101 protein-coding genes and 1 pseudogene are annotated in these 92,604 nt (G+C 64.9%); 44 read left to right on the forward strand and 58 right to left on the reverse strand.

The annotated features are described in order from the left end of the window. Positions 1-278 precede the first annotated feature (278 nt). Positions 279-770: a hypothetical protein gene (locus RSW2DRAFT_RS11875; RefSeq protein WP_008031281.1), complete on the forward strand. Its 492-nt coding sequence runs from the start codon at positions 279-281 to the stop codon at positions 768-770. Between the two features lie 47 nt (positions 771-817). Here the strand turns inward: RSW2DRAFT_RS11875 and RSW2DRAFT_RS11880 are convergent, their stop codons facing one another. From RSW2DRAFT_RS11880 to RSW2DRAFT_RS11890, 3 genes are all read right to left on the reverse strand, one after another. Next, positions 818-3,103, reverse strand: coding sequence for a glycosyl hydrolase family 28-related protein (locus RSW2DRAFT_RS11880; protein ID WP_008031283.1), 2,286 nt, complete (start codon positions 3,101-3,103; stop codon positions 818-820). A gap of 162 nt (positions 3,104-3,265) precedes the next feature. Continuing rightward, positions 3,266-3,673, reverse strand: a complete 408-nt coding sequence (locus tag RSW2DRAFT_RS11885; protein WP_008031286.1) for a DUF4864 domain-containing protein — start codon at positions 3,671-3,673, stop codon at positions 3,266-3,268. Positions 3,674-3,722: 49 nt separating this feature from the next. Beyond that, positions 3,723-5,309: a lysine--tRNA ligase gene (locus RSW2DRAFT_RS11890; RefSeq protein ID WP_008031287.1), complete on the reverse strand. Its 1,587-nt coding sequence runs from the start codon at positions 5,307-5,309 to the stop codon at positions 3,723-3,725. 168 nt (positions 5,310-5,477) lie between these two features. On the opposite strand from RSW2DRAFT_RS11890, the gene RSW2DRAFT_RS11895 reads away from it, so the two are divergent. Both RSW2DRAFT_RS11895 and RSW2DRAFT_RS18835 read left to right on the forward strand, forming a co-directional pair. Further along, complete coding sequence (locus tag RSW2DRAFT_RS11895; RefSeq protein ID WP_232209686.1) at positions 5,478-5,849, forward strand: tellurite resistance TerB family protein; 372 nt, start codon at positions 5,478-5,480, stop codon at positions 5,847-5,849. A 179-nt stretch (positions 5,850-6,028) separates the two neighbouring features. Then, complete coding sequence (locus RSW2DRAFT_RS18835) at positions 6,029-6,424, forward strand: GFA family protein (RefSeq protein WP_040672136.1); 396 nt, start codon at positions 6,029-6,031, stop codon at positions 6,422-6,424. Positions 6,425-6,498: 74 nt separating this feature from the next. Here RSW2DRAFT_RS18835 and RSW2DRAFT_RS17965 read toward each other — a convergent pair whose 3' ends face one another. Both RSW2DRAFT_RS17965 and RSW2DRAFT_RS11905 read right to left on the reverse strand, forming a co-directional pair. Then, the gene (locus tag RSW2DRAFT_RS17965) at positions 6,499-6,648 is read right to left on the reverse strand and encodes a hypothetical protein (protein ID WP_008031291.1); all 150 of its coding nucleotides are present in this window, start codon (positions 6,646-6,648) and stop codon (positions 6,499-6,501) included. A gap of 14 nt (positions 6,649-6,662) precedes the next feature. Continuing rightward, entirely contained in the window at positions 6,663-7,394 is a 732-nt protein-coding gene (locus RSW2DRAFT_RS11905; RefSeq protein ID WP_040672115.1) for a Crp/Fnr family transcriptional regulator, read from the reverse strand. Between the two features lie 204 nt (positions 7,395-7,598). On the opposite strand from RSW2DRAFT_RS11905, the gene RSW2DRAFT_RS18715 reads away from it, so the two are divergent. Then, on the forward strand, positions 7,599-7,733 hold the full coding sequence (locus RSW2DRAFT_RS18715) for a hypothetical protein (RefSeq protein WP_269630214.1): 135 nt from the start codon (positions 7,599-7,601) through the stop codon (positions 7,731-7,733). On the opposite strand, the pseudogene dacB reads toward RSW2DRAFT_RS18715, so the two are convergent. Then, positions 7,724-9,195, reverse strand: a pseudogene (gene dacB / locus RSW2DRAFT_RS11910) (D-alanyl-D-alanine carboxypeptidase/D-alanyl-D-alanine endopeptidase). The gene RSW2DRAFT_RS18715 and the pseudogene dacB overlap by 10 nt on opposite strands. Before the next feature lie 105 nt (positions 9,196-9,300). After that, positions 9,301-9,975, reverse strand: coding sequence for a nicotinate-nucleotide adenylyltransferase (locus RSW2DRAFT_RS11915; RefSeq protein ID WP_008031299.1), 675 nt, complete (start codon positions 9,973-9,975; stop codon positions 9,301-9,303). Positions 9,976-10,111: 136 nt separating this feature from the next. Between RSW2DRAFT_RS11915 and ettA the strand changes: the two genes are divergently transcribed. Further along, the gene (gene ettA, locus RSW2DRAFT_RS11920) at positions 10,112-11,767 is read left to right on the forward strand and encodes an energy-dependent translational throttle protein EttA (RefSeq protein ID WP_008031301.1); all 1,656 of its coding nucleotides are present in this window, start codon (positions 10,112-10,114) and stop codon (positions 11,765-11,767) included. Between the two features lie 201 nt (positions 11,768-11,968). Then, positions 11,969-13,603, forward strand: a complete 1,635-nt coding sequence (locus RSW2DRAFT_RS11925) for a methyl-accepting chemotaxis protein (protein WP_008031303.1) — start codon at positions 11,969-11,971, stop codon at positions 13,601-13,603. 72 nt (positions 13,604-13,675) lie between these two features. Here the strand turns inward: RSW2DRAFT_RS11925 and RSW2DRAFT_RS11930 are convergent, their stop codons facing one another. The 4 genes from RSW2DRAFT_RS11930 to ychF all read right to left on the reverse strand — a co-directional run bounded on the left by RSW2DRAFT_RS11930 (position 13,676) and on the right by ychF (position 17,988). Then, entirely contained in the window at positions 13,676-13,879 is a 204-nt protein-coding gene (locus RSW2DRAFT_RS11930) for a YgaP family membrane protein (protein ID WP_008031305.1), read from the reverse strand. 91 nt (positions 13,880-13,970) lie between these two features. Next, positions 13,971-15,125 carry a DUF1501 domain-containing protein gene (locus tag RSW2DRAFT_RS11935; protein ID WP_008031307.1) on the reverse strand — a complete coding sequence of 385 codons (1,155 nt, stop codon included), beginning with the start codon at positions 15,123-15,125 and terminating at the stop codon, positions 13,971-13,973. A gap of 9 nt (positions 15,126-15,134) precedes the next feature. Further along, positions 15,135-16,799 (reverse strand): DUF1800 domain-containing protein, encoded by a 1,665-nt coding sequence (locus RSW2DRAFT_RS11940; RefSeq protein WP_156790705.1) that lies wholly within the window; start codon positions 16,797-16,799, stop codon positions 15,135-15,137. A 91-nt stretch (positions 16,800-16,890) separates the two neighbouring features. Further along, positions 16,891-17,988 carry a redox-regulated ATPase YchF gene (gene ychF, locus RSW2DRAFT_RS11945; protein ID WP_008031311.1) on the reverse strand — a complete coding sequence of 366 codons (1,098 nt, stop codon included), beginning with the start codon at positions 17,986-17,988 and terminating at the stop codon, positions 16,891-16,893. Positions 17,989-18,102: 114 nt separating this feature from the next. On the opposite strand from ychF, the gene RSW2DRAFT_RS11950 reads away from it, so the two are divergent. Beyond that, positions 18,103-18,510 (forward strand): VOC family protein, encoded by a 408-nt coding sequence (locus RSW2DRAFT_RS11950; RefSeq protein WP_008031312.1) that lies wholly within the window; start codon positions 18,103-18,105, stop codon positions 18,508-18,510. Positions 18,511-18,570: 60 nt separating this feature from the next. Then, on the forward strand, positions 18,571-19,362 hold the full coding sequence (trpA, locus tag RSW2DRAFT_RS11955; RefSeq protein WP_008031314.1) for a tryptophan synthase subunit alpha: 792 nt from the start codon (positions 18,571-18,573) through the stop codon (positions 19,360-19,362). A gap of 4 nt (positions 19,363-19,366) precedes the next feature. On the opposite strand, the gene RSW2DRAFT_RS11960 is transcribed toward trpA, so the two are convergent. Further along, positions 19,367-20,644, reverse strand: a complete 1,278-nt coding sequence (locus RSW2DRAFT_RS11960) for an Nramp family divalent metal transporter (protein ID WP_232209683.1) — start codon at positions 20,642-20,644, stop codon at positions 19,367-19,369. A gap of 234 nt (positions 20,645-20,878) precedes the next feature. On the opposite strand from RSW2DRAFT_RS11960, the gene mntR reads away from it, so the two are divergent. Together mntR and RSW2DRAFT_RS11970 are read left to right on the forward strand one after the other, a co-directional pair. Next, positions 20,879-21,310 carry a manganese-binding transcriptional regulator MntR gene (gene mntR / locus RSW2DRAFT_RS11965; protein WP_008031319.1) on the forward strand — a complete coding sequence of 144 codons (432 nt, stop codon included), beginning with the start codon at positions 20,879-20,881 and terminating at the stop codon, positions 21,308-21,310. Between the two features lie 64 nt (positions 21,311-21,374). Beyond that, positions 21,375-22,538, forward strand: coding sequence for an alpha-hydroxy acid oxidase (locus RSW2DRAFT_RS11970; RefSeq protein WP_008031322.1), 1,164 nt, complete (start codon positions 21,375-21,377; stop codon positions 22,536-22,538). Between the two features lie 38 nt (positions 22,539-22,576). Here RSW2DRAFT_RS11970 and RSW2DRAFT_RS11975 read toward each other — a convergent pair whose 3' ends face one another. From RSW2DRAFT_RS11975 to RSW2DRAFT_RS11985, 3 genes are all read right to left on the reverse strand, one after another. Then, a complete protein-coding gene (locus RSW2DRAFT_RS11975) occupies positions 22,577-23,230 on the reverse strand; it encodes a DUF1523 family protein (protein WP_008031323.1) in 654 nt (217 codons plus the stop codon). Positions 23,231-23,237: 7 nt separating this feature from the next. Continuing rightward, positions 23,238-23,501: a hypothetical protein gene (locus RSW2DRAFT_RS11980; RefSeq protein WP_050786815.1), complete on the reverse strand. Its 264-nt coding sequence runs from the start codon at positions 23,499-23,501 to the stop codon at positions 23,238-23,240. Between the two features lie 157 nt (positions 23,502-23,658). Next, the gene (locus RSW2DRAFT_RS11985) at positions 23,659-23,862 is read right to left on the reverse strand and encodes a hypothetical protein (protein WP_008031326.1); all 204 of its coding nucleotides are present in this window, start codon (positions 23,860-23,862) and stop codon (positions 23,659-23,661) included. A 148-nt stretch (positions 23,863-24,010) separates the two neighbouring features. Between RSW2DRAFT_RS11985 and RSW2DRAFT_RS11990 the strand changes: the two genes are divergently transcribed. Continuing rightward, complete coding sequence (locus RSW2DRAFT_RS11990; RefSeq protein WP_008031328.1) at positions 24,011-25,279, forward strand: acetylornithine deacetylase/succinyl-diaminopimelate desuccinylase family protein; 1,269 nt, start codon at positions 24,011-24,013, stop codon at positions 25,277-25,279. A 130-nt stretch (positions 25,280-25,409) separates the two neighbouring features. Here RSW2DRAFT_RS11990 and panC read toward each other — a convergent pair whose 3' ends face one another. Together panC and panB are read right to left on the reverse strand one after the other, a co-directional pair. After that, entirely contained in the window at positions 25,410-26,249 is an 840-nt protein-coding gene (panC, locus tag RSW2DRAFT_RS11995) for a pantoate--beta-alanine ligase (RefSeq protein WP_008031329.1), read from the reverse strand. Then, positions 26,246-27,076 carry a 3-methyl-2-oxobutanoate hydroxymethyltransferase gene (panB, locus tag RSW2DRAFT_RS12000; protein ID WP_008031332.1) on the reverse strand — a complete coding sequence of 277 codons (831 nt, stop codon included), beginning with the start codon at positions 27,074-27,076 and terminating at the stop codon, positions 26,246-26,248. The genes panC and panB overlap by 4 nt, the downstream gene beginning before the upstream one ends. A 158-nt stretch (positions 27,077-27,234) precedes the next feature. On the opposite strand from panB, the gene RSW2DRAFT_RS12005 reads away from it, so the two are divergent. Beyond that, positions 27,235-27,576, forward strand: a complete 342-nt coding sequence (locus tag RSW2DRAFT_RS12005) for a cupin domain-containing protein (RefSeq protein ID WP_008031334.1) — start codon at positions 27,235-27,237, stop codon at positions 27,574-27,576. 2 nt (positions 27,577-27,578) lie between these two features. Here the strand turns inward: RSW2DRAFT_RS12005 and RSW2DRAFT_RS12010 are convergent, their stop codons facing one another. After that, the gene (locus tag RSW2DRAFT_RS12010) at positions 27,579-28,295 is read right to left on the reverse strand and encodes a L,D-transpeptidase (protein WP_008031336.1); all 717 of its coding nucleotides are present in this window, start codon (positions 28,293-28,295) and stop codon (positions 27,579-27,581) included. Positions 28,296-28,486: 191 nt separating this feature from the next. On the opposite strand from RSW2DRAFT_RS12010, the gene RSW2DRAFT_RS12015 reads away from it, so the two are divergent. Next, complete coding sequence (locus RSW2DRAFT_RS12015; protein ID WP_008031338.1) at positions 28,487-28,951, forward strand: YbjN domain-containing protein; 465 nt, start codon at positions 28,487-28,489, stop codon at positions 28,949-28,951. Positions 28,952-29,043: 92 nt separating this feature from the next. Here the strand turns inward: RSW2DRAFT_RS12015 and RSW2DRAFT_RS12020 are convergent, their stop codons facing one another. The 3 genes from RSW2DRAFT_RS12020 to RSW2DRAFT_RS12030 form a co-directional block, all read right to left on the reverse strand. Continuing rightward, a complete protein-coding gene (locus tag RSW2DRAFT_RS12020) occupies positions 29,044-29,775 on the reverse strand; it encodes a L,D-transpeptidase (protein ID WP_008031339.1) in 732 nt (243 codons plus the stop codon). 70 nt (positions 29,776-29,845) lie between these two features. After that, entirely contained in the window at positions 29,846-30,031 is a 186-nt protein-coding gene (locus tag RSW2DRAFT_RS12025) for a hypothetical protein (protein WP_040672117.1), read from the reverse strand. Between the two features lie 43 nt (positions 30,032-30,074). Continuing rightward, positions 30,075-31,280 (reverse strand): aminopeptidase P family protein, encoded by a 1,206-nt coding sequence (locus tag RSW2DRAFT_RS12030; protein ID WP_156790707.1) that lies wholly within the window; start codon positions 31,278-31,280, stop codon positions 30,075-30,077. Positions 31,281-31,634: 354 nt separating this feature from the next. Between RSW2DRAFT_RS12030 and RSW2DRAFT_RS12035 the strand changes: the two genes are divergently transcribed. Next, positions 31,635-32,627 (forward strand): P1 family peptidase, encoded by a 993-nt coding sequence (locus RSW2DRAFT_RS12035; RefSeq protein ID WP_040672119.1) that lies wholly within the window; start codon positions 31,635-31,637, stop codon positions 32,625-32,627. Here RSW2DRAFT_RS12035 and RSW2DRAFT_RS12040 read toward each other — a convergent pair whose 3' ends face one another. Genes RSW2DRAFT_RS12040 through pgsA form a run of 3 tightly spaced genes read right to left on the reverse strand, consistent with a single transcriptional unit; the run spans position 32,628 to position 33,983 of the window. Continuing rightward, positions 32,628-33,071, reverse strand: coding sequence for a molybdenum cofactor biosynthesis protein MoaE (locus tag RSW2DRAFT_RS12040; protein WP_008031344.1), 444 nt, complete (start codon positions 33,069-33,071; stop codon positions 32,628-32,630). A gap of 1 nt (position 33,072) precedes the next feature. Further along, complete coding sequence (moaD, locus tag RSW2DRAFT_RS12045; RefSeq protein WP_008031346.1) at positions 33,073-33,321, reverse strand: molybdopterin converting factor subunit 1; 249 nt, start codon at positions 33,319-33,321, stop codon at positions 33,073-33,075. Then, a complete protein-coding gene (pgsA, locus tag RSW2DRAFT_RS12050; RefSeq protein ID WP_040672120.1) occupies positions 33,318-33,983 on the reverse strand; it encodes a CDP-diacylglycerol--glycerol-3-phosphate 3-phosphatidyltransferase in 666 nt (221 codons plus the stop codon). Before pgsA ends, moaD begins: the two co-directional genes overlap by 4 nt. Before the next feature lie 189 nt (positions 33,984-34,172). Between pgsA and RSW2DRAFT_RS17190 the strand changes: the two genes are divergently transcribed. After that, complete coding sequence (locus RSW2DRAFT_RS17190) at positions 34,173-35,234, forward strand: SH3 domain-containing protein (protein ID WP_008031351.1); 1,062 nt, start codon at positions 34,173-34,175, stop codon at positions 35,232-35,234. A 33-nt stretch (positions 35,235-35,267) separates the two neighbouring features. Here RSW2DRAFT_RS17190 and RSW2DRAFT_RS12060 read toward each other — a convergent pair whose 3' ends face one another. The 6 genes from RSW2DRAFT_RS12060 to RSW2DRAFT_RS12085 form a co-directional block, all read right to left on the reverse strand. Then, positions 35,268-35,813, reverse strand: coding sequence for a thioredoxin family protein (locus RSW2DRAFT_RS12060; protein WP_008031354.1), 546 nt, complete (start codon positions 35,811-35,813; stop codon positions 35,268-35,270). A gap of 131 nt (positions 35,814-35,944) precedes the next feature. Then, the gene (gene uvrC / locus RSW2DRAFT_RS12065) at positions 35,945-37,819 is read right to left on the reverse strand and encodes an excinuclease ABC subunit UvrC (protein WP_050786816.1); all 1,875 of its coding nucleotides are present in this window, start codon (positions 37,817-37,819) and stop codon (positions 35,945-35,947) included. 298 nt (positions 37,820-38,117) lie between these two features. Beyond that, positions 38,118-38,897 (reverse strand): SDR family oxidoreductase, encoded by a 780-nt coding sequence (locus RSW2DRAFT_RS12070; RefSeq protein WP_008031357.1) that lies wholly within the window; start codon positions 38,895-38,897, stop codon positions 38,118-38,120. Beyond that, positions 38,897-39,832 carry a calcium/sodium antiporter gene (locus RSW2DRAFT_RS12075; RefSeq protein ID WP_040672121.1) on the reverse strand — a complete coding sequence of 312 codons (936 nt, stop codon included), beginning with the start codon at positions 39,830-39,832 and terminating at the stop codon, positions 38,897-38,899. Before RSW2DRAFT_RS12075 ends, RSW2DRAFT_RS12070 begins: the two co-directional genes overlap by 1 nt. 12 nt (positions 39,833-39,844) lie before the next feature. Beyond that, positions 39,845-40,033 (reverse strand): hypothetical protein, encoded by a 189-nt coding sequence (locus tag RSW2DRAFT_RS12080; RefSeq protein ID WP_008031361.1) that lies wholly within the window; start codon positions 40,031-40,033, stop codon positions 39,845-39,847. After that, positions 40,034-40,834, reverse strand: coding sequence for a S49 family peptidase (locus tag RSW2DRAFT_RS12085; protein WP_008031363.1), 801 nt, complete (start codon positions 40,832-40,834; stop codon positions 40,034-40,036). A gap of 86 nt (positions 40,835-40,920) precedes the next feature. Here RSW2DRAFT_RS12085 and RSW2DRAFT_RS12090 point away from each other — a divergent pair, with 86 nt between their 5' ends. From RSW2DRAFT_RS12090 to RSW2DRAFT_RS12115, 6 genes are all read left to right on the forward strand, one after another. Beyond that, positions 40,921-41,814, forward strand: a complete 894-nt coding sequence (locus RSW2DRAFT_RS12090) for a LysR family transcriptional regulator (RefSeq protein ID WP_008031365.1) — start codon at positions 40,921-40,923, stop codon at positions 41,812-41,814. A gap of 86 nt (positions 41,815-41,900) precedes the next feature. Next, on the forward strand, positions 41,901-42,374 hold the full coding sequence (locus RSW2DRAFT_RS12095) for a formate dehydrogenase subunit gamma (RefSeq protein ID WP_008031366.1): 474 nt from the start codon (positions 41,901-41,903) through the stop codon (positions 42,372-42,374). Then, on the forward strand, positions 42,371-43,900 hold the full coding sequence (locus tag RSW2DRAFT_RS12100) for a formate dehydrogenase beta subunit (protein WP_008031367.1): 1,530 nt from the start codon (positions 42,371-42,373) through the stop codon (positions 43,898-43,900). Before RSW2DRAFT_RS12095 ends, RSW2DRAFT_RS12100 begins: the two co-directional genes overlap by 4 nt. Then, complete coding sequence (gene fdhF, locus RSW2DRAFT_RS12105) at positions 43,897-46,773, forward strand: formate dehydrogenase subunit alpha (protein WP_008031368.1); 2,877 nt, start codon at positions 43,897-43,899, stop codon at positions 46,771-46,773. The genes RSW2DRAFT_RS12100 and fdhF overlap by 4 nt, the downstream gene beginning before the upstream one ends. A gap of 2 nt (positions 46,774-46,775) precedes the next feature. Next, the gene (gene fdhD, locus RSW2DRAFT_RS12110; protein WP_008031369.1) at positions 46,776-47,573 is read left to right on the forward strand and encodes a formate dehydrogenase accessory sulfurtransferase FdhD; all 798 of its coding nucleotides are present in this window, start codon (positions 46,776-46,778) and stop codon (positions 47,571-47,573) included. Then, positions 47,563-47,784 (forward strand): formate dehydrogenase subunit delta, encoded by a 222-nt coding sequence (locus tag RSW2DRAFT_RS12115; protein WP_008031370.1) that lies wholly within the window; start codon positions 47,563-47,565, stop codon positions 47,782-47,784. Before fdhD ends, RSW2DRAFT_RS12115 begins: the two co-directional genes overlap by 11 nt. A gap of 3 nt (positions 47,785-47,787) precedes the next feature. Here the strand turns inward: RSW2DRAFT_RS12115 and RSW2DRAFT_RS12120 are convergent, their stop codons facing one another. From RSW2DRAFT_RS12120 to RSW2DRAFT_RS12135, 4 genes are all read right to left on the reverse strand, one after another. Then, a complete protein-coding gene (locus tag RSW2DRAFT_RS12120; RefSeq protein WP_008031371.1) occupies positions 47,788-47,970 on the reverse strand; it encodes a hypothetical protein in 183 nt (60 codons plus the stop codon). Between the two features lie 124 nt (positions 47,971-48,094). Continuing rightward, positions 48,095-48,739, reverse strand: a complete 645-nt coding sequence (locus tag RSW2DRAFT_RS12125) for a response regulator (RefSeq protein ID WP_008031372.1) — start codon at positions 48,737-48,739, stop codon at positions 48,095-48,097. After that, positions 48,739-50,136 carry a sensor histidine kinase gene (locus RSW2DRAFT_RS12130; RefSeq protein ID WP_040672126.1) on the reverse strand — a complete coding sequence of 466 codons (1,398 nt, stop codon included), beginning with the start codon at positions 50,134-50,136 and terminating at the stop codon, positions 48,739-48,741. Before RSW2DRAFT_RS12130 ends, RSW2DRAFT_RS12125 begins: the two co-directional genes overlap by 1 nt. A 131-nt stretch (positions 50,137-50,267) precedes the next feature. After that, positions 50,268-50,522, reverse strand: a complete 255-nt coding sequence (locus RSW2DRAFT_RS12135; RefSeq protein WP_008031374.1) for an accessory factor UbiK family protein — start codon at positions 50,520-50,522, stop codon at positions 50,268-50,270. A 127-nt stretch (positions 50,523-50,649) separates the two neighbouring features. On the opposite strand from RSW2DRAFT_RS12135, the gene lgt reads away from it, so the two are divergent. From lgt to RSW2DRAFT_RS17970, 4 genes are all read left to right on the forward strand, one after another. After that, entirely contained in the window at positions 50,650-51,525 is an 876-nt protein-coding gene (gene lgt / locus RSW2DRAFT_RS12140; RefSeq protein WP_008031375.1) for a prolipoprotein diacylglyceryl transferase, read from the forward strand. Then, positions 51,522-52,577, forward strand: coding sequence for a class I SAM-dependent methyltransferase (locus RSW2DRAFT_RS12145; protein ID WP_008031376.1), 1,056 nt, complete (start codon positions 51,522-51,524; stop codon positions 52,575-52,577). Before lgt ends, RSW2DRAFT_RS12145 begins: the two co-directional genes overlap by 4 nt. Beyond that, positions 52,577-53,338 carry a peptidoglycan editing factor PgeF gene (pgeF, locus tag RSW2DRAFT_RS12150; protein ID WP_008031377.1) on the forward strand — a complete coding sequence of 254 codons (762 nt, stop codon included), beginning with the start codon at positions 52,577-52,579 and terminating at the stop codon, positions 53,336-53,338. The genes RSW2DRAFT_RS12145 and pgeF overlap by 1 nt, the downstream gene beginning before the upstream one ends. Before the next feature lie 242 nt (positions 53,339-53,580). Then, positions 53,581-53,730 carry a hypothetical protein gene (locus tag RSW2DRAFT_RS17970; RefSeq protein ID WP_008031378.1) on the forward strand — a complete coding sequence of 50 codons (150 nt, stop codon included), beginning with the start codon at positions 53,581-53,583 and terminating at the stop codon, positions 53,728-53,730. 75 nt (positions 53,731-53,805) lie between these two features. Here the strand turns inward: RSW2DRAFT_RS17970 and RSW2DRAFT_RS12155 are convergent, their stop codons facing one another. Continuing rightward, the gene (locus RSW2DRAFT_RS12155) at positions 53,806-54,306 is read right to left on the reverse strand and encodes an Lrp/AsnC family transcriptional regulator (RefSeq protein WP_008031379.1); all 501 of its coding nucleotides are present in this window, start codon (positions 54,304-54,306) and stop codon (positions 53,806-53,808) included. A 167-nt stretch (positions 54,307-54,473) separates the two neighbouring features. Here RSW2DRAFT_RS12155 and trxB point away from each other — a divergent pair, with 167 nt between their 5' ends. Then, on the forward strand, positions 54,474-55,415 hold the full coding sequence (gene trxB / locus RSW2DRAFT_RS12160; RefSeq protein WP_008031380.1) for a thioredoxin-disulfide reductase: 942 nt from the start codon (positions 54,474-54,476) through the stop codon (positions 55,413-55,415). Between the two features lie 189 nt (positions 55,416-55,604). Then, the gene (locus RSW2DRAFT_RS12165; protein WP_008031381.1) at positions 55,605-57,311 is read left to right on the forward strand and encodes a bifunctional sulfate adenylyltransferase/adenylylsulfate kinase; all 1,707 of its coding nucleotides are present in this window, start codon (positions 55,605-55,607) and stop codon (positions 57,309-57,311) included. A 64-nt stretch (positions 57,312-57,375) separates the two neighbouring features. On the opposite strand, the gene RSW2DRAFT_RS12170 is transcribed toward RSW2DRAFT_RS12165, so the two are convergent. The 4 genes from RSW2DRAFT_RS12170 to RSW2DRAFT_RS12185 all read right to left on the reverse strand — a co-directional run bounded on the left by RSW2DRAFT_RS12170 (position 57,376) and on the right by RSW2DRAFT_RS12185 (position 59,375). Further along, on the reverse strand, positions 57,376-57,870 hold the full coding sequence (locus RSW2DRAFT_RS12170; protein ID WP_008031382.1) for a cytochrome b: 495 nt from the start codon (positions 57,868-57,870) through the stop codon (positions 57,376-57,378). Between the two features lie 196 nt (positions 57,871-58,066). After that, entirely contained in the window at positions 58,067-58,561 is a 495-nt protein-coding gene (locus RSW2DRAFT_RS12175) for a cytochrome b (protein WP_008031385.1), read from the reverse strand. A gap of 138 nt (positions 58,562-58,699) precedes the next feature. After that, positions 58,700-58,927, reverse strand: a complete 228-nt coding sequence (locus RSW2DRAFT_RS12180; protein ID WP_008031387.1) for a DUF1150 family protein — start codon at positions 58,925-58,927, stop codon at positions 58,700-58,702. Next, positions 58,911-59,375 carry an Hsp20 family protein gene (locus RSW2DRAFT_RS12185; RefSeq protein WP_008031389.1) on the reverse strand — a complete coding sequence of 155 codons (465 nt, stop codon included), beginning with the start codon at positions 59,373-59,375 and terminating at the stop codon, positions 58,911-58,913. The genes RSW2DRAFT_RS12180 and RSW2DRAFT_RS12185 overlap by 17 nt, the downstream gene beginning before the upstream one ends. Before the next feature lie 208 nt (positions 59,376-59,583). Between RSW2DRAFT_RS12185 and RSW2DRAFT_RS12190 the strand changes: the two genes are divergently transcribed. The 3 genes from RSW2DRAFT_RS12190 to RSW2DRAFT_RS12200 all read left to right on the forward strand — a co-directional run bounded on the left by RSW2DRAFT_RS12190 (position 59,584) and on the right by RSW2DRAFT_RS12200 (position 61,452). Beyond that, a complete protein-coding gene (locus RSW2DRAFT_RS12190) occupies positions 59,584-59,802 on the forward strand; it encodes a YdcH family protein (RefSeq protein ID WP_040672151.1) in 219 nt (72 codons plus the stop codon). A 95-nt stretch (positions 59,803-59,897) separates the two neighbouring features. Beyond that, entirely contained in the window at positions 59,898-60,383 is a 486-nt protein-coding gene (purE, locus tag RSW2DRAFT_RS12195; protein WP_040672130.1) for a 5-(carboxyamino)imidazole ribonucleotide mutase, read from the forward strand. Then, entirely contained in the window at positions 60,376-61,452 is a 1,077-nt protein-coding gene (locus RSW2DRAFT_RS12200) for a 5-(carboxyamino)imidazole ribonucleotide synthase (RefSeq protein WP_008031395.1), read from the forward strand. The genes purE and RSW2DRAFT_RS12200 overlap by 8 nt, the downstream gene beginning before the upstream one ends. A gap of 97 nt (positions 61,453-61,549) precedes the next feature. On the opposite strand, the gene RSW2DRAFT_RS12205 is transcribed toward RSW2DRAFT_RS12200, so the two are convergent. Continuing rightward, positions 61,550-62,299: an esterase/lipase family protein gene (locus RSW2DRAFT_RS12205; protein ID WP_232209684.1), complete on the reverse strand. Its 750-nt coding sequence runs from the start codon at positions 62,297-62,299 to the stop codon at positions 61,550-61,552. A gap of 19 nt (positions 62,300-62,318) precedes the next feature. On the opposite strand from RSW2DRAFT_RS12205, the gene RSW2DRAFT_RS12210 reads away from it, so the two are divergent. Genes RSW2DRAFT_RS12210 through RSW2DRAFT_RS12220 form a run of 3 tightly spaced genes read left to right on the forward strand, consistent with a single transcriptional unit; the run spans position 62,319 to position 63,773 of the window. Then, the gene (locus RSW2DRAFT_RS12210; protein WP_040672132.1) at positions 62,319-62,801 is read left to right on the forward strand and encodes an NUDIX domain-containing protein; all 483 of its coding nucleotides are present in this window, start codon (positions 62,319-62,321) and stop codon (positions 62,799-62,801) included. Beyond that, positions 62,798-63,301 (forward strand): GreA/GreB family elongation factor, encoded by a 504-nt coding sequence (locus tag RSW2DRAFT_RS12215; protein ID WP_008031401.1) that lies wholly within the window; start codon positions 62,798-62,800, stop codon positions 63,299-63,301. Before RSW2DRAFT_RS12210 ends, RSW2DRAFT_RS12215 begins: the two co-directional genes overlap by 4 nt. Next, on the forward strand, positions 63,282-63,773 hold the full coding sequence (locus tag RSW2DRAFT_RS12220; protein WP_050786813.1) for a GNAT family N-acetyltransferase: 492 nt from the start codon (positions 63,282-63,284) through the stop codon (positions 63,771-63,773). The genes RSW2DRAFT_RS12215 and RSW2DRAFT_RS12220 overlap by 20 nt, the downstream gene beginning before the upstream one ends. Positions 63,774-63,933: 160 nt before the next feature. On the opposite strand, the gene groL is transcribed toward RSW2DRAFT_RS12220, so the two are convergent. Together groL and RSW2DRAFT_RS12230 are read right to left on the reverse strand one after the other, a co-directional pair. Further along, entirely contained in the window at positions 63,934-65,574 is a 1,641-nt protein-coding gene (gene groL, locus RSW2DRAFT_RS12225) for a chaperonin GroEL (RefSeq protein WP_008031405.1), read from the reverse strand. Between the two features lie 84 nt (positions 65,575-65,658). Then, entirely contained in the window at positions 65,659-65,946 is a 288-nt protein-coding gene (locus RSW2DRAFT_RS12230) for a co-chaperone GroES (protein WP_008031406.1), read from the reverse strand. Positions 65,947-66,126: 180 nt separating this feature from the next. Between RSW2DRAFT_RS12230 and RSW2DRAFT_RS12235 the strand changes: the two genes are divergently transcribed. The 8 genes from RSW2DRAFT_RS12235 (at position 66,127) to RSW2DRAFT_RS12270 (ending at position 73,213) form a co-directional block, all read left to right on the forward strand. Next, on the forward strand, positions 66,127-67,116 hold the full coding sequence (locus RSW2DRAFT_RS12235; protein ID WP_008031408.1) for a TraB/GumN family protein: 990 nt from the start codon (positions 66,127-66,129) through the stop codon (positions 67,114-67,116). A gap of 108 nt (positions 67,117-67,224) precedes the next feature. Then, entirely contained in the window at positions 67,225-68,142 is a 918-nt protein-coding gene (locus RSW2DRAFT_RS12240) for a manganese-dependent inorganic pyrophosphatase (protein ID WP_008031410.1), read from the forward strand. Between the two features lie 49 nt (positions 68,143-68,191). After that, positions 68,192-69,085 carry a TIGR01459 family HAD-type hydrolase gene (locus RSW2DRAFT_RS12245; RefSeq protein ID WP_008031412.1) on the forward strand — a complete coding sequence of 298 codons (894 nt, stop codon included), beginning with the start codon at positions 68,192-68,194 and terminating at the stop codon, positions 69,083-69,085. Positions 69,086-69,203: 118 nt separating this feature from the next. Further along, a complete protein-coding gene (locus tag RSW2DRAFT_RS12250) occupies positions 69,204-69,647 on the forward strand; it encodes a MaoC family dehydratase (protein WP_008031413.1) in 444 nt (147 codons plus the stop codon). Positions 69,648-69,674: 27 nt separating this feature from the next. Next, on the forward strand, positions 69,675-70,598 hold the full coding sequence (locus RSW2DRAFT_RS12255; protein WP_008031416.1) for a bifunctional riboflavin kinase/FAD synthetase: 924 nt from the start codon (positions 69,675-69,677) through the stop codon (positions 70,596-70,598). 4 nt (positions 70,599-70,602) lie between these two features. Beyond that, positions 70,603-71,058: a YcgN family cysteine cluster protein gene (locus RSW2DRAFT_RS12260; protein WP_008031418.1), complete on the forward strand. Its 456-nt coding sequence runs from the start codon at positions 70,603-70,605 to the stop codon at positions 71,056-71,058. Further along, positions 71,058-72,101, forward strand: coding sequence for a threonine aldolase family protein (locus RSW2DRAFT_RS12265; protein WP_008031419.1), 1,044 nt, complete (start codon positions 71,058-71,060; stop codon positions 72,099-72,101). The genes RSW2DRAFT_RS12260 and RSW2DRAFT_RS12265 overlap by 1 nt, the downstream gene beginning before the upstream one ends. Before the next feature lie 92 nt (positions 72,102-72,193). Further along, positions 72,194-73,213, forward strand: a complete 1,020-nt coding sequence (locus RSW2DRAFT_RS12270; protein WP_008031421.1) for a ribose-phosphate pyrophosphokinase — start codon at positions 72,194-72,196, stop codon at positions 73,211-73,213. A 4-nt stretch (positions 73,214-73,217) separates the two neighbouring features. Here the strand turns inward: RSW2DRAFT_RS12270 and RSW2DRAFT_RS12275 are convergent, their stop codons facing one another. From RSW2DRAFT_RS12275 to RSW2DRAFT_RS12305, 7 genes are all read right to left on the reverse strand, one after another. Continuing rightward, a complete protein-coding gene (locus RSW2DRAFT_RS12275; RefSeq protein WP_008031423.1) occupies positions 73,218-73,568 on the reverse strand; it encodes an H-type lectin domain-containing protein in 351 nt (116 codons plus the stop codon). A gap of 201 nt (positions 73,569-73,769) precedes the next feature. Further along, positions 73,770-74,168 (reverse strand): F0F1 ATP synthase subunit epsilon, encoded by a 399-nt coding sequence (locus tag RSW2DRAFT_RS12280; protein ID WP_008031424.1) that lies wholly within the window; start codon positions 74,166-74,168, stop codon positions 73,770-73,772. A 9-nt stretch (positions 74,169-74,177) separates the two neighbouring features. Then, the gene (gene atpD, locus RSW2DRAFT_RS12285; RefSeq protein WP_008031426.1) at positions 74,178-75,608 is read right to left on the reverse strand and encodes a F0F1 ATP synthase subunit beta; all 1,431 of its coding nucleotides are present in this window, start codon (positions 75,606-75,608) and stop codon (positions 74,178-74,180) included. Positions 75,609-75,628: 20 nt separating this feature from the next. Then, entirely contained in the window at positions 75,629-76,498 is an 870-nt protein-coding gene (locus tag RSW2DRAFT_RS12290; protein WP_008031428.1) for a F0F1 ATP synthase subunit gamma, read from the reverse strand. A 23-nt stretch (positions 76,499-76,521) separates the two neighbouring features. Beyond that, positions 76,522-78,060, reverse strand: coding sequence for a F0F1 ATP synthase subunit alpha (gene atpA, locus RSW2DRAFT_RS12295; RefSeq protein ID WP_008031429.1), 1,539 nt, complete (start codon positions 78,058-78,060; stop codon positions 76,522-76,524). Then, positions 78,061-78,621 (reverse strand): F0F1 ATP synthase subunit delta, encoded by a 561-nt coding sequence (locus tag RSW2DRAFT_RS12300; RefSeq protein WP_008031431.1) that lies wholly within the window; start codon positions 78,619-78,621, stop codon positions 78,061-78,063. Positions 78,622-78,895: 274 nt separating this feature from the next. Continuing rightward, complete coding sequence (locus tag RSW2DRAFT_RS12305; protein WP_008031433.1) at positions 78,896-79,660, reverse strand: class I SAM-dependent methyltransferase; 765 nt, start codon at positions 79,658-79,660, stop codon at positions 78,896-78,898. Positions 79,661-79,722: 62 nt separating this feature from the next. On the opposite strand from RSW2DRAFT_RS12305, the gene gloB reads away from it, so the two are divergent. Both gloB and clpA read left to right on the forward strand, forming a co-directional pair. Then, positions 79,723-80,484, forward strand: coding sequence for a hydroxyacylglutathione hydrolase (gene gloB / locus RSW2DRAFT_RS12310; RefSeq protein WP_008031435.1), 762 nt, complete (start codon positions 79,723-79,725; stop codon positions 80,482-80,484). Between the two features lie 166 nt (positions 80,485-80,650). After that, positions 80,651-82,969: an ATP-dependent Clp protease ATP-binding subunit ClpA gene (clpA, locus tag RSW2DRAFT_RS12315; protein WP_008031436.1), complete on the forward strand. Its 2,319-nt coding sequence runs from the start codon at positions 80,651-80,653 to the stop codon at positions 82,967-82,969. A gap of 156 nt (positions 82,970-83,125) precedes the next feature. On the opposite strand, the gene RSW2DRAFT_RS12320 is transcribed toward clpA, so the two are convergent. From RSW2DRAFT_RS12320 to RSW2DRAFT_RS12330, 3 genes are all read right to left on the reverse strand, one after another. Next, positions 83,126-84,520: a peptidoglycan -binding protein gene (locus RSW2DRAFT_RS12320; protein ID WP_008031438.1), complete on the reverse strand. Its 1,395-nt coding sequence runs from the start codon at positions 84,518-84,520 to the stop codon at positions 83,126-83,128. 1 nt (position 84,521) lies between these two features. After that, positions 84,522-85,688, reverse strand: a complete 1,167-nt coding sequence (locus RSW2DRAFT_RS12325) for an Mce/MlaD family protein (RefSeq protein ID WP_008031439.1) — start codon at positions 85,686-85,688, stop codon at positions 84,522-84,524. Between the two features lie 84 nt (positions 85,689-85,772). After that, positions 85,773-86,318: a gamma-glutamylcyclotransferase gene (locus tag RSW2DRAFT_RS12330; RefSeq protein ID WP_008031441.1), complete on the reverse strand. Its 546-nt coding sequence runs from the start codon at positions 86,316-86,318 to the stop codon at positions 85,773-85,775. A gap of 64 nt (positions 86,319-86,382) precedes the next feature. Here RSW2DRAFT_RS12330 and RSW2DRAFT_RS12335 point away from each other — a divergent pair, with 64 nt between their 5' ends. Next, the gene (locus RSW2DRAFT_RS12335) at positions 86,383-87,375 is read left to right on the forward strand and encodes a DUF2125 domain-containing protein (RefSeq protein ID WP_008031442.1); all 993 of its coding nucleotides are present in this window, start codon (positions 86,383-86,385) and stop codon (positions 87,373-87,375) included. A gap of 98 nt (positions 87,376-87,473) precedes the next feature. Here the strand turns inward: RSW2DRAFT_RS12335 and RSW2DRAFT_RS12340 are convergent, their stop codons facing one another. From RSW2DRAFT_RS12340 to RSW2DRAFT_RS12365, 6 genes are all read right to left on the reverse strand, one after another. Then, positions 87,474-88,322, reverse strand: a complete 849-nt coding sequence (locus RSW2DRAFT_RS12340) for an extensin-like domain-containing protein (protein ID WP_232209685.1) — start codon at positions 88,320-88,322, stop codon at positions 87,474-87,476. A gap of 22 nt (positions 88,323-88,344) precedes the next feature. Next, on the reverse strand, positions 88,345-89,322 hold the full coding sequence (locus RSW2DRAFT_RS12345; protein WP_008031446.1) for a prephenate/arogenate dehydrogenase family protein: 978 nt from the start codon (positions 89,320-89,322) through the stop codon (positions 88,345-88,347). Then, positions 89,322-90,407 carry a histidinol-phosphate transaminase gene (hisC, locus tag RSW2DRAFT_RS12350; protein WP_008031448.1) on the reverse strand — a complete coding sequence of 362 codons (1,086 nt, stop codon included), beginning with the start codon at positions 90,405-90,407 and terminating at the stop codon, positions 89,322-89,324. The genes RSW2DRAFT_RS12345 and hisC overlap by 1 nt, the downstream gene beginning before the upstream one ends. Positions 90,408-90,540: 133 nt before the next feature. Beyond that, the gene (locus RSW2DRAFT_RS12355) at positions 90,541-91,077 is read right to left on the reverse strand and encodes a TIGR00645 family protein (protein WP_008031449.1); all 537 of its coding nucleotides are present in this window, start codon (positions 91,075-91,077) and stop codon (positions 90,541-90,543) included. 90 nt (positions 91,078-91,167) lie between these two features. Continuing rightward, a complete protein-coding gene (gene rpsD / locus RSW2DRAFT_RS12360; RefSeq protein ID WP_008031450.1) occupies positions 91,168-91,788 on the reverse strand; it encodes a 30S ribosomal protein S4 in 621 nt (206 codons plus the stop codon). A gap of 203 nt (positions 91,789-91,991) precedes the next feature. Beyond that, on the reverse strand, positions 91,992-92,604 hold a 613-nt coding region (locus RSW2DRAFT_RS12365; RefSeq protein WP_008031452.1), incomplete at its 5' end, for a Hint domain-containing protein.

The raw sequence follows: 92,604 nt of genomic DNA on the forward strand, positions 1-92,604 counted from the left end.
GCGCGCCACGAATTCCGCCGAAGCGGGGTGCGCCAACGGCCCATGTTGAAACCCTGACATCAAAGCCCCTCCCAAGGCAGGCGCATGGTGGCGCCCGGTGTTGCGGCAGCGGTTGAACTCCGCGGCTCTTGCATCCTTGAGAGGAGTGTAATCCCAAGGCCGGATTTCGGAAAAGCCCTGCCTGCGCGCCCAAGCCGAAATTGGCGCAAGGCGCGGATGGGCTGGCGGATGGGTTTGGAAGCCGTCATAAACCGGGGGCAATCGCTGATGGAAACGCCATGCCCCGCCCCGACCCCGTAGCCCCTGCCGATGCCGAAGCCCGCGCCCTGGCGCTGGCGTTGCTGGCAGGTGCCCGTCATGCCGCATTGGCGGTGATCGACCCCGAAACCGCCGCACCGGGCATCAGCCGCATCGCCCTGGGACTGGATGCGCAGGGCCTGCCGCTGACGCTGATCTCGCAACTCGCCCCGCATACGGCGGCGCTGCGGGTCAACCCGGCGGCGGCGCTGATGGTGGGAGAGCCGGGGCCGAAGGGCGACCCGCTGACCCATCCGCGGCTGATGCTGCGGGTCAGCGCCAGCTTTCTGGACCGCAATGCCCCGGGCCACGCCGCCCTGCGCGCCCATTGGCTGCAGAGCCACCCCAAATCCACGCTCTACGTCGATTTTGCCGATTTCGCCTTTGTCCGCTTTTCCCCGGTTTCGGCACTGCTGAACGCAGGCTTTGGCCGCGCTTTCCGGCTGACCGCCGCCGACTTGCTACCGCACTGAAAAAGGCGGCCCCGCAGGACCGCCCCTTTCCGCTTGCCCCGCCCGTTTCAGACCGGGGTATCGCAGCGCAGCGTCACCTGCACCTTGCCCTTCACATCGGCGGGCCACTTCAGGTTCACCTGACCCTTCGACGCCCCCTGCTCGACCTGCGCATAGGGCATGTCATAACGCACCACGTTCGATACCGTGGTGATCGAGCCTTCCGCGGTGATCGCCTGCACATTGCGCGCCCAGCCTTCGAACGGCAGGAAGGCCGCGCCATCGACCACCCAGGTGGTGGCAGGCGTCACCTGCGCATGTTCGATCGTCACCGGGCTGATCGTCAACTGGTTCACCGCGTTGAAGGTGTTGGCACTGAACACCACATTGCGGAACCGGCTGAAATCCAGCGAGGCCTGCGTGGTATCGACCTTTTCCACCCGGTCGATGCTGCCGTTGATGCAGCGGAAAGTGTTGCCGGTGACGCTGAGGCCGTTGATGAAATGCCCCGGCCCGCGTGGCGTCACCACCAGCCAGCGGAACGACGGCGCCACCCCCGAGGCCATGAAGATGTTGCCGGTGATGGTCAGGCCGCCGAACGACAGTTCATTGCTGAAATCCGGCGAGGGGTCATGCTCGTTCGACCATTCCAGAAAGCAGTTATCGACGTAGTTGCCGGAAAACAGCGTGCGGTTGTTGGTCTGCGTCATCACCAGCCCGGCCTGACGGATACCGGCGGGCTGATCGTCGCCCTGGAAGAAGTGGTTTCCGATCAGCATGTTGCCGGTGCCGCCCAGAATGGCGAAAGTGGCAAAGCGCACGATGCGGTTGTCGCGGATCTTGCAGTCGTTGGCATTGGCGTTCAGCGCAATGGTGGTGCGGTCCTGCGCCGGAACCGCCTGCTCGTTCGACAGGAACTGGCACTGATCGACGATCAGCCCCTGACAGCCCGAACCGATCGAGGTGATGCCGCGATCCTTCGGGGCGTTGATCACGCAATCGGCGACCCGGAAAGTCAGCCCGACCTGCGCCAGCATCAAGCCACTGGCCTTGCCACCGCAGTTCAGCTCCAGATCGGTGATCTCGAACCGGTTGAGCTGCGCAAAACCGCTGAAATCCAGCAGGTATTTGTAGCGGCTGAAGGTGAAGGTGCGGGTGCCCGCGGCGCCCCACAACGGCTGGCTCAGGGTCAGCGTGCCAGCGCCGACGTTCTTGGCCGCCACATAAACCTCGCGCCCGACGCCGGTGCCGGTGATCCGCGCGCCAACCGGCACGTTGGCCACATTGGCCACCGCGGTCAGTTGCGTGGGGTTGCTGGTGGTATAGGTCGCCACCGAAGTCACCGTATCGGTGTTCCACGCCGTGCCGGTCAGCGCCGTCAACTGGCCGTTGGTCAGCACCCGCCGTTCGGTGAACGAGGTCAGCCCGCACAGCGCCGCCACGTCGATCGGCCCGGTCAGATCGACCTTGCGGCCGCTCAGATCGAAGGTCACGTGATCGCTGAAGTAAAACAACACCTGCAACCCGCGCCGGAAGCCCTCCAGCTCGGTGCCGAAAGCGGCGGTATAGGTGTCCAGATTGAAGTTGCGGGTGCAGGCCAGCCGGGCGGCAGCAGGCATCACCACCGTGCCTTCAAACCGCACATTCGCGTTCAACGTGACGTTGCTGGCCAGATAATAGCTGCCGGCCGACACCAGCACCGTGCGCCCGTTCGCCGCCGCATCGGTGGCCAGAAACGCCGCCGTATCATTGGTCACGCCATCGCCCACCGCGCCATAGTCGCGCACATCGACGGTATCGAGCATGTTGCGGTGGAACACGTCGGTCACGTCCTCGATCACAATGTCGTCGATGCGCACCACGCCGCCATTGGCGCCGGTCAGATCAATGCCGAAATGGCCGAACACCGGCTCGGTGCCCCAGACCAGATCAACCCCGGTGCGATTGCCCGAACCGATGATGGCGCGCAGCGTCACCACCTCGCCATAGGAGGTCAGCGCCACCGCGGGTGCTGTCGAGGGCACCACGACATTGGTGCCATTGGCCCGCCCGGCCCAGCCCGCGATGCGCACCGACGGCAGGTTGCCCGACACCGCCTTGATCCGCACGGTGACTTGCCGATAAAGCCCCGGCTCGATCGGGGTTTCCCCCATGTAGCGCAGCTTCTGCGTCACATCGAGTTTCTGCAATTCCAGACAGCCGGCAAAATCCTGATCCGCAGGCACCAGCGCCGCATTGGGCTGGCCTGCATAGGGGGCCGAGCCGGGCGTGCCGTCCTCGCGCGACCATTGGCTAAGGCCTGCCGAAAACGGCAGCGGCATCAGCACCAGACCATCGGTAATCGCCTTGTTCATGTCGGAAATCCCTCGCCTCGTTGCGCAAATCGGGGGCGATCACGCCGCCGCATGGCCGAGGGTTTACCGACTAGTCCTTAAGCCCGCCTGCAACCAGCGCACGCCGAACCGCCCGGCGGCGCAACGGGTATGGGTATTTGCGCTAGGAAGAAACCGGCAGGTTCAGGCGCCCACATCCGAGGGCGGCAGCAGTTGCACCGCATTGATCTGCCAGCCATCCGGGGTTTCGATCATCTGGTAGTCGAGCATATGCGAGGCTCCGGCCTGATCGGTCACCATCACCCGTTGCCAAAGACCGCCCGCCACGTCTCGCAGCCCCAGCAGCCGCACCGCTGCCGGTCGCCAGACCATCGGATAACCCTGCTGCACCATGGCACCAAAGTTTTCCGCCGATCCGAACAGGCTTTTGATATTGGGCGAGGCATAGCCGAAGGCCCGGCCCAGATCATCCGCCTGAAACGCCGCCATCTGGCCACGGATCACCGCCGCGATATCCGCCTCGCGCGGCTCTGACCAAGCCGCCCCGGCGAACCCCATCGCCATCACCACAGCCAGAACGCTCTGCCGCATCGCCAGCCCTCCCCGATCCCGGGAAAAGCTAGGCCGCGGCAGGCACTGGTCAAGCCGCGGGCATCAACCCGCCCGCAAGCGCCTTGTCCAGCAAGGCGATGGTCTCGGCCACGCCATAAAGCGCGATGAACCCGCCAAAACGCGGACCTTCGCTGGCGCCCAGCAGCACCTCATACAACGCCTTGAACCAGTCGCGCAGCGGGTCAAAGCCATGCTCCTTGCCCACCGCGAACACCAGGTTCTGCAAGGCATCGCCATCCGCCCCGCCCTCCCAGACCGCCAGCCGCGCCCGCAGATCGGCCATCGCCGCCGCCTCCTTGGCATCGGCCAGCCGGAACTGCCGCTTCGGCGCCACGAAATCGCGGAAATACCGCACCGCATATTCCGCCGCCGCATCCAGATCGGGATGGGTTTCCGCCGAAGCCTCGGGCGCATAGCGCTTTATGAAACCCCACAGCCCGTCCTTGCTGGTCGCCGCCGACACCGACGCCAGGTTCAGCAGCATCGCAAACGGCACCACCATATGACTTTGCGGCGGCGCTCCGTGGTGAATATGCCAGACCGGGTTGTTCACCTGCGCCTCAACATCCTGCGTGGCATAGGCGCGCAACTGCTGGTGATACTCATCCACCGCCTTGGGGATCACGTCGAAATGCATCCGCTTGGCGGTTTTCGGCTTCAGATACATGAAATAGCTCAAGGATTCCGTCGCCGCATAGGTCAGCCATTCGTCGATGGTCAGCCCGTTGCCCTTGGATTTGGAAATCTTCTGCCCGGTCTCGTCCAGAAACAGCTCATAGGTGAAATGCTCGGGTTTCCGCCCGCCCAATATCTCGCAAATCCCGTCATAGATCGGCGTGTTGGTCGAGTGATCCTTGCCATACATCTCGAAATCCACATCCAGCGCCGCCCAGCGTGCGCCGAAATCCGGCTTCCATTGCAGCTTCACATTGCCGCCGGTCACCGGCAGCGTGCAATCGCGGCCATCCTCGCCCTCGAAGGTGATGGTGCCATCCTTCGCGTTCACCTCTTTCAGCGGCACATACAGCACGCGCCCCGAAATCGGGCTGATCGGCAAAAAGCAGGAATAGGTCTGCTGCCGCTCCTCGCGCAGACTGGCCATCATCACCGCCATGATCTGGTCATAACGCTCGCAGGCCAGCCGCAGCGTGTCGTCAAACCGCCCCGAGCGGTAGAAATCCGTCGCACTGATGAACTCGTATTCGAACCCGAAAGTGTCCAGAAACCGACGCAGCATGGCGTTGTTGTGGTCACCGAAGCTGGGATACTCGCCAAACGGATCGGGCACCGAAGTCAGCGGCTTCTGGCGGTGCAGGTTCAGCATTTCGGTGTTGGGCACGTTGTCGGGCACCTTGCGCATGCCGTCCAGATCGTCGGAAAAGCAGATCAGCCGGGTCGGAATGTCGGAAATCACCTCGAACGCGCGGCGGATCATCGTGGTGCGCGCCACCTCGCCAAAGGTGCCGATATGCGGCAGGCCGCTGGGCCCATAGCCGGTCTCGAACAGCACATAGCCCTTCTCGGGCGCCTTCTTTTCATAGCGTTTCAGGAGGACGCGGGCCTCTTCGAACGGCCAGGCTTTCGATTTCATCGCAGCATCACGCAAGGCCGACATCGGCGCATCCCCATCCAGCAGCCCGCACCCGATGCGCGGCCAACGCCTGTCTCCTATTGCCGCCCGGCCCCCCCGTCAATAATCTGCGCCCTGAACCTGAACCAAAGGAACCACCCCGTGCCCCATACCCCGCCCTCGCTGTCGCCGCAGGATGCGCTTGTCGCCATCATGATCGCCGTCTCGGCGTCCGATGAACAGATGCGCACCTCGGAACTGGTGGCGATCCAGCGCATCGTCCACCACCTGCCGATCTTTGCCGAATACGACAAGGACCGCATCCGCCAGATCGCCCAGACCGTGTTCGACCTGTTCGAGGAAGAAGACGGCCTCGACGCCCTGTTCGGCCTGATCCGCGACGCCCTGCCCGCGAAGTTCTACGAGACCGCCTATGCCCTGGCCTGCGACGTCGCCGCCGCCGACGGCAAACTGCGCGAGGTCGAACTGCGGATGCTGGAAGAGATCCGCGACGAGCTGGTCATCGACCGCCTCCACGCCGCCGCGATCGAGTGGGCGTCAAGGGCAAGACATTTGCGGTTTTAGGGGGGGGCATCCTGCGCGAACGGGTGACAGCTATGCGGACATAGCCGACTTCGACCCTCCATAGCTTGCTGCCGATCTTGGGACAATCTTTCGGAGATTCCGATCCGACCGGCGTTGTCGTCTTGATCGATAGAAGGCGCATGGATAAACTTCCTTACGGAAGCACCGGAGCGCCCATCATGCTGAAAGGAACCTGCCACTGCGGGGAATGTACCTGGACAATTGACGCTCTGCCCGAATCGGTGACGGCTTGCAATTGTACAATATGTCGGAGATTCGGGGCGCTTTGGGTGTATGGCCATTTGGGCCATGACGTATTTGTTGATGGACAATCAAAAGCTTATCGTCGAAGCGATGGCGGTCAGCTCGAGTTTCACTTTTGCCAGATCTGCGGGTGCGCGATGTACAATGTCGCCATCCACCCACAGGATGACGGCCTCCGCTGGATTGCTGTCAATTGTCGTATGACGGACCCCGGCCCGATCGCGTCGCTTCCCATCGATCACTTCGACGGACACGATACTTGGGCGGATCTTCCCCGAGATGGGAAAACCGTAAAAGACATGTGGTTCTAGACCGCCAAAATGCGTTTGGGGCTGACGACAGACCAAAGCATCCCGAATGTCTGCAGTGGGCTCCAAGCGTCCCCCTACCCATAAACCTCCGCCCAGCGGCTCACCAGCTTCGCCTGCAACAACCGCGCCCGCTTGGTCCAGTCGTGGCCGCCTTCGGGTTCCTCCCGCTGGCTCATCGGCAGGCGGTCGCGGCGGTCGGTATTGGTGCAGATGACCGCGAACACCAGATCGCGCCCCCTCAGTAAGGCGACACCGGTCCGTCCTGATCCAGATAACTGCGGTCGAAGTCGGCGAAATCGACCAGGCCTTCGTAATCGTCGAACGTCACCCGGCCGTTCTGGAACGTCATCAACCCCGCCTCCCTTATCTCGCGCAGCACCCGGTTCACATGCACCGCCGAAAGCCCCACCGCATCCGCCAGATGATACTGGGTCAGCGGGCAGGCAAACCCGGTCTTGTCGCCCAGACCCACCAGCCGCAGCCGGGCGTTCAGCTCCAGCAGCAGATGCGCCGTGCGTTCCGCCGCCGGGCGCTGGCCGACGCCCACCAGATGCTCGACCACCATCGCCTCGTCGCGCGACACCGCCCACAGCACCGCCGTCGCCAGCCGCGGGGTCTTGGCAAAAGTCTGGAACAACTCGTTCTTCGACACTTCCGACGCTTCGATCGGCGTGATCGGCTCCACATTGTGGTCCGAGTTGCGGAACAGCATCGAACGCACGCCCAGAAAATCGCCCGGAATCTGAAAGTTCACGATCTGCCGCTCGCCATCGGCAAGGATCTTGTAGGAAAACGCCCAGCCATCGGCCATGATGAAGGCGGATTGGTCGATCTCGCCCTGATGCACCAGTTCCAGACCCGGCGCAAATTTGCGCCGTCGCTGGTAAAGCTCTGATACGGCTTGCAATTCATCCGCACCCAGCCTGACAAAAGAGGCGATCTTGCGGGCGAAAGGACTGTTCTGAACCAATGGATATATCTTCCCTGCGGGAGGAGTTGGCACTCGATTTTGGCGGATTTGCCCCTTCCAAACGTCCCTTTTCCCAAGGGCGTTCGTGGCGATCCATGTGGCCACCCTGCCTGCAGTCACGCGGAAGGTGCCATCGCCTGTCCGGTTCATAGGCCGATCCGCCGCACAACACCATCGGTATTCCTCTGGAACCGGCGGGCGACCATGCGCACAGCCACCACCCGGCCTTGCAAGGCCCGCGCGCAGATCGGCAATGGGGCGGCACAACTGCCGTTGTGCGATGGCGTCAGCCGGCTGGGACAGGCGACGATAAGGGGCGGAACCGAGCCCTACCCGTAAACCCCCGCCCAGCGGCTCACCAGCTTCGCCTGCAACAACCTTGCCCGCTTGGTCCAGTCGCGGCCGCCCTCCGGCTCCTCCCGCTGGCTCATCGGCAGCCGGTCGCGGCGGTCGGCATCGGCGCAGAACACCGCGAACACCAGATCGCGCCCCGACGGCGGCAGCACATAACCCGCCAGCCCCGACACGAAATTCAGCGTGCCGGTCTTGCCGATCACCCGCACCGGATGGCCCTCGATCACCTTGCCCTTGGCATCGCGCATCCCGATCTCGCGCAACACCCCCGGCAGCGCCGTGCCGCGCGCCGCCAGCAGCGCCGTCACCATGTCGCGCGCCGATATCCGCGAGCCTGCGCCCAGCCCGGAGTGATCGACAAACCGCGCCCCCAGCCCATAGCGCCCCGCTGCCCAATCCGACATCGCCTTGCCCGAAGCCCCCAGCGACCCGGCACCGGACGCTGAAAGCCCCAGCACCTCGGCCGTCATGTTGGTGGAAAACTTCAGCATGTCGCGCAACACCTCGGCCAAGGCATCGCTGCGATGCTGCACCAGCACGCGGCCCTGCGGCACCGCGTCCACAAACCCCGCCGCGGGCAGATCAATCCCCTGCGCCGCCGCCAAAGTCTGAAACACCTCCGCCACATAGGCCGCCGGATGCCGCACCGGCAACCAGCGGCTGCCCGCCTTGCCCAGCGCCTTGGCCGAAACCGTCCAGTCGTCGCCCCCGCCCCCCCCGCATAGGAAAACACCGGCAGATCGCGCTCCACCACCCGCACCCGCGCCATCCGGACCAGCGGCACGAACCGCTCGGCCCGCGCGTCCATGCTGACGTCATAACCCTTGGCGCGGCGCTTCCATTCGAAGTTCACCCGGTTGAAATTCAGGTTCAACCCCGAGATCGCCGGGTTGTAGCCAACGAAATCCGGCTGCTCGCGGTCGATCTGCGCGATCTGCGGCAAGGCCCCGGCATAGGCCAGATAGCGCCCGGTCACCCCGCGCACCCCGCGTTGTGCCAGCTCCGCCGCCATGTCGCCCAGCATGTCGGTGGAAAGCGTCGGATCGCCCGACCCCACCAGCACCAGATCGCCCTCGATCCGCCCGCCCACCACCGGCCCGGTGGCCACAAGCTGTGTGACAAAACGATGCCCCACCCCCAGCCGCTCCAAGGCAAACAGCGAGGTGATGGTCTTGGCCACCGAGGCGGGCGGTTGCGCCAGATCGGGGCTTTCCGCCTCCAGCACCCGCCCGGTGGCCGCATCCGCCACCACGAACCCCACCGCCCCGCCCAGCCGCGCCGCCGCAATCAGATCCGCCACGGACGGCCCGGCGTCGGCGGCAACCTCCAGCAACCCGCCGCCCCGGCGATGCGGCCGCAACGACCGCAACGGCGCCTCGGCCCACAAGGGTGTCGCCACCCCCGCCAAAAGCGCGCCCAACACCGCGCGCCGCGAAATGTCATTCATCCTTGCCATGCCGCGACCCTAGCCGCAGCCCCCAGAACACCGCAAGCACCCCACCCGGCTTTCGGCTTCACCTTTGCACAAATATCCTCGGGGAGTGATGCGCGATCAGAAAACCTCCAGTGGAGGTTTTCCGCGAAGAACGCCCGGCCCGTGGCCGGGCTGGGTGGGCAACGCGCCCCCCACCTTCCATTCGCCCCGTGCCCGAATGGCCGAGGACGACAGATCCACCAGCGGCACATTTGCCAGACACCACGCGGGCGGCGCCAGATCGCCCAGCCGCCCCGCCGCCGCACCCTGCACCCGCTCGCCACGGTATATCCGCGCCGCCCGGCTGGCCCGTGCCGCCAGCCCCGCCCCCGGCCGCGCCAACACCCCCACCGGCACATGCGCCATGATCCATTCCCAACGTTCCCAGCGGTGAAACTGCGCCAGGTTGTCCGCCCCCATCAGCCAGACGAACCGCACCCCGGGATAGATCGCCTGCAGCTTCGCCAGCGTCGCCGCCGTATAGCGCGTGCCCAGCCGCGCCTCCAGATCGGTCACCACCACCCGCGGATGCTGCATCACCGCCCGCGCCCGCGCCAACCGCTGCGCCATCGGCGCCGGACCCTTGGCCTTCAGCGGATTGCCGGGGCTGACCAGCCACCACACCCGGTCCAGCCCGAACCGCTTCAGCGCCTCGCGGCTGATATGGGCGTGCCCTTCATGCGCCGGATCAAACGATCCGCCCAGAAGGCCGATGGTCATGCCCGGCGTGGCAATGGGAAACCCCTGTCTCATGCCTGCTTTCCTAGCCCAAACCCCGCCACCCGCGCAGCACAAAATCCGCAAGCTGCCAACTGCACCACCGCGTTGCCCTCGTGCCGAACAATCGCTATGACACGCCGCAAGCACGCCCCGCAGGATGGAGATGATCATGGCCACTTATCAATACGTCTACCATATGGAAGGCGTCTCCAAAGCCTATCCCGGCGGCAAGAAATGTTTCGAGAACATCCACCTGAACTTCCTGCCCGGGGTGAAGATCGGCGTGGTCGGCGTCAACGGCTCGGGCAAATCCACCCTGCTGCGGATCATGGCCGGCATCGACAAGGATTTTCAGGGCGAGGCCTGGGCCGCCAAGGGCGCGCGCGTCGGCTACCTGCCGCAGGAGCCGCAACTGGACGAGAGCCTCGATGTGCGCGGCAACGTCATGCTGGGGGTGGCCGACAAGCAGGCGATCCTGACCCGCTACAATGACCTTGCGATGAACTATTCCGACGAGACCGCCGAGGAAATGGCCACTCTGCAGGACACCATCGACGCGCAGAACCTGTGGGATCTCGATAGCCAGATCGACGTGGCGATGGAGGCTTTGCGCTGCCCGCCCGACGATGCCGCGGTTTCCACCCTGTCAGGCGGCGAAAAGCGCCGGGTGGCGCTGTGCAAGCTGCTGCTTGAAGCCCCCGACATGCTGCTGCTGGACGAACCGACCAACCACCTGGACGCCGAATCCATCGCCTGGCTGCAACAGCATCTGATGGCCTATACCGGCACCATCCTGATCGTCACCCACGACCGCTATTTCCTCGATGACATCACCTCTTGGATTCTGGAACTGGAGCGCGGCCGCGGCATCCCCTACGAGGGCAACTATTCGGCCTGGCTGGAACAGAAGGCCAAGCGGCTGCTGCAGGAAGCCCGCGAAGACAAGGCCAAGCAGAAGGTGCTGCAACGCGAGCTGGAATGGATCCGTTCCGGCGCCAAGGCGCGGCAGACCAAGCAGAAGGCCCGGATCTCGAAGTACAACGAGATGGCCAACCAGTCGGAACGCGAGCGCATCTCCACCGCCCAGATCATCATCCCGAACGGCGAACGGCTGGGCGGCAAGGTGATCGACGTGCAGGGCCTGAAGAAGCACATGGGCGACAAGCTGCTGATCGAGAACCTCAGCTTCACCCTGCCGCCGGGCGGCATCGTCGGCGTCATCGGCCCCAACGGTGCCGGCAAATCCACCCTGTTCCGCATGATCACCGGGCAGGAGCCGCCGGACGAGGGCTCCATCACGCTCGGCGACACCGTGCAGCTTTCCTATGTCGATCAGTCGCGCGACTCGCTGGACCCCAACAAGACGGTGTGGGAGGAAATCTCCGAAGGGCTGGAGGTGATCCACCTTGGCGACGCCGAAATGAACTCGCGCGCCTATTGCGGGGCGTTCAACTTCAAGGGCCCGGACCAGCAGAAGAAGGTCGGCATCCTGTCGGGCGGCGAGCGCAACCGGGTGCACCTGGCCAAGCTGCTGCGATCCGGTGGCAACGTGCTGCTGCTGGACGAACCGACCAACGATTTGGACGTGGAAACCCTGCAGGCGCTGGAATCCGCCATCGACGAATTCGCCGGTTGCGCGGTGATCATCAGCCACGACCGCTTCTTCCTGGATCGCCTCTGCACCCATATCCTGGCCTTCGAGGGCGATGCCCATGTCGAATGGTTCGAGGGCAACTTCGAGGCTTACGAGGAAGACAAGGTGCGCCGTCTGGGGCCGGATTCGATCGAGCCGAAGCGGGTGAAATACAAGAAGTTCACCCGGTAATCGCCCGGCGACCGGTCGGAAACATCCTTCACTGCTCCGCTTTTCGGGCGCCCCTGCATCGCTTCATTTCCTGTTAATCGCCACCCGGTAAAACGGATGTGGGGCGACAGCAGTGCTGCGCCCGTGCAGGTTCGCGCCCGATGCCAGCGCCATGCCGCATGGGTTTGAAAGTGCGGGCTGGAACAAGGCGAAGGGGTGCGCATGAGAATAACGATCAAGCTGAAACTGCTGGCGAGTTTCCTTCTGGTCTTTGCGCTTTCTGCGACGGCGGTCGGGCTCGCGGTCCGCACCCTGCTGAACTCCAATGCGATGTTCAATCAGCTGGTGGAAACCCAGTATCCGCGCGTGGCGCTGGCCGAACGGCTGAACGCCGAGCAGCTTCAGTTCAGCATCGTCATGCGCGACCTCGTTTCTTCGGCAAGCCAGAACGAACGGCAAACCCGGATGGACGAGATCGCCGCGATCCGCCAGCAGATGACCGACAGCATCACGGCGCTGACCGCCGCGACCGACGAGAGCGGTCGCCCGGCGCTGGACGCCTACAGCGCCGCACGCGCCGAGGCGATCGCCATCAACAACCGGGTGTTCAAACTTGCCCAGGATGGCCGGAAGGACGACGCGCTGCATCTTCTGGCGACCGAATCCCGGCAGGGCATGGCGCGGCTGGAGGCCGCGCTGACCACCTTCCGCTCGGGTTACATCGCTGAAATGGATGCGATGGCTGCACAAGCCCGTGCCAACATGGCGACCTCGCTGCGCAATCTTGGCTTCATCCTGGCAGCGGCGGCGGGTCTGGGCGGCCTTGCGGCCTTTGCCATGATGCGCACCATCGGCGTCGGGTTGAACCGCGCGGTGACGCTTCTGGATCGGGTCGCCGGCGGTGACCTCGGCCATACTGCAGAGGTGCGCGGCAGCGACGAGATCAGCGCCATGCTGACCGCCGCGAATTCGATGGTCATCCGGCTCCGCGACGTATTGGGCAGCGTTTCCGGCGTGGCCCGGCAGGTCGCCTCTGGCAGCGTCCACATAGCCAAAACTTCGGGACAGCTCAGCCAGGGCGCGACCGAGCAGGCCTCGGCCACCGAACAGGCCTCGGCCTCTGTCGCCGAAATGGCCGCCAACATCAACCAGTCGGCCAATAATGCGGCCCAGACCGAGCAGATCGCCCTCCGCTCGGCCGTGGACGCCCGTGCCTCCGGCAAGGCGGTGGCCGAAGCAGTGGATGCGATGCAGGCCATCGCCGCGCGTGTCCTTGTGGTGCAGGAAATCGCCCGACAAACCGACCTGCTGGCGTTGAACGCCGCGGTCGAGGCGGCGCGCGCCGGCGAACATGGCCGCGGTTTTGCCGTGGTCGCCTCCGAGGTGCGCAAACTCGCCGAGCGCAGCCAGGCTGCGGCGGCCGACATCTCGACGCTTTCATCAAGCACGGTGCGAGCCGCGTCCACCGCCGGCGAAATGATCGACCGTCTGGTGCCGGACATCGAACGCACCTCCGGCCTTGTCAGCGAGATTTCCGTTGCCGCCAGAGAACTGGCAACGGGTGCCGAGCAGGTGGCGCTGGCCATCCAGCAGCTTGACCTGGTCACGCAGCAAAACAGTCAGGCATCGGAAGAATTGTCCACCAGCGCCAATGGACTGTCCGGCCAGGTCGATCAGATGGAGCAGGCGATCTCGTTCTTCGCCACCGGCATCGCGAAGGCGGTTCCCGCGGCTGCGGCCCGTCTGCCCGCGCAGGCGGCCATGACGCGGCTCACCGCATCGTCCGGCCGCGCGGCGTCCGACGGAGTGCATGGCACTGCCCTCGCCAAGGACGGGTCACGCCGCAAAGTCGCCTGAGGGCGTCTTGGCCAGTGGCCGCGACGGCAAAATACGCCGGCCGCCGCGCGCGCGGCAGGTCAGCCCGCTGCTTTACTCGAAAGCGCAGCCCTTCTTCACGCCCAGCGCGCGGAACACCGCGGCGGCGGGGCAGAAGCCGGTGAAGCTGGACTGGATCAGGTTGGCGCCGATGAACACGGTGAACCACATGAACAGCGGCGACACCCAGAGGGTCAGCGCCATGCTGAGCAGCACCATTACACCGGCAAACAACAGAACAGAGCGATCAAGGGTCATCCTACATCTCCCAAAGCCGACGCCCCAAGCGCCCGCGACCTGGAATACCTAGCAGCCCGACAAAACAAATTCAAGTATCTGAATATAAATTCTACCCCCACAGCCCCAAAGGCTGCGGCGTAAAGCCGGGGAAAACCGTTGCGGCGTCGGCAAGACCCATGTGCCCGGCCAGAAGCTCTGCCAGGACAATGCGGTAGTCGGTGGTTACCGCGAGGTCCGCGCCCTCGTCCAGCGCGGCATTGTCCAGCCCGGGCCAGCGCCCCAGCATCCGCCCGCCCTTGGCTTGCGGCCCCAGCACCATCATCACGTTGCCGCGCCCGTGGTCGGTGCCGCCGCCCGAGTTGGCCCGCAGCCGCCGCCCGAACTCGCTCATCACCACCACCGACACGTCCTGCTGCAACGGCCCCAGGTCGCGCCAGAACGCCATCAGCGCATCCGACAACCCGCCCACCAGCCCGGCGAATGGCCCGGCCTGCCCGACGTGGGTGTCCCAGCCCGGCACATCCACCGTCGCCACCCGCAGCCCCAGGTCAAGCTTGATCGCCTGCGCCACCGTCATCAGCGGCGCCGACAGCGGGTTGTCGCCAGGGTAGTCCACCGCAGCCGCATAGGGCACCACCGCCTGATCGGCTTCCGACCAGATCCGGCCGCCGATCACGTCGGAAAGTGCCAGCAATTCCTGCACCGGCAACGCCAGCGCCGCGTGGCTGCCGAACCCCGTTGCCAGCCGCGCCTTCACCACCGGAGCCAGCCAGTTGCCGGTGCCGATCATCAGATCCTCCAGCACCCCGGCCACTGCCGCATCGGCCCCCAGCAGGCTGGCCGGACGGCTGGCCCCCACCGCCAGCGCCGGCATCGGCCCGCCCGGCCGCGCCGTGGCCAGCCAGCGCGAAATCCACCCGCCCGGATCGCCCGGCGCCAACGCGGCCCCGAACAGCCCGCGCTCGATCCGGGCTTCGGCGTCGAAATGGCTGCGGGTGGCATCGGGCAGGCCCGAGGCATGGATCAGCGACAGATCGCCCGCGTCATACAAGTCGGCCAGCGCCCCGGCGCTGCGGTGAAAGCGGAATTCGACATCCGCCAGGTCCTGCGCGATCCGCCGTCCCGCCGCATCGCCCTTGCGCAACACCCGCAATTCCTCGGGCCGCGCGGCGATCAGGTCGGGGTCCGAGGATGGGCACACCAGCCCCAGCCCGTCCGCCCCGCCACGCAGGAACAGCACCACCATGATCGGATCGCGCGCCATGCCCACCCCCTACCGCAACAGGAATTCCGGCGTCAGCGCCGCCAGCGCGATCGCGGCGACCGCCACGCCGCGCCGGTTTTCCGCCGAGAGATCACCGACAGGCACTGCCGGATCAATGCCAAGATCGGCCAGCGCCGCCCCAACCAACACGCCCGCCGCCTGATCGCCGATCAACCGTGCAGCCCAGCCTTCAGCAAAGGCACCCTGCGTGCCATCCGCCGCCGAAAACTCGATTCTGGCACTGGCAAACCAGTCCTCATGGGCATAAAGCGCCAGATCGACCGTCCGGTTCAGCGTGCTGGCACCGGTCCAGGCCTCGATCCGGTCGCTGTGGCCGGTCGGCGGGCCGTATTCATGCTGATACCAGCCCGCCCGCGCCAGCTCCCAATGGAAGGCGATCTCGGGGCTATCGACCTCGGCACCGGTGGCGCGATACAGCGCCGCCAGCATCTCGAACGGGCGGCGCAGCTTGCCCGGCGGGGTGGCGGCAAATTCGGGCGACAGCACCAGCGCCCGCAGCACCTGCGCGATCTGGTCGGGCGCATCGACGGCGGCCAGAAACACCTCTGCCAGCCGCGCCACCAAACCAGGGTCGGGCGCATCCGCCAGCAGCCGCCGCGCGATCTTTTCGCAGACGAATGACGCGGTGCCGGGGTGCCGGGCCAGGATGTCCAGCACCCGCTCGCCATCCGCCATCGGCGCGGCATTGCCCTCGAACTCCACCGCGAGTATCCGCTTCTGATAGGGGTCGTGCCAGGCCTCGACATAGTGGAACTGCCCGGTGCGCGGTGCCTCTACCCCTTCGGAAATCCAGCGGCCATCGCCAACGCTCCAGCCGGTAAAGGCCCGCGCGACCTCGTAAACATCCAGATCAAGATAGCCCAGCGCCAGCCCGGCATCCGCCCCCGGCACCTCGTGCCAATGGTGGAACCGGTCGTTCAGATAATTCCCCGCCCCCAGCGTGTGCAACTCCAGCAACTCGCGGGCATAGTTCTCGTTGGCCGGGCTGGCGCGGCTTTCGTCGTTGTTCAGATAGTACAGCATGGCGGGTGAACGGGCCACCTCGCCCAGCATCACCCGGAAATTGCCGAACACATGCTGCCGCAGGGTGGCGTCGTGGCTGGCAAAGAACGCCGCAGTGAACTCGTTTTTTGCCGAGTTGACGTTGAAATGGTCGTGCCAGAACTGCGTCATCACCTCGCGCAACTGTGCGGGCGCATGCACGGCGCGGATCAGGCTGGCCGCGATCACCTCGCGCGCCGGGCGGGCGCGTTCGTCATAGTTCATGCCCTGCGACCAATCCACCAGCCGCATCAGATCGGCGGGGTTGGCCGTCAGCGCCGACAGCGGCCGCATCTCGTCGGTCGCGCGCCATTTGTGGCCGTTCTCGTCCTCGCCCGCCTCGTAGTTGATCCGCAGCCGCGCCGCCGCCAGCCGTTCGTCCAGCCCGGCATCCGCCACCGGCAGGGCCAGTTGCGCCTCCAGCCAGCCTTCGGCCCCCAGCGCCGCGAAGGCGGTCCGCGAGGCTTCATCGGCACCAAAGCTCAGGCGGTTCAGCCATAGGTCCGCCTGCGGCCCCACTGCGGCCCGGCCTGCACGTGGCAATGCCAACGTGGCCACCGCGGCCAGCATGCTCTGATGAAACGCCCGGCGGGTCAGCATCTTCGGCCTCACGACAATTCTGCTGGGCCAAGCCTAGCACGCCCCGCCGCGCCCGCGTCAACCGCGCCTGATCCGCCAGATCTCCCGACGGCAGAAACCCGCCTTAGCCAGAGAACAGGAAGTGCAGCACGTCGCCGTCCTTGACCTCGTAGGTCTTGCCCTCGACGCGGAACTTGCCCGCTTCCTTGGCCCCGGCCTCGCCATTGCCGGCGATATAGTCGTCGTAGCCGATGGTTTCGGATCGGATGAAGCCCTTCTCGAAATCGCCGTGAATGACCCCCGCCGCCTGCGGTGCCAGGGTGCCCTTGGCAATCGTCCAGGCCCGCGCTTCCTTCGGGCCGATGGTGAAATAGGTCTGCAACCCCAGCAGCTCGTATCCGGCCTTGATCAACCGATCGAGCCCGGCCTCGTGCAGCCCCATCTCCTCCAGAAACATCGCCGCCTCATCAGCGGGCAACTGGCTGATCTCTTCCTCGATCCGGGCCGAGATTACCACCGAGGCCGCGCCCTGCGCCGCCGCCATCGCCGCCACCCGGTCGGACTGGCTGTTGCCATGGGCCGCCGAGGCTTCCTCGACGTTGCAGACGTAAAGCACCGGCTTCGAGGTCAGCAGTTGCAACAGCCGCCAGTTGCGGGCGTCATCCGCCGCCACCTTGACGCTGCGGGCAGGCTTTCCCGCCTCCAGCGCCGCAAGGGCTGCCCGCAGCAGCCGGTCCTGATCGACCGAGTCCTTGTCGCCGCCACGGATTTTCCGCGACAGGTTGGCCAAACGCCGCTCGATGGATTCCAGATCGGCCAGCATCAGCTCGGTTTCAATGGTCTCGGCATCCGCGACCGGGTCGATGCGGCCTTCGACATGGGTGATGTCGCCGTCTTCGAAACAGCGCAGCACATGGGCGATGGCGTCACATTCGCGGATATTGGCCAGGAACTGGTTGCCCAGACCCTCGCCCTTGCTGGCGCCGCGCACCAGACCCGCGATATCGACAAATGTCATCCGCGTCGGGATGATCTGCTTCGAACCCGCAATCGCCGCCAGCTTTTCCAGCCGCGCATCCGGCACCGCCACCTCGCCCACGTTCGGCTCGATGGTGCAGAACGGAAAATTCGCCGCCTGCGCCGCCGCCGTCCGGGTCAGCGCGTTGAACAGGGTCGATTTGCCCACGTTCGGCAGCCCGACGATCCCCATCTTGAAGCCCATGAGCCTATCTCCACCAAGGTTTGAGCGGCTTTTAGGCAAGCCCCCGCCCGGGCGCAAGCGCCGCTTGGCCAAAGCCCGATTCGATGGCAGGATACCTGCGGGGAGGATTCAACAATGACCTTCATGCCCTACCTGCATTTCGACGGCACCTGTGCGCAGGCGATGCGGTTCTATGCCGATCTGTTCGGCGGCACCAACCTGCAACTGATGACCTATGCCGAGGCGCCGCCGGGCCAGATGCCGCCCTCCGACCGCATCATGCATGCGCAGTTCACCGCGGCGGGCGGCACGCTGATGGCGTCGGACTATCCGCCGGGCATGGCCGCGCAACCGCAGACCAGCGTCAGCGTGATGACCGCCCCGGCCTCGGTGGACGAGGGGCAGCGGCTGTTTGCGGCACTGGCCGAGGGCGGCAGCGTGGTGATGCCTTGGGGGCCTACCTTCTGGTCGCCCGGTTTCGGCATGGCGCAGGACCGCTTTGGCACCCACTGGATCATTGGCGTCGAACAACCCGCCGCGTGAGCCATTGATTTTCCCGGCGGCATCGCGCAAACCCCTGCCAGCACTTGCAGGGGAAGCCAGATGACCAGGATCGACGCCAAATTCGCCGCGCTGCGGGCCGAGGGCAAGAAGGCTTTCGTGGCCTATATCATGGCGGGCGACCCTGATCTGGCAACCTCGGCGGCGGTGATGCAGGGCCTGCCGGGGGCGGGCGTCGATATCATCGAACTGGGGATGCCCTTCACCGACCCGATGGCCGATGGCCCCACCATCCAGTTGGCGGGCCAACGCTCGCTGGAGGGCGGGCAGACGCTGCAAAAGACCCTCGATATGGCGGCAGCCTTCCGCAAGTCCGACAACACCACGCCGATCGTGCTGATGGGCTATTACAATCCGATCTATTCGCGCGGCGTGGCGAAGTTTCTGGTCGATGCCAAAGCGGCGGGGATCGACGGGCTGATCGTGGTCGATCTGCCGCCCGAGGAGGATGCCGAACTTTGTATCCCGGCGCAGGCGGCGGGGCTGAACTTCATCCGGCTGGCCACGCCCACCACCGATGCCAAACGCCTGCCGAAGGTGCTGCAAAACACCTCGGGCTTTCTCTACTACGTTTCGATCAACGGCATCACCGGGGCGGCGGCGGCCAATCCGGCCGACGTGGCGCCGGAAGTGGCGCGGATCAAGGCCAAGACCGACCTGCCGGTGATCGTGGGTTTCGGCATTTCCACGCCCGACGCCGCCCAGGGCATCGCCGCGATTGCCGATGGCTGCGTGGTGGGGTCGGCCATCGTCAAGGACATCGGCGCGGGCAAGCCGGTGGCCGAGGTGCTGGCCAATGTGGCGGCGCTGGCCGCGGGCGCGCACCGGGCCTGAGGCCCTATGAAAGCCCCGGGATCGGCACGCCGAAGGTCTGCACCAGCAGCACCGCGTTCAGCGACAGCACCACCACCGCCCCCAGGATCGCCAGATTGCGCACCAGCGGCCGGTTGACGTAAGGCCCCATGATGTCGGACCGGCTGGTAAAGATCACCAGCGCCAGCATCGGCACCGGCAGCGCGATGCTCAGCACCACCTGGCTCATCACCAGCGCCTGCGTCGGGTTCACCCCCCAGGCCACCACGGCAAAAGCCGGCACCATCGTCACCAGCCGCCGCAGCCAGATCGGGATGCGGATGCGCACGAAACCCTGCATGATCATCTGCCCGGCCATGGTGCCCACCACCGAACTGGAGATGCCCGACACGATCAGCGAGGTCAGAAACACCGCCGCCGCCGCTCCGCCCAACAAGGGCGTCAGCGTGTGATAGGCGGTCTCGATTTCCGCCACATCGCTGTGCCCGGCATGAAAGGCCGATGCTGCCATCATCACCATCGCCATGTTCACCAGCCCGGCCACCGCCAAGGCCAGAACCACCTCGATGTTCGAAAAACGCAACAGCTTGCGCCGCTCGGCCTCGTTTCGCAGCGGCGCGCGCGACTGCGTCAGGCCGGAATGTAGGTAAATCGCATGTGGCATCACCGTGGCACCGATGATCCCCACCGCGATGGTCAGCGCCGCGGCATCGGGGATCTGCGGCAACACCAGCCCGCGTGCGGCTTCGGACCACACGATGGGGGCGATGAAAATCTCGATCAGGTAGCAAAGCCCGATCACCGCCACCAAGGCACCGATGATCAGCTCCATCGGCCGGAAGCCGCGGCCCTCGAACATCAGGATGCCGTAGGTCACGATGGCGGTGACCGCCATCCCCGCCATCAGCGGCATGTCGAACAGCAGCGCCAGACCAATCGCACCACCCAGAAATTCCGCCAGATCGGTGGCCATGGCGGCGATCTCGGAAATCACCCACATGACCATGACCACCGGCCTTGGAAAATTGTCGCGGCACAACTCTGCCAGGTTCTTGCCGGTGACGATGCCGACCCGTGCCGACAGCCCCTGGAACAGCATGGCGATCAGGTTGGCCATCAGCACCACCCACAGCAGGGCAAAGCCGTAACCCGCCCCGGCCTGGATGTTGGTGGCATAGTTGCCGGGGTCCATATAGGCGATCGAGGCGATGATTGCCGGCCCGGCGAACAGCCACACCGACCCCGGCCCGCCGCGCTTGCCCGCCAGCACCGCCGCCATGCCGCTGCGGGTGCGGCCAGTCATGGACAGGTCTGGTTTGCCGTCAGGCATACGACTGGTTTCTCCGCGTTGCATCTGCCGAAGTGAAGCCTAGGCTACACCTTTGTCAATCGGCAAATTCCCGTAGCCAGTTCAACAAAACGGGAGTCGATGCAACAAAGCTGCCAAATTGTAGCCTTGGCTCTATCTTCTGCCGCGATTTTCAGGAAAGGATCGTCCATCCCGGGCCAGCCCCGGCCCAGAAACAGGACAACGCCGGTGCCGCATCCCCCCCTGCCCGACAGCGACGCCGCCGCCCAGGCCGACCGCTTCAGCCATGCCCGCACCGCACAGTCGATGACCCTGCTGGAGGATTACACCGAGATGATCGACGATCTGGTGCGCGCCCATGGCGAGGCCCGGATCACCGATATCGCACACCTGATGGGCGTCACCCACCCCACCGCCACCAAGGCCGTGGCCCGGCTGAAGCGCGAAGGCCTGGCGGTGTCGCGCCCCTATCGCGGTGTGTTCCTGACCGAGGCGGGCAACGCCATGGCCGCCCGCGTCCGCGCCCGCCACCGCATCGTGGTGGATGTGCTGCTGGCGCTGGGCGTGCCCGCCGATGCCGCCGAGATCGACGCCGAAGGCATGGAGCATCACGTCTCCGCCGCCACGCTTGCGGCGTTCGAGGCTTACCTGCGGCGCTGACCATTGCGCCCACCCCGGAAGCGGCGCTATCAATCCAGCACGCCGTGCCGCAAAGGATGCCGCCATGCCCGTGATCACCTGCATCGAAGACCTGAAGCGCATCTATAAACGCCGCGTGCCGAAGATGTTCTACGACTATTGCGAAAGCGGCAGCTACACCGAGCAGACCTTTCGAGACAATGTCAGTGATTTCAGCCAGTTGCGGCTTCGCCAGAAGGTTGCGGTCGATATGTCGGACCGCTCGACCGCCAGCACGATGATCGGCCAGCCGGTCGCGATGCCGGTGGCGCTGTCGCCGGTCGGGCTGACCGGCATGCAAGCGGCGGATGGCGAGATCAAGGCGGCACGCGCGGCGGCGCGGTTCGGCGTGCCGTTCACCCTTTCGACCATGTCGATCTGTTCGATCGAGGATGTTGCCGCCCACAGCCCCGCGCCGTTCTGGTTTCAGCTTTACGTGATGCGCGACGAGGATTTCGTCGATGCGATCCTCGAACGCGCCAAAGCCGCCAAATGCTCGGCGCTGGTGCTGACGCTGGATCTGCAAATCCTTGGCCAGCGCCACAAGGATCTGAAAAACGGCCTGTCCGCGCCCCCCAAGCTGACGCTGCCGGTGCTGGCCGATCTGGCCACCAAATGGGCCTGGGGGCTGGAGATGCTTGGCACCAAACGTCGCAGCTTTGGCAATATCGTCGGCCATGCCAAGGGGGTCGGCAACACCTCCAGCCTGACAAGCTGGACCGCCGAGCAGTTCGACACCCAGCTGGACTGGACCAAGATCGCCCGCATCCGCGACCAATGGGGCGGCAAGCTGATCCTGAAGGGCATCCTCGACGCCGACGACGCCCGCCTTGCCGCCGATTTCGGGGCCGATGCCATCATCGTCTCGAACCACGGCGGCCGGCAACTGGACGGGGCGCTGTCGGCCATCCGCATGTTGCCCTCTATTGTGGCGGCAGTCGGCGAGCGGATCGAGGTGCATATGGACGGCGGCATCCGCTCGGGTCAGGACGTGCTGAAAGCGCTGGCCTTGGGGGCCAAAGGCACCTGGATCGGCCGCTCGTACATCTATGGCCTGGGTGCCATGGGCGAGGCCGGGGTAAGCAAGGCGCTGGAGGTGATCCAGAAAGAGTTGGACGTGTCGATGGCACTGTGCGGCGAGCGTGACGTCAAGTCGCTGCGCCGCGAAAACCTGCTGGTGCCGCGCGACTTTGAAGGCGACTGGGCCTGAACCAAGAAACTGCGGTCAGGACCGGCGCATCACCGGCTTCACTTGCCGCGCCCGGTCAGCCTGCTCCACAGCCCGCGGGCCTTGTCACGGGCGGCATCCGCGCTTGCATCCACCGCGTCCAGCGCGTTGTTCACGTCATCCATCGCAGGCTCGATGGTGCGCTCGCGGAACTGCAACCACATCCGCCGCAGCATCAGCAGCAAAAAGGCCACCAGCGCGATGAAAAGCGTATTGAACCACGGCCAGATCGAAACATCCGGCCCCGCCACCTGCCGCACCGAAACGGCGTTCGGGAAGATGGTGAACAACTGGTTTCGCCAACCGTAGTGGGTGATCGCCACCCATTTCGGCGATGCTTCGGTCGAGGTCAGGTCGGTCGCGGCCGCCTGCACATCAAAGCTGTTGACCTTGAAATACGGCGGCCAGCCCCAGCCGGTATCCTCGTTGCGATAGACCATCGGATCGCCGTCCTGCTGGATGGCCTGGATGAATTTCACATCGCGGCTGTTCGAGATGGTGCCATCGGTGCCGACATCCGGGGCGGCAAAGAACCAGCTGTTCTCGCCCAAGTCCATGCGCTGGGTGTTGGTGCCAACGATGCGCACGATGTCATGTTGCGGCAGCGTGTAATGCGCAAAGCTGAGCACAATCAGCAGGATCGTGCCCCAGAAGGTCCATTTCACATAACGCATGTCAGCCTCACCCGAAGTTCAGAACATAGAACAGCACGCCAAAGACCACTGTCGGCACCACATAGACCAGCCACACCAGTTTGGCCCGCAGGCTGCGGCGATAATCCCTCATGCCTGCCTCTATATAGGCATCGCGGTCGCCGTCCACACCCCCGGCGTCGAATTGCTTTTCCAGTTCCTCGCGCTGCACCGAGCGGGCATAGATCGAGACCAGCACGAACACCACCGTCAGCCCGACAAAGCCGAACAGAATCAGTCGCAAAATGCCCATCATAGCCTTGCCTTTCCTGTGGCCGCTCGGGGTCAAAGCAACTCTTGCATAGCGCGTTTTGCCGCATCAGGAAATCCGCCAGATGGCCGCGCCCCCATTCACCTTTGCCCAAATATCCCGGGGGGCGCCGCAGGCGGGGGGCAGCGCCCCCTTTGCCTTACAGCTTGTCGGCAATCGGGCATTTGCCCAGATCGCCACCGCAGTCCAGCGGCTTGTCCGACCCCTTCGGCGCGATGCTGGCGGCATGGGTGCAAAAGGGCACCGCCACCCGCTGCGGCGCAAACTCGCGCTGGCCGGGGCGGTGGGCATTGGCCCGCAGCACCTTGATTTCGGTCCGGTAGAACGTGCAGCGTTCACTCATGTCGTTTCCCATCGTTGTAAGATCGCCAGGTCCGGCCTGCCCTGTCCATACCTGAAACCGCCGCCCGGGCAAGCCGATCCTGAAAATTGGCCAATCCCCGCCGCGCCCGGCTCTTGCCGAAACCGCCCGTGGCGGGCAAGCTTGCCCCATGCAGACCGCCCGCCTCCTTGCCGAGATCGACGCCCGCCGCGACGGGCTGATCGCGCTGACCCAAAGCCTGATCCGCATCCCGACGCTGAACCCGCCCGGCCTGAACTACCGCGATATCTGCGATTTCCTGGCCGCGCGCCTGACTGCCGCTGGCTTTTCCACCCGGTTGATCCGTGCCTATGGCACCCCCGGCGACAGCGACGCCCACCCGCGCTGGAACCTGATCGCCCGGATCGAAGGCGCCGCCCCCGGCGATTGCGTGCATTTCAATTCGCACCATGATGTGGTCGAAGTCGGCCATGGCTGGACTCGCGACCCGTTCGGCGGCGCAATCGAAGGCGACCGCATCTATGGCCGCGGGGCTTGCGACATGAAGGGCGGTCTTGCCGCCTCGATCATCGCCGCCGAGGCGTTCATTGCCACCCACCCCGATTTCCGCGGCAGCATCGAATTGTCCGCCACGGCAGACGAGGAATCCGGCGGCTTTGGCGGCGTGGCCTACCTTGCCGAACAGGGCGCCTTCGCCCATGTGCAGCACGTCATCATCCCCGAGCCGCTGCACAAGGACCGCATCTGCCTTGGCCATCGCGGCGTCTGGTGGGCCGAGGTGGAAACCTTTGGCCGCATCGCCCACGGCTCGATGCCTTTTCTGGGCGACAGCGCGATCCGCCACATGGGCGCCGTGCTGCACCAGATCGAAACCGTGCTTTACCCGCTGCTGGCCAGCAAACACACCGCCATGCCGGTCGTCCCCGAACAGGCCCGGCAATCGACGCTGAACATCAACTCGGTCCACGGCGGCGAGGCCGAGCCTGACCCCGATTACACCGGCCTGCCCACCCCCTGCGTCGCCGACCGCTGCCGCATCATCCTGGATCGCCGCTTCCTGATCGAGGAAGACATCGCGCAGGTCAAAGCCGAACTCACCGCCCTGCTGGAAACCGTGAAAGCCCAACGCCCCGGCTTCACCTACGAGGTCCGCGACCTCTTCGAGGTGCAGCCCACCCTGACCGACCGCGACGCCCCGGTGGTGCGCACAACCGCCGCCGCCATCGAACGGGTGCTGGCCCGGCAGGCGCAATATGTGGTCTCGCCCGGCACCTACGACCAGAAACACATCGACCGCATCGGCCGACTGCACAACTGCATCGCCTACGGCCCCGGCCTTTTGCATCTGGCACACCAGCCCGACGAATGGATCGGCATCCAGGACATGACCGACAGCGCCAAGGTCATGGCGCTGGTGCTGGCCGATCTGCTTGGCTAACCCTTTTCATCTGTTCTCAAATATCCCGGGGGGTGATGAGCGCCCGGAAAACCTTCCAGTGGAAGGTTTTCAGCGAAGAACGCCCGGCCCGTAGCCGGGCTGGGGGGGGCTGGCCCCCCGGCTGCTTCCCCTAGACCGGAATATTGTCGATCAGCCGCACGCCGTCCAGCCAGGCCGCCGCCAGCATCCGGCGCGGCCGGGTCGGGTCGTCCGAGGGCAGCAGCGTGCCCGCGTCGCGCAACTCGATGTATTCGACCCGATCAAAACCCGCCGCCCGCACCTTCTCGGCGGCCTCGCGAATCGCCATGCGGTCGGATTGCCCGGCCCTTATATCCGCCGCCGCCGCCGTGATCGCGGCAAACAGCACCGGTGCCTTCACCCGCCCGGCCTCGGTCAGCCGGGCGTTGCGCGAACTCATCGCAAGCCCGTCCACCTCGCGGATGGTCTCGCAGCCGACAATCTCCACCGCCAGATTCAGGTCCAGCACCAGCTTCTGCACCACCTGCAACTGCTGCCAGTCCTTCTGGCCGAAATAGCCGCGGTCGGCCAGAGTCATGCCGAACAGCTTGGCCACCACCGTCGCCACCCCGTCGAAATGCCCGGGGCGCATCCGACCCTCCAGCGGCTCCGACACGCCCGAAACCGACACCGTGGTGGCAAAGCCCTCGGGGTAAACCTCCTCCGCTGCGGGGGCGAAGATCAGGTCCACCGGCACCGTGGCCAGCAAGGCGGCGTCGGCTTCCTCGGTGCGGGGGTATTTCTTCAGATCATCGGGGTTGTTGAACTGCTTGGGGTTCACGAAGATCGTGGTGATCACCCGGTCGCAGTCGCGCCGAGCGGCACGGGCCAGCGACAGATGGCCGTCATGCAGCGCCCCCATGGTCGGCACGACGCCCACCACTTCGCCCGCCGCTTTCCAGCCGCGCACCGTCTGGCGCAGGTCGGCGACCGTCCGGACAATCGGGGTCATTTCTTCACCGGCACCACATCGGGGAACGCATGTTCAGGCGCCGGGAAGGTGCGGGCGCGCACCTCGGCGGCATAATCGGCGATGGCCGCATCCGCCGCCTGCCCCAGATCGGCATAGCGTTTCACGAACTTCGGGCGGAAGGCGGTGAACATGCCCAGCATGTCATCCACCACCAATATCTGCCCGTCGCAGCGCACCCCGGCGCCGATGCCGATGGTGGGGATGCTCAGGGTCTGGGTGATCCGCGCCGCCAACCCCTCGGGCACCTTTTCCAGCACCACCGAGAAGGCGCCCGCGGCCTGCACCGCCTCGGCATCCGCCATCACCCGCGCGGCATCGGCATCGCGGCCCTGCACCTTGTAGCCGCCCAGCGTGTTCACCGCCTGCGGTGTGAGGCCCACATGCGCCATCACCGGCACGCCGCGCGCCACCAGAAAAGCGATGGTGTCGCGCATATGCACCCCACCCTCCAACTTCACCGCCGCCGCGCCGGTTTCGGCCATCAACCGGCTGGCGTTGCGAAAGGCCTGCGCCGGGCCTTCCTCATAGCTGCCAAACGGCATGTCGATCACCACCATGGCCTTCTCGGCGCCCCGCACCACGGCTTTGCCATGCAGGATCATCATCTCCAGCGTCACACCAAGGGTCGAGGGCAGGCCGTGCAGCACCATCCCCACCGAGTCGCCGACCAGCGCGATGTCGCAATGCGCATCGACCAGCCGCGCCACCGGCGTGGTATAGGCGGTCAGGCAGACGATCGGCACGCCGCCCTTGCGGGCCAGAATATCGGCAGGCAGCGTCGGGCGCAGGGGGGTCGAGGCACTCATGGCGCGGCTCCGTCATGTAAGGGGCGGTTGCGGCTTTATAGCCCTGCCCCCGATGCCGCACCAGCAGAACTTGCCACGCTGCACTGCGGCGAAAACCGCCGCTTGACCCGGCTCTCCGGCGCAGGTCGAATGTGGCAAACCCCAAACCGAGAGGCCCCATGCCCCTGCACACCCGCCTGAACCGCGACGGCATCCCCCCCGAGATCAGCCGCCCCGACCCGGCGAAGCTGATTTCCGGCGATCCGCTGCACAGCACCTGGAATTTCGAAGACCGCGACGGGCTGTATTGCGGCTTGTGGCACTCCACCATCGGCGCCTGGCGGGTGGCCTATGACGAATGGGAGTATTTCCATATACTTGAGGGCCGCTCGCAACTGACAGATGCCGATGGCCAGACCATCACGCTGAACCCCGGCGACAGCCACATCATCCGGCCCGGCTTTCGCGGCATCTGGACGGTGCTTGAACCGACGCTGAAAGACTATGTGATCAGGGTGTGATCTCAGGCCGGTGGCGGGCTGGCCTGCACCAGATAGCCATCGGCCCCCTGCCGCAGAACCCCTTCCAGCCGCTGCGATTCCGCAGCACTGCGCACCTTGACCTGCGCCCCCAGCGGCACCCGGTCGAACAGGTCGATGGCGTCCTGATTGAACAGCCGGATGCAGCCTGCCACAGTCGCCTTGCCCACGGCACTGGATTCCTGCGTGCCGTGAATACGGTAGAAGGTGTCGCGCCCGCCCTGATACAGATACAGCGCCCGCGCCCCCATCGGGTTGGGCGGCCCGCCGGGCAGACCGCGGGCATAGGGCGCGTAAAGCTCGGGGTTGGTGCGGATCATGTTCGGCGTGGGCGTCCAGGACGGCCAATGTTGCTTGCGCCGCACCACCGCCGACCCCGAAAAGTTGCGCCCCTGCTCGCCCACGGCAATGCCATAGCGCAGGGCCCGTTGCGGGCCGGTGACCAGATACAGATAGCGCGCATAGGGATCGACCACGACGGTCCCCACCGGCTCTGGCCCGGTATAGGCGACGGTCACGCGGCGATTGCGTTCGGTCAGATACGCCCTTGGCACCGCCGCCATGGCAAAGCCGCCATCCACCGCTGCCGCATAATGCCGTGCCACATCGGCCGACAGGTTGGCACTGCCCGTCACGCACCCCGCCAAAGCCAGCGCAAACAGCATCGACGCCGCCGCGCCCTTGAACTCTGAGATGCGCATGACAGCCTCCTTTTTGAACCCGTTCGATCACAACCACCACAGGACAGCCAGTCTAGCAGCATGCCGCTTCACAGGCCAACGCTGCGTCAGACCGGTTGCCGACAGTCGCCGCCACCCCAGCACAGCAAGACCGTTGACGCAATTTGCCCGCTGTCGCACCATGACCTTCGTCACCAACCCCGGAGATATTCATGAAACTGCAATTGTTTTCGCTTGTCCTTGCCGCAACGCTGGCCGGCCCGGCTGTATCCGGCGACGTGTTGGCCGACAATCCGGCCGCCATTGCCGAACTGATGCGGAATTTCGGCTATCGCGCCAACCTTGGCACCGATGACCAGGGCGACCCCAAGATCGATTCCTCGTCCGGCGGGTCGAATTTCTCGATCTATTTCTATGGCTGCACCAACGGCAAGGCCTGCGACTCGATTCAGTTTTCCTCGGGCTTCGATCTGACCAAGGGCAGCAGCTTGCAGGTGGTGAACGACTGGAACCGCGACAAACGCTACGGCAAGGCCTACCTTGACAACGAGATGGACCCGTTCATCGAAATGGACTTCAATCTGGATTTCGGCGGCATTTCGGACGAAAATTTCCGCGACAGTCTGGATATCTGGGAACGGCTGGTGGGCGATTTCAAGAAGCACATCAACTTCTGACGCCGCGCTGCAAACAGCAGAACGCCGGTCCGACACGGGGTCAGACCGGCGTTTTCAGAGGAACCGTGGCGCAATGAAACCGCTGCCCGCGTTCAGCCGTTGGCCTCGGCCGTATCGGTCGGAACCGCCGCTGTGGCACCCGGCACATAGGGCACGGCATGGCCGCCGTCGTCATCCATCATCGGGCCTTCGATGGCCAAGGATTCCTCCAGGCTGCGCACCTTCACATGCGCGCCGTGCCCGACGCGGTTGTAAAGGTCGATCGCATCCTGGTTGAACAGCCGGATGCAGCCCGCCGAGGTCGCCCGCCCGATCGAGGTGACATCCGAGGTGCCATGAATACGGAAGTAGGTGTCATGGCCATTGCGGTAAAGATACATCGCCCGCGCGCCCAGCGGGTTTGAAAGCCCGCCCGGCAAGCCGCCGGCATAGTCACGATACATGTCACCCTGAGTGCGCAGCATGTTGGCGGTGGGCGTCCAGGACGGCCACTCTTCCTTGCGCCCGATGTAGCCGCCCCCGCGGAAGGCAAGCCCGGCGCGACCAACGGCGATGGTGTAACGCATCGCCCGCCCGCCTTCGAGCACATAGTAAAGCCTGCGCGCATGGGTATCGACCACGATGGTCCCCGGACGGTCCGATGCCGCATAATCCACCTCGGCGCGTGGCACAGAGCCTTGCAGATATTGCGGATCCACCGCCTGAATGAAGAATTCCCCATCCTGCACCGCTTCATAGCCCGGAACCACCACGGGTTTGGGCGGTTCGGCGGCACAGGCTGAAAGGACCAGAACAAAGGCAAGCGAAATCAGGCGGCTGAGCATGGGTGTCACGGCAATCTCTGCTGGAAGGTAAACGGAGTGGCGCAACAAAGGGCAAAGCCGCTGCGCTGCGTCAAGCCCCCGTGTCACCGACCGGAAAGAAAAGCGCGGCGCCGTGGCAACAAAGGAAGGGTTTCATGCTGCGGACAGGCAGAAACGCCGGAATCCGATCCTGATCGGCACCGGCGTGCCTTGCTGGCATGATGCTGAAAAGGTTCATTCCAGACGCCAACATGCTTTCGGGCAGCAGCGATTCCATGGAATTTGCCATGGAAATGACCACTGCCCGCGATGTCTCGCGGTTACCCCACGACGTTGAATTCCGGGCCATAGGGGTAATGGGTGATGTCTTCCGGCCCGTCCTCGGTGACCACGAAGATGTCATGCTCGCGGTAGCCACCGGCGCCGGGCTGGCCTTCGGGGATGGTCAGCATCGGCTCCATCGAGATCACCATGCCGGGTTCCAGCACGGTGTCGATATCCTCGCGCAGTTCCAGCCCGGCCTCGCGGCCATAGAAATGCGACAGCACGCCGAAGCTGTGGCCATAGCCGAAGGTGCGGTATTGCAGCAATTGCCGCTCGGCCAGGAAGTCGTTGATCTCGGCGGTGATGGCGGAACAGGAACTGCCCGCCCGCAACAGTTTCATGCCGAATTCATGCGCGGCGATGTTGGCCTGCCAGATTTGCAGACTGGCCGGATCGACCTCGCCCACGAACATGGTGCGTTCAAGTGCTGTGTAGTAGCCCGAGATCATTGGAAAGCAGTTCAGCGACAGGATATCGCCGCGTTTCAACTTGCGGTTGGTGACCGGGTTGTGGGCGCCGTCGGTGTTGATGCCCGACTGGAACCACACCCAGGTGTCGCGGTATTCGGCATCGGGGAAGCGTTTGGCAATCTCGCGCTCCATGGCGTCGCGACCGGCGATGGAGACCTCCAGTTCGGTCACCCCCTCGCGCACCGCCTCGCGGATGGCATAGCCACCGACGTCGGCCACATTGGCGCCGTGCTTGATCAGCGCGATCTCGGCGGGTGATTTCATCATGCGCTGCGCCATGGTGGCGGGGGCGATATCCATGCCGCGTTTGGGGGCAAGAAAAGCGTTCAGCTTTTCCGAGCGTTCCAGCGTCAGGTGGTCGGCCTCGCAGCCGATGGCCTTGCCGGTGCCGGTGACCGAGGCCACCGCCCGCCACATGTTGTCGCGCTTCCAGTCGGTATAGGTGATGTTGTCGCCATGGCTGCGGCGCCAGGGCTGACCCGCGTCGATGCCCGCCGAAATGGTCACACATTCGGTGGCGGTCACCACGCAGGCATAGGGCCGCCCGAAGCTGCAATACAGGAACCCCGAATAGTAGGCGACGTTGTGCATCGAGGTCAGCACCACGGCATCCAGTCCGTGCAGCTCCATGATGTCGCGCAGACCGGCGATGCGGTCGTCGTATTCCTCGGGGGCAAAGGGCAGCAGTGCCTTGGTGCCATTGTGAAAGCGATACTGTTCCGGGCGTTCCAGCGTCATTTCAGACCTCATCAAGGGGGTATGCGCGTGCCGCGAGACCCCGAAAGATCCCGGCGTGCAGGACGACAGCAGGATCACCTGCAAGCAGAGGGAAGCGGTTTCCCTGTGACGACGCCATCGCCACGGCCTGCCGCCAAAATGCCCGGCAAATCGGCGCTTGGCAAGCCTGTGCTGGCGGATTCTTCTGGGCTTAAATACCCTCGCTGGTGCGGCAATTCTGGCAGGACGGCGTGACATCCGGCCTTGCCGTCTGGCATGGTGGCAAGGCGGGGGCTGTCTGCCCCCCGGCCGCTGATGGCATCAGCGGCTCCCCCCGAGGATATTTGAGAACAGATGAAGGGTTTGAGAATGAGGGCTGGGGCGCGGAACCTGATTACCGATGTGCCGGGGCTGCTGGTGGGCAATGCGCAGGATGCGGGGTTGCGGTCGGGGGCGACGGTATTGCTGGGGGCGGCGCCGTTTACTGCGGCGGTGCAGGTGATGGGTGGGGCGCCGGGGACGCGCGAGACCGATCTGCTGGCGCCGGACCGGCTGGTGCAGCAAGTCGATGCCTTGGTGCTTTCGGGCGGGTCGGCGTTTGGGTTGGATGCGGCCTCGGGGGTGGCGGATGGGTTGGCGGCGCTGGGGCGGGGGTTTGCGGTGGGGCCGGTGCGGGTGCCGATCGTGCCGGGGGCGATCTTGTTCGACTTGTTGAACGGCGGCGACAAGGCGTGGCGTGACAATCCTTACAAGGCGTTGGGGCGTGCGGCCTTGCAGGCGGCGGCCGTGGAGTTTGCCCTGGGCAGCGCCGGGGCGGGGTATGGGGCGTTGACCGGGCTTTGGAAGGGCGGGCTGGGGTCGGCCTCGGCGGTGCTGGCCAACGGGGTGACGGTGGGGGCGCTGGTGGCGGTGAACGCGCTGGGGTCGGTGACGGTGGGCGACGGGCCGCAGTTCTGGGCCGCCCCCTGGGAGTTGGGCGGCGAGTTCGGCGGGCTGGGGCTGCCGTTCCAGTTTACCCCCGACGACGAGCCGCAGCCCCGAAAGCGGATGGGGGCGGCCACCACGCTGGCCATCGTTGCCACCGATGCGGCGCTGACCCAGGCGCAGGCGTTGCGGCTGGCCACGGCGGCGCATGACGGCATGGCGCGGGCCATCGTGCCGTCGCACACGCCGATGGATGGCGATCTGGTGTTTGCCGCCAGCACCGGGGCGCGGGTGCTGGCCGAGCCGCTGGCCGACACCTTCCTGCTGGGCCACGCCGCCGCCTGCTGTCTGGCGCGGGCAATAGCGCGGGCGGTGTATCTGGCCGAGCCGATGCCGGGAGATTTGCAACCCGCCTGGGCCGGGCAGTTCGGGCGCTGACTACCAGCGGGTCAGGGCTGCCTCGTCGCTGTCTTTCGCGGCCACCCAATGCGCGCCCGCGGGTGTGATCTCGCATTTCCAGAACGGCGCGCGGGATTTCAGGTAGTCCATCAGGAATTCCGCCGCCGCAAAGGCCTCGGCCCGGTGGGCGGCAGCGGTGGCGACCATCATGATGACATCGCCGGGCAACAGGCGGCCATGGCGGTGGATCACCAACGCGTCGATCAGCGACCAGCGCGCCTGCGCCTGATCCATCATCGCGGCAATCGCGGTTTCGGTCATGCCGGGGTAATGCTCGATCTGCATCGCCAGCAGGTCGCCCGCGGCACTGTTGCGCACCAGACCAGTGAAGGTGACGATGGCCCCGGCGCCACTTGCCCCGGCAGCAAAACAGTTCGCCTCGGCGCCCGGATCGAAAGCCTCGGGCTGCACCGAAAGCCGCATCTCAGCCGCCAGTCATCGGTGGAAAGAACGCGACCTCGCGCACGCCGGCCAGGGGGGCGTCGAAACCGGCAAGCTGCTGGTCCAGCGCCACCCGCAGGCTGGCGCGATCGGCAAAGGCCAGCGCGTAACGCTCTTCGCGGGCCACCAGTTCGGCCACCAGATCGGCCACCGTGGCGGCGCTGGTTTCCACCTGTTCGCGCGGCACCCCGATGCGTTCGCGCAGCCAGGCGAAATACAGCACGTCGATCATGCGTCGTCCCGCAGGTAGGGCAGGGATTTGCGGAAATACTCCCAACCGGTGAGGAAGGTCAGCACCGCCGCGATCCAGATCAGGGTCAGGCCAACCAGCGTGGCATAGGACGAACAGCCGCGGGTGCCGCAAGAGCGGATCGGGTCGGCCAGTCCTTGGGTCACCAGATCGGCGTATTGCTCGGGGGTCATGCCCTGCCGCGCGATGCCTTCCAGATGTTCCAGACCGGTGCCAAGGAACAGCACGGCGATGGCCACCATCTGCGCCGTGGTCTTCCACTTGGCCAGTTTGGTCACCTTCAACAGCCCGGCCTTGGAGCCGAGGAATTCGCGCAGGCCGCCGACAAAGACTTCGCGGAACAGGATGACCGTGGCAGGCAGGATCAGCCAGGGGTTCATCCCGGAATAGCCGGTGATGATCAACAGGGCGATCACCACCATCGCCTTGTCGGCAATCGGGTCCAGCATGGTGCCGAACTTGGATTCCTGCTTCCACAGACGCGCCAGATAGCCGTCGAAATAGTCGGTGATGGCGGCGCTGATGAACAGCGACAGCGCGAACCAGTCGGCCCAGGGGCGGTGGAAATACAGAAACATGATCGGCACGCCTGGTGCTGCGAGAAGGCGAAGAACCGTCAGAGTGTTCGGAATGTTCCACTGCATGGGCGATGGATAGCAGGGGAAAGCCGTTGGGGGAAAGGGGAAATGCTTTCGTGGTGCCGGCCTGCGGCGATGCGGTGTTGGTCTGCCACAGGGCCGACGCGGCGGGGGGCACATGGAAATTATTGGTTCCACCGAAGGTCGCGCCGTGGCACAAATCGGCAGCCGGACCGAGAAAGGGAATGTTCTGCAATGAGACTGTCCCGCCGTTTTTTCCGCCTTTCCCTTTCGGGCCTTGGCCTGCTCGCCTCGACCATCGCCGCAGCGGCAGAGCCTGCTGCGGCCATCACCGACCTGAACGTGCGGTCAGGCTCGGGCACTCGTTTCCGCGTTCTGGACACGCTGACCCCCGGCGAAGTGGTCGATATCCGCGAATGTCGGCGCAACGGCTGGTGTCGTATCACCCATGACGGGCCAGAGGGCTGGGTGGCCTCGAACTACCTGACCACCGCCCCCGGCGTGCCGGGCGGTGGGCCAGAGTGTCGCCTTCGCATCAGCCGTGATGCCGACGGACCGGGCTTTGCCTTTGCCTGTGCTGGCGGTGCGGCACCGGCAGACACGCCAGCAAGCGAACCACCCGCGGGCGATCAGGCCCCGGCACCGGGCGCCCCCCCCGTGGGCGATCAGGCCTGCTTTTACGTCGAGCCGAACTTCGGCGGGGCCTCGTTCTGCTATGGTGCCGGCATCCTGCCAACGCTGAACGCGCAGTTCACCGACAAGATAAGCTCGGTGCGGGTGTTCGGCGCCGGTCGGGCGCGGCTGTGCGTCGAGCAGAACCTGAAGCCGTTCTGCCGCAATGTGACGGCAGACATGCCGATGCTGGGTCCTCTGATGAACGACAAGGCCTCGTCCGTGGCGGTCTATACCGGCGCCTGGGTGGAGCCGAACCTGACAGGGGCCGCGCCCAGCATCCATGCGACCGGGCCGCTGAACATTCCCGCCACCTGGACGGCCAATCTGGACAACGGCGTGATGGGCGGCGACGGCACGGATATCTGGTATCGGGTCTATGACCCGGCCACCCGCTTCATCGAGCCGCAGAATGGGGCGCTGCTGGCGCTTGGTGACGGATCAGACCGCGGCTATGACGGCTGCGCGGCGGCAGACTTCACCACGGACCCCATTCCGCTGATGACGCTGCCGGTGGGCAGCTTTGTCTGTGCAAGAACCGACGAGGGGCGGATCTCGCAATTCCGGGTCAATGGCTATGCCTGGGACAGCTTGCAGCTTGGTTGCGTCACCTTCGCGAACTGAACTGACAGGTGCGGCCCCGGCAAGGGCTGCGGGTCAGGGCGACTGGTCCAGCGCCGCCGCCGACTCGAATCCCGCCAGCCACTGCCACATCAGGGTATCGTTGCCGAAGCCGACCTGCCGCCCGCGTTCGCTGCCATCGGCATTCAGCCCGATCACGGAGGGGAAGCCGGTGCCGCCCTGCACGCCGACATCGCATTTCTTGCACAGCGCATCCGGCAGCCCGAAATTGGCAATCTCGTGCCGGAACAGGATGATCGGGCGGACCGCCGATCTCATCTGCACCCAGAAGGTGAAATACGGCGTGTCGAACACGGTCTTGCGCAAAAGCTGGCAGTGCCAGCAGTTGGTTGCGCTGAAATCGGCCATCACGATGCCACCGGTCTGCTTGGCCTGAGCCAGCGCCGCCTCGAAATCCGTGCCCCAGACTGCAATCGGCAGGTTCAGGATGTATTTGAACGCATTGTTCGCCTGCAGCACAAAACTGCCGGGCACGGTGAGACTGCCGCCGCACCCGCCCGGCCCGCAGGTATCGTGCCCGCCGGGGTCTTGATGATACACCGGTTTTCTGGCTTGGGTCATGGCGGAACTCCTCTGGTTCGAGGCGGCGGCGTCTTGCGGGAACTTCAATATGAAGTGCGTCGCCTGCCGTTCAGTTCAACCTGAAGTTTATCACAAATGCCAACCCCGGGCAATCGCGGCGGCGGGGGCGGTCAGCCGCGGGCGTTGAAATGGTCCGAAATGGTTTGCGCCATGGCCGCCGAAATGCCGGTGACCGCCATCAGGTCGGAAATCCCGGCGCGCGAAACCGCCTTGGCGCTGCCGAAATGCGCCAGCAGCGCCTTCTTGCGTGCAGCGCCCACGCCCGGAATTTCATCCAGCGGTGTGGCCGATACCGCCTTGGCGCGCTTGGCCCGGTGGGCACCAATCGCCCAGCGGTGCGCCTCGTCACGCAGGCGTTGCACGAAATACAGCACCGGGTCGTTCATCCGCAGCGCAAAGGGCCGCTGGCCGGGGCGGTGGAATTCCTCCTTGCCGGCATCGCGGTCCACCCCCTTGGCCACGCCGACCATGGCGATGTCATCGACCCCGAGGCCCGCCATGATCTCGGCCACCACCGACACCTGCCCGGCACCACCGTCGATCAGCAGAAGGTCGGGCCAGGCGTCGGATTTGCGATCCGGGTCTTCCTTCAGCAACCGTTCAAAGCGGCGGGTCAGCACCTCTTTCATCATGCCGAAATCGTCGGAATTCGCCCCGGCGTCGGATTTGATGTTGAACTTGCGATACTGGCTTTTAAGGAACCCCTCGGCCCCGGCGACGATCATGCCGCCCACGGCATTGCTGCCCTGAATATGCGAGTTGTCGTAAACCTCGATCCGCTTCGGCGGCGCGTCCAGATCAAACGCCTCGGCCAGCCCGGCCAGCAGGCGGTTCTGCGAGGCGCCCTCGGCCACCTTGCGCGCCAGGCTTTCGCGGGCGTTGCGGGCGGCGTTTTCCACCAGCTCGGCCTTTTCCCCGCGCTGCGGCACCCCCAGCGTCACCTTGCGCCCGGCGCGATCCGACAGAAGCTGCGTCACCAGATCGGGGTTATCCACGGGATGCGACAGCAGGATCAGCCGCGGCGGCTCCTTGTCGTCGTAGAACTGCGCCAGGAACGCCTCCATGATCTCGGGCGCCTCGGCCCCCGCCCCGGTTCGCGGATAGAAATCGCGGTTGCCCCAGCTTTGGTTGGCGCGGATGAAGAACACCTGCACGCAGGCCTGCCCGCCCTCCAGATGCAGCGCGATCACATCGGCCTCGGCCACACCGCGCGGGTTGATGCCCTGCGCCGATTGCACCTGGGTCAGTGCCTTGATGCGGTCGCGCAGGGCGGCAGCGCGCTCGAACTCCATCGCCTCGGACGCCTCGGCCATCGCGCGGGCCAGATTGGCCTGAACCGTGGTGGAGCGGCCTTGCAGGAACTTCGTGGCATCGGCCAGCAGGGTGGCATAATCCTCGGGCGTGACCTTGCCGACGCAGGGGGCGGCACAGCGCTTGATCTGGTAAAGCAGGCAGGGCCGCGTGCGGCCATCGAACACCGCATCGGTGCAGGTGCGCAGCAAGAACACCCGCTGCAACTGGTTCAGCGTGCGGTTCACGGCACCTGCACTGGCGAAGGGGCCGAAATAGCTGCCGGGTTCCGACCGCTTGCCGCGATGCTTGCGGATCATCGGGAAGGGGTGGCCGCTGGGGATGACGATATCGGGAAACGACTTGTCGTCGCGCAAGAGCACGTTGTAGCGCGGTTTAAGCTGCTTGATCAGGTTCTGCTCCAGCAGCAGCGCCTCGGTCTCGGTGCGGGTGGTCAGAAACATCATGCTGGCGGTTTCGGAAATCATCCGGGCAATCCGCCCAGAATGGCCCGAGGCGCGGGCATAATTCGACACCCGCGCCCGCAGATTGCGCGCCTTGCCGACATACAGCACTTCCGACGCCGAGTTCAGCATCCGGTACACACCGGGGCTGCCATCAAGGCCTTTCAGGCAGGCCTGAATCACCGCCTGACCGGAGGCACCGCTGCCATTTTCCACGTCTTCAGCCGTCACGACAAAGCACCTTTCCAGAGTCACCGATTCCTCTGCCTCGCTGCAATGATAGCAAGCCGAGGGCAAGAGCAAAGGAGTCCACCGTTTCTGTGGGTAACTTGGCGGAGAACTTTCCGAAAGCCCGGAATTTTCCTTGTTTTCGGCCCGGTTCTTCGGGTTGCCTATTTTTTAGGCTGTTTTTCAAGTCATTGAAAAGGATAGGGGTTTTTCTTTTCACATGGCAATTAGTTGATTTCCCAGAACATTTGTAACGCCTGCGTGAAGGGCTTGGCGGAAATGGGACAACTTTTCGCAGGGGTCACTCAACCCCAAGGATATCAGGGGTTTTCCACGCCAGATGCTGACCGCCGTCGATGCACAGAAGCTGGCCGGTAACGGCAGGCGAATCGAGGAAAAAGCCCAGCGCCGCGGTGATATCCGACGCATTGGCACCCCGCCCCAGAACGGTGGCGCCGCGTTGGCGGGCAAAGTGTTCGGGGGTCTGCCGCGCGCCTTGCAGGGTCGGCCCCGGACCGATGGCATTGACCCGCACCCGCGGCGCCAGGGCCTGCGCCGCGGTCTGGGTCAGCGCCCAAAGGCCCATCTTGGCCAGCGTGTAGGTCATGAATTCCGGCGTCAGTTTCAGCACCCGCTGGTCGATCATGTTGACCACCAGCGCCTGCGCCACCGGCTCGCCCAGATCGTCCGGAATCGGCGCGGGGGCCTGCGCGGCAAAGCCCTGGGTCAGCACGAAGGGCGCCCGCAGGTTGCTTTCGATATGCCGGTCCCAGCTTTCCCGGGTGGCCGACGCCAGGGTGTCATATTCGAAGATCGAGGCGTTGTTGACCAGCAGGCTCAGCGGCCCGCTCAGGGCATCGGCTGCCCGCGCGATCAACCCGGCGGTTTCCGCCTCGATCAGCAGATCGGCCTGCAAGGCCACGGCACGGCGGCCAAGGGCGGAGATTTCCGCCACCACCGCGGCGGCATCGTCCTCGGACCCCGCGAAATGCACCGCCACATCAAAGCCGCGCCCGGCCAGATACAGCGCCATCGCCCGGCCCAGCCGCTTTGCCCCACCGGTGACCAGCGCCCGCGCCATCACAGCACCAGCACGGCGGCATAGGCCGCATAGATCGCGATGAACCCCGCCCCGACAACCCGGGTGATATCGCGTTTCATCAGCACGAATGGCACCAGCAGCAGCGTCGCCGCCAGCATCACCCACAGGTCCAGCCGCAGCATCTGCACCGGCACCGCCAGATCGCCCACCAGACCGGCCACGCCGATGATGCCCAGCAGGTTGAAGATGTTCGAGCCGATGACGTTGCCCATCGCCACATCGGCCTGCCCCTTCAGCGCCGCCGCGATGCTGGTCGCCAGTTCCGGCAACGAGGTGCCAATGGCCACCAGCGTCAGCCCGATCACGGTCTCGCTGACCCCCAGCACCCGGGCGATGTTGACCGAGCCTTCCACCAGAAAATCCGCGCCGACCGGCAGGCCGATCAGGCCGCCCGCCAGCCAGGCGATCACCAGCGGCCAGGGCATGTTGGGGTCGGCACCTTCGATATCGGCGTCGTCAGACTCGACCCGCGTCTGCTCGGTGCTGCGGAAACTGTCCCACAGCATCAGCGCCAGCCCGACCAGCAGGATCAGCGCGTGCCACCAGGTGATCGGCCCCAGAAAGCAAAGCCCGATGAACAAAAGCGCCGATGCCACCATGATGGCATAGCTGCGCCGCAGTTCAAGCCGACTGGAATGGATGGTGGCCAGCAGCGCCGGAATCCCCAGCACCAGCAGCACGTTGACGGTGTTCGACCCCACCACGTTGCCCAGCGCGATGCCGGGCTGCCCGGCCATTGCCGCCTTGACCGACACCAGCATCTCGGGTGCCGAGGTGCCAAAGGCCACCACGGTCAGCCCCACCACCAGCGCCGGAATCCCCAGCCGCAGGCTGAGGTTGACCGCCCCCTTCACCAGCGCATCGCCCGCAAAGACCAGTATCACCAGCCCAAGCGCCACATAGATCAGGTCCATGGTCAAGATCGTCTATTCCTTGCCCGCGCGCGGCTTGCCGCAATCGCAACCGCCAGCGCCGATGATGTATTGGCCGCATTTCGGGCATTTCGCCGGTCTGCCGACCAAGCGCCGCCTCAACGTCGCCGGAAAGCGCAGCCGCCCGAACAGCGCCAGCACCGCCATCGCCACCAGAAACAGCAGGATGACCTTGACCAGCATCTAAAGCCCGAACCGCGACCACAGGGCGCGCTCTTCCACCTCGGCCAGCGCGTCGCCGACCATGCGGGCGCCGAACCGCTGGAACAGCGACCGCCGCCGTCCGTAGGGCACCAGATCGACCTTGTCGCCGTAAAGCGCCTTCAGCTTGGGCACCAGATGCGCCACGCCATCGGCCAACCCCAGATCGACCGCCTGTTGCCCCACCCAGACATCGGCGTTGAAGAGATCGGCCTCGGCCAGCCGCGCCCCACGCCGCGCCTTCACATGCGCAATGAACGCCTGATGGATCGGCGCCGCCAGCGCCAGCAGCCGCGCCGCATCTTCGGGTTTTTCCGGCAGGAACGGGTCGGCCAGGCTTTTCGAGCGGCCCGCGGTATGCACCCGCCGCTCGACTCCCTGCCGCTTCATCAGTTCGGGAAAACCGAAGCTGGCGAAAATCACCCCGATCGAGCCGACGATCGAGCTGTCATCGACCCAGATGTGATCCGCCGCGCAGGCCAGCCAATAGCCGCCCGAGGCCGCCACATCCTCGACAAAGGCGTGCACCGGCACTTTCTTTTCCTTGGAAAGTCGCCGGATGCGGGCGGCAATCAGGCTCGACTGCACCGCCGAGCCACCGGGCGAATTGATCACCAGCGCCACGGCTTTCGGCTTGCCGCGCGAAAACGCCCGCTCGATCACCGGGGCCAACGCCTCGTCACTAAGACCAGCACCGGTGCGCCCGCCGGCACCGATGGCACCGGAAAGCCGGATCACCGCCACCCACGGCGGCTGCACTGCAAAGGGATTGCGTATTCTCATGGCCAAGGATGTAGCCCCTGCACTGGCACGGAACAAGACCCACGGGCTTTCTTGCCGAATTTCCCGCAACCTGCGAAGCTTGGGCCATGATCGACAAGCTGGAAATGTTCATTGCCCTGGCCAAGGCCCGGCATTTCGGCCGCGCCGCCGAGGCCTGCCGGGTGGCGCAACCGACGCTTTCCTCTGCCATCCGGCAGTTGGAGGATCAATTGGGCGTGCAACTGGTGTTCCGCGGATCAAGGTTTCAGGGGCTGACGCCGGAAGGCTTGCGGGTGCTGGACTGGGCGCATCGCATCGTTGGCGACGCCCGGGCGCTGCGCGACGAGATGCGGATGGTGCGGGCCGGGCTTTCGGGCAATCTGCGGCTGGGGGTCATTCCCACCGCGCTGCCGATGGTGGCCGACCTGACCGCCCCCTTCCTGCACCGCCATCCCAACGTTCGCGTCACCGTGCTGTCGCGGACCTCTGCCGAAATCCTGTCGGGGATCGAGCGGCTGGAACTGGACGCGGGCATCACCTATCTGGACAACGAGCCGCTGGGCCGGGTGACCAGCCTGCCGCTGTATCACGAATTCTACCGCCTGCTTTGCACCCCCGCCTCGCCGCTGGCGGCGCGTGATCAGGTGAGCTGGGCCGAACTGGCCGACCTGCCGTTGTGCCTTTTGACCGCCGACATGCAGAACCGCCGCATCATCAATCAGCATCTGGCCGAGGCGGGCGGTGCGGTGGAGCCTTCGGTCGAATCGAACTCGACCATCACGCTGATGGCGCATGTGATGTCGGGGCATTGGGTGTCGATCCTGCCCAAGAAGCTGGCCGATCTGTTTGCCACCGGGGGTCGGTTGCGCGCCATTCCCATCGTCGCGCCGGAGGCCGAACATCTGGTCGGCCTGATCGCCGCCCACCGCGAGCCGCCGACGCCCTTGCTGGCGGCACTTTTGGAGGTGGCGCGGCGGGTTTCGGAAGTTGGTGGCGATTGATAGGTTTCTCCTATCGGCCCACGGCTAATCACTATTGATTTAGCTATCGTCTTGCGTAGAACCTCGGCAACCAACCGGAGGTTTCCATGGCGCACGACCAAGACCCTATTGCCGCGCGGGTCGCCGAGATTCTGGCGGCGCATCAGGGGCTGGAGGGGCCGCTGCTGCCGATCCTGCACGCGCTGCAAGCGGCCTTCGGGCATGTGCCGCAGGAAGCCCTGCCGCTGATCGCAAAGAACCTGAACCTGTCGCGCGCCGAGGTGCATGGGGTGATGAGCTTCTACCACGATTTCCGCGCGGCCCCCGCCGGTCGGCATGTGCTGAAACTATGCCGGGCCGAGGCCTGTCAGGCGATGGGGGCGGAAAAACTTGCCGCCCATGCCCGCACATCGCTGGGTATAGAATGGCACGAAACCACCCGTGACGGCGCGGTGACGCTGGAGCCGGTGTTCTGCCTTGGCCTGTGCGCCTGCGCCCCCGCCGCCTTGATGGATGGCAAGGTGGTGGGCCGGGTCGATGAAGCGCGGTTCGATGCGCTGGTGGCCGAGGTGCGGGCATGAAGATCTACGTCCCCCGCGATGCCGCCGCCCGCGCCGTTGGTGCCGATGCCGTGGCGGATGCCGTTCTGGCCGAAGCTGCGCGCCGCGGACTTGCGGTGAGCGTTGTCCGCAACGGTTCGCGCGGCATGGTCTGGCTCGAGCCGCTGGTCGAAGTGGAAACTGCCGCCGGGCGCATGGCCTTTGGCCCGGTGGATATCGCGGACGTGGCCGCTCTGTTCGACTCCGGTTGGGGCGCGCATCCGAAGGCGCTGGGTCTGACCGCGAACCTGCCGTGGATGCTGGGCCAGACGAGGCTGACCTTCGCCCGCTGCGGCGTGACCGACCCGCTGTCTTTGGCGGAGTTTCAGGCCCATGGCGGCCTTGCCGGTCTGCGCCGGGCACTGGCGATGGTCCCGGCGGATATCGTGGCCGAGGTTACCGCCTCGGGGCTGCGCGGTCGCGGCGGCGCGGGCTTTCCCACCGGCATCAAGTGGAAAACCGTGGCCGAGGCCGGGGCCGGGCAGAAATACATCGTCTGCAACGCTGACGAAGGCGACAGTGGCACCTTTGCCGACCGCATGATCATGGAGGGCGACCCCTTCCTGCTGATCGAAGGCATGACCATCGCAGGCCTCGCTGTCGGGGCCACGAAGGGATATGTGTATATTCGTTCGGAATACCCCGACGCCATCGCGGTGATGACCGAAGCCGTGGTGTTGGCGCGGGCAGAAGGGCTGCTGGGCGCTTCGGTTCTCGGCTCGGGCAAGGCCTTCGACATTGAAATCCGCACCGGCGCCGGCGCCTATGTCTGCGGCGAAGAGACCAGTCTGTTGAACTCGCTGGAGGGCAAGCGCGGCGTGGTGCGCGCCAAGCCGCCGCTGCCGGCGCTGCACGGCTTTCTGGGCCGCCCCACCGTGGTCAACAACGTGATATCGCTGACCTCGGTGCCGATCATTCTGGACAAAGGCGCCGGTTACTACCGTGATTTCGGGCTGGGCCGCTCGCGTGGCACCATCCCGCTGCAGATCGCCGGCAACGTGCGGTTCGGCGGGCTGTTCGAGGTGGCCTTCGGACTGACGCTTGGCGAGATTGTCGATGATATTGCTGGCGGAACCGCCTCTGGCCGCCCGGTCAAGGCGGTGCAGGTCGGCGGGCCGCTGGGCGCTTATTTCCCGCGCGAACTGTTCGACACTCCGTTCTGCTACGAGGAATATGCCGGCAAGGGCGGGTTGGTCGGCCATGCCGGGCTGGTGGTGTTCGACGACACCGCCGACATGCTGCATCAGGCGCGCTTTGCCATGGAATTCTGCGCCATCGAATCCTGCGGCAAATGCACCCCCTGCCGCATCGGCGCCGTGCGCGGCATGGAAACGCTGGACCGGATCGGGCGAGGCGATACGGCTGCGATCCCGCTGCTGTCCGATCTGTGCGACACCATGAAGGCTGGTTCACTTTGCGCGCTGGGGGGCTTTACCCCCTATCCGGTGATGTCGGCCCTGACCCACTTTCCCGACGACTTTTCCCCGCTGAAGGAGGCCGCCGAATGAAGGACTTCATCCTCCCGGACCGCGATTTCGGCACCCCTGCGGCAAAAAGCAAACAAATGGTCACATTGACCATCGACGGTTTCGACGTGACCGTGCCCGAAGGCACCAGCATCATGCGCGCCGCCGCTGAACTGGGCATTTCGGTGCCCAAACTCTGCGCCACCGACAGTATGGATGCCTTTGGTTCCTGCCGCCTGTGTCTGGTCGAGATCGAGGGTCGCAATGGCACCCCGGCGTCTTGCACCACGCCGGTGGCGCCCGGGCTGAAAGTGCATACCCAGACCGGCAAACTGAAAACCCTGCGGCGCGGCGTGATGGAGCTTTACATCAGCGATCACCCGCTGGATTGCCTGACCTGCGCCGCCAATGGCGACTGCGAATTGCAGGACATGGCGGGGGCCGTCGGTCTGCGCGACGTGCGTTACGAGGCGGTCGAGACCCACTTCAAACCGCGCAGCAACGGCGAGGCCAACCCGCTGTTTCAGGCCAAGGATCAAAGCAACCCCTACTTCACCTATGACCCGGCGAAATGCATCGTCTGCTCGCGCTGCGTTCGGGCCTGCGAGGAGGTGCAGGGCACATTTGCGCTGACAATTCAAGGCCGTGGCTTTGACAGCCGGGTGGTTGCGGGCATGACGGGCGATACGTTCCTGACCTCGGATTGCGTGTCCTGTGGCGCCTGCGTGCAGGCCTGCCCGACCGCGACCTTGCAGGAAAACTCGGTGATCGCCATCGGCACGCCCGGGCGTTCCGTCGTGACAACCTGCGCCTATTGCGGCGTCGGTTGCAGCTTCAAGGCCGAAATGCGCGGCGACGAACTGGTGCGGATGGTGCCGTGGAAAGACGGCAAGGCAAACCGCGGGCACAGCTGCGTCAAGGGCCGGTTTGCCTATGGCTATGCCGCGCACAAGGACCGGATTCTGAAACCGATGATCCGCGAGGCGATCTCGGATCCGTGGCGTGAAGTGTCCTGGGACGAGGCGATGCGATTTGCCGCGGGTCGCATGCGAGCCATTCAGGCGCAGCACGGGCGGCAATCGGTGGGGGTTCTGACCTCCAGCCGCTGCACCAACGAAGAGACGTATCTGGTGCAGAAACTCACCCGTGCGGTATTCATGAACAATAATACGGATACCTGCGCGCGGGTCTGCCATTCGCCCACCGGATATGGCTTGGGCCAGACCTTCGGCACCTCGGCCGGCACGCAGGATTTCGATTCCGTCGAACAGACCGATGTGGTGATGGTGATCGGCGCCAACCCGACCGATGGCCACCCGGTTTTCGCCAGCCGGTTGAAGAAACGGCTTCGGCAGGGCGCAAAACTGATCGTGATCGACCCGCGGCGGATTGATCTGGTCGATGGCCCGCATGTCAAGGCGGCGCATCATCTGGCGCTTCGCCCCGGCACCAACGTCGCCGTGGTAACGGCCATCGCGCATGTGATCGTGACCGAAAAGCTTTATGACGAAGCGTTCATAAAAACCCGCTGCGACTGGGACGAGTTTCAGGACTACGCCGATTTCATCGCCGCCCCGCATCACGCGCCCGAGGCGATCGAGGCGCTGACCGGCGTGCCAGCGACGGAAATCCGTGCCGCGGCAAGGCTATATGCTGCGGGTGGCAATGCTGCCATCTACTACGGCTTGGGCGTGACGGAACATTCGCAAGGCTCGACGACTGTGATCGGGATCGCCAATCTGGCGATGTTGACCGGCAATATCGGCCGTCCGGGTGTGGGGGTGAACCCGTTGCGCGGGCAGAACAACGTGCAGGGGTCTTGCGACATGGGGTCGTTCCCGCAGGATCTTCCGGGCTATCGTCACGTGAAGAACGACGCCGTGCGCGCCAGTTTCGAGGCCGCATGGGGCGTGACACTGGACAATGAGCCCGGCCTGCGGATTCCCAACATGCTGGATGCTGCTTTGGATGGCAGCTTCAAGGGGCTTTACTGCCAGGGCGAGGATATCCTGCAATCCGACCCCGACACCCGGCATGTTGCAGCCGGTCTGGCGGCGATGGACTGCGTTATCGTGCACGACCTGTTCCTGAACGAGACCGCAAATTACGCGCATGTGTTCTTTCCCGGCTCGACCTTTCTGGAAAAGGAAGGAACGTTCACAAATGCCGAACGCCGCATCAATCGGGTGCGCAAGGTGATGGCGCCGCGCAACGGTTTTGCCGATTGGGAAGTGACGCAAATGTTCGCCAATGCCTGCGGTGCCAACTGGACCTACACCCATCCCAGTCAGATCATGGACGAAATCGCGGCCTTGACCCCCACTTTCGCCGGGGTCAGCTATGACCTGCTGGATCAGGTCGGCTCGGTGCAATGGCCCTGCAACGCCAAGACGCCGCTGGGCACGCCGCTGATGCATATCGACGGCTTCGTGCGCGGCAAGGGGCACTTCATCAACACCGAATATGTGGCGACCGACGAGAAAACCGGCCCGCGTTTCCCGCTTTTGCTGACCACCGGGCGGATTCTGTCGCAATATAACGTCGGCGCGCAGACCCGGCGCACCGAGAATGTGGTCTGGCATGCCGAGGATGTGTTGGAGATTCACCCGCATGACGCCGAAGTTCGCGGCATCAAGCAGGGCGATTGGGTGCGGCTGGCCTCGCGGTCCGGCGAGACGACGCTGCGGGCAACGCTGACCGACCGGGTGTCGCCCGGCGTGGTTTACACCACGTTCCACCACCCCGATACGCAGGCCAATGTCATTACGACCGATTATTCGGATTGGGCCACCAACTGCCCGGAATACAAGGTGACGGCGGTGCAGATCAGCGCCTCGAACGGGCCGTCGGAATGGCAGGAAGACTATGCCGCACAGGCCGCCAAGGCTCGCCGCATCCTGCCCGCGGCGGAATAGCCATGCAGACCGCGCGCAACCTGCCGCGTCTGGCGTTCGGCAAGGCAGCGCCGGGTCTGCGCGCGCTTCCCGAAGAAGTGGCGGTGGCGATCAGCTACAATGGCACGACGCAGGCGGTGATGATGGCGACGCCCGCCGATCTGCAAGACTTTGCCTACGGCTTTTCCGCCACCGAAGGCATCGCGCAACCGGCCGAGATTGACAGCGTCACCGTGCAGGACACCGACGCCGGGATTGATCTGCAAATCTGGCTGCACCGGCCGGCCGAGGCGCGGCTGACCCAGCGGCGGCGCAGCATGGCGGGGCCGGTCGGCTGCGGGCTGTGCGGTATCGACAGTCTGGCCGAAGCGACCCGCAGCCCGGCCCCGGTGCCGCAATCGACCCTGCAATTGACCCCCTCGCAGGTGATGCAGGCCGCCAGCGATCTGGTGAAACATCAGCCGCTGCACGACGCCACCCATGCCGTGCATGCCGCCGGATTCTGGACGCCAAAGGCCGGGATGATCGCCGCGCGCGAGGATGTCGGCCGCCACAATGCGCTGGACAAGCTGGTGGGGGCGCTGCGGCAGCCGCATCCCGCCGGGGCCGTGGTGCTGACCAGCCGCGTTTCCATCGACCTCGTGCAGAAATGCGCGGCCCTTGGTGCGCCGGTGCTGATCGCGGTGTCCGCCCCGACAGCCGCTGCCGTCAGCATGGCCGAAGTGGCGGGTATCACTCTGATTGCCCTCGCCCGGCCTGACCGGTTCGAGGTTTTCACCCATCCCCAACGCATCACAGCAGAGGCCGCCGATGTCGCCTGACAAACTGATCTACATGGCCAACCAGATCGCCACCTTCTTCGACTCCATGCCCGAGGCCAAGGCAATCGAAGGCGTGGCGCTGCATATCAACGACAATTGGGAACCGCGGATGCGGCGGCAATTGTTTCAGATCATCGACGCGGGCGGTGCTGGATTGCGGCCCCTGGTGCTGCAATCCGCCAGCCTGATTCGCCGCCCCATCGCCGCCTGAACCCTACTGCAGATCACGTGGCAACCTGCGCCAGGTCACGATTCCGGCCAGCAGACCGGCCAGCGCCAGCACCGCCGCGATCAGCTTCAGCGTTGAATCTTGCGAGTTTTCCGTCAGTGCCAGCGAGCCGAACGCCAGCGCCGCAGACCAGGAAACGATACAGACAATCGCTGTCAGTTTGTTCATGTGATCCTCCCGTGGATGCCTCAGGTCTTGCTGCCTGTTGGTCTATGGATTCAGTATGCGGGCTATCGTCAGGGTTGTAAAACCTTGGTTGGAAAATGCGCGAAACCGCGCCGCCCGCATGGCCCTATTTGCGCAGATGTTCGCGCGCGAACACCGCCGCTTCGACCCGGTTGCGCACATGCAGCTTTTGCAGGATCGACGTCATGTAGTGCTTGACGGTCTTTTCCTGCAAATCCAGCACCAGCCCGACTTCCTTGTTGCTTTTGCCCTCGGCCACCAGCCGCAGGATGTCTTCCTCGCGCTTCGAGAGGTCGTCGATCGGGTTGGCGGTTTTGGCAGCGGCACCGCTGCGCATGGCGTTCAGGATGCGCCCGGCCAGCGCGGGCGAGACATAAGACTGCCCCTGCGCCAGATCCTTGACCACCGCCACCAGATCGCGCGACCCCACGCCTTTCAGGATATACCCCAGCGCCCCGGCCTTCAGTGCCTGCATCACCACGTCATCTTCTTCCGATGCCGTCAGCATCGCCACCTTGGGCGGGTTGGGCAGTTCCATGATCTGCCGCAGCGCCGCCAGCCCGCCGCCATGTGGCATCGACACGTCCAGCAGCACCACGTCCGGCGTCATCCGCTCCGCCAATTCGGCAGCCCCCAGCGCGTCCTGCGCCTGCCCCACCACGTCGATGCCCGCATCCTCTGACAAGCTGCGCGCCACACCTTCGCGGTAAAGCGGGTGATCGTCAGCGATCACCACCCTGATCTTGCCCATCATGTTCTCCCAAGTTCCAGAATCATCACCATTTCCGCACCGCCGCCGCCATCGCTGCGGTTACGCAATTCCAGCGTGCCACCCAGGCTTTCCACCCGGTCGCGCAGGCCCACAAGGCCCAGACCGCGGTCGTCCTCGCTGGGTTCCGGCGTGTCGGAAAAGCCGGGTCCGCGGTCGGCCACCACCAGCTTCAGCCGCCCGCGGGCAAAGCTCAGCCGCACCTCTTGCCCCTGCCCGTCGGCATAGCGCCAGGCGTTGTTGAGGCCTTCCTGCACAAAACGATAGAGGCAGATCTTCACGGCAGGCGACAGCAGCGGCAGACTGTCTTCGTCACAGTCCAGCAGCACTTCGGTGCCGGTGCGCGCCTTGTGGGCGTCGATCACGCCGCGCAACACCTCGCCGGGGCTGCGCGTCTCGATGTCCGGCAGCGACAGCCCGCGCGAGATCGAGCGGATTTCGCGGATCGCATCCTTCACCGCCCGGTCGATCTGGTCCAGATCAGCCTGTGCCGCATCCCCCGCCACCGAAGGGCGAATGTCGTCCAGCCGCAGCGCGGCAAAGCCCAGCAATTGCGCCGGACCGTCATGCAGGTCGGCACCGATCTGGCGCAGCGAGGTGTCGTTCATCGCTGAAGCCCGTGCCGCCGCTCCCTGGATGCGCAACCGCAGTGCGGTGTTGCGTTCCGACAATTCCGCCAGCGCCGTCAACTGATCGCCCAAAGCGCTGCTCTGGCGTTCAATGGTACGGCTGCCGTTCAGCACGATGCCGTAAAGCAAGGCACCGATGGTCAGCATCACCAGCGCCACCGTCAGCCAGCTGCGACGGCGCACGTCGGCCAGTTCGGTTTTCAGCTCCGCCGCGGTTTCATAGAATTCTGCCACGCCGATGATCTTGCCCGACCACACTTCACGGATCGGGCTATAGACCTCCAGCATCGGCATCCCCAGCGAACCCGGATTGGCATCCTCGATCGTGCTCAGCTTGTCGAAGGTGGCCGAAACCTCGCCGGCAAAAGCGGCCTTCAGTTGGTCGGATTCCGGGAACCTCTGGCCGACAATGCTTTTGTCGGACGATTCAACCACCAACCCGCCCGGCTTCCAGATCTTGAAGGCCATCACCCGCTCGGCCAGCGTCGTGTTGGTGAAAATCTCGTCCAGCGCCCGCAGGGCCCCGGGCGGCAGCGTGTCAGACCGCTCCAGATCCTGGCTGAGTGGCGAGATGAAGCTTTCCATGTATTGCGCAGTCGCGTTGGCGCTGTTGTGCACCACGCTTTCCTCGATCCGCCCAGAGACCCAGCTGCCGACGATGACCATCGCCACCAGCATGACAAAGCCGCCAGCCAACAGAAACTGCCGGGCCAGCGACCAGTGGCGTGGGTGGGAAAGTCTGGCGGACACGGGCGACCTTGCGAAGACACTGCTGCCCTCTTCTATCCGTGCACCAAGCGAAGGCAAACGGCCTTTGGTCTGATGCTATCGGCTTGCCGCCACAAATCGACGGCTGCAGCGCCAACCGTCGGAAACCGCGCTCAGGCCTTCTTGTGCGGCTTGGCTTCCAGCGCGTCCAGCCGCGCGGCCAGGGCTACATTTTCCTCGCGGGCCTTCTGCGCCATGGCGCGCACCGCGTCGAATTCCTCGCGCGTGACGAAATCGCGGTCGGCCAGCCAGCGGTCCATCAAGCCTTTCATCGCGGTCTCGGCCTCGGTCTTGGCACCCTGGGCCACACCCATGGCATTGGTCATCAGTTGCGAGATGTCGTCGAGTATCTTTTTGCGGGCGGTCATGGCGGACTCCTGATGGATTTGGCCACTATATGGTCCGCCGATCCCGCCAAGACAAGGCCCGCGCCGGGTGCCGCTGCGGTTGACAACGCCGCAGCCGCACCGGACAACACCGCCAGCAGGAGCGCGCATGGCCTATATCCCCTTCCCCGACATCTCGCCCGATGTGTTCTCGATTGATCTCTTTGGCATGACGCTGGCGCTGCGCTGGTATGCGCTGGCCTATATTGCCGGGCTGTTGATCGCGTGGAAGATCATGGCGCTGCTGATCGCGCGTCCGGGGCTGTGGCGGAGCGGGCCGCCGTTGAGTGCCGAACAACTGGAGCGGTTGCTGACCTGGGTGATCCTGGGCGTGGTGATCGGCGGGCGGCTGGGCTTCGTGCTGGTCTATCAGCCGGGGTATTATCTGGCCAATCCCAGCCACATCCTGCGGGTCTGGGAAGGTGGGATGTCGTTCCACGGCGGCTTTCTGGGCGTGGCGGTGGCCGCGGCGATCTTCTGTCGGCGCGAGGGTATTGCCATGCTGTCGATGGCCGATCTGATGGCGGTGGCCAGCCCGCCGGGCCTGATGCTGGGCCGCATGGCCAATTTCATCAACGCCGAGCTGTGGGGCCGCCCGACCAGCCTGCCCTGGGGCGTGGCTTTTCCCGGCGAGGCGGCGCAGACCTGCGCAGGCGTCGTCGGCATCTGTGCCCGCCACCCCTCGCAGCTTTACGAGGCGGGGCTGGAGGGGTTGCTGCTTGGGGTGGTCTTGCTGCTGGTGGTGCTGCGGCGCGGCTGGCTGGGCTGGCCGGGGGCGGTGGCTGGGCTGTTCTTCGCAGGCTATGGTCTGGCGCGGTTTGCGGTGGAATTCGTGCGCCAGCCGGATGCGCAGTTTGTGACCGATGCCAATCCGCTGGGGCTGGCTTTCCAGTTGGGCGGTTACGGGCTGACCATGGGGCAGGCGCTGTCCTTGCCGATGATCGCGGTGGGGCTGTGGTTCATCCTGCGCGCCCGCCCGGCATGACACCGCTGGCCGATCTGCTGATCCGGCGGGTTCAGGCGACCGGGCCGGTCACGCTGGCCGATTTCATGGCCGACTGCCTGATGCACCCGCAGCACGGCTATTATTCCACCCGCGACCCGTTCGGGCGGGCGGGCGATTTCACCACCGCCCCGGAAATCAGCCAGATGTTTGGCGAGCTTTTGGGGCTTTGCCTGGCGCAAGCCTGGCTGGATCAGGGATCGCCCGCGCCCATTACCCTGGCCGAGCTTGGCCCCGGCCGTGGCACGCTGATGGCCGATGTCCTGCGCGCCACAAGCGGCGTGCCGGGGTTTCATGCGGCGGCGCAGGTGGTGCTGCTGGAAGCCTCGCCCACCTTGCGGGCGGTGCAGGCGCAAACCCTTGGCGCAAGGGCTGCCACCTGGATCACCACGGTGGCCGATCTGCCGGATCAGCCGCTGTTCGTGCTGGCGAATGAATTTTTCGACGCCCTGCCGATCCACCAGTTCCAGCGCGACGATAGCGGCTGGCGGCAGCGCATGGTGGGGGTGCAGGACGGCAGCCTTGCCTTTGGCCTGTCGGACCCGGTGCCCGCCCTGATGGTCGGCAAGGCCTTCGTCAACGACCCGCCGGGAACGGTGGTCGAGGTCTGCCCGCTGGCGCGTGGCATCATGGACCAGATCGCGCATCGCCTTGGCAACTTTGGCGGCGCGGCGCTGATCGTCGATTATGGCGGCTGGCGCTCGAAGGGTGACACCTTGCAGGCGCTGCGCGGCCATGCGCCCGAGCACCCGCTGGCCAACCCCGGCCAAGCCGACCTGACCGCGCATGTCGATTTCGAGGCGCTGTGCCCGCCCGGCATCCCGCACAGCGGCCTGACCGATCAGGGAAAGCTGCTGAAACGACTGGGAATCGACGCCCGCGCCGCGAAACTCGCCACAAAGTTGACCGGCGCCGCGCTGGAAAGCCATCTGGCCGCGCATCGCCGCTTGACCGACCCGGAAGAAATGGGAACGTTGTTCAAAGCCCTTGCCCTTCACGCGCCCGGCACGCCGCCGCCGCCCGGATTTGATTGATGCTGGAAATACTGACTGCCGATGCGCTTGCGCCGCTGCGACACGGGTTCTTCACCCGCAAGGGCGGGGCATCCTCGGGCATATTCCGCGGGCTGAATTGCGGCCCCGGCAGCACCGACCTGTCCGAGGTGGTGGCGATCAACCGCGCAAGGGTGGCCCGCGCCATGGGGGCGGACCCCGAGGCGCTGGTGACACTGCATCAGGTTCATTCGGCGACGGTGCAGACCCTGACCGCCGCGCCTGCCGCCGACGCGCCCCGCGCCACCGCCGACGCGCTGGTAACGGCAACACCGGGGATCTTGCTGGGCGTTTTGACCGCCGATTGCCAGCCGGTGCTGTTTGCCGACACCAAGGCGCGGGTGATCGGTGCCGCCCATGCCGGCTGGCGCGGCAGCCGCGATGGCGTGCTGGAGGCGACGGTGGCGGCGATGCAGGCGCTGGGGGCGCAGCGCGAGCGCATCGTGGCAGTGATCGGCCCCACCATCAGCCAGACCGCCTACGAGGTTGGCCCGGAATTCGTGCAAGGTTTTCTGGATCACGACCCCGCCTCGGCCCGGTTCTTTGCCACCGGCGCCAATGACCGGGCGCTGTTCGATCTGCCGGGATACAGCCTGGCGCGGCTGCATGCGCTGGGGATCGGCCATGCCGAATGGACCGGCGCCTGCACCTACCGTGATTCGGAACGGTTCTATTCGTTCCGCCGCACCACCCATGCGGGCGAAGCGGATTATGGCCGCCTGATCTCGGTGATCCGGCTGTGATCTGGGCAGATTATGGGCGAAACCTGCCCATCTGTTGCCGCATTTGCCAAACCGCCGCAAAGCCCGCCGAACAATTTCGCTTAATTTGTTGGTAAATCTGCCTTGCCGCTTTGCCACAATTCCGGGGCTGCAAATTTCCGCATCGGCAACAATCGGTCAAAACCCTGCCGCATTGGGCAGCGATAGTGGCTGCAAGGTCAAAAGGACCACCACAGGCACAGCAGAACGCGAAGGAGCCGATCATGAAAAAAGAACGCCGCTGGTTGAAATCGGTTCTCGCCGCCGCTGCCGAGCCGCAGGTCGCCATGCCCTGGCAACGCGGTGCCCGCCGCAAGCCCGAAGCCATGAAAGCCGCAACCCCGCAAAAGCCGCGCGCCATCGCCGCCCGCTGAAACCGGGCTTTCCGCCTGGTGCCAAAATCCTTCGAAGGATTTTGCGAAAATTTTTGGAAAAATTTTCCGCCCGGGTCAGGCCGAGCGGGTCAGCCTGGCTTCCAGCACATCGAACGGCACCCCCGGTTGATCCTTGGCGCAGCGGATCACCAGCGACGTCTTGACCGAGGCCACATTGGCCGCCGAGGTCAGGCCTTCGGTCAGGAAATTCTGAAAGGTCGAAAGATCCGGTGCCACGCATTTCAGGATGAAGTCGATCTCGCCGTTCAGCATGTGGCACTCGCGCACCAAGGGCCAGTCGCGGCAGCGCTGTTCAAAGGCCGAAAGGTCCACCTCGGCCTGGCTTTGCAGCCGCACCATGGCAAAGACCTGCACCTCGAATCCCAATTCGCGGGCGTCGATATCGGCGTGATAGCCGGTGATGAAGCCCGACTCTTCCAGCGTGCGGACCCGGCGCAGACAGGGTGGTGCCGAGATGCCCACCCGCTTGGCCAGCTCGACATTGGTCATGCGGCCATCGGCCTGCAACTCGGCCAGAATGTGGCGATCAATGGGGTCGAGTTTCGATCCGGCCATGTCCGTCTCCCTTTATCGGCGGGACATTAGGATTATCGCCCCTCCTGCGCAATAATATTTCAACGACGCGCAAGATTTAGTCGCGGTGACGGCGCGTCCTTGCAGGGGCTTTGCCTTGCGCGGCGCAACGCCTATACCGTGCGGGCAACAGACGACAGGGGGGCAGCATGGCCGAGACGCGACACACAAAGGTTCTGATCATCGGTTCTGGCCCTGCCGGCTACACGGCGGCGGTTTATGCCGCCCGGGCCATGCTGAACCCCGTTCTGGTGCAGGGCATGCAACCCGGCGGCCAGTTGACCATCACCACCGAAGTGGAAAACTGGCCCGGCCGCACCGAGGTGCAGGGCCCCGACCTGATGGTGGAGATGGAGGCACACGCCCGCGCCATGGGGGCCGAGGTGATCTCGGACCTGATCACCAGCCTCGATCTGTCGCGCCGCCCGTTCACCGCCCATGCCGATAGCGGCACCACCTTTACCGCCGATGCGGTGATCCTGGCCACCGGGGCGCAGGCGCGCTGGCTGGGGCTGCCGTCGGAGGAGAAGTTCAAGGGCTTCGGCGTTTCGGCCTGCGCCACCTGCGACGGCTTCTTTTATCGCGGCAAGCAGGTGGTGGTGATCGGCGGCGGCAACACGGCGGTGGAAGAGGCGCTGTTCCTGACCAATTTCGCCGCGCATGTGACCCTGATCCACCGTCGCGACAGCTTGCGCGCCGAAAAGATCATGCAGGACCGGCTGTTCAAGCATCCGAAAATCTCGGTGCTTTGGAACCATGATGTGACCGAGGTGCTGGGCGACGAGGCCCCGCTGGGCGTCACCGCGGTGCGCGCCCGCAACGTGCAGACCGGTGTGACCACCGATATTCCCTGCGACGGCTTCTTTGTGGCGATCGGCCATGCCCCCGCCTCGGAACTGGTGAAGGACCAGTTGGAGCTGCACCACGGCGGCTACGTCAAGGTGGTGCCGGGCAGCACGCTGACCTCGATCCCGGGGGTATTTGCCGCGGGCGATCTGACCGACCATGTTTACCGCCAGGCGGTAACATCGGCCGGCATGGGCTGCATGGCGGCGCTGGATGCCGAACGCTTTCTGGCCGGCGAAGCCTAGGGCGGTTTTCCCAGCCGGACCAATGGCGCCGGAACAGCGGTCCACGCCGCGACTCTGATGCAGCACATCCGCCTTTTTCTGGGCCAGACCGGCGAGTTTGCTTGAATTTGGCCGCATTCCCGGGCTATGGCCGCGGGCAATAACGGGGCAGCAAGCCCCTTAGCAGTCTTGTCGAAAAGGCCAATCCACATGCCCCTGTCGCCGCACGCTCCGATCCCGGAGCTTTATGTCTCGTATGAATCCGCCCAGAAGCTGAAAGTCGATGCCGGCACCCTGCCCTCCTGGGATCTGACGCCGCGCCAGGTCTGCGATCTGGAACTGTTGATGAACGGCGGCTTCTACCCGCTGAAGGGCTTTCTGACCGAGGCCGACACCAACAGCGTGATCGAGACCATGCGCACCGCCGATGGCATGCTTTGGCCGATTCCGATCAACCTGGATGTGTCGGAAAAATTTGCTGAAACCATCGAACCCGGTCAGGATATCGCCCTGCGGGATGCCGAGGGAGTGATTCTGGCGATCCTGTCGGTCACCGACAAATGGCTGCCCAACAAGGCGCGCGAGGCCGAGATGGTGTTTGGCGCCGACGATCTGGCGCACCCGGCGGTGAACTATCTGCACAACCACGCAGGCGCCGTCTATCTGGGCGGCCCGGTCACCGGCATCCAGCCGCCGGTGCATTACGATTTCAAGGCCCGCCGCGATACGCCCAACGAACTGCGCGCCTATTTCCGCAAGGTGGGCTGGCACCGCGTCGTGGCGTTCCAGACCCGCAACCCGCTGCACCGCGCGCATCAGGAACTGACCTTCCGCGCCGCCCGCGAGGCGCAGGCCAACCTGCTGATCCACCCCGTCGTCGGCATGACCAAGCCGGGCGATGTCGATCATTTCACCCGCGTGCGCTGCTACGAGGCGGTGCTGGATCAATATCCGTCCTCGACCACCACCATGAGCCTCTTGAATCTGGCGATGCGCATGGCCGGCCCGCGCGAGGCGGTCTGGCACGGGCTGATCCGCCGCAACCACGGCTGCACCCATTTCATCGTCGGGCGCGACCATGCCGGGCCGGGCAAGAACTCGGCCGGTCAGGATTTCTACGGCCCCTATGACGCGCAGACCCTGTTCAAGGAACACGAGGCAGAGATCGGCGTGACCATGGTCGATTTCAAGCACATGGTCTATGTGCAGGAAAAGGCGCAGTATTATCCGGCGAACGAGGTGCCCGAGGGTGGCACCGTGCTGGATATTTCCGGCACCGAACTGCGCCGCCGCCTGCGCGAGGGGCTGGATATTCCCGAATGGTTCAGCTTTCCCGCCGTGGTGGCCGAACTGCGCCGCACCTCGCCTGCGCGGGCCAAACAGGGATTTACCGTGTTCTTCACCGGCCTGTCAGGCTCGGGCAAATCCACCATCGCCAACGCGCTGATGGTCAAATTGATGGAGATGGGCGGCCGCCCGGTGACGCTTCTGGATGGCGACGTGGTGCGCAAGCATCTGTCGTCGGAACTCGGCTTCTCCAAGGAACACCGCGACATCAACATCAAGCGCATCGGCTATGTGGCGTCCGAGATCACCAAGAACGGCGGCATCGCGATTTGCGCGCCGATTGCGCCCTACACCGCCACCCGCCGCGCCGTGCGCGAGATGATCGAGGCTTATGGTGCCTTTGTCGAAGTGCATGTGGCGACCAGCATCGAGGAATGTGAGCGCCGCGACCGCAAGGGGCTTTATAAGCTGGCTCGCGAAGGCAAGATCAAGGAATTCACTGGTATTTCAGACCCTTACGAGGCGCCGACCAAAGCCGAACTGGTGGTGGAAACCCAGAATGCCGCGGTGGACAGCTGCGCACATCAGGTGATCCTGACGCTGGAATCGCTGGGCCTGATCACCGCCTGATCGGGCGCAAACAAAACCGGGCCCTGCGCGCAGCAAGGCCCGGTCTTTTCTGTCGGCAATCAGCTCAGTTGGCGCGGGTCATCCGGCGCAGCAGCCCGTCCTTCAGCACGAACTGGTGGAAAATCGCCGCCGCGGCATGCAACCCGATCACCGCCATCATCACGTTCATGGTGATGACGTGCAGATCGGCCGTGGCCTCGGTGGCACCAAACCAGGTATAGGCCCCCAGCGCCGGCACCGCGATCATCAGCCCGTAAAGCCCGACATGCACCAGGCCGGCCACCCGATCCATCAGCCGGTTGCTGCCTTCCGCCGCTTCCGGCGCGCCCTGCACCAGCCGCACCACCAGCCGCAGCAGCACCAGCGCCAGCACCGCCACCCCGATCCAGACATGCGCCGAAGCGGTCCAGTCGGTCACCGGCTGGCCTTCCATCATGCCGTCGAAGGCATCTTCGATGCCATCGCTCAGAACATAGTTTCCCCCGATCAGCAGCGCGATCATCCAGTGCAGGAAGATCTGCGACCGGCTGTAGGCCCTGGGCTTTGCGTTTCCGTTCATGACGTCAATTCCTGCAATACAGCGATCCGTTCGCCTGCGGATCGAAATACCACCCGTTCCGCTGCACCCGCAATACGGTCAGAGGTCCAATGAATCTAAGACTTTAGTCGCCTCACGCAGATGTCACTTGCGGCCGCGCAGCGAAAAGCCGGACCCCGCATCGCGCAAGGTCCGGCCATGAGTTCGCCCGGCAGCCTTAGTTGCCGCGGGTGATCCGGTTCAGCATGCCGTCACGCAGCACATACTGATGGAAGATCGCCGCCGCGGCATGCACGAAGGCAATCGCCACCAGCAGATTGACCGCCAGCCCATGCGCGCCGCCCGCGATGCCGATGCCGCCGCCCCAGGCCATCATGCCCAGCAGCGGCACCAGAATTGCCAGCCCATACAGCGCGCTGTGCGCCCATTGGCCCAACTTGTCCATCAACGGCTTGTCACTGACCAGCGGCGGCGGCACGCCTTGAACCCGGCGCACCACCAGCCGGATCAGGGTCAGCACCAGCACCGCGATGCCGATCGGCGCGTGCAGCCCCGGCGCGCCCTCGGGCACCGGCGCACCCGACATCACGGCGCGGAACGCCTCTTCGATCGACTCGCTGAAAATGTAGTTCAGGCCGATCAGCAGCGCGATTAGCCAGTGCAGCCCGATCTGCACCTTGCTGTAGGCACGGGGGGAAGGTGTTGCAGCCATGTCAAAGGTCCATTTCTCACAGGTTGTGCCATCCCCGCGCACACAAGCGTCAGGAGGCCAAACGTGATACGCAGGATGAACCGTTTTCCGCCGCGCCGCACCGCCGTAAATCAGCCAAGGCCGAAATGTCGCAGGGGCTTAGTGCACGTTGACCGGTGCCAGGTCGTTCTGCCGCGCCAAAGCGAAAGCCAGCTTGCGGTCGCGCACCAGCGCCAGCCGCGCGCCATCAGGGCTGTGCAGGGCGTAAAGCGTTTGCAGATTGCCCGCCTGCTCGCGGATATCCTCGGGCAGGTCGGCCACCAGAATCGGTCGCACATAGACGATGCGGTTGCCCGCCTCGGGATAAGCGTCAAACTTCGTGTTCATTGTCGCCTCCATGCCTGATCTTGCCATTGGCCTTGCCGCTGCCGATGCGGATCACCTGCACCACCTGTTCGGGCACCTCGCGTTTCAGATCGACGTGCAACAGCCCGTGTTCCATGCTGGCCCCGGCCACCTCGACCCCCTCGGCCAGCACGAAAGACCGCTGGAACGCCCGCGCCGCGATGCCGCGATGCAGGAACACCCGCTCGGCTGCCTCGTCGGCCTGCCGCCCGCGGATCACCAACTGCCGGTCTTCCACGGTGATCGCCAGATCATCCTCGCGGAACCCCGCCACCGCCAGCGTGATGCGATAGGCATTTTCCGCCACCGCCTCGATGTTGAACGGCGGATAGCCGTCGCCACCCGCGGCCTTCACGCTGCGCTCGACCAGCCGTTCAAGCTGTTCAAAGCCCAGTAGCTGCGGATGCCCGCCAAAGCTCAGTTTCGTCATCAGACATGCCCTCTCACAAGCGACACCACGTCACGGACCCCGCCTGCGGGCATCCGTTCCCCAGATATGGGGCGCAGCGTGGATCGGTGCAAGCCCGGCCGCAGCACTTTCCCGCCGCGGAATGCTGTGCAAAAACATTCCCGTGCGGGTGAAAAAACGCTATATTTCCGGCCAATGCCTTAACGACTCATTCCCCGATCGGCGCCCGATGAACGCACCCATGGAACTCAATCACGATGAAATGCAGCGCATCCGGCTGGAAGTGCTGAAACGCCAGCATCGTGATCTGGACGAAGCCGTGCATGTGCTGGAAACCGCAGGCCGCCCCGACCCGCTGACCCTGCGGCGGCTGAAAAAGCAGAAACTGGCGCTGAAGGATCAGATCGTGAAGATCGAAGACCGGCTGATCCCCGACATCATCGCCTGATTTCATCTGTTCTCAAATATCCCCGCCGGAGGCTCCCGCCCTTGCCCCCGAAACCACCGCGGTTATAGTGCGCGCCTCAAACCGGGGGGCGGCGCATGGCTGTTGACGTGGGAATCATCATGGGCAGCCAGTCCGACTGGCCGACGCTGAAAGAAGCGGCGGCGGTGCTGGACGAGCTGGGCATTTCGTGGAAGGCCAACATCGTCTCGGCCCATCGCACACCCGACCGGCTGTATGGCTATGGCAAGACCGCGGTCGATCGCGGGCTGAAGGTGATCATCGCGGGCGCCGGTGGGGCTGCGCATCTGCCGGGCATGATGGCGTCGAAAACCCGGCTGCCGGTGATCGGCGTGCCGGTGCAGACCAAGGCGCTTTCGGGCGTCGACAGCCTTTATTCCATCGTGCAGATGCCCAAGGGCTATCCGGTCGCCACCATGGCCATCGGCGCTGCCGGAGCCGCCAATGCCGGCCTGATGGCCGCGGCAATTCTGGCGCTGTCCGATGCCGCACTGGCCCAACGCCTGCAAGCCTGGCGCGACGCCCTGACCGCCTCGATCCCCGACGAGCCGCAAGATGACTGAACCCCTGCGCCCCGGCGCCACCATCGGCATACTGGGCGGCGGCCAGTTGGGCCGGATGCTGGCGGTTGCGGCCAGCCGTCTTGGCCTGAAAACCCATATCTTCGAGCCTGCCGCCGATTGCCCTGCCGCCGACGTGGCCCATGCCATCACCTGCGCGCCCTATTCCGACGCGGCGGCCCTGGCCGATTTCGCCGCCGCCGTCGATGTCATCACCTATGAATTCGAGAATATCCCGACGGCGGCGCTGGATATCCTGGAGTCGCACCGCCCGATCCGCCCCAACCGCGAGGCACTGGCGATCAGCCAGGACCGGTTGGCGGAAAAGGCGTTTCTCGGCAGCCTCCGGCTGACCTGCGCCCCCCACGCACCGGTGAATGCGCTGGCCGATCTTGAAGCGGCCATTGCGAGGATCGGCTGCCCGGCGATCCTGAAGACCACCCGCATGGGCTATGACGGCAAGGGCCAGGCGCGACTGTCCAGCCCCACCGATGCCCCCGCAGCATGGGCGGCGATGCAGGGTGCGGCGTCGGTGCTGGAAGGCTTCATCGACTTCAGCCACGAGGTGTCGGTGATCGCCGCCCGCGGGCTGGATGGCGCTGTGGCCTGCTATGACCCCGGCGAGAACGTGCATCGCGCCGGCATCCTGCACAGCACCACCGTGCCCGCCCGCCTGACCCCCGGCCAGCGCAGCGACGCCATTCTCGCTGCTGCCCGCATCCTGACGGCGCTGGATTATGTCGGCGTGATGGGGGTGGAGCTGTTCGTCACACCGCAGGGGCTGATCGTCAACGAGATCGCGCCGCGGGTGCATAATTCCGGCCACTGGACCCAGAACGGCTGTGCGGTGGACCAGTTCGAACAGCACATCCGCGCCATTGCCGGCTGGCCTTTGGGCGATGGCGGACGGCATGCCGATGTGGTGATGGAAAACCTGATCGGCGACGATGTGGACAAGGTGCCGGAACTGGCACAAGACCGCGCCACCGCGATCCATCTATACGGCAAGCGCGAGGCCCGGCCGGGGCGCAAGATGGGCCACGTCAACCGCATCTCGCGCAGCAAAGGCTGACAGGGGGGGGGCCGGGCTCGGGGCCATCGAGGCCCCTCGGCCCGGCTTTGGCACCCAGCTTTGGCGGCTGGGTATGTCAACCGAACAGAAACCGGCGTCAGGGCTGTTGGCCCAGCGAGATCTCCACGGCGGCGCGCATGTTCAGGTCGGGGTGAAACTTGCCATAGGCCAGAAACTCGATGGTCTGGGCGATCACCATCGGGCTGAGCATCATGTAGGTGTGGGTCACCGGCAGCACGATATGGTCGGTCATCCCCGCCAGCCGCGTGCTGGCCACCGACACCTTGCCGTCATCCGCCCCCTTCAGCAGAGCCGAAAATGCGGCGTTCATCGAGCGGTTGCCAGCGATCACTCCCAGTTCGAAATCCGGCATCGGCAGGGCGCGGGGCAGCGCGCCGGGCTTGGTGCCAAGCTGTTCACCTGCCGGACCATTCAGCCATTCGAAAACGGTGATCTTGCCGAAGGCATCCACCAGTTCCGAGCCGTGGTTGGGCGGCGCCAGCATCACCACCCGACCCATGTTCACCGGCTCGTGGTCCAAGAGCCAGTAGCGCACCAGAATACCGCCCATCGAGTGCGTCACGAAATCCACCCGTGCGGCGCCACATTGCGCCACCGCCGGGCCGACATGCTCGGCCGCCAGCGTGGCGACCGGCGCATCGGTGGAGGGGTAGCCCTCGTTGATCACCACATGGCCTTGCGCCTGCAAGGCGGCCTGCATCGCCAGCAGGGATTTCTCGGTTCGGGCCAAGCCGTGCAACAGCACCACGCAATCGGCCTGCACCGGCGTGGCAAGGATCAGCAGAAGGCAAAGCGCGCGCAACATGGCGCCAACATAGGCTGGCATGCGCGGCATTGCGAGGGGCATGGACAAATCGCCGCCCGCGCCGCAGGTTTGCCGGATGAACCGCCCCGGACTTCGCCTTGCCGCCCGCGCGCTGATCCTGCAGCAGGACCGGCTGCTTGTGGTCAACGCCTGGCCCGGCGGTGACTGCGATCTGTGGTGCGCGCCGGGGGGTGGGGTGCAGGTCGGCACTTCGCTGCCCGACAATCTGATCCGCGAAGTGTTCGAGGAAACCGGGCTGACGGTGGCGGTTGGGGCGCCTGCGCTGGTCAACGAGTTTCACGACCCCGACAGCGGCTTTCATCAGGTCGAGGTGTTCTTTCGCTGCACTATTACCGGCGGCACGCTGTCCGACGACTGGCGCGACCCCGAGGGCATCGTCGCCCGCCGCCGTTTCGTATCCCGCTCTGAACTGGCGGGGCTGCGACACAAGCCCGACAGTCTGGCAGCCGCCGCCTGGGGGGCGGGGATGCTGTATGACCCGCTGGAAAGGCTGGTCCGATGAGCCGCGCCTTCGTCAAGGAAGGCGATGGCGGGCTGGAGCCGCTGCCCGACCTGCCGATCAGCCCGCATCCGAACTATGTGACCCCGCGCGGGCTGGCGCTGCTGCAAACCCGGTTGGCCGAGGCGCAGGCGCGGCTGGCGGCCCTGCGCGCCCGGCCCGAACGGCTGGACAAGCTGCCCGAGGCCGCCGCCGAACGCGATATCCGCTATCTAGAGGCGCGGCTGCGCTCGGCCATTCCGGTCGATCCCTCCAGCCAGCCCGCGGGCGAGGTGGCCTTTGGCGCGCGGGTCGAGGTGGCGCTGGCTGATGGCAGCCGCCAAGTCTGGCAGATCACCGGCGAGGACGAGGCGGATGCCACGCAAAACCGCATCGCGCCGCAATCGCCGCTGGCGCGCGCCCTGCTGGGGGCCGAGGTCGGCGATCTGGTGATCTGGCGCAAGCCCTCGGGGCCGGTGGAACTGGAGGTGCTGGCGATTGCCTATGCTGATCCGCAGGCTTGACCCAAAGGCCGACCGCAGCGCCGTCGAGACCCTGTTCGCGGCGGCGACTGACTATTACCTGATGGCCGAAGGCAAACCGCCGGGGCCGGAGGTGACGGAGGATTTCTTCACCGCCTGCCCGCCCGGCTGCGACCCCGCGGCATCGCACCGGCTTGGGGTATTCGACGGCGATATGCTTGCCGGCGTGGCGGAACTGTCCTTCGGCTTTCCGGCGCCCGGCGATGCCTATCTGGGGCTGATGATCCTTGCCCCCGCCGCCCGCGGTCACGGTTTCGGCGCCGCCCTGCTGCATCACATCGAGGCGCTGGCCCGCGCGGCAGGGGCAACACACCTGTTCCTTGGCGTGCTGGAAAAGAACCGCAAAGGCCGCGCTTTCTGGCAGCGCAAGGGCTTTGCCGCCACCGGTTTCAGCCGGGTGGATGATGCCCACGGGCTGGCCAATGTGCTGCACCGGCTGGTCAAGCCTCTGTAAACACGTCTTTCCATTCACCTTTGCTCAAATATCCCCGCCGGAGGCTCCTGCGGTCGGGCCAGGAGCCTCCGGCGGGGATATTTGGACAAAGGTGAAAGCCGCAAAATGAAAAAGGGCGCACCGCAGCACGCCCTTTCCCGATAATCGCCGGATCGGCAGATTACATCATGCCGTCCATGCCGCCCATGCCGCCCATGCCGCCGCCTGCGTTGCCTTTCGGCTCCGGCCGGTCAGCGATCATGGCTTCGGTGGTGATCAAGAGCGAGGCGACCGAGGCCGCATCTTCCAGCGCAATCCGCACGACCTTGGCCGGGTCGATCACGCCGAACTTGAACATGTCGCCATATTCTTCGGTCTGGGCGTTGAAGCCGAAGGTCTTGTCTTTCGACTCGCGGACCTTGCCGGCAACCACGGCACCGTCAACACCGGCGTTCTGCGCGATCTGGCGCAGCGGCGCTTCCAGCGCGCGGCGCACGATGGCGATACCGGCGTTCTGGTCGGCATTGGCACCGGTGACGCCGTCAAGCGAACCAGCCGCCTGCATCAGCGCCACGCCGCCGCCGACCACGATGCCTTCTTGCACGGCAGCACGAGTGGCGTTCAGCGCGTCATCGACGCGGTCCTTGCGCTCTTTCACTTCGATCTCGGTCATGCCGCCGACGCGGATCACCGCAACACCGCCAGCCAGTTTGGCCACGCGCTCTTGCAGCTTTTCCTTGTCATAGTCCGACGTGGTGTCTTCGATCTGCTGACGGATCTGCGCCACGCGCGCCTTGATCTCGGCCTTGTCGCCGTGACCATCGACGATGGTGGTGTTGTCCTTGGTGATGGTGACTTTCTTGGCACGGCCCAGCATGTCGATGCCGACATTTTCCAGCTTCATGCCCAGATCGTCCGAGATCACCTGACCGCCGGTCAGAATGGCCAGATCCTGCAGCATCGCCTTGCGACGGTCACCAAAGCCCGGTGCCTTGACGGCAGCGATCTTCAGCCCGCCGCGCAGCTTGTTGACGACCAGCGTGGCCAGAGCCTCGCCTTCCACGTCTTCCGAGATGATCAGCAGCGGTTTTTGCGACTGGATCACGGCTTCCAGCAACGGCACCATCGGCTGCAGCGACGACAGTTTCTTTTCGTGCAGCAGGATCAGCACGTCTTCCAGATCGGCCACCATCTTGTCGGGGTTGGTGACGAAATAGGGCGACAGGTAACCGCGGTCGAACTGCATGCCTTCGACGACTTCGGTCTCGGTTTCCAGACCCTTGTTTTCTTCGACGGTGATCACACCCTCGTTGCCGACCTTCTGCATCGCTTCCGCGATCTGACGGCCGATTTCAACTTCGCCGTTGGCCGAGATGGTGCCGACTTGCGCCACTTCGGCGCTGTCGGAAACCGGACGCGAGGCGGCCTTGATCGCCGCGACGACCTTGGCGGTGGCCAGATCAATGCCGCGCTTCAGGTCCATCGGGTTCATGCCGGCGGCCACGGCTTTCAGGCCGTCCTTGATGATGGCTTGCGCCAGCACGGTGGCGGTGGTGGTGCCGTCGCCGGCCTCATCATTGGTGCGGGAAGCGACTTCCTTCACCATCTGCGCGCCCATGTTCTCGAACTTGTCGGCCAGTTCGATTTCCTTGGCAACGGTCACGCCGTCCTTGGTGATGCGCGGTGCGCCGAAGGATTTCTCGATCACCACATTGCGGCCTTTCGGGCCCAGGGTCACCTTCACGGCATCGGCGAGGATGTTCACGCCGCGCAGCATGCGGTCGCGGGCATCGGTATCGAATTTGACGTCCTTAGCAGCCATTGTTCAGCTCCAGTTTGTCTTGATTTCGGTTGTTGGCGACTTCACAGGCGGGCGCTCAGCTTGTAGCGAACGCCCGAAGTGACCTCACTCGACAATTGCGATGATTTCGGCATCTTTGATGCAAAGCAGCTCTTCGCCGCCATACGGAATTTCCGTTCCGCCCCATTTTGCGAAGAGCACGCGGTCTCCGACTTTGACGCTCATCGGCAGGCGGGAGCCAGTCGAATTGAAACCACCGGGTCCAACAGCGACAACTTCGCCTTCGATGGGTTTTTCCTTGGCGGTATCGGGGATGATCAGCCCGCCCTTGGTTTTTTCTTCGCCTTCGATACGGCGGACCAATACGCGGTCATGCAGCGGTGTGAATGCCATCTGTGAACACTCCCTAGGTTCCAGGTTGAATTTGATTGGCACTCACCACAGGCGAGTGCCAACGACGGGTAGATAGGCACCGATGCGTCGGCTGTCAACCGCCAAGCGCGGCGCATTTTTCTTGGTTGCGTCGCAATGCCATGGCAGTTTGCGCCACCCGCCCCGCCGAAAAGGTTGCCCATGCGTCGTCTGTTTGCCAGTCTCGCCACCGCCCTGCTGCTTGCCAGCCCCGGCCTTGCGCAATGCGTGGGGCAGAACCTGCTGACCGGGCTTGATCCGTCGCTGCAGGGGCAGGTGGATGCGGCGCTGGCCAGCCAGCCCCATGCCACCGGCAATTTCTGGCGCGCCACCCGTGGCGATCAGGTGCTGCATCTGATCGGCACCTATCATCTGGACGATCCGCGCCACGCTGCCACCATGGACCGGCTGACGCCGCTGATTGCCACCGCCAAAACCGTGCTGCTGGAGGCCGGGCCGGACGAGGAAAAGGCGCTGAAACAGGCGATGGCGCAGGACCCATCGGTGATGTTCCTGACCGAAGGCCCCAGCCTGATGCAACAGTTGCAGCCCGCCGAATGGCAGGCGCTTTCGGGGGCGATGCTGGCGCGGGGCATCCCTTCGTTCATGGCGGCGAAATTGCAGCCCTGGTATGCCTCGATGCTGCTGGGGGTGCCGCCCTGTGCGATGTCGCAGATGCAAAACGCCAATGGGCTGGACAAGCGGGTGATGGCCGCCGCCAAAGAGGCAGGTGTGCCGCTGCGGGCGATGGAACCCTATGACACCGTGCTGGGCCTGTTCGCCGGCCTGACGGAGGACGAAAAGCTGGCGATGATCCGCGCCGCCTTGCCGCTGGAAGCGCAGGCCGCTGATTATTCGGTGACGCTTGCCGACAGCTATTTCGCCGGTGACAGCCGCCGGATGTGGGAGCTGATGCGGCTGCAAACCCGCACCGCCCCCGGCTATACGCCCGAACGCGCCGATGCCGAATATGCCAAGATGGAAGAGGTGCTGATGGCCGCCCGAAACCGCGCCTGGCTGCCGGTGATCGAGGATGCCCTGACCGCTGGCCCCGCCGTCGCCGCCTTTGGCGCGCTGCATCTTTCCGGCCAGGACGGCGTGCTGGCGCTGCTGGAGCGCGCCGGGTTCACGCTGGAACAATTGCCGCTGTAGCCCCGTCGCCGCAATGCAGCATTTTTGGCTTCCGTCCGGCGCGCAGGCGTGACAATCGCTCGCAGCTTGCCTATAAGGCGGCAACTTCAGCCACCGAACGGACGCCAAATGATCAAGGTTTTCGGCCACAAGGCCCCCGACACCGATGCCACCTTCTCGCCCATCATCTGGGCCTGGTATCTGACCAACATCCGCAACACCCCCGCCGAGCCGCGCCTGCTGGGCGAGCCGAACACCGAGGCGGCGTTCCTTTTGAAACACTGGGGTTTCGCCAAACCGGCGCATCTGGTGGATGTGGATGCCAACGACACCGTGGCGATCCTTGACACCAACAACCCCGCCGAACTGCCCGCGCATATCAACGACGCCAACATCCTGTCGATCATCGACCATCACCTGCTGGTCGGTGGCATCAAGACCCGCTCGCCGATCGAGATCACCATCCGGCCGCTGGCCTGCACCGCCACCCTTCTGCACGACCTGATTGGCGCCGATCTGGCCAAGGCCCCGCGCGAGATCAAGGGTGCGATGCTGTCCTGCATCCTGTCGGACACGCTGCAATTCCGCAGCCCCACCACCACCCCGCATGACCGTGCTGTGGCCGAAAAGCTGGCCGCCGAACTGGCCATCGACATCCCGGCCTTCGCCGCCGAGTTGTTTGCCGCCAAGTCCGATGTCTCGGCCTTTTCGGATGCCGAACTCTTGCGGATGGACAGCAAGGAATACGAGGTTGCGGGCAAGCAGTTGCGGGTTTCGGTGCTGGAAACCACCGCGCCCAAGGTGGTGCTGGACCGCAAGGCCAGCATGATGGCCAGCATGCCCGGCGTTGCCGCCGAGGATGGCGCCGATCAGGTGCTGCTGTTCGTGGTCGATATCCTGCGCGAAGAAGCCACGCTCTTGGTGCCGAATGCGCTGGTGAAACAGATGGCCGAAGCCTCGTTCGGCTGCACCGTCACCGGCGATACCGTGGTGCTGCCCGGCATCATGTCGCGCAAGAAGCAGATCATTCCGGCTCTGAAACTCTGATCCGCGGGCCGGGTGGCCCTGCTGCCCGGCCTGCCACGAAAGGCCCCAAATGACCCAGATCATCGCCCGCTTGTCCGAGGTTTCCGGCAAATACCGCGCGGTGTTCTGCGATCTGTGGGGCTGCCTGCACAATGGCCAGACCGCCTTTCCCGAAGCGGTCGCGGCCTTGCAAGCCTTCCGCCGCACGGGTGGCGCTGTGCTGCTGCTGACCAATGCGCCGCGGCCAAAGCCCAGCGTTGTCAGACAGTTGCAGCAGATCGGCGTGCCGGATGATTGCTATGACGAGGTGGTATCCTCGGGCGATGCCGCGCAATACGCGCTGATCACCGGGGCGGTGGGCCGCCGCGTTTTTCACATCGGCGCCGAGAAGGATCTGCCGTTCTTCACCGATTTTGCCGACGATCTGCAGGAAACCCTCGCCGCACAGCCGCCGATCCAGCGGGTGCCGCTGGCCAAGGCCGAGGGCATCGTCTGCACCGGCCTGTTCGACGACCTGACAGAGACCCCCGAGGACTACCGCGCCACCCTGCTTTACGCCAAGACCCGCGGGCTGAAACTCCTCTGCGCCAACCCGGATATTGTGGTCGATATGGGCGACAAGCGGCTATTTTGTGCCGGCGCCATCGCCCAGGCCTATGACCAGATCGGCGGCAGCAGCTTTTATTTCGGCAAACCGCACCCGCCGATCTACGATCTGGCCCGGCGCAGGCTGGCAATGCTGCGCCCGGAGGTCTCGGACGCTGCAATCCTGTGTATCGGCGACGGCATCGGCACCGATGTGCAGGGCGGTATGGCCGAGGGGATGGACACGCTGTTCATCACCGGTGGCCTTGCGGCAGACCAGTTCGGTGCCGATTCTGCCAACCCTGACAAGGGCTTGCTGGACAAATGGCTGGCGGCGCAGCAGATGGACCCGACCCACGCGATGGGCCACCTGCGCTGAAATCCCGCAATATTATTGCGCGAAATGCCACATCTGCGGTTATTTATTACCAAATAGATTGCGCTGCACCGCAGCATAAGCTATGCTGCAAGGCAACATCATTAACGGGATTCGCAGGATGCTCGACAATATGCCCCGCGGCACGATCTGCATCGAAGACCTTGAGATCGGCATGACCCGCAGCCTGCGGAAGCTGATCACCGACCGCGACATCGAACTGTTTGCCGAGGTTTCGACCGACCGCAACCCGGTGCATCTGGACGACGATTACGCCCGCGACACCATCTTCGAGGGCCGCATCGCCCATGGCATGCTGACCGCCGGGCTGATTTCGGCGGTGATCGGTGAACAACTGCCCGGCCATGGCACGGTTTATCTGGGCCAGAGCCTGAAATTCATGGCCCCCGTGCGCCCCGGCGATACCGTGCATGCCGAGGTGAAAGTGACCGCCATCGACCACGCCCGTCGCCGGGTGACCCTTGAAACCCACTGCGCAGTCGGTAATACCGTGGTTTTGAAGGGCGAGGCGCTGGTTCTGGCGCCCAGCCGCAAATTCGACTGACGGGCCGGCCCCGTCCACCGGGGTAAGATGCGGATACACCAGCATTGGCAAGGGCTTGCGCAGGCCGACCGCGGCGCCTCGGTTGCCATGGGCAACTTTGACGGCGTGCACCTGGGCCATCGGTCGGTGATTGATCTGGCGCGTGGTGCAGCACCCTTGGGCATCGTGACCTTCGAGCCGCATCCGCGCGAGTTTTTTGCCCCCGACGCCCCGGCCTTCCGGCTGATGAACGCCGAGGCCCGTGCCAACCGGCTGGCCAAATTGGGGGTGCAGCAGCTTTACCAACTGCCGTTCGATGCGGTGATGGCCGCGTTCACACCCGAAGGTTTCGCCCATGACGTGCTGGCGCAGGGACTGGGGGTCAGCCATGTGGTGGTGGGCCGCGATTTCTGCTTTGGCAAGGGCCGCGCAGGCACTGCCGCCGACCTGCAAGCCCATGGCGACAAACACGGTTTTTCCGTGACCATCGCCGATCTGATCACGCTGGACGGGGCCGAAGTGTCCTCCTCGGCCATCCGCGCCGCGCTGTCCGAAGGCCGCCCGCGCGACGCCGCTGCCATGCTGGGCCACTGGCACCGCATCGACGGCGAGGTGATCCACGGCGCCAAACGTGGCCGCGAGCTGGGTTTTCCCACCGCCAACATGTCGGTCAACGGGTTGCACCTGCCGCGCATCGGCGTCTATGCCGTCAAGGTCGATGTGCTGACAGGGCCGCTGGCGGGCAGCTACAATGGCGCCGCAAGCCTTGGGGTGCGGCCGATGTTTGGCGAGAACCAGCCGAATCTCGAAACCTATCTGTTCGATTTCGATGGCGATATCTACGGACAGCACCTGTCGGTCGCGTTTGTCGATTACCTGCGCCCGGAGATGAAGTTCGACGGCCTGCCTGCCCTTATCACCCAGATGACCGCCGATTGCCACCGCGCCCGCGCCATTCTGGCGGATGTCTAGGTCGATGACAGACGCCCTGCGCCCCCGGTTCTGGGAAACCGTCCCGCTGACGGAAATGACCCCTGCCGAATGGGAGGCGCTGTGCGATGGCTGCGGCAAGTGCTGCCTGAACAAGATCGAGTTCGAGGACAACGGCGAGGTGGCCTTCACCCGCGTCGCCTGCCGGTTGCTGGACGGCGACACCTGCCGTTGCACCAATTACGCCAACCGCCGCCAGTTCGTGCCGGAATGTGTGCAGATCAGCCCGAAAACCCTGCCGAAAATCGCCTACTGGATGCCGCGGACCTGCGCGTACCGGCTGCTGTTTCAGGGTAGAAAGCTTTACAAATGGCACCCGTTGGTCTCGGGCGATCCGCAGTCGGTGCATGATGCCGGGGCCTCGGTGCAGGGCTGGACGGTTTCGGAAACCGAGGTGCCCGAGGCGGATTGGGAAGATTATATCATCGAGGAGCGGCCCTGATGTTCTTTGCCTCTGACAATGCCTCTGCAGTGCCCGCACCGGTGATGGCGGCGCTGCTGGCGGCAAATGACGGTTTTGCAATGCCTTACGGCAAGGATTTGCGCATGGACGACCTGCGCGGCCAGATCCGCGCGCTGTTCGAGTCCCCCGAGGCCGCGGTCTATCTGGTGGCCACCGGCACGGCGGCAAATGCGCTGGCACTGGCCAGCCATTGCCCGCCCTGGGGTGCGGTGTTCTGCCACCGCCATGCCCACATTCAGGAAGACGAGTGCGGCGCGCCAGAATTTTTCACCAACGGCGCCAAACTGGCGCTGGTCGAGGGCGCGCATGGCAAGATGACGCCGGAAACCCTGGCCCCGGTGCTGGAGCGCACGGGGGCGGGCGGCGTGCACGGGGTACAGCGCGGCATGCTGTCGATCACCAATGTGACCGAGGCGGGCACGGTCTATTTCCCCGCCGAAGTGGCGGCGCTGACCGCCCTGGCCCGCGCCCACGGCCTGCCCTGCCACATGGACGGCGCGCGGTTTGCCAATGCGCTGGTGGCCTCGGGTGCCAGCCCGGCCGAGATGACCTGGCGCGCCGGGATCGACGTGCTGTCGCTGGGTGGCACCAAGAACGGGCTGCTGGGGGTCGAGGCCGTGGTGATCTTTGATCCCGCCCGCGCCTGGGAATTTGAGTTGCGGCGCAAGCGTGGCGGGCATCTGGTCTCGAAAGGCCGCTATCTGGCGGCGCAGATGCAGGCCTATCTGGACGGCGGCCTTTGGCTGACACTGGCAGCCCAAGCCAACGCCGCGGCCGCCCGGCTGGCCGCGGGTATTCTGGCACAACCGGGGGCGGCGCTGCTGCATCCCGTTGATGCCAATATCATTTTCGCGCAATGGCCCGCCGGTGGCCATGCCGCCCTGCAACAGGCGGGTGCGGTCTATTACCCGATGCCTGCCGCAGAGGGCATGGAGGCCGCACGGCTGGTCACCTCCTGGTCCACCACAACCGCCGACGTGGACGGCTTTCTGGCGGCCCTTGCGGGCGCTTTGCCGGGCTGAACGCCGTTTCGGCGGTTTGCAAGACCCCGGCCCGGGTGGTAAGCCGTGGCCAACCCTCGAATCCGTCCCCCGGACCCTGCAAGGAACCCATCATGGCCGCCATCACCGAGCCGAAACTGATTTCCGGCAACGCCAACCTGACGCTGGCCAAATCCATCGCCCGGCGGATGTCGATGCATCGGGGGATGTCGGTCAATCTGGTGGATGCGCGGGTCGAACGCTTCAACGATCAGGAGATTTTCGTCGAGGTTTACGAGAACGTCCGCGGCGAGGACATGTATATCATCCAGCCGACCTCGAACCCGGCCAACGACAACCTGATGGAGCTTTTGATCATCGCAGACGCGCTGCGCCGGTCTTCGGCCGACCGTATCACGGCGGTGATTCCCTACTTCGGCTATGCCCGCCAGGACCGCCGCGCCAAGGCCCGCACGCCGATCTCGGCCAAGCTGGTGGCCAACCTGATCACCGAGGCGGGCATCGACCGGGTGCTGACGCTGGACCTGCATGCCGCGCAGATTCAGGGGTTTTTCGACATTCCGGTGGACAACCTTTACGCCAGCCCGATCTTCGCGCTGGATATCGAGCATCACTTCAAGGGCGCCAAGGATGATCTGATGATCGTCTCTCCGGATGTCGGCGGCGTGGCGCGAGCGCGCGAGCTGGCCAAACGGATCGTCGCGCCGCTGGCCATCGTCGACAAACGCCGTGAGAAGGCGGGCGAGATTTCGGAAATGACGGTGATCGGCAATGTGGCGGGCAAGAAGTGCATCATGGTCGATGACATGTGCGACACGGCGGGAACCCTGAGCAAGGCTGCCGAAGTGCTGATGGAAAGCGGCGCCACCGAGGTGCATGCCTATACCACGCATGGGGTGATGTCGGGTTCGGCGGTGGAGCGGATCACCAATTCAGTGATGAAAAGCGTGGTGATCACCGATTCGATCGAGCCGACCGAGGCGGTGAAATCCTGCCCGAAGATCCGCATCGTGCCGACAGCACCGATCTTTGCCCAGGCCATTCTGAACATCTGGAACGGCACTTCGGTGTCGTCGCTGTTCGAGACCAACACCCTGGTGCCGATCTACGAAGGCATGTATCAGAACCGCTGAGCCGTCAGTAAAGCTGCCAGTCTTCCTCGTCGCGCAGCGCGCCGATCGCGGTCCAGTCGGCACGGATGCGGGCGACGCGGGTATCGCCCCAGGTGCGGAACACCAGATGAAAGCCCTTGAGGGTAATGTGTTCGGCGGAAATATCGGCGCGCGAGTTGGTCTTCTGGTCAAGATCCCACATCGAGATCGCCACCATCACCGCCGGGATATCGGCAAACTCGGCCTTGAACGACACCACGTGCCGACTTTCGCGCGGCCCCTGCCCGGTCCACATCACGCCACCATCGGCGAAATCGGAAAACATCACCCGGCTACCCTGGACGATGCCGACATTGCCGGTGGAAATGCGCTTCATGCAACAAGCCTCGGTCTGCGGGTCACGGTGGTCATTCTGGCATCACCCGGCGCGAGCCTTGCCAGATCAACAGGTTAGTGCAAGTCCATTGACACGGTAATCATTTGAATTTTCGTTAACTTTGCCGAAGAATGGACGGCTGACAAGGAAAAAGGCCCCGGGGTGACCGGGGCCCTTGTCACTTCTTCGCGCAAAACGGGCTTAGTGCCCGGTCGCCGTGCGCAGCACCATGAAGTCGTTGACCAGCTTTTCCGCCGAATCACGGTTGGCGGCCACGGCACTGGAGGCCGCAGCACGGGCTTCGGCAATCAGCTCGTCCAGCATCGCCGTGGTCACTTCGTCCACCGGCACGGCGCGTTCGGCCAGAACCGACACACCGCTGGCCGAGATTTCGGCAAAGCCGCCGGTCACGGCATAGGTCTTGGTGCCCTCGGCGCTGATCGCCTTCAGGATGCCGGGGCGCAGGGTGGTGATGGTGGGGGCATGCCCCTCCATCGCCGTCAGATCACCGTCGGCCCCCGGAATCTGCACCTCGGTCGCCTGAACCGAGGCAAGCCTGCGTTCAGGGCTGACGAGGTCGAATTGCAGCGTGTTGGCCATGATGCCCCCTTAAGCCGCAGCCGCAGCCAGACGCTGGGCTTTCTCGATCACTTCCTGGATGCCGCCGACCATGTAGAAGGCCGCTTCCGGCAGATGGTCGTATTCGCCGGCAACCACCGCCTTGAACGACTTGATGGTTTCTTCCAGCGGCACCTGTTTGCCATCGGAACCGGTGAACACCTTGGCCACGTCGAACGGCTGGCTCAGGAAACGCTGGATCTTGCGGGCGCGCGACACGGTCAGCTTGTCGTCTTCCGACAACTCGTCCATCCCCAGAATGGCGATGATGTCCTGCAGCGACTTGTAGCGTTGCAGCACACCCTGCACCGCACGGGCGGTTTCGTAGTGTTCCACCCCGACCACAACCGGGTCAAGGATGCGCGAGGTGCTGTCCAGCGGGTCCACGGCCGGGTAGATGCCGAGTTCCGAGATCGCACGGCTGAGAACCGTGGTGGCATCGAGGTGGGCAAACGAGGTGGCCGGTGCCGGGTCGGTAAGGTCGTCGGCCGGAACGTAGATCGCCTGCACCGAGGTGATGGAACCGGCTTTGGTCGAGGTGATGCGTTCCTGCAGTGCGCCCATGTCGGTGGCCAGCGTCGGCTGATATCCCACGGCGGAGGGGATACGCCCCAGCAGCGCCGACACTTCGGAACCGGCTTGGGTAAAGCGGAAGATGTTGTCCACGAAGAACAAAACGTCGGTGCCCGACTGGTCGCGGAACTGTTCGGCCAGCGTCAGGCCCGACAGCGCCACCCGCAGACGCGCGCCCGGCGGTTCGTTCATCTGGCCATAAACCAGCGCCACTTTCGATTCCGCCAGGTTGTCGATGTTGATAACCCCGGATTCGATCATCTCGTGGTAAAGGTCGTTGCCCTCACGGGTGCGCTCGCCCACACCGGCGAACACCGAATAGCCCGAGTGCACCTTGGCGATGTTGTTGATCAGTTCCATGATCAGCACGGTCTTGCCCACACCGGCGCCGCCGAACAGGCCGATCTTGCCGCCCTTGGAATAGGGCGCCAGCAGGTCGATCACCTTGATGCCGGTGACGAGGATCAGCGATTCCGTCGCCTGCTCCGAGAACGCCGGAGCGGGCTGGTGGATGGCGCGGTATTCCGTGGCGTTGACCGGACCCTTTTCGTCCACCGGCTCGCCGATGACGTTCAGGATGCGGCCCAGCGTGGCATCGCCCACCGGCACCGAGATCGGAGCACCTGTATCGGCCACCGGCTCGCCGCGCACCAGGCCTTCGGTCGCATCCATGGCGATGGTGCGCACGGTGCTTTCGCCCAGGTGCTGCGCCACTTCCAGGATCAGCCGCTTGCCGTTGTTGTGGGTTTCCAGTGCGTTCAGGATGGCCGGAAGGTCACCCTCGAACTGCACGTCCACCACAGCGCCGATCACCTGGGTGATCTTGCCGGTTGCTTTCGCTATTGCCATGTCGTTGTTCTCCGTGCGGGTCAGAGCGCCTCGGCGCCCGAGATGATTTCGATAAGCTCTTTGGTGATCGCGGCTTGCCGGCTGCGGTTGTACTGGATGGTCAGACGGTTGATCATGTCGCCGGCATTGCGGGTGGCGTTGTCCATGGCGGACATCCGCGCGCCCTGTTCCGAAGCCGCGTTTTCCAACAGCGCGGTGAAAATCTGGGTGGCCACGGCCCGCGGCAGCAGGTCGGCCAGAATTTCTTCTTCCGAGGGTTCGTAGTCGTAAACGGTGCTGGCCTGCGCCGCCCCTTCGAACACCGCCGGGATGATCTGCTGTGCCGTCGGCACCTGGCTGATCACCGACTGGAAGCGGTTGAAGAACAGCGTCGCCACATCGTATTCGCCCGCCTCGAACCGCGACAGCACGTCCTTGGCGATGGCCAGCGCGTTGACGTAGCCCACGCGCTTGACCTCGGTCAGATCGACATGGCCGATGAACAGATGGCCGAAATCCCGGCGCAACTGTTCGCGACCCTTCTTGCCGACCGTCAGGATCTTGACGGTCTTGCCCGCGGCCAGCAACTCGTGCGCCTTGGCACGCGCCAGACGCACGATGGTCGAGTTGAAACCACCGCACAGCCCGCGTTCGGCGGTCATCACCACCATCAGATGCACCTTGTCGGTGCCGGTCCCGGCCAACAGCCGCGGCGCCCCTTCGGATTTGCCGACCGAAGCCGCCAGACCCGCCATCACACCCGTCATCCGCTCGGCATAGGGCCGGGCGGCCACGGCGGCATCCTGGGCGCGGCGCAACTTCGCCGCCGCGACCATCTGCATCGCCTTGGTGATCTTCCGCGTGTTCTTCACGCTTCCGATCCGGTTTTTCAGATCCTTGAGGCTCGGCATCTACCTACTCCTGTGCCGCGCCCTCAGGCGAAGTCTTTCGCGAACGCGTCAAGCTGGGCCCGAACCGCCTTGTCAAGATCACCGGCAACCTTGCGGTCGTTCTTGGTGATGTCTTCCAGCAGCGCCTTGCCGTTGGTGCGCAGATGCTTCAGCAGACCTTCCTCGAACCGGCCCACATCCTTGACGGCGATCTTGTCCAGATAGCCCTTGGTGCCGGCGAAGATCACGCAGACGATCTCGGCGTTCGACAGCGGCGCGTATTGCGGCTGCTTCATCAGCTCGGTCAGGCGGGCGCCACGGTTCAAGAGCGCCTGGGTCGAGGCGTCAAGGTCGGAGCCGAACTGCGCGAACGCCGCCATTTCGCGGTATTGCGCCAGTTCCAGCTTCACCGGGCCGGCCACCGATTTCATGGCGTTGGTTTGGGCGCTGGAACCCACGCGCGACACCGACAGACCGGTGTTCACGGCCGGGCGGATGCCCTGGTAGAACAGTTCGGTTTCCAGGAAGATCTGGCCATCGGTGATCGAGATCACGTTGGTCGGAATGAACGCCGACACGTCGCCGCCCTGGGTTTCGATGATCGGCAAAGCGGTCAGCGAGCCGGAACCGTTGTCCTTGTTCAGCTTGGCCGAACGCTCCAGCAGGCGCGAGTGCAGGTAGAACACGTCGCCCGGATAGGCTTCGCGGCCCGGCGGGCGGCGCAGCAGCAACGACATCTGCCGGTAGGCCACGGCCTGCTTGGAAAGATCGTCATAGATGATCAGCGCATGGCGGCCGTTGTCGCGGAAGAACTCGGCAATCGCGGTGGCGGCATAGGGCGCCAGGAACTGCATCGGCGCCGGGTCCGAGGCGGTGGCGGCCACGACGATGGTATAATCGATGGCGCCGGTGGCTTCGAGCTTTTTCACCAGCTGCGCCACGGTCGAGCGTTTCTGGCCGATGGCGACATAGATGCAGTAAAGCTTCTTGGATTCGTCCGAACCGGCAGCCTCGTTGTAGGACTTCTGGTTCAGGATGGTGTCCAGCGCGATGGCGGTCTTGCCGGTCTGGCGGTCACCAATGATCAGCTCGCGCTGGCCACGGCCGATCGGGATCATCGCGTCCACCGATTTCAGGCCGGTGGCCATCGGCTCGTGCACCGACTGGCGCGGGATGATGCCGGGGGCCTTCACGTCAGCGACGCGACGCTCGGTGGCGGCAATCGGGCCCTTGCCGTCGATCGGGTTGCCCAGACCATCGACCACGCGGCCCAGCAGCGCGTTGCCTGCAGGCACGTCCACGATGGACTTGGTGCGCTTGACGGTATCGCCTTCCTTGATCGAACGGTCGTCACCGAAGATCACGATGCCGACGTTATCGACTTCGAGGTTCAGCGCCATGCCGCGGATGCCGCCGGGGAATTCGACCATCTCGCCGGCCTGAACATTGTCCAGCCCGTGAACCCGGGCGATCCCGTCGCCGACGCTCAGCACGCGGCCCACTTCGGCAACTTCGGCATCCTTGCCGAAATTCTTGATCTGCTCTTTGAGGATCGCAGAGATCTCAGCAGCTTGGATACCCATTTATCCGACCTCTTTCATTGAATTCTGGAGGGCCGCGAGCTTGGCCTTGATCGAGGTGTCGATCATGGTCGAGCCCAGCTTGACGACAAGGCCACCGATGAGGGATTCATCGACAGCGGTTTTCAGTTTCACATCCTTGCCCACACGCGCTTTCAGCGATGCGGAAAGTTTCTCGGCCTGTGCGGCGGTCAGCGCGGTGGCGGTGGTGACCTCGGCGGTCACTTCGCCCTTTTCGGCGGCGATCCGGGCGCGCACATCGGCAATCAGTTGCGGCAGCACGAACAGGCGGCGTTTCTGCGCCAGCAGCGCCAGCGTGTTGGCGGTCAGCGCCGACACGCCCATCTTGGCGGCAATCGCGGCAATCGCCCGGCCCTGATCGTCGCGGCTGAGCAGCGGCGAGGCGATCAGACCGCGCAGGTCGGCACTTTCGGCAAGCGCTGCGGCCAGGGCGTCGATGTCACCCTCCAATGCCACCAGAGCTTTTTCTTCCCGTGCAAGGTCGAAAACGGCGGTCGCATAGCGCGCGGCGATGCCGGAGGAGATCGAAGCTGGTTCGGACACGTCAACCCTTCCGATGCTTGGCCTTCGCCGCCGAAGAAGATGGCACGAAGGCATCCAATGGCGCATACTTGGTGGCATGCGTCTAAAACTTGGGTGCGATGTAGCAGAGCCGATTGCACCCCGCAACCTGTTACCTGCCGATTTTCCGCCGCTTTCGGGCATCAATTTCCGGGCGGTTTTGCGCTGTTTGCGCTAGCACGGGGCTGCGACGTCCCGACATCTTGGCGTGCCCGAAAAATAGGCACTGTCAGCACGGCGATTCAGCCGGATCGGCCTAGAATCGGGTGCGCAAGCCCGGCACTGGCTGGCCGACGCCCTGCCCGACGCCCTCCAGCACTTTCAGCGGCCGCCGCACCATGGCCCCCAGACCGCGCATCGGCGCCGGGATCTGCTTGCTGGCCTCGACCATCAGAACTCCCGCCGCCAGCCACGGCGCGAACTTCTGACCGGCATTTTCCCAGAACGCCGCGGTGCCCAGCCAGAACCGCCGTTCCGATGGCGGCGAATACAATGCCGACAGGTGGCGCTCCGGGGTGAAGCCATAATATTTCAGCTGCGACTCAAGCTGGCCCAGCGAATACGGATGACCAAAGCCGAACGGCGTGCCATCGGCGCGTGCCCACATGCCCGACCGGTTCGGCACCACGAACAGCGCCCGCCCGCCCGGCCCCAGCACGCGGTAGCTTTCCTCCAGCACAGCACCCGGGTTTTCCGAGGTTTCGAGCCCGTGCAGCAGCACCAGCCGATCGACCATGCCCGTGCTGATCGGCCAGCGGGTTTCCTCGCACAGCACCGAGACGTTTTCCATCCCGGCGGGCCAGGGCATCACCCCCTGCGGCCCCGGCATCAGCCCGATCACCCGCCGCGCCGCCTCCAGATACGGCCGCAGCAGGGGCACGGCAAACCCGAAGCCCGCCACGGTCTGGCCCTTGGCCTCCGGCCAGACCTCCAGCATCCGCTCGCGGATCGCGCGCTGCGCCACCCGGCCAAGCTGGGTGCGGTAGTAGAAATTGCGCAGATCCTGCACATCAAGATGCATTGCGGGCGGGCCTTGTCCGGGCGAAACTGGCGGCCAGAATACCGCATGTGGGGCAAAACACCATGACACTTCAACTGGTCACCATCCCCTGCCGCAAGGACAACTATGCCTTCCTGATCCACGATGCCGCGAGTGGCGAGACGGCCGTTGTCGATGTGCCCGATGCCACCCCGATCCTGGCCGAACTGGCCCGCCGCGGCTGGCAGTTGTCAGACATCCTGATCACCCACCACCACGGCGACCATATCGAAGGCGTGCAGGCCCTGCGCGCTGCCACCGGTGCCATGGTGATCGGCAACGCCGCCGACGCGCATCGGTTGCCACCGCTGGACCTTGCACTGTCGGACGGATTGACCTTCACCATCGGCGCCGAAGTTGGCCAGATGATCGAGGTGCCCGGCCACACCATCGGCCATGTCGCCTACCATTTCGCGGCATCCGGTCTGGCCTTCACCGGCGACACCTTGATGGCGATGGGCTGCGGTCGGCTGTTCGAAGGCTCGGCGCAGCAGATGTGGCAAAGTCTCAAGCGCCTTGCCGCCCTGCCGCCGGAAACCCTGATCTGTTCCGGCCATGAATACGCCGAAAGCAACGCCCGCTTCGCCCTGACCCTTGAACCGGCAACGCCCGCGCTTACATTGCGGCTTGGCCAGATTGCAGCGGCCCGCGCGCAAAACCTTCCCACCGTGCCCTCGACCCTTGCCGACGAACTTGCCACCAACCCGTTCCTGCGCGCGCCGCTGCTTGGGGCCGCCCTCGGCATGGCCGATGCAACCGACGCTGAAATCTTCGCCGCGATCCGCGCCCGCAAGGACAAATTCTGATCCCGACCCGGCTTTGGCATCACTTTTCGCGGCGGCACCGGAAGAAACGACAAATCGGCGGAAATAACACTTGAAGCGCGGCAAATAAAACCGAACTTTAACCACATGAGGCAAAGGTTGCGGCAAACCCACGCGCGCCGCCACCGCAGGACAGGAGCACCAGAACGTGCCGTCATTTTCGACCACACTCGAGCAAGCCATCCACGGCGCTCTGGCGCTTGCCAATGCCCGCCGTCACGAACTCGCAACGCTGGAGCATCTGCTGCTGGCGCTGATCGAAGAACCCGACGCCGCCCGCGTGATGAAGGCGTGCTCGGTCGATCTGGACGTGCTGAAAAAGACCTTGGTGGATTTCATCGACGATGATCTTTCGACCCTGGTGACCGATGTCGAAGGGTCCGAAGCGGTGCCGACGGCAGCGTTCCAGCGGGTGATCCAGCGTGCGGCGATCCATGTGCAATCCTCGGGGCGCACCGAAGTGACCGGCGCCAACGTGCTGGTGGCGATCTTTGCCGAACGCGAAAGCAATGCCGCCTATTTCCTGCAGGAACAGGACATGACGCGCTATGATGCGGTGAATTTCATCGCCCATGGCGTCGCCAAAGACCCCAGCTATGGCGAACCCCGGCCGGTTTCCGGTGCCGACGAGCATATGGAAACCCCCAAGGCCGAGGCGGGCGATGCCAAGGATTCGGCACTTTCCAAATATTGCGTCGATCTGAACGTCAAGGCGATCAAAGGGGATGTCGATCCGCTGATCGGCCGCGAGGCGGAAGTGGAACGCTGCATCCAGGTGCTGTGCCGCCGCCGCAAGAACAACCCGCTCTTGGTGGGCGACCCCGGCGTGGGCAAAACGGCGATTGCCGAAGGTCTGGCGCTGAAGATCACCCGCGGCGAGACGCCGGAAATTCTGGCTCACGCCACGATCTATTCGCTGGACATGGGGGCGCTGCTGGCCGGCACCCGCTATCGCGGCGATTTCGAGGAACGCCTGAAAGCCGTGGTCAAGGAGATGGAGGATCACCCCGACGCGATCCTGTTCATCGACGAGATCCATACCGTGATCGGCGCCGGTGCCACCTCGGGCGGGGCGATGGACGCCTCGAACCTGCTGAAACCGGCGTTGCAGGGCGGCAAGCTGCGCTGCATGGGCAGCACGACCTACAAGGAATTCCGCCAGCATTTCGACAAGGACCGCGCCCTGTCGCGCCGGTTCCAGAAGATCGACGTCAACGAGCCTTCGGTCGAAGACACCGTGAAGATCCTGATGGGGTTGAAGCCGTATTTCGAGGAACACCACGACCTGCGCTATACCCATGATGCGATCCGCACCGCGGTGGAACTTTCCGCCCGCTACATCCACGACCGCAAACTGCCCGACAAGGCGATCGACGTGATCGACGAGGCCGGGGCGGCGCAGCATCTGCTGGCCGATTCCAAACGCCGCAAGACCATCGGCCCGAAGGAGATCGAGGCCGTGGTGGCCAAGATCGCCCGCATCCCGCCGAAAAACGTCTCGAAGGACGACAGCGAAGTGCTGCGCGATCTGGAAAAATCGCTCAAGCGCGTGGTGTTCGGCCAGGACAAGGCCATCGAGGCGCTGGCCTCGGCGATCAAACTGGCCCGCGCCGGTCTGCGCGAACCGGAAAAGCCGATTGGCAACTATCTGTTCGCCGGGCCGACCGGTGTGGGCAAGACCGAAGTGGCCAAGCAACTGGCCAGCACGCTGGGCGTCGAACTTTTGCGTTTCGACATGTCGGAATACATGGAGAAACATGCGGTTTCCCGCCTGATCGGCGCGCCGCCCGGCTATGTCGGCTTTGATCAGGGCGGCATGCTGACCGATGGCGTTGACCAGCATCCGCATTGCGTGCTGCTGCTGGACGAGATGGAAAAGGCCCACCCGGATGTCTACAACATCCTGCTGCAGGTGATGGACCACGGCAAGCTGACCGACCACAATGGTCGCTCGGTCGATTTCCGCAACGTCGTGCTGATCATGACCTCGAACGCCGGGGCCGCGGACCTGGCGAAAGCCGCCATCGGATTTGGCCGCGACCGCCGTCAGGGCGACAATGTTGCCGCGATCGAGCGCACCTTCACGCCGGAATTCCGCAACCGGCTGGATGCGGTGATCAACTTCGCGCCGCTGGGCCGCGAGGTGATCCTGCAAGTGGTCGAGAAGTTCGTGATGCAGCTTGAAGCGCAACTGCTGGACCGTGGCGTGCATATCGAACTGAGCCCGGAAGCCGCAGCCTGGCTGGGCGAAAAGGGCTATGACGACAAGATGGGCGCGCGTCCCTTGGGCCGGGTGATCCAGGAACACATCAAGAAACCGCTGGCCGAGGAATTGTTGTTCGGCAAGCTGACCAAGGGCGGCGTGGTGCGGGTCGAGGTGGTAGATGATGCCATCGTGCTGAAGGTGGAAGAGCCGAAGAAACCGGCGCTGACCCGCTCGAAACCGCCGCTGCTGACCGCGGAATAAGTCGGCAATGATCGAAAAGAAGGCCCCTGCATCGGCGGGGGCCTTTTGCTTCAGGTCACGCCCCGCCCTATCCGCCAGAGCCAAGAATTTTCGAAAATTCTTGGCAAAATCCTTCCAAGGATTTTGTTCCGATTGTTCCGCAGCACGGGCCTGAAACTACCGCTCGGTCAGCTTCAACTCGATCCGCCGGTTCAGCGCCCGGGTTTCCGGCGCATCGCCCACTGCCACCGGCTGGTATTCGCCAAAGCCGGTCGCCGCCAGCCGTTCAGGCGAAAATCCGAGATTGTCCTGCATGTAGCGCACCACCGCCAACGCCCGCGCCTGGCTCAACTCCCAATTATCGGCAAACTCGCCTTGCCCCGACAGCGGCACATTGTCGGTGTGGCCATCCACCCGGATGATCCAGTCGATACCCGGCGGAATTTGTGCGGCAATCTCGTTCAGCGTCGCCACCACACCGGCAATCTGCGCCCGGCCCTCCGGTGCCAGATCGGCCGAGCCCGGATTGAACAACACTTCGCTGGAGAACACGAAACGGTCGCCGACGATCCGCACGCCCTGCCGCCCCGCCAGAACCTTGCTCAACTCGCCAAAGAATTCCGACCGGAACTTCGCCAGATCCTGCGCCTCGGCCCGCAGCCGTTCGGCCTCGGCGGCCTCCAGATCGGCGCGGCGGCGCTGTTCCGATGCCACCTGCGCCAGCGCCGAATTGAGCTGGCTGCCCAGCGCCTCGAGTTGCACCTTGGCCGCCACATCCTTGGCCGCGGCGGCATCCAGCATCCCCTGCAACTCGCCAAGCTGCGAACGCAGCGCCGCAATCTGCTGATTGAGCAAAGCCACCTGCCGCGCGCTTTCCGCCGACCGTTCGGTCTCGGTCGCCAGCGCCGCCCGCGCGGTCGCCAGCAAGGCCTCTTTGCCGCTGAGGATTTCTGCATCCTGCGCCGCTTTGGTTTCCGCCGCCGCAAGCAAGGTCAGCGTGTCCTCGGCCTTCTGGCGTTGCGCCTCCAGCGCCAGCGTCATGGCCGTCAGTTCGGCATCCGCGCCTTGCAGCTTTTCCCGCAACGCCGCCATCGCCGTCTGATCCGCCGCCCGCGCCGCCGCCAGTTCGGTCAACCGGGTCTGTGCCGCATCGCGTTCGGCCAACAGACCGGCCACCTGCGCCTCGAAATCCGTGATCCGTGCTGTTGCCGACGCCAACTCGCCCTCGCGCGTCGCAACCAGCCCGGCCAGCGTGGCAATCTGGCCTTCCTGCTGCACCCCCAGCGCCTGCGCCGCCGCAAGGTCCAGCCCCAGCCGCCCGACCTCGGCCTGCAAGGCATCGGCCCGCGCCGTCTCCAACCCCAAAGCGTCGGCCAGACCCGCCACCTGCGCGGTCAAAGAATCCAATTGCTTGTCCTGACTGGTGATGGTGTCGCGCAGCACCGATTGCACCACCAGCACGATGGTCAGCACGAACATCAGCACCATCAACAGTGCCGTCATCGCATCGACAAAGCCCGGCCACACCACGTCCGAGCCGCCGCGGTTGCTGTTGCGCCGCGACAGGCCCATGCTAGCCGCGCCCCACGCTGCCGCGCGACAATTGCCGGATCGCCGCAGTCAGCCCCGACAGATCGGCGCGCAGATCGGCGGTGGTTTCCTGCCGCCCGGCCGAAATCTCCTCGAGTATCCGCAAAAGCTGCACGTCGATCGAGCGCAGCCGCATCCGGCTTTCGGCATCGGAATGTGCGCCACCTTCCGCCCCGGTCAGCGCCGCAACCAGCCGGTCCTGCCCCTCGGCAATCCGGCCCAGCAGCGCCGCCTGCCCGGACTCGGCGGCCAGCGTGCTGTTCAGCCGCGTCACCGCCGCCCCCAGATCCGAAATCCGGTCATCGACCTGGCTGCGGTTGATGTCGGACTGGGTGTAAAGCGTCTGCAACACCTCCATCTGCCCGGCCAGTTGTTCCAGCACCGCGGCAATCGCCCCCTGATCGCCTTCGCCATCGCCCCCGGCAATCCCCAGCCGGGTGATCGACGACAGCCATTCCTCCAACTGCCGGTAAAACCGGTTCTGGCCATGGCTGGCGAAAAGTTCCAGCAGCCCCACCACCAGCGACCCCGCCAGGCCCAGCAACGACGACGAGAACGCCGTGCCCATGCCGCCCAACTGGCCCTCCAGCCCGGTCATCAGCTTGCCGAACACCTCGGTGCTGGTCTGGCCTTCCTGCGGCGCCAGCGTGCGGATGGTGTCAACCACCGCCGGCACCGTGGTGGCAAGGCCGTAGAACGTGCCGAGAAGTCCAAGGAAAATCAGCAGGTTGCCCAGATAGCGGGTGATGTCGCGCGCCTCGTCGATCCGCGCCGCCACCGATTCCAGAATGGAACCGCTGCTGGAGGACGAGATCTGCATCCGCGCGCCCCGGCTGCGCAGCAGGGTGGCCAGCGGCAGCAGCAGGGTCGGCGCCCGCGCCATTTCCTGCCCCGGATGGCTGTGCACGAAGCCCTTGATCCAGCGCACCGATTGTTGCAGTTGCACCACTTGCCAGAAGCAGGTCAGCACGCCCAGCAGGAACACCAGCCCGATGAAGCCGTTCAGCATCGGCTTGGCGCGAAATACCCCGACCAGCGCCGGATAGGCCAGCACGGCCCCCACCAGCACCGCCGCCACCACCAGCAGCATCAGCACAAGCTGCCGGATCGGCTGGGTAAACTGCGGCTCGGCCTCGGGGGTCATCTGCATCGGGGGGCGGCAACCTTGCTGTTGGCTTGCCGAACCATAGGCAGCAAGCCGCGTTCTGCCAAGGTCAATGCGGCAGCCGCCGCGTCAATTGCCAGCCGCCTGCAACTGCCGCACCGCCGCCGCCAGCCAGGCCAGATCGGCATCCTCGATCCCCAGCGCCGCCAGATGATCGGCGGTGTTGAAAAGGTAATCGCAGTTGCGCCCGCGCCCGCCTACAGCCTGCGCAATGATCGCCGCCTGTTCCGGCAACGCCAGCCCGCCGCAATACTGCACATGGTCGGGGTCGATCACATAGGCCAGCGCCTCGACCCGCCCGCCACCCTGCAAATCCACCCAAAGCCGTTCTTCCAGATAGGCCGCCGAGATCAGCTCACGCTCGCGCAACCCCGCCAGCGTGTCCGCCTCGGCCCCACTTGCCACCCGAAACGCCACGCCGTCGCAATGCGCCCCCGCAGCCCGGTCCAGCGCCAGCACCAGCCCTGGTGCCGCCTCGGTGCCACGATGGTGGATGGATCGCATGCAGAAACTGCGGTGCCAGCCCGGCAGCCTGGCAATCCGGGTTTCCGCCACCGGAAACTCCGGGTTCCAGATCAGCGACCCATAGCCAAACACCCAAAGCTCCGACCCCATCGCGCTGGCCCTCCTTGCCTGCGCCCTGTAAACACAAGCGGCGGGGAAATGGAAAGGGGCGGCGATGCGCAGGCTGTTGGCATGGGGGCTGGGGCTGGCAGTGGCGTGGAGCGGGCTGTGGTTCGCCGCCACCTTGGCGTTGCAAACCGCCGCCGAGCAGTGGTTCGCATCGCAAGCAGCCCAAGGGATGCGGGCGCAGCGTGACAGCCTGACCGTGCAGGGCTTTCCCGGCACCATCGACCTTGCCGCCACCGGCATTGACCTTGCAAACCCCGCCACCGGCATCGGCTGGCAGGCGCCGTCGCTAAGCCTTGCCACCACGGCCTGGTGGCCCTGGCAACTTACCGCCACCCTGCCCGCCACCCAAACGATCACGGCACCCGGCGAAACCATCACCCTGACCTCGGACGCGCTGCAAGCCAGCACCTCCGTCGCCCCCGGCCTCGATCTGCGGCTCGACACCATTACACTTTCCGGCACGGCGCTGGATGCCCTTTCAAACCTCGGCTGGCACCTCGCCGCCGACCAGCTTGACCTGACCACAACGCCCGATCCGTCGCAGCCCAACGCCTACGCGCTGCACCTGCACCTGACGAATTTCGCCCCCGACCCGGCGTTGCTGGCCCGCCTGCAAAGCCAGCCGCCCCTACCCGCCCAGATCGAAACCATGCAGCTTGAGGCCATCGCCGCCTTCACCGCCCCGCTGGATCGCCACGCCGAAACCACCCGCCCCGGCGTGGCACTCCTGACCATCAGCCAGAGCCTGATCCGCTGGGGCACCCTGTCCCTCACCGCCAGCGGCAGCGTGCAAGCCGACGCGAATGGCCGCGCCGAAGGCCGCATCAACCTGACGCTGACCAACTGGCGCACCGCCTTTGCCCTGGCGCAAACCTCCGGCCTGATCAAACCGGAACTTGCCCCCACCATCGAGCGCGCCCTGACCCTGCTTTCCAGCCAATCCGGCGACCCCGAAACCCTGGCGCTGCCGCTGGCCTTTCAGCAAGGCCGCATGAGCCTCGGCCCGCTGCCCCTCGGTCCAGCCCCACGGCTGAACTAAGCCCATTCACCTTTGCAAAAATATCCTCGGGGGAAGGCGTGCCTGCACGCCGTGGGGGCAGACAGCCCCCTCTTCCTTCACGGAAACCAGCGTCTGCCTCAACGGCAATACGACCCGCTGCGATAGCGCGCGGTGTCAAAATGCATGTGATCCTCGTGATAGCCATCCGACCCCGGCCCCAGCGTGGTGCCAAACACCCCGCAGGCGGCGCGATAGGCGGCCTTGATCGGTTTGCTGCCGCGCCAGTTGTCCGCCACCGTCAGCACCCGGCCATCGGCCAGCACCAGACCGGAAATATCCAGTGCCCGGCCGCGGCCATGCTCGCTGATCTTCGCACCGCGCTTGTTGTTGCGCGGACGGCAGGCGTAATGGGCTGCCACCTGCAACTGCACCACCGGGTTGCGGCGGAACTGCGGTTGCAGGCCGTCCTGCACCCAGGCCTTCAACGCCCGCGCTGTGGGGCAATCTATCGTCGCGGCCTGGCTCAGCCGCACACCGGCGACCGCGGTGATCCGCACCGCATCCGGCACACCGCAGCCCCGCACCCGCGAGGTGATCGGCGCGATGGCCTCGCCGCGAATCTCGGCATCGCCGCAGACAGCACCTCGCCGGGTGCGCAGGCTTTCATTGCCAGGCTGGGTGCGCACGGCAGCCGCTTGCACCACGACTTCGGGTGCCGTTGCCCGCGCCGTCAAACCCGCAGGCCGGGGCTTTGGCCGTGGCACCATCGCGGCAACCTGCACCACGGCTTCAGGGGTGATGTCCGGCACCAGCCCGGCAGGCCGCGGTTTTGGCCGCAGCATCGGCGGCACGGCACTGGCCTGGGCAATGGCACCGGGCGCTTCGGTCACCTGCTGCACCAGACCGGGGCGCGGCAGCGGTCGAGGCGAATGGTCGGGGGCGTCGGCAAAGGCACCAGAGGCCAGCAGCATCCATGCCGTTGCCAATCGCCGCGCCCATCGCATCCGCCTAATGCTCCTCGCCCGCCGGATTCACGCCCGCCGGATTCACGCCTGCCGGCTTCACGCCTGCCTGCACCTGCGCCGACCGCCCGAAATCGGCGGCGGCGGTGTCCTGCCCCGCTTCGATGATACCACGGCGGATCGCGCGTGTCCGGGTGAAATAAGCGTGCAGATGCTCGCCGTCCCCCAGCCGGATCGCGCGCTGCAAGGCAAACAGCTCCTCGGTAAAGCGGCCCAGGATGTCCAGCGTCGCTTCCTTGTTGTTCAAGAACACGTCGCGCCACATCGTCGGGTCGCTGGCCGCAATCCGGGTGAAATCGCGGAAACCGGCGGCGGAATAGCGGATCACTTCGCTGTCGGTGACGCGTCGCAGGTCGTCGGCCACACCGACCATGGTATAGGCAATCAGGTGCGGCGTGTGACTGGTGACGGCCAGCACCAGATCATGGTGGGCTGCGTCCATCACATCGACATTGGCCCCCATCGCGACCAACAGGCTGAGCAGCCGCGCCAAGGCCGCGGGGTCGGTGCCCTCGGCGGGGGTCAGCAGCCACCAGCGGTTCTGGAACAGTGACGCAAACCCCGAGCGCGGCCCGGAATGTTCGGTTCCCGCCAGGGGGTGCCCGGGGATGAAATGCACGCCCGCCGGAATATGCGGTGCCACCGCCGCAATCACCGCCTGCTTGACGGAACCCACATCCGTCACCGTGGCCCCCGCTGCCAGATGCGGGGCAATCTCGGCAGCAATCGCGGCCATCGCCCCCACCGGCACCGCCAGCACCACCAGATCGGCGCCCTGCACCGCCTCGGCCGCCGTGTCGTAAACCCGGTCGCAGATGCCGATCTCCAGCGCCGTGGCGCGGGTTTCGGCAGACCGCGCGGTGCCGACGATTTCATCTGCCAGCCCGCCCGCCCGCATCGCATGCGCCATCGACGAGGCAATCAGCCCCAGCCCGATCAGCGCCACCCGTTGATAGATCGCCATCACCGCACACCCTTGAACTGCGCCACCGCATGCGCCACCCGCCGACAGCCCGAGGCGTCGCCGACGGTGATGCGCAGGCACTGCGGCAACTTGTAGCCCGCCACCTGCCGCACCAGCAGCCCCTGGGTTTGCAGATAGTCGTCGCAAGCCTGCGCCTCGGCCTGGTCGGCAAAGCGTGCCAGCACGAAATTCGCCATCGAGATGTCCGAGGGCACACCAAGCTCCGCCAAGGCCTCGGCCAGCCAGACCCGCTGGCGGGCATTGTCGGCGCGGCACTTGGCGACGTAATCCTGATCGCGCACTGCCGCCTCGGCGGTTTCCAGCGCGGTGTTCGACAGGTTGAACGGCCCGCGGATGCGGTTCAGCACGTCGATGATCGGCTGCGGCCCGTAGCCCCAGCCGATGCGCAACCCGCCCAGCCCGTAGATCTTGGAAAACGTGCGGGTCATCACCACGTTGCCGCGCGCCTCGATCAGCGCCAGTCCGGCGTCGTAGCCTTCGACATATTCGGCGTAAGCCCCGTCCAGCACCAGAATTGCCTGATCGGGCAGACCATCGGCCAGCCGCGCCACATCGGCGGCGCTGATCATCGTGCCGGTCGGGTTGTTGGGGTTGGCGATGAACACCAGCCGCGTGCGGTGATTGCAGGCCGCCAGCAGCGCATCGACATCGGTGGTGCGCTCGCGCTCGGGCACCTCGACCGGGGTCGCACCAACCGCCATGGCGGAAATGCGATACATCAGAAAGCCGTGCTCGGTGAACAGCACTTCGTCGCCCGGCCCGGCATAGGCCTGGCACAGGAAGGTGATGATCTCGTCCGACCCGGCGCCACAGATCACCCGGCCCGCGTCCAGCTTGTGCACTTCGGCAATCGCCGTGCGCAGGGCAAGATGGTCGGTCGAGGGATAGCGGTGGATCTGATGCACCGAGCGCAAAAACGCCTCCTTGGCCTTGTCGGATGGGCCAAAGGGGTTCTCGTTCGACGACAGCTTCAGCGCGTTTGCCACCCCGGAAATGGCGCTTTTGCCGCCCTGATACAGAGCGATGTCAAGGATGCCCGGCTGCGGGCGGATGGCGTCGCTCATCATTCACTCCAAACTGTCGCGCCGGTTCTAGCGGCGGGCTCGCACCAAGGCCAGTGGGATGTTAGTGGCGCAGGCAGCGTGTCAGGCAAAAGTGGATACCGGTTTTGCCGCCCGACACGCGAACATCGAAAGCCTAATGCTTGTCGGTCTTGCCGGCCATCCAGTCCATCAGCGCCAGCAGCACGCCGGACACCACGAAGGTCAGATGCAGGATCACCATCCACATCAGTTGCGCCTGGTCGATCACATGGCCTTCAGGCGCCTTGCCCAGTTCCATGAACACCTTCAGCAGGTGAATCCCCGAGATCGCCACGATCGAGGCGATCAGTTTCATCTTCAGCCCCGAGAAATCGACCTTGCCCATCCATTCGGGCTTGTCTTCATTGTCGTCGATATCCAGCTTCGAGACGAAATTCTCGTAGCCGGAAAACAGCACGATCAGCATCAGGTTGGCCGCCAGCGTCAGGTCGATCAGCGACAGGATCGCAAGGATGCCCTTGTCGGCATCCATGCTCAGGGTCAGCGGCACATAGTGGATCAGTTCCTGCACGAACACCACGACCAGCATGCCCAGCGCCACCACCAGCCCCAGATACATCGGCGCCATCAGCCAACGCGAGGAAAACAGGCCTTTTTCAATGAAACGTTCGATCCAGGGTTTGTCCGACATCAGGGGCTCCGCGGTCCGGGTAAATGCAAAAGGCCCGCCTTGCGGCGAGCCCCCGTCTGCCACAGGGGCAGTCTGCCGAAGGGGCAGGGATCAGTTCTTGGCGTAGAATTCGACCACCAGGTTCGGTTCCATCTGCACCGGATAGGGCACGTCGCCCAGGCCCGGAGTGCGGACGAACTTCACCGTCAGCTTGGACTGATCGACCTCCAGATAGTCCGGAATGTCACGCTCGGTCAGTTGCGAGGCCTCCAGGATCAGCGCAAGCTGCTTGGATTTCTGCCGCACTTCGATGATGTCGCCTTCCTTGACGCGGTAAGAGGCGATGTTGACGCGCACCCCGTTCACCGTGACATGGCCGTGGTTCACGAACTGGCGCGCGGCGAAGATCGTCGCCACCAGCTTGGCGCGGTAGCACACCGCATCCAGACGGCGCTCCAGCAGACCCACCAGCATCTCGCCGGTGTCGCCCTTCACACGCTCGGCCTCGGCAAAGATCTTGCGGAACTGCTTTTCCGTCAGATCGCCGTAATAGCCCTTCAGTTTCTGCTTGGCGCGCAGCTGGGTGCCGAAGTCCGAAAGCTTGTTCTTGCGGCGCTGGCCGTGCTGGCCCGGGCCGTATTCGCGCTTGTTCAGCGGCGACTTGGCACGGCCCCAGATGTTTTCGCCCATGCGGCGGTCAATTTTATGCTTGGCAGAGGTGCGTTTGGTCACCGCTGATCTCCTTCAGTTATGGGTGCTCTTTCGGCTGGTCCGATATTCGGGGCCTCAAAGCGTCACGAAGGGCGTTGTCCTCTGATCTTGCGATCCGACAGGTCATTCCTTGCGGAAGCCACCAACACCAATGAAAAGCCCCGGATTCTCATCCGGGACATGGGGCGGCTTATACAGGGGCAAACCGCAGAGTCAACACGCCATCAGGCGGCCAGATCGTGCCGCAATATCGCGGCTTCCGAGGCCGTCAGGTTGCGCCGGGCATGGTCGCCATAGCTGTAGGGGTTTTGGGCAATATGCGGCAGCATCCCCAGCAGCGCCGCCCGCTGCGACGGCTCGATGGTTTCCAGCGCGGTGTTGGCGGGGTGAAAGCTTTCGGTCTCCAGCCCGTTGGCCCAGACGATCTGATGCGCCTCCAGCAGGATATGCACATAGGTGACTTCACGCAGTTGCCGATCCACCATGATCGAGTGGTCGTTCACCAGATCCTCGGCGGTCACCAGGACTTCGGAGACGTTGAACAACGCCTGCGCCGCCGCCCCCTGCACCAGCATCCGGTGCTGCGGCGACACCACCAACTCGTCTTCGGGCCGCCCGACGCCCAGCGCCCCGGTGCGGAACCGGATCGGGCGCAGATGCGGCATGGCATGCAGCCGCGCGCCGCTCATCCGGCGCTGGCCGGCCCACAACACCTCTTGCGGGCCGTTGTCCTTGGTCAGGATCTGCATGCCGGGGCGCAGATGCTGGATCAGGCAGAAACCATCAGGGGTGGAAATGCGGGTATCGGGGGTGAAACAGATCACCCCGCCCGTCGCC

Source organism: Rhodobacter ferrooxidans, assembly GCF_000176015.1.
In the GTDB taxonomy this organism is placed as follows: Bacteria; Pseudomonadota; Alphaproteobacteria; order Rhodobacterales; family Rhodobacteraceae; genus Pseudorhodobacter_B; species Pseudorhodobacter_B ferrooxidans.

Coding starts and splice junctions, on each gene's coding strand:
- RSW2DRAFT_RS11875 (WP_008031281.1), top strand. CDS start 279: ATGCCCCGCCCCGACCCCGTAGCCCCTGCCGATGCCGAAGCCCGCGCC.
- RSW2DRAFT_RS11880 (WP_008031283.1), bottom strand. CDS start 3,103: ATGAACAAGGCGATTACCGATGGTCTGGTGCTGATGCCGCTGCCGTTT.
- RSW2DRAFT_RS11885 (WP_008031286.1), bottom strand. CDS start 3,673: ATGCGGCAGAGCGTTCTGGCTGTGGTGATGGCGATGGGGTTCGCCGGG.
- RSW2DRAFT_RS11890 (WP_008031287.1), bottom strand. CDS start 5,309: ATGTCGGCCTTGCGTGATGCTGCGATGAAATCGAAAGCCTGGCCGTTC.
- RSW2DRAFT_RS11895 (WP_232209686.1), top strand. CDS start 5,478: ATGATCGCCGTCTCGGCGTCCGATGAACAGATGCGCACCTCGGAACTG.
- RSW2DRAFT_RS18835 (WP_040672136.1), top strand. CDS start 6,029: ATGCTGAAAGGAACCTGCCACTGCGGGGAATGTACCTGGACAATTGAC.
- RSW2DRAFT_RS18715 (WP_269630214.1), top strand. CDS start 7,599: ATGCGCACAGCCACCACCCGGCCTTGCAAGGCCCGCGCGCAGATCGGC.
- RSW2DRAFT_RS11915 (WP_008031299.1), bottom strand. CDS start 9,975: ATGAGACAGGGGTTTCCCATTGCCACGCCGGGCATGACCATCGGCCTT.
- ettA (WP_008031301.1), top strand. CDS start 10,112: ATGGCCACTTATCAATACGTCTACCATATGGAAGGCGTCTCCAAAGCC.
- RSW2DRAFT_RS11925 (WP_008031303.1), top strand. CDS start 11,969: ATGAGAATAACGATCAAGCTGAAACTGCTGGCGAGTTTCCTTCTGGTC.
- RSW2DRAFT_RS11930 (WP_008031305.1), bottom strand. CDS start 13,879: ATGACCCTTGATCGCTCTGTTCTGTTGTTTGCCGGTGTAATGGTGCTG.
- RSW2DRAFT_RS11935 (WP_008031307.1), bottom strand. CDS start 15,125: ATGGCGCGCGATCCGATCATGGTGGTGCTGTTCCTGCGTGGCGGGGCG.
- ychF (WP_008031311.1), bottom strand. CDS start 17,988: ATGGGCTTCAAGATGGGGATCGTCGGGCTGCCGAACGTGGGCAAATCG.
- RSW2DRAFT_RS11950 (WP_008031312.1), top strand. CDS start 18,103: ATGACCTTCATGCCCTACCTGCATTTCGACGGCACCTGTGCGCAGGCG.
- trpA (WP_008031314.1), top strand. CDS start 18,571: ATGACCAGGATCGACGCCAAATTCGCCGCGCTGCGGGCCGAGGGCAAG.
- RSW2DRAFT_RS11960 (WP_232209683.1), bottom strand. CDS start 20,644: ATGACTGGCCGCACCCGCAGCGGCATGGCGGCGGTGCTGGCGGGCAAG.
- RSW2DRAFT_RS11970 (WP_008031322.1), top strand. CDS start 21,375: ATGCCCGTGATCACCTGCATCGAAGACCTGAAGCGCATCTATAAACGC.
- RSW2DRAFT_RS11975 (WP_008031323.1), bottom strand. CDS start 23,230: ATGCGTTATGTGAAATGGACCTTCTGGGGCACGATCCTGCTGATTGTG.
- RSW2DRAFT_RS11980 (WP_050786815.1), bottom strand. CDS start 23,501: ATGGGCATTTTGCGACTGATTCTGTTCGGCTTTGTCGGGCTGACGGTG.
- RSW2DRAFT_RS11985 (WP_008031326.1), bottom strand. CDS start 23,862: ATGAGTGAACGCTGCACGTTCTACCGGACCGAAATCAAGGTGCTGCGG.
- RSW2DRAFT_RS11990 (WP_008031328.1), top strand. CDS start 24,011: ATGCAGACCGCCCGCCTCCTTGCCGAGATCGACGCCCGCCGCGACGGG.
- panC (WP_008031329.1), bottom strand. CDS start 26,249: ATGACCCCGATTGTCCGGACGGTCGCCGACCTGCGCCAGACGGTGCGC.
- panB (WP_008031332.1), bottom strand. CDS start 27,076: ATGAGTGCCTCGACCCCCCTGCGCCCGACGCTGCCTGCCGATATTCTG.
- RSW2DRAFT_RS12005 (WP_008031334.1), top strand. CDS start 27,235: ATGCCCCTGCACACCCGCCTGAACCGCGACGGCATCCCCCCCGAGATC.
- RSW2DRAFT_RS12010 (WP_008031336.1), bottom strand. CDS start 28,295: ATGCGCATCTCAGAGTTCAAGGGCGCGGCGGCGTCGATGCTGTTTGCG.
- RSW2DRAFT_RS12015 (WP_008031338.1), top strand. CDS start 28,487: ATGAAACTGCAATTGTTTTCGCTTGTCCTTGCCGCAACGCTGGCCGGC.
- RSW2DRAFT_RS12020 (WP_008031339.1), bottom strand. CDS start 29,775: ATGCTCAGCCGCCTGATTTCGCTTGCCTTTGTTCTGGTCCTTTCAGCC.
- RSW2DRAFT_RS12025 (WP_040672117.1), bottom strand. CDS start 30,031: ATGGAATCGCTGCTGCCCGAAAGCATGTTGGCGTCTGGAATGAACCTT.
- RSW2DRAFT_RS12035 (WP_040672119.1), top strand. CDS start 31,635: ATGAGGGCTGGGGCGCGGAACCTGATTACCGATGTGCCGGGGCTGCTG.
- RSW2DRAFT_RS12040 (WP_008031344.1), bottom strand. CDS start 33,071: ATGCGGCTTTCGGTGCAGCCCGAGGCTTTCGATCCGGGCGCCGAGGCG.
- moaD (WP_008031346.1), bottom strand. CDS start 33,321: ATGATCGACGTGCTGTATTTCGCCTGGCTGCGCGAACGCATCGGGGTG.
- pgsA (WP_040672120.1), bottom strand. CDS start 33,983: ATGCAGTGGAACATTCCGAACACTCTGACGGTTCTTCGCCTTCTCGCA.
- RSW2DRAFT_RS17190 (WP_008031351.1), top strand. CDS start 34,173: ATGAGACTGTCCCGCCGTTTTTTCCGCCTTTCCCTTTCGGGCCTTGGC.
- RSW2DRAFT_RS12060 (WP_008031354.1), bottom strand. CDS start 35,813: ATGACCCAAGCCAGAAAACCGGTGTATCATCAAGACCCCGGCGGGCAC.
- RSW2DRAFT_RS12070 (WP_008031357.1), bottom strand. CDS start 38,897: ATGGCGCGGGCGCTGGTCACCGGTGGGGCAAAGCGGCTGGGCCGGGCG.
- RSW2DRAFT_RS12075 (WP_040672121.1), bottom strand. CDS start 39,832: ATGGACCTGATCTATGTGGCGCTTGGGCTGGTGATACTGGTCTTTGCG.
- RSW2DRAFT_RS12080 (WP_008031361.1), bottom strand. CDS start 40,033: ATGCTGGTCAAGGTCATCCTGCTGTTTCTGGTGGCGATGGCGGTGCTG.
- RSW2DRAFT_RS12085 (WP_008031363.1), bottom strand. CDS start 40,834: ATGAGAATACGCAATCCCTTTGCAGTGCAGCCGCCGTGGGTGGCGGTG.
- RSW2DRAFT_RS12090 (WP_008031365.1), top strand. CDS start 40,921: ATGATCGACAAGCTGGAAATGTTCATTGCCCTGGCCAAGGCCCGGCAT.
- RSW2DRAFT_RS12095 (WP_008031366.1), top strand. CDS start 41,901: ATGGCGCACGACCAAGACCCTATTGCCGCGCGGGTCGCCGAGATTCTG.
- RSW2DRAFT_RS12100 (WP_008031367.1), top strand. CDS start 42,371: ATGAAGATCTACGTCCCCCGCGATGCCGCCGCCCGCGCCGTTGGTGCC.
- fdhF (WP_008031368.1), top strand. CDS start 43,897: ATGAAGGACTTCATCCTCCCGGACCGCGATTTCGGCACCCCTGCGGCA.
- fdhD (WP_008031369.1), top strand. CDS start 46,776: ATGCAGACCGCGCGCAACCTGCCGCGTCTGGCGTTCGGCAAGGCAGCG.
- RSW2DRAFT_RS12115 (WP_008031370.1), top strand. CDS start 47,563: ATGTCGCCTGACAAACTGATCTACATGGCCAACCAGATCGCCACCTTC.
- RSW2DRAFT_RS12120 (WP_008031371.1), bottom strand. CDS start 47,970: ATGAACAAACTGACAGCGATTGTCTGTATCGTTTCCTGGTCTGCGGCG.
- RSW2DRAFT_RS12125 (WP_008031372.1), bottom strand. CDS start 48,739: ATGGGCAAGATCAGGGTGGTGATCGCTGACGATCACCCGCTTTACCGC.
- RSW2DRAFT_RS12135 (WP_008031374.1), bottom strand. CDS start 50,522: ATGACCGCCCGCAAAAAGATACTCGACGACATCTCGCAACTGATGACC.
- lgt (WP_008031375.1), top strand. CDS start 50,650: ATGGCCTATATCCCCTTCCCCGACATCTCGCCCGATGTGTTCTCGATT.
- RSW2DRAFT_RS12145 (WP_008031376.1), top strand. CDS start 51,522: ATGACACCGCTGGCCGATCTGCTGATCCGGCGGGTTCAGGCGACCGGG.
- pgeF (WP_008031377.1), top strand. CDS start 52,577: ATGCTGGAAATACTGACTGCCGATGCGCTTGCGCCGCTGCGACACGGG.
- RSW2DRAFT_RS17970 (WP_008031378.1), top strand. CDS start 53,581: ATGAAAAAAGAACGCCGCTGGTTGAAATCGGTTCTCGCCGCCGCTGCC.
- RSW2DRAFT_RS12155 (WP_008031379.1), bottom strand. CDS start 54,306: ATGGCCGGATCGAAACTCGACCCCATTGATCGCCACATTCTGGCCGAG.
- trxB (WP_008031380.1), top strand. CDS start 54,474: ATGGCCGAGACGCGACACACAAAGGTTCTGATCATCGGTTCTGGCCCT.
- RSW2DRAFT_RS12165 (WP_008031381.1), top strand. CDS start 55,605: ATGCCCCTGTCGCCGCACGCTCCGATCCCGGAGCTTTATGTCTCGTAT.
- RSW2DRAFT_RS12170 (WP_008031382.1), bottom strand. CDS start 57,870: ATGAACGGAAACGCAAAGCCCAGGGCCTACAGCCGGTCGCAGATCTTC.
- RSW2DRAFT_RS12175 (WP_008031385.1), bottom strand. CDS start 58,561: ATGGCTGCAACACCTTCCCCCCGTGCCTACAGCAAGGTGCAGATCGGG.
- RSW2DRAFT_RS12180 (WP_008031387.1), bottom strand. CDS start 58,927: ATGAACACGAAGTTTGACGCTTATCCCGAGGCGGGCAACCGCATCGTC.
- RSW2DRAFT_RS12185 (WP_008031389.1), bottom strand. CDS start 59,375: ATGACGAAACTGAGCTTTGGCGGGCATCCGCAGCTACTGGGCTTTGAA.
- RSW2DRAFT_RS12190 (WP_040672151.1), top strand. CDS start 59,584: ATGAACGCACCCATGGAACTCAATCACGATGAAATGCAGCGCATCCGG.
- purE (WP_040672130.1), top strand. CDS start 59,898: ATGGCTGTTGACGTGGGAATCATCATGGGCAGCCAGTCCGACTGGCCG.
- RSW2DRAFT_RS12200 (WP_008031395.1), top strand. CDS start 60,376: ATGACTGAACCCCTGCGCCCCGGCGCCACCATCGGCATACTGGGCGGC.
- RSW2DRAFT_RS12205 (WP_232209684.1), bottom strand. CDS start 62,299: ATGCCAGCCTATGTTGGCGCCATGTTGCGCGCGCTTTGCCTTCTGCTG.
- RSW2DRAFT_RS12210 (WP_040672132.1), top strand. CDS start 62,319: ATGGACAAATCGCCGCCCGCGCCGCAGGTTTGCCGGATGAACCGCCCC.
- RSW2DRAFT_RS12215 (WP_008031401.1), top strand. CDS start 62,798: ATGAGCCGCGCCTTCGTCAAGGAAGGCGATGGCGGGCTGGAGCCGCTG.
- RSW2DRAFT_RS12220 (WP_050786813.1), top strand. CDS start 63,282: ATGCTGATCCGCAGGCTTGACCCAAAGGCCGACCGCAGCGCCGTCGAG.
- groL (WP_008031405.1), bottom strand. CDS start 65,574: ATGGCTGCTAAGGACGTCAAATTCGATACCGATGCCCGCGACCGCATG.
- RSW2DRAFT_RS12230 (WP_008031406.1), bottom strand. CDS start 65,946: ATGGCATTCACACCGCTGCATGACCGCGTATTGGTCCGCCGTATCGAA.
- RSW2DRAFT_RS12235 (WP_008031408.1), top strand. CDS start 66,127: ATGCGTCGTCTGTTTGCCAGTCTCGCCACCGCCCTGCTGCTTGCCAGC.
- RSW2DRAFT_RS12240 (WP_008031410.1), top strand. CDS start 67,225: ATGATCAAGGTTTTCGGCCACAAGGCCCCCGACACCGATGCCACCTTC.
- RSW2DRAFT_RS12245 (WP_008031412.1), top strand. CDS start 68,192: ATGACCCAGATCATCGCCCGCTTGTCCGAGGTTTCCGGCAAATACCGC.
- RSW2DRAFT_RS12250 (WP_008031413.1), top strand. CDS start 69,204: ATGCTCGACAATATGCCCCGCGGCACGATCTGCATCGAAGACCTTGAG.
- RSW2DRAFT_RS12255 (WP_008031416.1), top strand. CDS start 69,675: ATGCGGATACACCAGCATTGGCAAGGGCTTGCGCAGGCCGACCGCGGC.
- RSW2DRAFT_RS12260 (WP_008031418.1), top strand. CDS start 70,603: ATGACAGACGCCCTGCGCCCCCGGTTCTGGGAAACCGTCCCGCTGACG.
- RSW2DRAFT_RS12265 (WP_008031419.1), top strand. CDS start 71,058: ATGTTCTTTGCCTCTGACAATGCCTCTGCAGTGCCCGCACCGGTGATG.
- RSW2DRAFT_RS12270 (WP_008031421.1), top strand. CDS start 72,194: ATGGCCGCCATCACCGAGCCGAAACTGATTTCCGGCAACGCCAACCTG.
- RSW2DRAFT_RS12275 (WP_008031423.1), bottom strand. CDS start 73,568: ATGAAGCGCATTTCCACCGGCAATGTCGGCATCGTCCAGGGTAGCCGG.
- RSW2DRAFT_RS12280 (WP_008031424.1), bottom strand. CDS start 74,168: ATGGCCAACACGCTGCAATTCGACCTCGTCAGCCCTGAACGCAGGCTT.
- atpD (WP_008031426.1), bottom strand. CDS start 75,608: ATGGCAATAGCGAAAGCAACCGGCAAGATCACCCAGGTGATCGGCGCT.
- RSW2DRAFT_RS12290 (WP_008031428.1), bottom strand. CDS start 76,498: ATGCCGAGCCTCAAGGATCTGAAAAACCGGATCGGAAGCGTGAAGAAC.
- atpA (WP_008031429.1), bottom strand. CDS start 78,060: ATGGGTATCCAAGCTGCTGAGATCTCTGCGATCCTCAAAGAGCAGATC.
- RSW2DRAFT_RS12305 (WP_008031433.1), bottom strand. CDS start 79,660: ATGCATCTTGATGTGCAGGATCTGCGCAATTTCTACTACCGCACCCAG.
- gloB (WP_008031435.1), top strand. CDS start 79,723: ATGACACTTCAACTGGTCACCATCCCCTGCCGCAAGGACAACTATGCC.
- RSW2DRAFT_RS12320 (WP_008031438.1), bottom strand. CDS start 84,520: ATGGGCCTGTCGCGGCGCAACAGCAACCGCGGCGGCTCGGACGTGGTG.
- RSW2DRAFT_RS12325 (WP_008031439.1), bottom strand. CDS start 85,688: ATGCAGATGACCCCCGAGGCCGAGCCGCAGTTTACCCAGCCGATCCGG.
- RSW2DRAFT_RS12330 (WP_008031441.1), bottom strand. CDS start 86,318: ATGGGGTCGGAGCTTTGGGTGTTTGGCTATGGGTCGCTGATCTGGAAC.
- RSW2DRAFT_RS12335 (WP_008031442.1), top strand. CDS start 86,383: ATGCGCAGGCTGTTGGCATGGGGGCTGGGGCTGGCAGTGGCGTGGAGC.
- RSW2DRAFT_RS12345 (WP_008031446.1), bottom strand. CDS start 89,322: ATGGCGATCTATCAACGGGTGGCGCTGATCGGGCTGGGGCTGATTGCC.
- hisC (WP_008031448.1), bottom strand. CDS start 90,407: ATGAGCGACGCCATCCGCCCGCAGCCGGGCATCCTTGACATCGCTCTG.
- RSW2DRAFT_RS12355 (WP_008031449.1), bottom strand. CDS start 91,077: ATGTCGGACAAACCCTGGATCGAACGTTTCATTGAAAAAGGCCTGTTT.